We start from the raw sequence: 111,647 nt of genomic DNA, 5'->3' as shown, positions 1-111,647 counted from the left end.
GGCATTGGGCGGGATCGGCGCGCCGGCCGGGGGCTGGGCGCCATAGGCCTTGTCGGCGGGGATGAACAGGCGATACTTGCCGCCCTTCTGCATCTGCTGAAGCCCCTCGAAGAAGCCCGGAATGGTCGCCCCCTCCTCCACCGGGAAGGGGGTGCCTTCGGGGAAGATGCCCTCAACCGGCAGCGGGATCGGGCGCGATTCGTCGAACACCTTGCCATCCGCGGCAAGCTTGCCCTTGTATTTCATGAACACGACGTCGCCGAGTTTGGCGGTGGGGCCGGTGCCGGCCACTTCGGTCTCGACGCTGACGCCGCGGGGCACCGCGGCCCAGGCAAGCCCCGCCCCCACCAGCACCGCGAGGATCACCCCGATCCACAGCTTGGCAAGCGAGCCCTTGGCGACGGGCTGGATCGGCACGCGGGTAATTTCGGTCATGGTCGTTACGGTCCTGGCTGGCGGCACGCCGGGCGGCGCGCGCTGAGGGCAGCAAAAGGGCGCGGAGTGAACGCCGCGCCCTGATGGCTGATCGTGCCTGGGGATTCAAGCGGCGGATTGCAGCACCGCGCGCGCCGTTGAACCGGGCGCGCGGCGCGCCGATCACTTGATCCCGTCGCGCTCCATGCGCTTGCGCTCCATCTTGCGCGCGCGGCGGATGGCGGCAGCCTTTTCCCGGGCGCGCTTCTCGGAGGGCTTCTCGTAGTGGCGGCGCAGCTTCATCTCGCGATAGACGCCCTCGCGCTGCAGCTTCTTCTTGAGCGCGCGCAGGGCCTGATCGACATTGTTATCGCGAACGATGATCTGCATAAACGACGACTACCTCATCTCCAGAGCGCGAAGCCTTGCGCGCCATGACGGGCACACGGGCCAAGCAGTGAATTGCCAATGAAAGACGGGCGATTCCCGCAAGGGAGCCGCCCTTCAAACCGCGCCCCCCCTAATCCAACTTGCGCCCAAAGGCAAGCCGCGCGCACGCCTGCTAGGCAGAAGGCCAAGCCGGCGCTAAGAGCCGGCGGCATGACCGCGGTTCCCCTCTCCCCCCTCGCCGCCTCGGCGCTCGTGGCTGCCGGCGGCGCCGTGGGCGCCATGGCGCGCTATCACGCGGTGCGGATCGTCACCGCTGCCTTCGGGCCGGACAACAGCTTTCCCTGGGGCACGCTCAGCGTCAACATCATCGGCAGCCTGCTGATGGGGGCGCTGCTCGGCTGGCTGGCGCGCGGCAGTGTTTCTGGCGCCGGGGCGGAGAGCGCGCGGCTGCTCATCGGCGTCGGGCTGCTCGGCGGCTTTACCACCTTCAGCGCCTTCAGCGCCGAGCTGGTGACGCTGGTGCACCGCGGCGAGGGCGTGCTTGCCGCCGGCTATGGCGCGGCCTCGCTGATCGCGGGGATGGCGGCGCTGCTCGTCGGCCTTCTCATCGCCCAGAGCGCGCCATGAGCACCGGCGCAGGAGGGGGCGGCCCCGGCGCGGTGCGCCAGTTCACCATCAGCGCCGATGATGACGGCATCCGGCTTGACCGCTGGTTCAAGCGCAACCTGCCCGAGGTGGGCTTTGCCACGGTCTCGCGCTGGGCGCGCACCGGGCAGATCCGCGTGGATGGCAAGCGCGTGCGCGCCGAGGATCGGCTCGCCGCCGGGCAGGTGCTGCGCGTGCCCCCGGGGGGCGATGAGGCCACTCGCCGCCCGGCTGCTGCCGCGCGCGCCCGCGCGCTCGGCGCCGAGGAGATCGCCGCGGCGCGCGCCATGGTGATCTGCGAGACCCCGAGCGCGATCGTGCTCAACAAGCCCCCCGGGCTTGCCACCCAGGGCGGCAGCAAGACCACCCGCCATGTCGATGGCCTGCTCGATGCCTTCATCACCCAACCGGGCCAGCCGCGCCCGCGGCTCGTCCACCGGCTCGACAAGGACACCTCGGGCGTGCTGCTCATCGCCCGCACCCCGGGCAGCGCGGCAAGCTATGCCAAGCGCTTTGCCAGCCGCAGCGCGCGCAAGGTCTATTGGGCGCTCGTCGTCGGCGTGCCCGAGCCGGCCGAAGGCGTGATCGATGCCCCGATCGCCAAGCAGCCCGGCACCGGGGGCGAGAAGATGCATGTCGATTTCGAAACCGGGCAGAGCGCCCGCACACGCTATCGCGTGGTTGACCGGGCCGGGACGCGCGCGGCCTGGGTGGAGCTTGAACCGCTCACCGGGCGCACCCACCAGCTGCGCGTGCACCTCGCGGCGATCGGCCACCCGATCGTGGGCGATGGCAAATATGGCGGGCCGGGCGCCTTTCTCACCGGAGCGGTGAGCCGCAAGATGCACCTTCATGCCCGGCGCCTCATCATCCCCCAGCCCAAGGCGGGCGAGGGGGGCGGCGGCAAGCTCGATGTCACCGCCGATCTGCCCGCCCATTTCGCCCAGTCGATGGCGGTGCTGGGCTTCGATCCGGCGCTCTCGGACGCTGCGCCGCTGCGCGACGAGGTGCCCGAGAAGTCCGCCGCGGAGAAGAAGCAGGCCGCCCGCCGCCATTTCAAAGCGGCGCGCAAGGACGCCCGCCCGCCGCGCCGCGCGCGCGGCAGCGCGAGCGCCGGGGCGCGCAAGGCGCGGCCAGCCAGGGGCCCGCGCCGCTGATGCATCCCAACCCGCTTTATCGCAGCGATGATCGCGCGCTGTGCGAAAGCCTGATCGACGAGATCGGCTTCGGCATGGTCTTTGCCGCAACCCCCGATGGCCCGCGCGTGGCCCACACCCCGCTGATTTCGACCGGCGACGGGGCGGTGCAGTTCCACCTCGCCCGCGGCAATGCGCTCGCCCGCCACCTTGATGGCGCGACTGCGCTGATCCTCGTCAATGGCCCGGATGCCTATGTCTCCCCGCGCTGGTATGCCAATCGTGACACCGTGCCCACCTGGGACTATGTCGCGCTCGAGCTTGAGGGCCGGGTGCGGCGGATGGAGGCAGAGGGGCTCGAAGGCTTCCTTCACGCCGCGATTGCCCGGCACGAAGGCCGGCTCGAAGGCGCGCCGTGGCGGGCCGAGGAGACCTCGCGGCATGTGTGGGACAGGCTGATGCGCGCGATCATCGGCTTCGAGCTGGAAGTGCTGGCCTGGCGGCCGACGCTCAAGCTCTCGCAGAACAAGCCCGCGGGTGATCGTGCCCGCATCGCTGCGGGGCTGGAGGCGGCCGGGCACGCCGCGCTTGCCCACCTGATCCGGAACCTTGCGGCATGAGACGGCTGGCGGTGTTCGATTGCGATGGCACGCTGGTTGATGGCCAGGCCGATGTGTGCTGGGCGATGGCGCGCGCCTTTGCCCGCGCTTCGCTCCCCGCGCCCGCGCCCCAGGCGGTGCGCCGCATCGTCGGGCTGAGCCTGCCGGCCGCGGTGCGCGCGCTCGCGCCCGAGCTTGCGCCCGACGAGGCCGCGGCGGTGGCCGAGTTCTACCGCGCAAGCTACCGCGCCCGGCGCGCCGAGGGCCTGATCGACGAGCCGCTCTATGACGGCATTGCCGAGCTGCTCACCGCGCTTCGCCGCGCCGGATGGAGCCTGGCGATCGCCACCGGCAAATCCGATCGCGGGCTGGCCGCCTGCCTTGCCGCGCATGGCATTGCCGATCTGTTCGTCTCGCTCCAGACCGCCGATCGCCACCCGTCAAAGCCGCACCCGGCGATGCTCGAGGCGGCGCTGCTTGAGGCCGGGGCGCTGCCGGGCGAGGCGGTGATGATCGGGGACACCAGCTTCGACATGCTGATGGCCAGGAGCGCCGGGGTGCGCGCGCTGGGGGTGGGCTGGGGATATCACGCCCCGCAGGAACTGCTGGCGAACGGGGCCGTGGCCGTGGCCGAGGATGCCGCCGCGCTCGGCGCCCTGCTCGCGGAGATCCTGCCATGAGCCGCGAGAAGGAAAGGGAGGCCCGCGTGCGCCAGCGCTTCATCGTGCTCAATGCCTTGCGGTTTTCGGGCATTGCCCTGGTGCTGATCGGCATTGCCCTTGCGCGCGGACACATCATCCCCGGCCTGCCCTGGCAGGTGGGCGGGGTGATCGCGCTTGCCGGCCTCATCGACTTCTTCTTCGCCCCGCCGCTCATCGCCCGCGCCTGGCGGCGGCAGGACGAGGAGCGCCGATGATCCGCCGCTTCTACCGCGAAGTCAGCCTCGCCGCGCGGGAGGGCGGGTGGCAGGTGCAGCTCGACGCGCGCGGGGTCAAGACCGTGGGCGGCGCGCCGCAGGTGGTGCCTGCGCGCGCGCTCGGCGAGGCGCTGGCGGGCGAATGGCGCGCGCAGGGCGACAAGATCGATCCCAAAAGCCTGCCGCTGCGCGACATGGCCGATTATGCCATCGATCAGGTGGCCCCTGACCCGACCAGCCTTGCCGAGGCGCTGCTTGCCTATGCCGAAACCGATACGCTGTGCTACCGCGCCGACCCCGATGAGCCGCTTTATGCCCGCCAGCAGCAGGTGTGGGAGCCGCTCGTCAGCCGCTTCGAGGCGGCCCATGGGCTTGCCCTTGCCCGAGTGAGCGGCGTGCTGCCGCGCCCCCAGCCCGCCGCCACCCTCGCCGCGCTGCGCGCGCGGCTGATGCGCTGCGATCCCTTCACCCTGGCGGGACTTGAGGCGATGACCCGGCTTGCCGCCTCGCTCGTCATCGCGCTGCTGGCAAGCGAGGCGGCAGAGGAGCCTGAGGCGCTGGCGCTGTGGCAGGCGGCCTGCCTCGAGGAGGAATGGCAGGCCGAGCTGTGGGGCCGCGATGCCGAGGCCGAGGCGCGGCGCCAGCGGCGCAAGGCCGATTTCCTTGCCGCCTGGCGCTTCGTGCGCCTGGCGCAGGGCTGATCAGCGCGCCTCTTTCATCCAGACGGCGATATCTTCCGCCACGCGGTTGGCCGCGCGGTTGAGCGCCGCGCCCACGGCGCGCGCCTCTGCCGGCACCCCGGTCTCGCGCGCCTCGAAGCGGCGGGTGGCGATCGCCCCTTGTCCATCGCTGCGCACCGCATCAAAGCGCACCACCGCTGTCTGGCCTTGCGCCTCGTAGCCCATGTCGATCAGGGTGCCGCGCAAGGTGACGCTGGCAAGCGGGGCGGTCTCGTCGCCATCGAGAACCAGCGCCCCGCTCTCAGCGCGCAGGGTCTCGCCCACGAGGCGGCGGAACAGCCGCGCCGGCTTTTCCACCCAGAAGGCATCCTTGAGATAGGCAAGCTCGGTCGCGCTCACCGCCACCGGCACGCGCAGCACATCGAGCTTGGCCGGGGCATCGATCGCCGCAACCGCAATCACCTTGCGCTGTGCCTCTGCCGCCGCGCCGCTGCCCGCCGGGGCGCGGGTCTCGGGGCTCAAGGTCAGGAGGCTCTCGGGCGGGTTGCCGCCCAGGCTGATGCAGCCCGATAGCGCCAGCGCCAGCGGCAGGGCAAGCAGCACCGGGCGGCAGGAGATGGTCATGCGATCCGTCCTCTCATCTCGGCTTGTAATCGGGCAGCGACTTGCCGCCGATCAGCGCGCCGGCCCCTTCGCTTTCGAGCTTCTCGGTGATCGCGCGCAGGGCCCGGCTGGTGGCGCGCAGATCCTGCAGCGTCGCCTCGGCATTGGGCAGCGTGGTCTCGCGCAGTTGGCGCGCGGCGGGGCGGGTGTCCTCGAGCGTGGCGGCGAGCGAGGCGAGCGCGGCATTGGCCGATTTGAGCGTCGCGCGCAGCTCGCGCGCCAGCGGCTCGCCCTCGCGGGTGACGAGGCCATCGGTGCTGAGCGCCAGCTTCTCCACCGCATCGAGCGTCTGGTTGAACTCGGCAATGGCGCCGCGGAAATCCTTGAGGTTCTGCTCAAGCTCGGGGGTGGCATTGGCAAGCCCCCCGGTGAGGCGATTGGTGTTGCGCAGGATCGCGGCGATCTCCTCTTGGTTTTCCGGCCCGAGGATGGTGTTCAACTGCTCGGTCAGCGTCGCCAGCCGCTCGAGCAGCAGCGGGGCATTGGCGACGATCTCGCCAAAGCCGCCGCGCCCGGGCGGGATCACTGGGCGACCTTCGGGGCAGGCGGTGGTCTCGCAGGTGATCGGCGGATTGTCCTTGCGCGCCCCGTCGAGGAGGATCGTCGAAACCCCGGTGAAGCTCGCCTGGATGGTGGCCTGGGTGCCGACGAGGATCGGCACGTCCTGTTTCACCTTGATGCGCACCCGCACGAATTCGGGGTTGCCCTTGGCCAGCGCGATCTCGGTCACCTGACCCACCGGCACCCCGGCAAAGGTCACCTGGCTGCCATTGGCCAGGCCCGAGACCGACTGGTTGTAGAAGATGTCATATTCATCCTGCGCGCCCTGGCCGAGCCGCGCGATCCAGACGATGAAGGCTGCCAGAGCCGCCAGCAACACCAGCGTCACCGCCCCGACCCACAGATGATTGGCTCTGGTTTCCATGGCGTTCCTATGCGGCGCGGGTGTGGGGCTTGTCCATGCCTAACCGTCTGTGCGGCCATGGGCGGTTACGGCGGCGTGGGCGGCTTGGGCGGCCCCGGCGGCGCGCCCGCGCGGGCCGCCGAAATATTCCTCGATCCAGGGGTGGCCGGTGGCGATGAGTTCGGGGATCGTGCCCACCGCGATGATGCGCTTGTCCGCGATCACCGCCACCCTGTCACAGATTTCATAAAGCGTATCGAGATCGTGGGTGATGAGGAACACGGTAAGGCCCAGGGTCTCCTTGAGCTCGCGGGTCAGCCGGTCGAAATTGGCCGCGCCAATGGGATCGAGCCCGGCGGTGGGCTCGTCGAGGAACAGCAGTTCGGGATCGAGCGCGAGCGCCCGCGCGAGGCCGGCGCGCTTCTTCATCCCGCCCGAAAGCTCGGCCGGATACTTGGCCACCGCGCTTTCGGGCAGGCCGGCCAGGATGACCTTGTAGCGCGCGATCTGCTGGCGCAATTCGGTGCTGAGGTCAGGGTAATATTTGCGCAGCGGCACCTCGACATTCTCGCCCACCGTCAGGGTGGAGAACAGCGCCCCGCCCTGGAACAGCACCCCCCAGCGGCGCCGCACGCCGACGCCCTGTTCGAGATCGATCTCGGTGATGGTGTGGCCGAGCACGTCGATCCGCCCCGCCGCCGGGCGCTGCAAGCCGATGATCGAGCGCATCAGCACCGATTTGCCCGAACCCGAACCGCCCACCACGCCCAAGATCTCGCCGCGCCTGACGGTAAGGTCGAGGCCCTCGTGCACGGTGAAATCGCCAAAACGGTTGACCAGCCCCTCGATCACGATCGGCGGGGCCTCATCCTCGGGGCGGGCGGCAACGCGCATGGCTCAGCCCCATCCCACTTCGGTGAAGAACACCGCAAAGAAGGCATCGAGCACGATCACCGCGAAGATCGCCGAGACCACCGCCATGGTGGTGCGGCGCCCGACTTCTTCCGAATTGCCGCGCACCTGCATCCCGTTGTAGCACCCGGCGAGCGCCACGATCAGGCCGAACACCGGCGCCTTGATGAGGCCCACCCACAGATCGTGTTCGGGCACCACTTCCTGGATCCGGGCGATGAAGGTCCAGAACGGGATGCCGAGCGCGAACTGGCCCACCACCGCCCCGCCGATGATCGCCACCAGCGCGGAATAGAACCCCAGCAGCACCATCATGAAGGTGGCGGCAAGGATGCGCGGGATCACCAGCGCCTCGATCGGCGAGATGCCGATGGTGCGCATCGCGTCGATCTCCTCGGTCAGCTTCATCGTGCCAAGCTGTGCGGCAAAGGCGCTGCCCGAACGGCCGGCAACCATGATCGCGGTCATCAGCACGCCCAGTTCGCGCAGGGTGATGCGCCCGACGAGGTTGACGGTGAGCGCCTCGGCCCCGAACTGTTCGAGTTGCACCGAGCCTTGCTGGGCGATGACGATGCCGATGAGAAAGCTCATCAGGCCGATGATCGGCAGGGCGGTAACCCCCACCAGCTCCATCTGGTGCACCAGCGCGGTGAGCGGAAAGCGCGAGGGCCGGCGCAAAAGGTTGCCCGCCCCGATGAGGATCTGGCCAATAAAGCCGACCACCCCGATCACGCCGCTGCGCGCGGCAAAGACCTGCTCCCCCAGCGCCAGCGGCACGCGCTCCCACACCGGCGGGCGCGGCGGCCCCATCGCCCCTTCGGGCGAAATCCCGCGCACCGCGGCAAGCAGCCGCTCGGCCGCCTCGCTGGCGCCGGCGATCTCGGCGCCGTGATCGCGCGCCAGGCGGCACACCACCCAGGCGCCGACCGTGTCGATCTCTTCCACCGCGGCAAGGTCGATCGCGGCGATGGGGCCGGCAAGACCGGCAAGCGCGGGTTCGATCGCGGCCATGTGGCGCAAGGTCAGCTGGCCGGTGAGCACCAGCCGCGCGCCGCTGCCTTCCCCCTCCCCCTCAAGCGAATATTGCGCGGCTGCCTCCATTGCCCCAAGCCTATGCGGGGATTTTGCCCGCCCGGCAAGGCTCTCGCGCCCCTTGCGCCCGGCGCGGGGGCAATCGCAGCGATTGCATCGCGCCGAGGCTGCTGGCATGGCGCTCGGCCATCATGACCGTAAGCAATCCCCAACCCCTGCCCACCACCTTCGATCCGGCTGCCATCGAGGCGCGCTGGTATCAGCATTGGGAGACGAAGGGCCTGTTCCGCCCCCATCGGCCCGAGGCCGAGCCCTTCACCATCGTCAACCCCCCGCCCAATGTCACCGGCTCGCTCCATATCGGCCACGCGCTCGACAACACGCTGCAGGACGTGGTGATCCGCTATGAACGCCTGCGCGGCAAGGATGCGCTGTGGGTGGTGGGCACCGATCACGCCGGGATCGCCACGCAGATGGTGGTCGAGCGCCAGCTCGAAGCGCAGCAGGACAAGCGCACCAACTATACGCGCGAAGATTTCATCGCCAAGGTCTGGGCGTGGAAGGAGGAAAGCGGCGGCACCATCACCCGCCAGCTGCGGCGGCTGGGCTGTTCGATGGACTGGAGCCGCGAGCAGTTCACCATGGACCCGCATTTCACCCGGGCGGTCATCAAGACCTTCGTTGATCTTTACAGGGATGGCCTGATCTACCGCGACAAGCGGCTGGTGAACTGGGACCCCAAGCTCAAGACCGCGATCAGCGATCTCGAGGTCGAAACCCAGACCATCCCTGGCCATTTCTGGCGCTTCAAATATCCGCTCGCCGATGGCGCGCGCACCGAGGCCGGGGCCGATCACCTGATTGTCGCCACCACGCGGCCCGAAACCATGCTCGCCGACATGGCGGTGGCGGTGCACCCGGCGGACGAACGCTACCAGAGCGTCATCGGCAAGCACATCATCCTGCCGATCACCGGGCGGCGCGTGCCCGTCATCGCCGATGAACATGCCGATCCCGAATTGGGCTCGGGCTGCGTCAAGATCACGCCGGGGCATGATTTCAACGATTTCGAGGTGGGCAAGCGCGCCGGCATCGCCCCTGCCGCGATGCTCAACATGTTCGACCCGCAAGCCAACGTGTGCCAGACCGCCGATGGCCTGGTGCCGCAGGAGTTCATCGGTCTCCACCGCTTCCGCAAGGACGGGGTGGACGGCGCGCGCGAGCTGGTGGTCAAGCGGATGAAGGAGCTGGGCCTGCTCGTCCCCTTCATCACAAAGGACAAGGACGGAAACGAGATCGCGCTTGATGCCGAACCGCGGCAGATCCCCACCCCCTTTGGCGATCGCGGCGGGGTGGTGATCGAACCGTGGCTGACCGATCAATGGTATGTGAACGCCGCCGAGCTTGCCAAGAAGCCGACCGAAGCGGTGCGCCGCGGCGATATCGAGATCGTGCCCAGGAGCTGGGAGAAGACCTTCTTCAACTGGATGGAGAACATCCAGCCCTGGTGCATCAGCCGGCAATTGTGGTGGGGCCACCGCATCCCGGCGTGGTTCGATAAGGACGGCAAGATCTATGTGGCCGAGAGCGCCGAGGAAGCACAGCAACAGGCCGGCGAGGGCGTTGCCCTGCGGCAGGACGAGGACGTGCTCGACACCTGGTTCTCCTCGGCGCTGTGGCCCTTTGCCACGCTCGGCTGGCCCGAGGCCGATGCCCCGCTTCTCCAGCGCCACTATCCCAATTCGCTGCTCATCTCCGGCTTTGACATCCTGTTCTTCTGGGATGCGCGGATGATGATGATGGGCTTCTATCACCTCGACAAACGCCCGTGGGACAGGCTCTATCTCCACGGCCTGGTGCGCGCCGCCGATGGCGCCAAGATGTCGAAATCCAAGGGCAATGTCGTCGATCCCCTGGGCCTGATCGACAAATATGGCGCCGATGCCTTGCGCTTCTTCATGGCGGCGATGGAAAGCCAGGGCCGCGACATCAAGATGGATGAGAAGCGGGTTGAAGGCTATCGCAACTTTGCCACCAAGCTGTGGAACGCGGCGCGCTTCTGCCAGGCCAATGGCATCGGCGCCTCTGCCAGCATCGCCGCGCCCCCGGCCCGGCTTGCCGCCAACCAGTGGATCATCGGCGAGGTGGCGGCCTGCGCCGCGGCGATCGAGGCGGCCATGGCCGAGCTGCGCTTCGACAATGCCGCCAATGCCATCTACCAGTTCACCTGGTCGAAGTTCTGCGACTGGTATCTTGAACTCATCAAGCCGGTCTTCGCAGGAGACCCCGACAGCCCCGCAGCGCTGGAGACCCGCAGCGTGGCCGGCTGGGCCTTGGACCAGATCCTGGTGATGCTCCACCCCTTCATGCCCTTCATCACCGAGGAGCTTTGGCACAGGTTGGGCGCGCGCGAATATGAGCTGATCGTGGCCAAATGGCCCGCGCCGCAAGCCGAGGTGAGCAGGGAGGCGACCGAGGCGATCGACTGGGTGATCGAGCTTACCACCAACACCCGTTCGGCCCGGGCCGAACTCGGCATCGCCCCCGGGGCCAAGCTTGCCGCCTATATTGCCGAGCCGTCGCCGGTGGCATCGCGCACCATCGCGCGCTCGGCAGCGGCGATCGAGCGGCTGGCGCGGCTGGCGCCGGTGACGATCGGCGCTGCCCCGCCCGGTGCGGCGATGCAGGTGATCGCGGGCGAAGATGTGTTCATCATCCCGCTCGAAGGGGTGATCGACATCGCCGCGGAAAAGGCCCGGCTCGAAAAGGCGCTTGCCGCCTCGCAGAAGGAAGCGAGGTCCCTCGAAGGCCGGCTTGCCAACCCCGCCTTTGTCGAGCGGGCAGCGCCGCAGGCGGTGGACAAGGCGCGCGCCGATCTGGCCCATCACCAGGGCGAGATCGCGCGGCTCACCGCGGCGCTCGCCCGGCTCGGCTAGGGCTCAGGCCGGCGTGGCAAGCCCCGCAAGGCCAAGCGGGGCATAGTCGCCGATCGCCAGCTGCTCGAACACGCCGAGGCCCGCCTCGCCCCCCGGCCCCGTCACCCGGCAGAGCATCTGCACGTGGAGATTGTCGGGCCGGGAGGGGTCGATCGCGGCGAGATCAATATCCTCGCGCTCCACCGCCAGCGGCCCATGGTCAAGCCCGTGGCCCCAGGTGGGCGAGGTGTAGCCCAGCCCGCGCATCTGGAAGCGCGCCAGCGGCGCGAGCACAAAGCGCTCTGGCCCGATCACCAGCTCGCCCCCCGCCGGCCAGCGCGTGCCCGGGGCAAGCCGGGTTTCCATGCGCGCGGCATGGGTTTCGACAAAGCCTTCCGGCCCCGCGCCATCGGGGGCGATCACCGCGCGGGTGTTCCACGCCGTGCCATCGGCATGGGCGTTCACGTGGAAGAACAGGCTGCGCTGCGGCAGGTTGATCGGGGTCCATTGCCAGAAGAACTGCGGCAAGGCGCGCCCCGCAAATTGGGGATCGGGCGCGCCCACCGGGCGCACCCCCCAGCTGCGATCGCGCGTGCCCATGGTGCCGGGGGCGAGCACCGTGCGCGCGCCATCGACCGCGATCCAGCCTTCATAATGGCCGTTCTGGGTGAGGCGGGTGTAATCCATCACCGTGCGCGCCCCCACCCGAAAGGTGAAGCGCGGCTCCTCGATCGGGAAGGCGCGCCCCGTGAAGGTGAGATCGGCGGCGATCCCCTCGCCATCGACGATCACCCGCAAGCGCCGCAGCGGCGCGATGACCTCGATGCGGATCGGCCCGCAGGCAAGCTCCATCCGCTCCATGCCGAGCCGGCGGCTGGCATGGAGGCAATGCTGCACGGCCCCGCCATCGCCTTGCCCGCGCACCGCGCAGAAATGGGCATCGGCGACATCGAGATGGGGATAGACCCCGAAGGCCACGGCAAAAAAGCCGCTGCCATCGGGCGCATAGCCGTTGAAGAAATAGCGATCGTAGAAATTGCGATCGCTGCCGGCATAGGCAATCGGATCGGCGGTCTGGTGGATCGGGTAATCATCGCCGCGGGTCAGCACCATCGCATCATCCTTTCTTCAAGCGGGCGAGGCTGCCATGTTCGAGGCACAGGCCGCAGGCCCCGCGCGCCATCGAGAGGAAATTGGCATCGCCCCTTTGGGTGCGCTCCACGAAGGCGGCGCTGAACACCGCGGTCGAAACCCCGTGGAGCGCGCCGAGCACATAATCCTCCCAGATATCGTCAAGGCTGATCGCCACCCCGCGCGCGCGCATTTCGGCGCAGTAGAGTTCAAGCAATTCGCGCTCATGCGCGCGGCGCAAGGCATTGCCGATCCCGCAGCCGAGGAAATAGCCGATATCGGTAAGGCCATTGCCGATGGTGAGCGTCTGCCAGTCGAGCACCGCCAGCGGCTCGGCCCCGCCCTTGATGTCAAACAGGACATTGTCGAGGCGGAAATCGCCGTGGACGAGGCTGATGGTCTCGCCGTGCCGCTCGGTGCTGGCGGTGATCTCGGCCAGTTCCTCGCACAGGGCCATGTATTCAGGCTCGAGAACATCGCGGTAGCGTTCGCGGAACACCGCCTGGGCCTGAGGGTAGAGCGCCCTCACCCGGGCCGCGGCCTCGGGATCGGGCTGGAGCCAATCAAGCCCGAGGATCGCCGGATTGTGCCAGCTTGGCGCGTGGAGCGCGGCGGCCGCCTTTACCACCTCGCGCGCCTCGGCAGGGGTGCAGCCGGCGATCTGGTTGCCCCCGCGCGCAGGCCCCAGATCCTCGAAGATCAGGCAGAAGCTTGCCCCATCATCGGCGATTTCAGCCAGGAGCACGCGCGGGGTGCGGATCGGCAGCTGCGGGGCGAGCGTGCGGTAGAAGCGCACTTCCTTGGCATAGAGCCCGAGCATCGCCGCGGTCGAACGGCTGGTGGGATCGGCCGCGGCAAACTTGCCCGCCAGCGTCATGGGCGCCTCGCCCTCGCCCATGTCGAGGGTGAAGCGCACCGAATCGCCCACCTGGCCGGTGCCGATCGGCTCCCAGCGCACCGCGCGCGGCACCCGCCCGAGCAGAGCGCCCCACCACGCGAGCGTGATCTCCTCCGGATGCGCCGGAAATGCGTCCATCTTTCCCTCTCCCGGCGCCAAGCGATAGAAAGCACCGCAGGGAAGGGCAATGGCCTTGCCGGGGGGAAGGGCCACGGCGCACGGGCCGGGCGCCCTTCCCGCAGGCGCGCTTTCGTGCAAGGGGATGCGCGTGAAACTCGTTCTTGCCACGGATGATACCGGCGCGCCGGAAATCTTTGCCTCGCTCCAGGGCGAAGGCCAAAGCATGGGCATGCCGGTCGCCTTCGTGCGGCTGTCGCGCTGCAACCTTGCCTGCACCTGGTGCGACACCGCCTACACCTGGCGCTTTACCGGCGACAACCGCCCGCACCGCAGCGCGATCGCCTATGATCGCAAGGCCAATCAGGTCAGCCTCACCCCCGAGGAGGCCGCCGCGCGCATCGCCGCGCTGGGGCAAAGGCGCCTGGTCATCACCGGGGGCGAGCCGCTGCTCCAGGCCCCGGCGCTGGCCGCGATGCTCAAGCATCTGCCGGCAATCGCGGTGGAGATCGAGACCAATGGCACGATTGCCCCGCCGCCGCGGCTCGATGTCTGGATCGATCAATACAATGTCAGCCCCAAGCTGGCCCACAGCGGCAACCCGGCAGCGCTTGCCCTCATCCCCGAGCGGCTCGATGCCTGGGCCGCTGAGCCGCGCGCCTTCTTCAAGTTCGTGATTGCCGCGCCCGAGGATGTCGCCGAGGTGCTGGCGCTCAAGGCGCGCCATGGCCTTGCCGCAGAGCGCATCTTCCTGATGGCCGAGGGCACCGACAGCGCCGCCCTGCGCGCGCGCCAGGCGTGGCTATCCGAGCTGTGCTGCAAGCATGGCCTGAGGATGAGCGACCGGCTGCACATCCACCTCTACGGGGATAGGCGCGGGACATAGCCAGAACGGAGCTGGACATCGGTTGCAAAGCAACCGCAAGGGCGACCGCCCGCCCGCAGGCGCCCGTAGCGCAGCTGAGGAATAGCGCCGAGAATGCAGGCGCGGATGCGTCTGCTAACCTTGAGAACGCCAGCGCATCACCACCCGCTCGACCAGTTCCTCCTCGCCGCCGCTCTGGCTCCACAATTCGACGAAGCTCGGGTCTTCCGAGGCCGGGCGCTTGTGTTCCTCGAGATTGTCGAAGGCCACCCGGATCGGGATCGCCACGCCCTCGCCGCAGATGATGCATTCGCGGTTCCTGAGCGCGGGGATCGAATCGAGAAAGCCGCGCGCGCCTTCGGGCATGGCGGCGCGCACGAAGGCCTGGTCGCGGTCATTGTTGAGCCGCATCGAGATGATCGTGCCGCATTGCGAGAGCACGCCTTCGGCAAGGTCAGACGGGCGCTGGGTGATGAGGCCCAGGCTGATGCCGTATTTGCGCCCTTCCTTGGCGATGCGGCTGAGGATCTTGCCCACCGACGAGCCATCGGCGTTCTTCTCGTTGGGGACATAACGGTGCGCTTCCTCGCACACCAGCAGCACCGGGCGGGTCTTGTCCTCGCGCCCCCAGATGGCAAAATCGAACACCAGGCGGCTGAGCACCGCCACCACCGTGGCGGTGATGTCGGACGGCACGCCCGAGACATCGATGATCGAGATCGGCTTGCCGTTGCCGGGCATGCGGAACACCTTGCTGATGAAATCGACCATGGTGTCGCCCACCAGCATGCCTGAGAACATGAACTGGTAGCGCGGATCGGCCTTGATCTCGTCAAGCTTGGTCTTGATCCGCATGTAGGGCGCGCTCGAGGTGGCCTTGTCGAGCTTGCCCATTTCGTCCTGGAGGATGTTGCCGAAATCCGAGAGCAGATAGGGAATGGGCGAATCCACCGTGATCTTGCCCATGGTCTGCGCGAGGCGGTTCTTCTGCCGCGCGGCGAGCAGGCACTTGGCGAGGATGTCGGCATCGACCTGGCGCTCGTTGCCGCTGCTGCTGAGCAGCACCTCGCAATGTTCCTCGAAGTTCATCAGCCAATAGGGCATCTGCAGGTTGGAAACGTCGAGGATCTGCCCCGTGGTGCGGAAGGCGGCGGAATATTCGCCGTGGGGGTCGATCATCACGATATGGCCCTTGGGGGCAGCCTCGCAGATGCGGTGGAGGATCAGCGCGGCGCTGGTCGATTTGCCGGTGCCGGTGGAACCCAGCAGGGCAAAGTGCTTGCCCAGCATCGCATCGATATAAAGGCCGGCGCGGATATCCTTGGTGGGAAAGACCTTGCCGATGGTGATCGAGGCGCGCCCGTCGCTGGCATAGATCTGTTCAAGGTCGCGGGTGGTGCAGGGATAGATCATCGCCCCCGGGATCGGATAGCGCGTGACCCCGCGCTTGAACCCGTGGATGCGCCCGGTGAGCCGTTCCTCGCCCCCTTCGCCGAGAAAGTCGATATGGGCGATGATCCCGCCCTCGGTGCGGCGATCCTTGCGCTGGTCGCGCACGCTGGCAAGCAGCCAGGCATCGCCGACGCGGATCTTGATCTGGCTGCCGACCTGGCCGGCCATCTGCACCGCCGGATCGCTATCGGCCATGCATTCGTTGATGCGTTGCAGATCGAGCGCGATCTGCGAGCCGGAGCCGGAAATCTCGAGCACCACGCCGATTGGCAGGCGGGCATTGTCGGGCGCGGTGCGGCTGGCGCTGGCCGGCGCCGGGGATGGCGCCTCACCCAGCGGCTCGGGGCCGGTGAACCGCTCGAAATCCTGCCTGGGGTGATCGGTCATCTATGCGCCCTGTCCCGTGATCCCGTTCCTAATGGGGCGGGATTAGGCGGGGTTGGGTTAAGATCGGGTCAATGCCGCGGACTCGCGGGCGGTGCTTCACACCCGGGCGAACAGGCGCCCGGCAAGCCACCCCATGCCGAGCGAGAGCGCAATCGCGCCAAGCCCATAGAAGAACGACCAGCGCTGCGCGGCGGCCACCACCTGGCCTTCAAACCCGGTCTTGACCACCTCGATCCGGGCGGTGGCGCTGGCGAGCACCCGGCCGCGGGCGATAGCGAAGGTCTCGGCGGTGTAGCGCCCGGTGGTGACGTTGGAGGGCAGATCGATGCGGGCCTGGTAGAGCACCTTCTCGCGGATCGTCACCCCGCGCGGGTTTTCCTGATACAGCCCCTGGCGCCGCCGCAGCTCGACCAGCCCGTGGGCAAAGCGCGCCTGTTCTTCCGGATCGATCAGCCCCGAGGGCGAAAGCTGGATGAAATCGGTGCCCAGCTCATAAATCGCCGCGGTGCGTTCATCGACGATTTCGCGCACCGGGCGCGAGGAGGCGACCGCGAAGAAGGCAGGTGCGGAGCGAAAATCGCTCGACCCGGCGTTCATCCAGATGCCGGCAATGCGCGCCTTCTCGCGGATGCGCACCGGCTCGGTCGGGCCCTTGAGCACCACCACGATGTCATAATCGCCCGCGCGCGCGGCGCCGCCCGGCCCGATCACCGCGCCGTAGAGCAGCAGCCGCGCCCCGGTGAAGCCCTGGCGCACCTCGATGCGCGACTGGCTGACCGCGGGCACCAGCACCGGCTCGCGCTGGGCGGCGGCCGGCAGGGCGCCGAGCAGCAGCGCGGCGAGCGCGATCAGCACCGCCAGCACCACCAGCCCCAGCCGTACGGCGCCCCTCACTCCGCGCGCCTCACAGCGGGGCCACGGTATAGATCTCGTCGGGCTGGACCCCGAGCCCGTAGAGCATCCTGAGCGCGATCAGCAGCACCAGCGCAGCAAGCGCGAGGCGCAGATATTCGGGCCGCGCCTTCAAGGCGATCTGGGTGCCGAACTGCGCGCCGAGCACCGATCCCAACAGCAGCAGCGCGGCCAGCACCAGATCGACCGCCTTGGTGGTGAGCGCATGGGTCATGGTTGTCACCATGGTCACGAACAGGATCTGATAGAGCGAGGTGCCCACCACCACATTGCCGGCCATGCCGAGGATGTAGAGCATCGCGGGCACCAGCAGGAACCCGCCGCCCACCCCCATCAGCATGGTGAGGATGCCCACCAGCATCCCCAGGATCGCCGGGGCCAGCGGCGAGATGTAGAGGCCCGAGGCATAGAAGCGCCAGCGATAGGGCAGGCTGGCGACCAGCGGATGGTGGCGGCGCTTGCGCACCGGGGCGGCGCTCCCGGCCATGCCCGGGCGGATCGCGCTCAGCGCCTCGCGCATCATCAGGCTGCCGATCGCGCCGAGCATCAGCACGTAGAGGATGTTGATCACCACGTCGATCTGGCCGATCGCCTGGAGCGCGCGGAACAGCGCCGCCCCGATCAGCGCGCCCACCACCCCGCCGGCGACCATCACCGTGCCCATGCGGTAATCCACCCCCTTACGGCGCGAATGGGCGATCACACCCGAAACGCTCGCGCCGGTCACCTGGGTGGCGGCCGAGGCGGCGGCGACCGTGGGGGGGATGCCGTAGAAGATCAGCAAGGGCGTGGTCAGAAACCCGCCGCCGACGCCGAACAGCCCCGAGAGGATCCCCGTCAGCCCGCCCAGCAGCACGATGTAAAGCCCGTTCACCGAGAGATTCGCGATGGGCAGATAGACATCCATGCCCGCCCGATTAGACCAGTGCGCCGGGGGATGAAAGCCGCGGCAGGCAGCTTGTCCGCGAGCGGCGCGGGGGGCGGCTTCAAAAGCTGGTTGAAAGCGTGGCGGCCAGCCCCGATCCGGGGCTGGCCTCGCCCGCCACGCGCGCGCGCCAATCAAACGCCAGCCGCGCCGGGGTCTGGCCGAGCGTGACATCAAGGCGCATGGTCGGACCAAGATCGAGCCGCTGGGCATCCTTTTGCGCCCCGCCCCAGGCGCCAAGGCCAAGGCTGAGCCGCGCCGCATCGTTGGTGAACCCCGCCAGCGCGCGGGCCTCGCGGGTGATCGTCACCTGCCCATCGGCAAAGGGGGTGCTCCCCCGCCCGCCGACCCAGCCGCCCTGGGCATAGGCCTCGAGCCGCGTGCCGAGCGGCAGGGTCTCCGGCGCCAGCTCGGTGACGCCATAGGCCGCCGGGCGCAGGCTGCGGCGCTCAGCACCATCGGTGTAGCGCAGCTCGCCTGCGAGCCGCAGCGGCACGCGCGCCAAGGGCCGGGCCGAGGCGCCGAGGGCCAGCTCGCTCTCGCCGCCGCGCACCAGCGCGCGATAGGCGCGGGCATAGAGCCGCGGATCGCGGGCCGAAGCGCGGGCGAGGCGATAGTCGATGATCGCGCCCATCTGGCTCGCACCATAGATCGGCACCCGCCCTTGCGAGACCGCGCCGGCAGAAGAACCCTGGCGCCACAAGGCCCAGGCCTGTGCCGACCAGCGCCCGCCCGGCGGTGCGGCGCCGCTGCGCCCGCTTGCGGACCCAGCCCCCGGCGGCGCAGGCGGAAGGAAGGGCGGCTGGGCGCCACTTTCCCCCGGGGCCAGCACATAGGAGCCAAGCCCCCGCCCCCGTGCTGCGCCCCCCAGCGCCGCGGCACGCAGCCACATGTGCCCGGCGGCAAGCTCGGCGCTGTCCCATCCTGCCGCGGCGCGCCCTTGCCCCAGCAAGGCGGCGCGGCCTCGCGCAGGCGCTTGCAGCGCGGCCCCGCCCCCCGGCAACCCGGCCAGCCCCGCCACGGCATCCGCGTGCAGCGGCTGGGGCACCCCGAGGGGCATGGGGATGGACGGGGGCAGGATCGGCGGTTCGGGCGAGAAGGGCGCGGGCGCAAACCCGGCCAGCCTTTCGGGGCCTTCCGGCACGGGGGCGGAGGCGAAGGGATCGTGCCACAGCACCGCGCGAGCCGCGCTCCACCCGCCTAGCAGCAGCACGAGCATCGCCAGCGGCCCGCCGCGGCGCCCGGCACTGCCCGCGCGCGCGCTCATGCGCCAGCACCTTTCATGGCGTCGCCTCGGCCAGCGCCGGGCTGGCCGGGTGGCGGGGATGATCGGTCTTGTCCCACACCGCCGCGCGCCCGGCGAGCGTGGCCACATAGGCAAACAGCGCGCGCCGCCCGGCGATGATGGCGATGACATTGGCAAGCGGCAGGCGCAGCACCGCCAGGAGTCCCTCGGCGGCGCCATATTCGCGCGCGGTGAAGGCAAAGCGCAGCGCGATCCGCCAGGCGAGCGACGCGGCATTGACCAGCAGCACCGCGCCCAGCAGCGGGGTGAGCGGCACCGGCCGGGCAAGGCCGAGCGCCAGCGCCAGCCCCTGCACCCCGATGAGCAGCACCAGCACATAGCCAATCAGCAGCACCAGCGCGGTGAGCGGCCCGCGCCGGTCGCGCGCGCGCATCCAGGTCTCCGCCGCCCCGCCCGACCAGCCGAGCCGGTCCCAGCCGTGGAGCGCGATCCCCAGCACCCAGCGGCTCTTTTGCCGCACCGCCGCGCCGAGATTGTCCGGAAAATAGGCGCGGGTGGCAATCAGCCGCCCATCCTCGCCGCGCGCGCGGACGAAGCGGCAGCGCCCGCCTGCCGCGGCGATGGCAAGGCCAAACTCATAATCCTCGGTGAGCGAATCAGCGGCGAAGGGCAGGCCATCACCCTGCCGCGCGGCGAGCCGATCGAGCGCCTCGCGCCTGACCCCGCAGCCCACGCCCGCCCCCGGCACCCCCACCCCCAGGGCATCGCGCAAGACCAGCGCCTTGCCATGAGCCTCGGCAAATTCCTCGCAATAATGCGCGCCCACTTGGCGCGCCATCCAGCCGCTCTCGCGCCCCGGCACCAGCGGCACCACCGGGAGCTGGACGAAATCGGCCCCGGCTTCGATGGTCTCGGCAATCAGGCCGAGCGCCCCGGGATCGACCATGTCCTCGGCATCGTGGAACACGACGAAGCCAAAGCGCACGCCGCTGCGCGCCTCGTCGATCACCAGCGCCTGGTAGAGCCGGTTGAGGCAATCGGCCTTGGTGGTCGGCCCCTCGGCGCCGTGGATCACCAGCCGCAGCCTTTCATCCCCGCGCGCCGCCGCCACCGCCGCCGCCAGCGTTGCCGGATCGTTGCGATAGCAGCCGACATAGAGCCGCAGCCGCTCCTGCGGCCAGCTTGTCAGCAGGTGGCGAATGGTGGCCCCGATCACCGCGGTCTCGCGCCAGGCCGGGATCAGTACCGCCACGGGGCGCTCTGGCTCCAATGCCTGCAGGCCGGCGCGGCTGCGGCGCTCAGTGGGCGCCCGCCCGCGGGCCTTGAACCACAGCCACAGGCCATCGACGAGCAGATCGTCAAAGGCACCGATGAGGAAGAACACCCCGGCAAAGAGCAGCAACTCATGCTGCACCAGCGCTAGCCAATGCCACAGATCCAGCGTTCCGACGGACAAGGCGACCCCCTTCCCCTCAGGCAAGCCGAGAGGTTAGCTTGAGCGGGCCGATCGCGCAATGGCTGCGGCCCAAGGTGCTGCTCGCGGTGATCGGGCCAGCGGCCCCGCCGGCGCGGCGGGCCTACCAGGTGCCGATATTGGGCATGCTCACCCAGGGTTCGGCGGGCGCGAGCCGCCCTTCCTGGAGCAGTTCGACCGAAATGCCATCGGGCGATTTGACAAAGGCCATGTGCCCATCGCGCGGCGGGCGGTGGATGGTGTGCCCCGCATCCATCAGCCGCTGGCAGGTCTCGTAGATATTCTCCACGCGGTAGGCGAGGTGGCCGAAATTGCGCCCGCCGGTATATTCCTCTGGCGCAGAGCCGTCTTCGGGCGGCCAGTTATAGGTCAGCTCCAGTTCGGCCAGCCCCTCCTGCCCCGGCGCGGCAAGGAAGATCAGGGTAAAACGCCCCTCGGCGCTGTCAAAGCGGCGCACCTCCTCAAGCCCGATCAGCTTGAAGAAGGCGATCGTTGCCTCCGGATCGGCAACGCGGATCATGGTGTGGAGATATTTGACCATCAAAACTTCCTTTCAAGGCACGGGATGATCGGTCGCGCCAGCGACCGCAAGCCCGAACGGGCGCCCGCAGCGGGCGCAGGTTGCTGCGCGTCTAGCGAGGGCCGCACGCCACAGGGCATGCGGAAAACAAAAAACGCGCGCAAGGCAAGCAGCAGGCTTGGGATGACAAACCCCTCGATCCCCATTCAAACTCCATTCATCGACGTTGATGCACAACTCGTCGCACCAACACCTTTTTGGGGGAACATGCGATGAGCGGTGATGATGTGCAACCGGCGAATGGGGCGGGCGGTTTCTGGCGCGCGCCTGCCACCCGGCTGTGGTTCGGCACGGCGGGGATCCTCGCCGCCGGGCTGATCGTGGGCGGCTATCTGCTCGGCGATGGGCTGCTGCGCGCCAAGAATGCCGAGCGCGCGGTCACCGTGCGCGGCCTGGCCGAGCGCGATGTCACCGCCGATCTTGCCACCTGGACGATCTCCTATGCCGCTTCCTCGACCGATCTGGCCGAGGCGCAGGCCAAGGTGCGCCGCGACACCGAGGCGATCGCCGGCTTCTTCAGGGAGCTGGGCTTTCCCGCCGAGGCGCTCCAGCCCACCGGCGCCAATGTCTCGAGCTTCACCAGCGACGGCGTGACCACCTACACCGTGCGCCAGCGCCTGTCGCTGCGCACCACCGACATCAAGCGCGCCCAGCAGGCGGTGGCGCGCCAGTTCGACCTCGTCGGGCGCGGCGTGCTGCTCGAGGAAGGTTCGGGCATGGCCTATACCTTCACCAAGCTGAACGACATCAAGCCCGCGATGGTCGCCGCGGCGACCAGGGATGCGCGCGCCGCGGCCGAGCAGTTTGCCGAGGATTTTGGCTCGCGCGTGGGCAGGATCCGCGAGGCCACCCAGGGCTACTTCGAGATCGAGGCGCGCGATGGCGAAAGCGCCGGCTGGGGCTCGGCCGATAGCCCCTACAAGAAGGTGCGGGTGGTCACCACGGTGCGCTTCGCGCTCGATTGAGAGGCGCTTGGACGAAGCCCGATGCGCCGCGGAGAGGGCAAGGCATACATAGGGTTAACGCGCGGCCTCGGGGACGCGGCGGCGATCCTCGGGGCCGCCGGCGCGCGCCGCCCGGCGAGAATTTCGCACCGCTGGTCGCGCGCGGCAAAGGTTTGGTTGCACCGCTGCGTTGCAAGCCATCCGCGCTCGCCCCATCTCTCGTCACGGCGCAGCAGAGCGCAGGCTGCCGCAGCGCCGCTGCGCGACTGGCAGATCGATTGATGGCCATGATTGAGACACTCCGCGCCCTGTTCCGCCCCGCACGCCCAGCCCGCCTGCCCCGGGTGCCCGCGGGCCAGCGCTACTATGTGATCGGTGACATTCACGGGCGGCTCGATCTCTATGACGCGCTGATCGCGGCGATCGAGGAGGAGATCGCCGCCGACCGCGCCGGGCTTGCAATGCGGGTGGTGCTGCTCGGCGATCTCATCGACCGCGGGCCCGACAGCGCCGGGGTGATCGCGCGCACGCAGGAATGGCAGCGCCGACGCCTGGTTCGGGTGCTGGCCGGCAACCACGAGGAGATGTTCCTCGAGGCCTTCGCGCGGCCCGAGATGCTGCGCCACTTCCTCAAGCACGGCGGGTTTGAAACCTTGCTGAGCTTCGGCTTCACCCGCCAGCAGCTCGCCAGCCTCGCGCTCGAGGAGATCTTCGCGCTGCTGCCCAAGGTGGTGCCGCAGGCCGTGCGCGATTACATCGCTTCCTTCGAGACCATGATCCGCGCGGGCGATTATGTCTTCGTCCATGCCGGGATCGATCCCGCCCGCCCGCTCGCCGAACAGAGGGGCAGCGATCTTCTGTGGATCCGCGAGCCCTTTCTCACCCATGAAGGCCCGCTCGAGAAGGTGGTGGTGCACGGCCACACGATCTTTGATCACGTGATGGACTGCGGCAACCGCATCGGGATTGACACTGGCGCTTTCCGCTCGGGTGTGCTTACAGCCCTCGTGCTCGAGGGCGATCAGCGGCGAATCCTCCAGGCCCGCGCCGAAGATGGCGGGTCGGTGGCGGTCTTCCACGGCGACCGCGCGCACTGATCACCCCGCTTGCCGCACGGGCAGGGGGCGTCCGGTTGGTCTTGAGGGCAGGTTTCCATGAAGATTGCGATGGTGGGTTCGGGCTATGTCGGGCTCGTGTCGGGGGCATGCTTTGCCGATTTCGGCCACGAGGTGGTGTGCATCGACAAGGACGAGGACAAGATCGCCCGTCTGCGGCAAGGCATCATGCCGATCTACGAGCCGGGGCTTGATGCGCTGGTCGAGGCCAATGCCAGGGCCGGTCGGCTGAGCTTCACCACCTCGCTCGCCGAGGGCATCAAGGGCGCCGATGCGATCTTCATCGCGGTTGGCACCCCCAGCCGAAGGGGCGATGGCCATGCCGATCTCACCTTCGTTTACGCGGTCGCCCGCGAGGTCGGCCAGAGCCTTGCGCATGATGCGGTGGTCGTCACCAAATCGACCGTGCCGGTGGGCACGGGTGACGAGGTTGAACGGATCATCCGCGAGACCGGCACGCCCCACCGGGTCTCGGTGGTCTCCAACCCCGAGTTCCTGCGCGAGGGCGCGGCGATCGGCGATTTCAAGCGTCCCGATCGCATCGTCATCGGCGCCGAGGATGATTATGGCCGCGCGGTGATGCGCGAGGTCTATCGCCCGCTGTTTCTCAATGAAAGCCCGATCCTGTTCACCAGCCGCCGCACCAGCGAACTGATCAAATATGCCGCCAACGCCTTCCTGGCGACCAAGATCACCTTCATCAACGAGATCGCCGATCTGTGCGAGAAGGTCGGCGCCAATGTCCAGGATGTCGCCCGCGGGATCGGCATGGATGGCCGCATCGGGCCGAAGTTCCTGCACGCCGGGCCAGGCTATGGCGGCTCGTGCTTTCCCAAGGACACGCTCGCCCTGCTCAAGACCGCCGAGGATTATGGCAGCCCGATGCGGATCGTCGAGGCGGTGGTCAAGGTCAATGACAGCCGCAAGCGGGCGATGGGCCGCAAGGTGATCGATGCGCTCGGCGGGGCCGAGGCGGCACGGGGCAAGCGCGCGGCGCTGCTCGGCCTCACCTTCAAGCCCAACACCGATGACATGCGCGATTCGCCCGCGCTGGCGATCGCCCAGGCGCTGCTCGATGCCGGAGTGTCGGTGGCCGCCTATGATCCCGAAGGCATGGAGCAGGCCCGCCCGCTGCTCCCTGAGGTGACGATGTGCGAGAGCGCCTATGATGCCATCACCGGCGCCGATGTGGTGGTGATCGTGACCGAGTGGGACGCCTTCCGCGCGCTCGATCTCAATCGGGTCAAGCAGCTCGCCAAGGCCCCGGTGATGGTGGATTTGAGGAACATCTACAAGCCCGAGGACATGCGCGCCGCGGGCTTTGCCTATGTCAGCGTGGGCCGGGGGTAATTTTTTGTGGTCCGCAGCCCCTCCGGGCTGCGAAATCCTCGCTCACACGCCCTGCGGGCGCGTCGCTGCGGGCGGCCAGCCGGCCTTGCGACCCGCCTGTCGGCGGGCCGGTTTCATCGCCCTCCTCATCGGCCTCAACCCGCCGCCTTGTCGGCATATTGATCATAGGCTTCCAGCGCCTGCGCGGCATACATCGCGCTGGGCCCTGCCCCCATGTAGATCGCAAGACCGATGGTCTCGGCCACCTCCTCGCGGCTCGCGCCGTGCCTGCGCGCGCCTTCGACATGGAAGGTGATGCAAGGATCGCAGCGCACAGCAACCGAGATCGCCACCGCCAACAGCTCCTTGGTCTTTGCATCAAGAGCACCCGCGCCATGCGCTGCCGCGCCCATTTCGCGGAACGCCTTCATCACGCCTGGCGCGGCCTTGTGGAGCTCGCGGATCGCGGGGGTGAGGTTGGCGGCAAGACTGGGCCAGTCCTTGAACGTCGTGTGAGTCATGCAGGGCTCCCGGTGTGTGGTGCGCTTCATGCCAAGCACGCCCCCGCGCGCCCCGGCATTGACCGGGATCAAGTTTGCACAGGCAAACAGCATCAGGGGGCCGTCATAAGCCGGGTTCTGTCTCCCCGGGCGGTATCCTTGCGGACCGGCCCCGGGGCGGCAGCCATTCCTCTGGGCCGGCGATTGCTCGACGGCTCTAGCAGCCAACCCGGGTCTCTCGGCGCGAAACCCGCCTGCCCCTCTTGCGAGAGGCGCGAGACCCCTATTCGGCCTTGCTCCGGGTGGGGTTTGCCATGCGGTGGCTGTTGCCAGCCCCCCGGTGCGCTCTTGCCGCACCCTTTCACCCTTGCCTGTGCCCCCGTTGCCGGGGAGCCATCGGCGGTCTGCTCTCTGTGGCACTTTCCCTTGCCCCGCCCGAGGGCGGAGCCGGCGGGCGTTACCCGCCACCCTTGTTTCGTGGAGCCCGGACTTTCCTCGCACCCATTCAGGCGCGCGGCTGCCTCAGGCCCCCTGACGCGGGTGATATAGGCCCGCCCGCCCGATTTGGCAAAGATGGCTCAGTCGCTGCCGTCCGAAAGCAGCAGCTTCCACACCAGCGCGCCCAGCGCCGCCCCGGCGAGCGGCGCGGCCCAGAACAGCCACAGCTGGCTGACCGCCGCGGTCTCGGCATAGAAGGCCACGCTGGTCGAGCGCGCCGGATTGACCGAGGTGTTGGTCACCGGAATCGAGATGAGGTGGATGAGCGTGAGCGCAAGGCCGATCGCGATCGGGGCAAAGCCCGCCGGCGCCCTGGCCGAAGTTGCGCCCAGGATCACGATCAGGAAGCCCGCGGTCAGCACCACCTCGGCAACCAGCGCGGCGAGCAGCGAATAGCCGCCCGGCGAAAGCTCACCATAGCCATTCGAGGCAAAGCCGCCCGCGGCAAAATCGGGCGCGCCGCTGGCGATCACGAACAGCATTCCGGCTGCGGTGAAGGAGCCGAGCACCTGCGCCGCCCAATAGGGCGCCAGTTCAGCCCAGCCGAACCGCCCGGCGATGGCAAGCCCAAGGCTCACCGCCGGGTTGAAGTGCCCGCCCGAAATCCCGCCCAGGGCATAGGCCATGGTCAGCACGGTAAGCCCGAAGGCAAGGCTCACCCCGACAAAGCCGATCCCCAGTTCCGGAAAGCCCGCCGCCAGCACCGCTGAACCACAGCCCCCGAACACCAGCCAGAAGGTGCCCACGAATTCGGCTGCCAATTTCCTCATCATCGCATTTCCCCCCGTTTGGCCCGCCGGATCCCATTTCCGGCCAGACGCTCCAAAAACCCGTCCCTCCCTTAGCGCGTGCGCCCCTGATCGCGGTCGAGCAGCAATTGCCACAAGATCGCCGCCACCTCGCCATCGGGCACCCCGGTGATGCGCTCGGGCCGCCAACGCCGCTCGAAGGCCTCGACCGCCTTATTCTGATCGGTGATGTCATAGCCGAAGCGCTCGAGCGCGAGGTAGAAGCTGCCCTCGTTGGGGAAGGGGTTGCCCGCAGCCAGGCACTGCGGGCGCGGCAGGCACAGGCGGTATTCGGCCAGCCGCTCCCACGGGAACAGCTCGCCCGGATCGATCTTGCGCATCGGCGCAACATCGCTGTGCCCCACCACATTGGCGCGCGGAATGTCATACGCGCGCACGATCCGCGCAAGGAGCGGGATCAGCGCGGCGATCTGCGCCTCGGCAAAGGGGCGATAGCCGCCGTTTTCGCGCGCGTGGCCGGGGTGATCGAGCTCGATCCCGATGCTCGCCGAATTGACATCGGGAATGCCGCGCCAATAGCTCGCCCCGGCGTGCCAGGCGCGCTTGTCCTCGGGCACGAGACGGATCACCCGGCCCTCCTCGGTGATGAGGTAATGCGCGCTGACCTTGGCTTTGGGATCGGTGAGCCGCGCCAGCGCCGCCTCCACCGGCTTCATCTCGGTGTAGTGCAGCACCACCATGCTGATCGGCAGGCTGCGCGCATCGAAATTGGGCGAGGGGCGCTCCTCGTGCACCAGCTCGTCCGTGCCCCCTGCCATGGCTCCCCCCACGCTCCAGCCGTGCTAGCCGATCAGCCCTTCCGGCTCGGGCAGCACCGCGCCCAGCACCAGCACGCCTTCGCCGAGCTTGTATTGCAGCCCGCCGGCCAGCTCCTCGGCGAGCAGGGCGATCATGTGCGCGGGCGCAGTGCGGCTGGTCAGCTCGCTCTCGTCAAGCTCGCCCTGGAGCGCGCGGCCGATGCTCTCGTCAAAGGCGATGCGCTCACCCCGGGCGCGGGCGACGATCTCCACCGCGCCCTCGCGCCGCTCGGCCCCGATGTCGAGCGCGCCGCCGCGCACCAGGCTTTCGAGCGCGATCTGGGCGAGGTTTAGCAGCACCTTGATCGCCGGCTTGGGCAGGCTCGGCTCGGCAATCGCCCAATGGACCTCGACCCGGCGGGCATCGGCGGCGAGCGCCTCGATCACCTGGCGCGCCTCCTCGATCGGGATCGCCTCGCCAAAGCCCCCGGCCGCGCCAAAGGCGAGGCGGAAGAACCTGAGCTTGTCGGTGCTGATCCGCGCCGATTGCTCGAGCAGCTCGATGCAGCGCGCGCGCATCGCCGGGTCCTGCTCGTCGGCCAGGAGTTCGATCCCGTTGGCAAGCGCCCCCACGGGCGAGAGCATGTCATGGCACAGCCGCGAGCACAGCATCGCGGCAAGATCGGTCGCGGACGTCATCGCCCCACCCTAAACATCGCGGATGCCAAAGGAAAGAGCGACAAAGCCGTGGGGCAAATCGTGCCAAAAGCGCACCTCATCGGCAGCGATGATCGCCCACACCCGCCCATCGCGCGCGGCGAGCGCCCGATCGGTGGCCGAGGGCACCGCCGCGCCCGCAGGATGGGCGTGGTAATAGCCGATCAGCGTCGGCGCGCCGGGAACGCGGGCGGCGCGGTGGGCGGCAATCAGCGCCGCCGGGTCGATCTCGAAATGGGTGCGCGGCGAGGGGTGGACATTGGCCGTGGGCCGCGCCTCGCTGATCGATGCGCGCGCTGCGCCTTCGCCCATCGCGCCCAGCAGCAGCCCGCAGGCCTCTTGCGGATGGGCCGCGCGAGCATGGGCGCGCATCGCCGCAAGCGCCCGGCTTGTCACCACGAGTTCCATCGCCCATGGCCATAGCATGGCCGCGCCCGAAATCATCACCGGCTCTTTCACCGCCCCCGCCCGGCTCGACAAGGCGCTGGCCGAGGCGACCGGCCTGTCGCGCGCGCGGGTGCAGGCGCTGATCGCCGCCGGGGCGGTGGAGGTCGAGGGGCGCGCAGCCACCTCGGGGGCGCTCAAGGTCACCCCCGGCATGGGCTTTGCCCTTGCCCTCCCCCCCGCAGAGCCTGCCGCAGCGCAGCCCGAAGCGATTGATCTTGCTATTGTTTACGAGGACAGCGCGGTCATCGTCATCGACAAGCCCGCCGGCATGGTGGTGCACCCTGCGGCGGGCAATCCGGCGGGCACGCTGGTCAATGCATTGCTCCACCATTGCCGCGGGCAGCTTTCGGGGATTGGCGGGGTGGCGCGCCCGGGGATCGTCCACCGCATCGACAAGGACACCTCGGGCCTCATCGTGGTGGCCAAGACCGACGCCGCGCACGAGGGCCTGGCCCGCCAGTTCGCCGCGCACAGCGTCCACCGCCGCTATCTGGCGGTCTGCGCCGGGCACCCCGCGCCACCCGAGGGCACGATCGACGCGCGCATCGGCCGCTCGGATGCCGATCGCAAGAAAATGACGGTGCTGCCCAAGAATTCCTCGCGCGGCAAAAGCGCGATCACGCATTACAAGCTGCGCGAGCGGCTGGCCCATGCCGCGCTGGTGGAATGCCGGCTGGAAACCGGGCGCACCCACCAGGTGCGCGTTCACCTTGCATCAATCGGCCATCCGCTATTGGGAGACCCTGCCTATGGCCGCACCCCCAAACCCTTGCGCCCCGTGCTCGAAGCGCTGGGCTTTGCCCGCCAGGCGCTCCATGCGGCGGAGTTGGGCTTTGTCCATCCCGCAAGCGGCACGGCGCTGCGCTTTGCCAGCGCGCTGCCGCAGGACATGCGGGAACTGATCGACCAATTGCGTCATTTTGATCGATGAAAAACGCATACTTCTGACCGGTTTTCGCGTATAGATGGAACCCGTGGCCCAGTTCGCGGGATGCCCAGCAGGGGTCCCGCGCAAGCGGTCGACACAGAAAGGTTAGGCACGCAGTGACCCAGTCCAACACTTCCTCTCTCCCGGTGCTGACGGGCGAGCAGTCGCTCAATCGCTATCTTGCGGAAATCAAGAAGTTTCCGGTGCTCACCGCCGAGCAGGAATACATGCTCGCCAAGCGCTATCAGGAACATGGCGACCCTGAGGCGGCGGCCCAGCTGGTCTCCAGCCACCTGCGGCTCGTGGCCAAGATCGCCATGGGCTATCGCGGCTATGGCCTGCCGCTGGCCGATCTCATCTCCGAAGGCAATGTCGGGCTGATGCAGGGGGTCAAGAAGTTCGATCCCGATCGCGGCTTTCGCCTCGCCACCTATGCGATGTGGTGGATCAAGGCCTCGATCCAGGAGTTCATCCTGCGCTCGTGGAGCCTGGTCAAGATGGGCACCACCGCGGCGCAGAAGAAGCTGTTCTTCAACCTCAGGCGGATGAAGAAGCAGCTCGAGGCCTATGAGGACGCCGATCTCAGCCCCGAGGACGTGGCCCGCATCGCCACCGACCTTGGCGTGCCCGAGGCCGAGGTCGTCAACATGAACCGGCGGATGATGCTGGGCGGGGATGCCTCGCTCAATGTTGCCCTGCGCGGGGATGAGGACGGCTCGGGCCAGTGGCAGGACTGGCTGGTCGATGATCGTCCGCTCCAGGATGAAACCGTGGCCGAGGCTGAGGAATGGCAGCTGCGCCAGGAGATGCTGGCCGAAGCGATGCAGAGCCTCAACGAGCGCGAGCGCCACATCCTCACCGAGCGGCGCCTCACCGACAATCCGCAGACGCTCGAGGAACTGAGCCAGGAATATGATGTCAGCCGCGAGCGCATCCGCCAGATCGAGGTGCGCGCCTTTGAAAAGCTCCAGAAGGCGATGCAGCGCATCGCCGGCGAGCGGCTGCTGCCGGGGGTGGCGTAAGAAAATCGCTCCGGCCGCTCAGGAACCGGAAATGGAGGGGTCGGGTGCTTCGGCATCCGGCCCCGTTTCTTCCTCGCGCCGCAATTCGCCGAGAAACGGCTCGCGCAGCATCCGCCGGGCAAAGGCGAGCAAGTCATCCCGGTTTTCGACCGCGCAATAGCGGGTCAGCCAGACATCCATATCCTCCGCCCGACGCCGCCAGCGTGACGGGCAACGGACCTGCAACACGTCGAAGCGCGCGACGATACCGTCGTCTTCGCCCTTCGCGCGCGCCAGCAACATGTAACTGCTGCCCGGAACGAAGCCTTCCTGCAACGCCCACAGCTCATAGGTCTTGCCGTTGGCGCGGCCCTCGCCGATCCGCGCGAACAGGCCGCGGCTGAAATCGCCCGCGTCGACTTCCTCGCGCGCGTCGGCCTTGTAGAGGTTGGCCGCGCAGTGGAAGACGCCGTAATTGGCGATGCGCAGCCAGAAATCGCTGCCCGAGCTGTCGGCCGGATTGGGGGTGAAATGCCAATCACCAAAGGCGACCCGGCTTTCACACCCGACAATCACATCCGGTCCCGGGTTCTCGATGCTGCGCGGCCACAGATCGCGCCAGGCAAAGGTATAGAGCGGCACCGGCGCGTGCAGCCTTTCGGACTGCCACTCATAGTCCGCCTCCCGCTCCGGCTCCGCCGCGCAGAGAGGAGCGGCCAGAGCAAGGGCGGCAAGGCAAAAGAATTGGCGCATTTCCGCAAGCATAGGGCAAGAGCGCACATCGGGAAAGCGCCCAAAGGCGATGCCGCGCATCGCGGGCGAACGGCTGCTGGCGGGGGTGGCGTAACCGCGCCGGCCTGGTGCGGGCTTTGCACGCCCTTTGCGCCAGCTTTGCCCCACTTCCGGGGGCGCGCGGCGCCTTGCAGCGCCCCCGATGGCGCCATTGCCAATGTTTCACGTGAAACATTGCGCGAACAAAGCCGCGCTTTCCTGCCGCGCCGCGTGGCGCTAAGCCGCGTTCCATGATGCGCGCCCTTGCCCGCTATGCCGCCAAGGCCATTTTGTGGTTCGTCGGCCTCACGCTGATCCTGGTGATCGCCTTCAAGTGGCTGCCTGTGCCCGTCACCGCCACCATGCTGATGGACGAAAACGGCTTCACCAAGGACTGGGAGAGCCTCGGGCATATCGACCGCAACCTCGTCGCTGCGGTGATCGCTGCGGAAGATTCGCGCTTCTGCCAGCATTTCGGCTTTGATGCCGAGGCGATCGAGCAGGCGATGCGCGAGAACATGGAGGCGGCCGCAAACGGCGGGCGCATCCGCGGCGGCTCGACCATCAGCCAGCAGACCGCCAAGAACGTGTTCCTGTGGCAGGGCGGCGGCTTCCTGCGCAAGGGGCTGGAGGCCTGGTTCACCTTCTGGATCGAGGCGGTGTGGGGCAAGCGGCGGATCATGGAGGTCTATTTGAACGTCGCCGAAACCGGGATCGGCACCTATGGCGCCGAGGCCGGGGCGCAGCGCTATTTCGGCCATTCGGCCGCGCGCCTTTCCGCCGACGAGGCATCGCGCATGGCCGCGGCCCTGCCCAGCCCCAAGAAGCGCTCGGTCAAGGCGCCGCGCGGCTGGCTTGCCGCCCATGGCAACCGCATCCAGCGGCGCATCGGCATTGTCAGGCGTGACGGGCTCGATGCCTGCGTTTACAACTAGCAGCACCATGGCCCGCGCCCACACCCACAGCCACGCCCACACCCACGCGCACGCGCACGCGCACACCGCTGCGCACGGCGATGCGGGCGCGGCTGCGTCCGATTGTCATGGCCTCCACGATTCGCGCGGGCACCACCATGGCCCTGCCGATTTCGGCCGAGCCTTCCTCATCGGGATCGGCCTCAACATCACCTTCGTGGTGATCGAGGCGGCGGCGGGTCTTGTTTATGGCTCGATGGCGCTCATTGCCGATGCCGGGCACAATCTTTCCGACGTGCTTGCACTCGCGCTTGCCTGGCTTGCCAGCCTGGCCGCGCGCCGCGCGCCGCGGGGGCGCTTCACCTATGGCTACAAGAGCTCGACCATCCTTGCCGCGCTGGCCAATGCCCTGCTGCTGGCGGTGGCGGTGGGGGCGATCCTGATCGAGACGCTGCACCGGCTGATGCAGCCGCAGGAGCCGCAGGGGCTGGTGATGATGATCGTCGCCGGGATCGGGATTGCGATCAATGCGTTCACCGCCATGCTGTTCATGCGCGGTCAGGAGGATCTCAACATCCGCGGTGCCTATCTCCACATGGCCGCCGATGCGCTGGTCTCGCTCGGCGTGGTGCTGGCCGGGGCGGCGATCCTTCTTACCGGCCTTGCCTGGATCGATCCGCTGGTGAGCCTTGTCATCGTGGCGGTGATCGCGCGCGGCACCTGGGGCCTTGCGCGCGACAGCCTCACCATGGGCCTGCTCGCCGCCCCGGAAGGAATCGACCTTGCCGAGGTGCGCGCCCATCTTGCCAGCGTCGAAGGGGTGAGCGCGGTGCATGACCTGCACGTCTGGCCGATCTCGACCACCGAAACCGCGCTCACCGCGCATCTGGTGATGCCGGGCGGGCGCGCCTCGGACGGCACCTTGCGGGCGATCGCCGCCTCGCTCGAGACGCGCTTCGGGGTGGGCCATGCGACCTTGCAGATCGAAAGCGGCGAAGAACCCTGCCCGCACCCCTGCGAGGCCCGCGCCGGAATGCCAGGCTGATGGCCACCCGCGCGCGCCCCGGCCCCGAAGATACCCGCGCCGCGCTGCGCCAGGCGATGGCCCGGCTTGCCGCCGGGGACGAGGCGGCGCTCGAGGAGGTCTATCGCCTCACCCGGGTGAAGCTGTTCGGCATCACCTTGCGTATCTTGGGCGATCGAAAGGAAGCCGAGGACGCCTTGCAGGACGTCTATGTCCAACTCTGGCAGCGGGCTGACCGCTATGACCCCGCGCGCGCCAGCCCGATCGCGTGGCTGGCGGCCTTTGCCCGCAATCGCGCGATCGATCGGCTGCGCACCGGCAAGGTGCGCGGCGGGGCGGTGGAGATCGAGGAGGCGCTGCCGCTGCCCGATGAGGCCCCGCTGGCCGACGCGCTGCTGATCGATGCCGAGCAGACCGCGCAGATCCACCAGTGCCTCGAGCGGCTCGACGCGCGCACCCGCCAGCACATCCGCGACGCCTTCTTCGGTGGCCTGACCTATGCCCAGCTGGCCGAGCGCGCGGGCGTGCCGCTGGGAACGATGAAGAGCTGGATCCGCCGCGGCCTGCAACGCCTGCGCGCCTGTCTCGAAGCGAGCGAGGCGGCATGAGCACGCCCGAGGACAATGCCCAGGGCGCGCCCGAGCGCGACGATCCGATGATCGCCGCGGAATGGTCGCTCGGCCTGCTCGAGGGCGAGGAACTGCTCGCCGCGCGCGGCAAATATGCCACCGACCCCGCCTTTGCCTGGCGCAAGGAATGGTGGGATGGCTGGTTTGCCCCGCTCGCCGATGCGATCCCCGGGGCCGAGCCGGGCGAACACGTGTGGCAGGCGATCGCCGCGCGGGTGGCAGCCCAGCGCGCCGCGGCGGCAGAGCCGGAACAGCTCGGCGCGCGCATCGCCGATCTTCAAGCCCGGCTGCGGCGCTGGCGCTGGATCGCCGGGCTGGCGAGCGCAGCGGCGGTGGTGGCGCTGGCATGGCTCGCGCTGGGGCCGCTGCGCGCTCCGGCGGAGCCGCCCGCACCGATGGTGGCGGCGATCCCGCTGGGCGATGGCGGCCTCAGGCTCGATGTCACCTATGTGCCCGAAAGCCGCCGAATGATCGTCACCGCGCTGGGTCTGGCGGCGGACGGGGTGCACGATCACCAGCTCTGGCTGGTGGGGGCCGATGGCCGCGCGCTGCATTCGCTCGGGGTGATCGCGCCGGGGACGGTGCGCAGCATGGCCGTGCCGGACGAGCTCGCTGCCCAGATCGGCGAGGGCGCGCGGCTGGTGCTGACCCGCGAGCCGATCGGCGGCAAGCCTGCCGGGGCGGCGGCCGGGCCGGTGGTGGCCCGGGGCGCGCTCGGCCGGGTTTGAGGCCGCCAACCACTCGCCGCACAGGAGCGGCAATTCATCCGCATTTGCAACAAGCGCGCATCCCCCGCGCGCCGCGCCGCGTAGCTCCTTCGGCAAGCGGGAGGGGCTTGCCCGCCTGACCCCCTCAGGCGCCCCCCTGGCCAACCAATGCCCATGGAGACCTTATCGTGAAGCTCACCCCGATCCGCACCGCCCTTGCCGCCACGCTCGCGCTCGGCGCGCCCCTCGCCGCCGCCCCGGCCCTGGCGCAGGGCCACCCCGGGCACGGCGCTGCCGCCGAAGCCTCGGCCAATATTGTCGAGACCGCCATGGGCACCGGCGCGCACAACACCCTGGTCGCCGCGGTCAAGGCGGCTGGCCTTGTCGAGGTGCTCGCCGGCCCCGGCCCCTTCACCATCTTCGCCCCCACCGATGCCGCCTTTGCCAAGCTCCCGGCGGGCACGGTCGAGACGCTGGTCAAGCCCGAGAACAAGGCGAGGCTGACCGCGATCCTCACCTATCACGCGGTGGCCGGCAAGGTGAGCGCGGGCGACCTTGTCAAGCTCATCAACGCCAATGGCGGCAAGGCCACCCTCACCACGGTGCAGGGCGGCACGCTCACCGCCATGCTCGAGGGCGGCAAGGTGGTGATCATTGATGCCAAGGGCGGCAAGACCGCCGTGGTGCAGGCCGACGTGATGACCTCGAACGGGGTGATCCACGTCACCGACGGGGTGTTCCTGCCCGCCTGATCGCCGCGCCATCGCCTTTGCGCCGCTCCCGTTCCCCCACCCCTACGCTCCGGGGGCGGCGCCTCTCCCGACCCCGTCCGGCCCTTCCCTTAGCGCCGGACGGGGTTTTTTCGCGTGGCAAGGACAGCTTGGCGCAATGCGCGCGGCAAAGCCGCCGCCCCATGACGGGGCGCGGCCGAGGCGCCGAGATCATGGCAAGGCCGACCGCGCAGGCCAGCCCACTGTGCAGATGAATGGCGTGGGCGCGCAGGCGCGCCGCCGGCCTAGCGGCGCCTCAGGCCGCGGCTTCCTTCTTGGCTTCGCCGCCGTGGACGCGGATCGGGTCCTTCTTGCCCTCCACCACTTCGCGGTCGATGACGATTTCGGTGACGCCTTTCATGTCGGGCAGGTCGAACATCGTGTCGAGCAGCAGGCCCTCGACGATCGAGCGCAGCCCGCGCGCCCCGGTCTTGCGCTTGATCGCACGCTCGGCGATCGCCTGCAGGGCATCATCGGTGAAGGTCAGTTCCACATCCTCAAGCTCGAAGAGCTTGCGATATTGCTTCACCAGCGCGTTCTTGGGCTCCTTGAGGATCGTCACCAGCGCCGGGATGTCGAGATCGTGCAGCGTCGCGATCACCGGCAGGCGCCCGACGAATTCGGGGATGAGGCCGAACTTCAACAGGTCTTCCGGCTCGCACTTCTCGAGCAGCTCGCCCACCCGGCGCTTGTCCGGATCGGCGACATGGGCACCAAAGCCGATCGAGCGCTTCTGCAGGCGATCGGCAATGATCTTGTCGAGCCCGGCAAAGGCGCCGCCGCAGATGAACAGGATGTTGGTGGTGTCCACCTGCAAGAATTCCTGCTGCGGATGCTTGCGCCCACCCTGCGGCGGAACGGAAGCGGTGGTGCCTTCCATGAGCTTCAAGAGCGCCTGCTGCACCCCTTCGCCCGAAACGTCGCGGGTGATCGAGGGGTTTTCAGCCTTGCGGGTGATCTTGTCGATCTCGTCGATATAGACGATCCCCTGCTGGGCCTTCTCGACATTGTAGTCGGAAGCCTGGAGCAGCTTCAAAATGATGTTCTCCACATCCTCACCGACATAGCCCGCCTCGGTCAGCGTGGTGGCATCGGCCATGGTGAAGGGCACATCGAAGGTGCGCGCCAGCGTCTGGGCGAGCAGGGTCTTGCCGCTGCCGGTGGGGCCGACGAGCAGGATGTTGGACTTGGCCAGTTCCACATCGCCCGCCTTGCCGGAGTGCTTCAAGCGCTTGTAGTGATTGTGCACCGCGACCGAGAGCACGCGCTTGGCCCGATCCTGCCCGATCACGTAATCGTTGAGCGTGGTGAAGATATCCATCGGCGTCGGGATCTCGCCGTCCTTCTTCCCGGCGATCCCGGCCTTGGTCTCCTCGCGGATGATGTCGTTGCACAGCTCGACGCATTCATCGCAGATGAACACCGTCGGCCCGGCGATCAGCTTGCGCACCTCGTGCTGCGACTTGCCGCAGAAGCTGCAATAGAGGGTGCTCTTGCTGTCCGATCCGCTCAATTTGGTCATTCCTGTGTCCTCGAATCCGCATGGGCAGGCGCCGGAACACCGCGGGCGGATTGTGCAAATGTATCGTGCGCGCCGGATGAATCAACACGCGCTGCATGAAATGGTGGGGTTAGCATGGCTGGCCGGGGCGGCAAGTGGCGCAAGTGGCAGGGGTGACATGCCCCTGTCCCGCCCCGGGCCAGGCAGCGCGCCGCAGCTTAATCGGGCGCACCGCCAGAGCCGCTGTCATCGCCGCTCTCCTCGGTCTCGGGCCGGGTCTCGAACACCTTGTCAACCAGGCCAAAGGCCTTGGCTTCCTCGGCCTCAAGGAAGGTGTCACGGTCCATCGCCTTCTCGATCTCCTCGAGGCTGCGGCCGGTGAACCTGACGTAAAGGTCGTTCATGCGGCTGCGGATGCGCAGGATCTCGCGCGCCTGGATCTCGATGTCCGAGGCCATGCCGCGCGCCCCGCCCGAGGGCTGGTGGATCATGATCCGCGAATTGGGAAGGGCGATGCGCATCCCCGGCTCGCCCGCGGCGAGGAGGAAGCTGCCCATGCTCGCCGCCTGGCCGATGCACACGGTCGACACCCGCGGGCGGATATATTGCATGGTGTCATAGATGGCGAGGCCCGCGGTCACCACCCCGCCGGGCGAGTTGATATACATGCTGATCGGCTTCGACGGGTTCTCGCTTTCGAGGAACAGGAGCTGGGCGACGATCAGGCTCGCCATGGTGTCCTCGATCTGCCCGGTGACGAACACGATCCGCTCGCGCAGCAGGCGGGAGAAGATGTCGAAGCTGCGTTCCCCCCGGCTGGTCTGTTCGACCACCACCGGCACCAGCGCCCCGGTGAGCGGATCGCGCGTGAACTTGCCCTGCGCGCCATAGGTTTCGCCAACATTGCCGAACAGATCGATCATCGGGGATGGTGTCCTTCCTGAAACTTTCCTTGGCTATGTCGTCAGGCGCGGGGCAATTTCAAGGCCGTTTACCATGCCCCTGTGAATTGCCGGGGGCCGGCGCAGGCGCGCGGGGGGATGAATTGCCCCTTGCCGCAGCCGGGATGCGTGGCCAAGCCGTGCGGCATGATGACCATCCGTCTTGCCGGCCCCGCGCTTGCCCTGTTGCTCGCTTCGTTCACGCTCGCCGCTCTGGCCCAGGAGAGCGCCGAGGATGCCGCCGCCATGGCGCAGGCCCATGCGCAGCGCATCGCCGCGCTCGATGATGCCGGGCCGCGCCTCAATGCCGTGATCGTCCACGATCCCGCCCCCGCGGCCAAGGCCCGCGCCCAAGCCGACAAGGGAATCCTCAAGGGCCGCACCGTGCTGGTGAAGGACAATATCGAGACCGCCGAATGGCCGACCACCGCGGGCAGCCTTGCCCTTGCCGGCAACCTCACCGGGCGCGATGCGCCGCTTGTCGCCAACCTCAGGGCCGCGGGCGGGGTGGTGCTGGGCAAGACCAATCTTTCCGAATGGGCCAATATCCGCTCGGACAATTCCACCAGCGGGTGGAGCGCGATTGGCGGGCTGACGAAGAACCCCCATGCCACCGACCGCAACCCCTGCGGCTCCTCGAGCGGCAGCGGCGCTGCGGTGGCGGCGGGGCTTGCCTGGGGTGCGATCGGCACCGAGACCAATGGCTCGATCACCTGCCCGGCGAGCGTCAACGGCATCGTCGGGTTCAAGCCCAGCGTCGGGATCGTCAGCCGCACCCACGTGGTACCGATCTCGCGCACGCAGGACACCGCCGGGCCGATGACCCGCACGGTGCACGATGCCGCGCTGCTGCTCACCGCCATTGCGGGAGAGGACAAGGCCGATCCGGTGACGCTCGAAGCTCGCCGCGTCAAGGATTACACCCAAGGGCTGGACACCGCCTCGCTCGATGGCGTGCGCATCGGGGTGCTGCGCGGCGCGGTGGGGAGCCGCCCGGCGATCGCGGCGCTGTTCGCGCAGGCTCTGGCCGATCTGGCCCGCGCAGGCGCGGTGCTTATCGATGTCGAATACACCCCGCCGCGCGCATTGTGGGAGGCCGAACTTCCCGTGCTGCTTTATGAACTGCGCGAGGAGCTGGACAAATATCTCGCCACACGCCCCGTCGCGGACGGGCCGCGCAGCCTCGCCGAGGTGATCGGCTTCAACCTCGCGCATGAGGACGCGGAACTGCGCTGGTTCGGGCAGGAACTGTTGGTGCAGGCGCTCGATACCACCGATGCCGCGGCTTACGAACAGAACCTTGCCACCCTGAGGCGCCTCTCCCGCGCGGACGGGATCGACAAGCTGCTGAACGATCACGAGGTCGCCTTTCTCATCGCTCCCACCACCGGCCCGGCCTGGGCGAGCGACCTTGTCAACGGCGACAATTACGCCGGGGGGATCGGCGCGGGCTATCTGGCCGCGATTGCGGGCTATCCGCATCTCACCGTGCCGATGGGCGCGATCGAGGGCCTGCCGGTGGGCCTCAGCATCATCGGCGGGCAGTGGCAGGATCACGCGGTGCTGAAAGCGGGCGCGGCATACGAAAGGGCGCGGACAGCCCCCCTGCCCGCGCCCTCGTTCAAGCCGTGGCAAGCGGCGGGGGAATAGCCCCGGCCGCGCCGGATCACTTCTTGGCAGCCGCCTTCTTGGCCGGGGCCTTCTTGGCAGGCTTGGCCTCGCCCTCATCAGCCGGGGCGGCTTCCTGCTTGGCAGCGGGCTTCTTGGTGGGAGCCTTCTTGGCCGGCTTTTCCTCACCCGCGGGGGCTTCCTCGGCCGCTGCTTCCTTCTTCGCCGCAGCCTTCTTCTTGGGCGCATCCTTCTTCGGAGCAGGGGCAGCCTCGGCGGTGTCTTCCGCCTCGATCGCGGCCTGGAGTTCCTCGAGGGTCACCTCGCGGGTGGTGATCTCGGCCTTGTCAAAGAGGAAATCGACCACCTTGTCCTCGTAGAGCGGGGCGCGCAGCTGGGCGGCGGCCATCGGCTCGGACTGGATGTATTGCACGAAGCGCTCGCGGTCCTCGGGCCGGTATTGCATCGCCGCCTGCTGGATCAGCATCGACATTTCTTGCCCCGTCACCTCGACCCCGTTGGCCTGGCCGATCTCGGAAAGCAGCAGGCCAAGCCGCACCCGCCGCTCGGCGATGGCGCGGTATTCGTCCTTCTCCGCCTCGATCTGCTTGCGCGCGGCCTCGGGATCGGCGTCATTGGCCGCTTCCTGTTCCAGCTGGGCCCAGATCTGCTGGAACTCGGCCTCGACCATGCTCGCTGGCACCTCGAAGCTGTGGCCCGCGGCGAGCTGATCGAGCAGGGCGCGCTTCATCTGGGTGCGGGTGAGCCCGGCGGTCTGCTGTTCGAGCTGGCCGCGCATGATCTCCTTGAGCTTGTCGAGGCTGTCGAGCCCGAGGCTCTTGGCAAAATCATCGTCCAGCTTGGTCTCGGTCTCGACCTTGACCGCCTTGACCGTCACATCGAAGGTGGCTTCCTTGCCGGCAAGGTGCGCGGCCTGGTAATCGGCCGGGAAAGTGACGGTGATGGTCTTTTCCTCGCCGGTCTTGACCCCGATGAGCGCATCCTCGAAGCCGGGGATGAAGGTGCCCGAACCCAGCACCAGCGCGGCATCGGTGGCGCTGCCGCCCTCGAAAGGCTCGCCATCGAGCTTGCCGACGAAATCGATGATCAGCTGATCGCCCGCGGCGGCCTTCTTCGTCTTGGCTGCATCCTTGTAGCTCTTGTTCTGCGCGGCGATCCTGGCGAGCGCCTCGTCCACCTGTTCATCGGTGACGGGCACCACCAGCTTTTCGAGCTTCAGCCCCTCGATTTTCGGCGCCTCGATCTGCGGCAGCACCTCGAGGTTGACGGTGATCTCGGCGTCCTTGCCCTCGGCATAATCGGGATTGAGCCGCACCTCGGGCTGCATCGCCGGGCGCAGGCCCTCGTCACGCAGCAGACTGTCCACCGCCTCGCGGATGGCATCGTTGACCACCTGCCCGTGCAGCGCCGCCCCGTGCATCTTGCGGATCAGGTTGGCGGGCACCTTGCCGGGGCGGAAACCGGGCATCCGCACCTGCGGCGCCACCTTCTTGATCTCGGCATCGACTTTCTCCGCCAGCTCGGCAGCGGTGAAGGTGATCACGTAGGCGCGCTTGAGCCCCTCGTTGACGGTCTGCTGGGTCTGCATGGGAACTGGTCTTGAACCTTCTTGCAAAGAATGGCGTAAGCACGGGCCGGACCGGAGCGAACTTGGTGCGGGCGAAGGGACTCGAACCCCCACATCTTGCGATACCAGAACCTAAATCTGGCGCGTCTACCAATTTCGCCACGCCCGCCTGCCCGAACGAAGCCGCGCGGGAAGCCGTGGCCCCCCGCGCGTATTGGCCAGCGCCTCTATCCCGCTCCGCTCGAAAGAGCAAGCGCAACACGCTTGAAGGCGAGCAAGGGGGCGATTATGGGCGCGGGCGATGAGCGACCAGAACCCCTCTTTCCCGCCCGACAGCGCGCCCGAGGCCGCGCCCAACGCTTCAGGTGCCGATGTCCCGCCCGATCGCCTCGCCGTCAACCCGGCCAGCCCCTTCTTCAACGCGGAGCTGCTGCGCCGCGGGGTGGGCGTGCGCTTCAAGGGCGCGGTACGCCGCGATGTCGAGGAATACTCGATCTCGGAAGGCTGGATCAGGGTGCAGGTGGGCAAGACGGTTGACCGCAAGGGCCAGCCGCTGACGATCAAGCTCAATGGCCCGGTCGAGGCCTGGTTTGAAGATCTGGGCGAGGATCCCCCGGTGGCGCGCAAGGGCTGAAGGCCGCCCCGGCTTGCCAAAGCCCGCCATTGCGCCCACTTGGGCCGGGCCATGCCCATCCCCGCTACGCCCCCCCCCGATCCGTCCGGCCCCTTCGCGCCCGTGGCCGCCAAGCCCGAGGTCGTGATCATCGGGCGGCCCAATGTCGGCAAGTCCACCCTGTTCAACCGCCTCGTAGGCAAGAAGCTCGCGCTGGTGGATGACCAGCCCGGGGTGACGCGCGACCGGCGCATGGGCGATGCTGTTGTGGCGGGACTGCGCTTCACCGTCGTCGATACCGCCGGGTGGGAGGACGAGGACGAACTCTCGCTCCCCGGACGGATGAGGAAGCAGACCGAGGCGAGCCTCGCGGGCGCCGATGCCGCGCTGTTCGTGGTCGATGCCCGCGCCGGGATCACCCCGCTCGATGCCGAGATCGCCCGCTACCTGCGCGAACAGGCGGTGCCGGTGGTGCTGGTGGCCAACAAGGCCGAAGGCGCAGCCGCCGAGGCCGGTGTGATCGAGGCCTATGCCCTGGGCCTTGGCGAGCCGCTGGCGATCTCGGCCGAGCATGGCGAGGGCGTGGCAGATCTGTTCGGCGCGCTCTGGCCGCTGATCGGCGCCAAGGCCGAGGCCTACGAGGCAGCCGAGCAAGCCCGGCGCGCCGCCGAGGCCGAGGCCGAGGCCGAGGAACGCCCCACCGGGCCGCTCAAGCTTGCCATCGTCGGACGGCCCAATGCCGGCAAGTCCACCCTCGTCAACCGCCTGCTCGGCGAGGATCGCCTGCTCACCGGCCCCGAGGCCGGGATCACCCGCGATTCGATCGCGGTGGACTGGCAGTGGCGCGATCCCCGATCGGGCGAGGTGCGCGCGGTGCGGCTGATCGACACCGCCGGGATGCGCAAGCGCCGCAACGTGACCGAGAAGCTTGAAAAGCTCGCGGTCGCCGATGCCCGCCGGGCGGTGGACTTTGCCGAGGTGGTGGTGCTGCTGCTCGATGCCACCAAGGGGCTTGAGCACCAGGATCTGAAGATCGCCGCGCAGGTGCTCGAGGAAGGCCGGGCGCTGATGGTGGCGATCAACAAGTGGGATGTGGCCGAGGATGCGAGCAAGCTCTTCAACGGCATCCGCGCCGCGCTTGACGAGGGCCTCGCGCAGGTGCGCGGGCTGCCGCTGCTGGCGGTGAGCGCGCGCACCGGCAAGGGGCTTGACCAGCTGCTCGCCGCCGCCTTCGATCTGCGCGAGGCCTGGTCGAAACGGGTGCCGACCGCTGCGCTCAACCGCTGGTTCGACGATGCGCTCGCCGCCAACCCGCCGCCGGCGCCGGGGGGCAAGCGGATCAAGCTGCGCTACATCACCCAGGCCGGCACGCGCCCGCCGCGCTTCGTGATCTTCGGCAACCGGCTCGATCTGCTGCCCAAGAGCTACGAGCGCTATCTCGTCAATTCGATCCGCGCCAATCTCGGCTTTGATGCGGTGCCGGTGCGCGTGACGCTCAAGACCAGCAAGAACCCCTACGCGAGGGACTAGGCGAGATGCTGGAAGACCCCCTTGTGCTTGGCACCGCAGGCATAGTTTGCGGCGTTATCGTGGCCATACTCGCAGCGCGATATCGCGCCGGCGCATCACGGCGCGCTGCGGCACCTGCGCCCGCACGCGTCAGGGGCCGGATCATCGTCAGCGGGTTGAGCGCGGCGCAGACCAAGACCATCCTTGGAGATTTCGCCAGGCTCTATGATCTCGACGCACAGACCTTTGCCGCCTTGCCGACACGCGATGCCATGGAGGTGCGCTGGACGCGCGCCATCACCAGCGACATCGCGCTGTTTCTGGTCAATTACCTGACCTATCCGGGCGATCGGCAAGTTTCCGGCGTGCCACCGCAGGCGGTGGGCGTGATCGCGGTGCCCGCCGATATCGCCCACGATGGCGTGACCCCCGGCACGCTGGCCAAGATTTTCGTGCCGGAGGGCGATACCGAACATGATCTCGTCCACGCCCTCACCGCTGATGGCCGCGCCTTCCGCATCAACTTTACCCGCATGAAGTGGGAGCCTGTGGCCACGCCCAAGGCCCCCGCGCTGGCGGACAAGGTCGCCTTTGCCCTGGAGGGATGATGCTCACCGATTTGCTTTCCGCCGCCGCGCACCAGCCCTTTGCCTTCGAGATTCTCGAGCGCACCGCCTCCACCCCGCGGGTGCAACAGGTGGTGCAGCTCTCGCTCGCGCCCGCCTTCCTGCTTTCCGGCATCGGGGCGATCATGAACGTGATCATGAGCCGGATGATCTGGATCGCCCAGCGGATCGACAAGATCGAGGACCGGATGGACGATCAGCGAAGCGCCCGGCAGGTGCGCGAACACGCCTGGCTGATGCGACGGCGCAAGCTCGCGCAGGGGGCGATTTTGTTCTCGACCGCCGCGGCGGTGATCATCAGCGCGGTGATCATGCTGCTGTTCGTCTCGGCCTATATCAAGGCGCAGATCGGCACGATCATCGCGATGCTCTGGGTGCTCACCATGGTGCTGCTGGTCACTGGCCTTGGCTTCTTCCTGCTCGAGACCCGGCTGGCGGCGGTGGGCGCGCAGGCAAGCGAGGATTAGCGCGCAAGAACGGGCAGGCGCCGCGCCCGGCCCTGCCCACCCGTAGTGCAAACCTTCGTGTAAGCCCCTAGCTGTCGCCCGCGGGCGCGCTTTGCAGCTGGCAGTAATTGGCAAGGCCCATGCGCTCGATCAGCTCGAACTGGGTTTCGAGAAAATCGACATGCTCCTCCTCGTTCTTGAGGATATGGGCGAACAGATCGCGGCTCACATAATCCCGCACGCTTTCGCAATATTCGATCGCATCGCGCAGCAGCGGGATCGCCTCGTGCTCGAGCGCGAGATCGGCCTTGAGCACCTCTTCGACCGTCTCGCCCACCTTGAGCTTGTGGATCGCCTGGAAATTGGGCAGCGCCTCGAGGAACAGGATGCGCTCGGCCAGCTTGTCGGCGTGCTCCATCTCCTCGATCGATTCGTGGCGTTCATAAGCGGCGAGCTTCTTGAGGCCCCAATTGTCGAGCACGCGGTAATGCAGCCAATACTGGTTGATCGCGGTGAGCTCGTTGGTGAGCGCCTGGTTGAGATAGTCGATGACCTTGGGGTCGCCCTTCATCGCCTGTGTGTCCCTTGCGAAATGTCAAAGCCGGCCAGCGGCAACAGCGCCATTGTAACCGCATGCCACGGCCCACCGCAAGGGGGCGGCGATCAAATCTCTTTATGAATCATATATTTGCGAGCGGTTCGCAATCGCGGCTCAGGCCGCTTCTACTGCGAGGAACTCGCAGGCCGCCGCCGCCCGGACCGCCTCGATGAATTGCTGCGCCTCGCCAAGGCATTGGCCGCAATTGGGGCGCTTGCCGAGGCAGGCATAGGTCGCCTCGGCATCGCCATCGCAGGCAAGCGCGGCCTTGCGCAAATCATTCTCACGAATGGCGTTGCAGATGCAGATATACATGGGCGCGCGAATCTTTCCTGCGAGGCGTTTGCAGGCGCGAATATATGCGAATTATTCTCAATAACAAGTGAGAAAATCACCGGCGCAGCGCGAACATCCGGCGATAGGTGAGGCAGCGCCACAGCCATTCGAGCGGGCCATAGCGATAGCGATCGAGCCAGGGCTTGGACCAGGCCAACATCACCACCCAGGCGAGCAGCATCACCAGATAGAGCTGCGGGCGGTTCAATTGGCCGAAAAGTCCCAGCGCCCAGCCGTGGAACACGAACATCATCACCACCGAGGTGCCGAGATAATTGGTGAAGGCCGCCCGGCCCGCGGCGCGCACCCGCTCGCCCAGCCAGCCGGTCGCACCGGGGGCATAGGCCACCAGCAAGGCGGCCAGGCCCAGCACCATCCACAGCCGGGGCAGCGGGCTCCAGGCGATCAGGGCGGCCAGCGTGACGTAATAGGTAAAGCCCCCGGCCTTTACGACAAGGCCAAGCGCAAGATGGGCGAGCCCCCCCGCAATCACCCCGGCCCAGCCCCAGCGCAGCAGCTTGGCCCGGGCAATTCCCCCGGTGAAGAAGCCCAACCGATAAAGCGCCATGCCGATCAGCATCAGCGGCAGGGTTTCAAAGCCGAACAGCGCCGCGTTCTGCAGCGGCTCGCTCCATTGCTCGGTGATCCGGTGCGCCACCAGCCCGGCATAATCGCCCTCGCGGATCAGCGCGCTTGGCACCGCATCGCGCGCGAGTGCGGTGTCGATCTCGGCGATGAGGGCGGCGCGCTGGGCGCGCATCTCGTCCGTGCTCTCGCCGAGCGGAGTATCGACGATTGCCCAAGGGAAGCTGAGGCCGAGATAGACCACCACCCCCAGCAGGTAACCGCCAAGCCCCGTCACCAGCTGGGCCTTGATGCTCCAGCGCATGCAAAGGAGCGCGATGAGGCCGTAAAGCGCGTAAAAGGCAAGGATATCGCCCGGCCAGATGAAGAAGAAATGCACCATCCCGAAACCGAGCAGGATGACGAGCCGCCAGGCCTGGAGCCAGCGGGTGGCGCCCTTCTCCCAGGCCTTGTCCATGAACAGCACCATGCCCGCGCCGAACAGCAGGGTGAACAGCCCGCGCATCTTGCCATCGATAAGCACGAACTGGGCAATCCACAGCCACCCGCCCGGATCGCCGGGATCGGTAAGGAAAGCGGCGGGATAGAGATAGGCGGCAAAGGGCTGGCCGAAGGCGATGATATTGGCCCCGAGAATGCCCATCACCGCGATCCCGCGGATGAAATCGAGCGTGTCGATTCGCTCGCCTGCCGCGGTCGGCGCGAGCGCGGCTGCGGCGGCCGGCTGGTTCGCATGCAGCTCGGCCGCCCGCGCTGGCATTGTCTCGTGCATGGCTGATCCCTGGCCTGGTTGTCCGGGGCAGCATAGCAGGCGCGCTGGCTTGGGAAAGACCCGCCGGCGGCGCGGCCGACGCCTTAGCCCTGGCCGGCCACCACGCAGGCCTGGCCGTCGCGCTTGAGCGCCGCGCAGGCGCGCGCGGCCTCGGCCTCGCTGGCAAAGCCGCTGGCGACAAGACGGGTGAGATTGCCGCTGGGAACGAGCACCTTGCGCGTGCCCGCAAGCGCGACGTGGCCGGAAATCTGGCGCCACAGCTTGTCGGCATTGGCGGCGATGCCGAAGGCGCCAAGCTGCACCCGCCAATTGCCCCCACGCGGCGCGGCGCTGGCAAGCGTCGCGGCGGCGGGGACAGGCAGGGGCCGGGCCGCGGCACCCTGCTGCGCCGCCGCGGCGGCAGGGGTGATCACGGGGGGCCGGGCTTGCGCCGCTGGGGCCGGCACGGGCCGCGGCGCCGGTGCGGGTGCGGCCGCCATCGCGGTGGCAGGCGGGCTCGCCACGGCGCTGGCCTGCTGGGGGGCTGCCGGGAGGGTCGCCAGTTCGGCGGCGGCCAGCTCGGCCGAACGCTGCGCCTTGGCCCCGGCCTCGAGCTCGCGCGCCAGCACCTGCGCCTGCGCGCGCTGCGCCTGGGGCACGAACTTGTCCATCTGCGCCAGCGCATCGCGCGCCTGCGGCAGGCCCGCCCCGCTTGCCAGCGTCAACAGCGCATAGGCGCGCACCCAGTCGCGCGGGGCATAATCGGCGTTGAAGTGCGACAGGCCCAGCACATATTGCGCGCGCGGATCGCCGCGCTCGGCAGCGGCGCGGATGAGGGGCATGGCGCGCTCCTGCTCGCCTTCCTGGAACAGCATCAGCCCGAGATTGTCGGCCGCCTTGACATGGCCCTGGCGCGCGGCCTCCTCGTAGAGCTTGCGTGCGCGGGCATTGTCACGTTCCACCCCGCGGCCAAGGCGATAGGCCTGGGCGAGGTTGAACAGCGCGTCGGGATCGCCCTTGGCCGCCGGGCCCTGCCATTCCACCACCGCGCGGGCATAGTCCCCGGCGCTCCAGGCATCGACCCCGGCCTTGACATCGGCGCGCGCCGGCGGGCTGACGAGCAGCAGCCCCGCCCCTGCGAGCGAGAGGATGGTAAGTGACCTGAGCATGATCGTCCTGCTGTGTGCCATGGACAGCCTCGCTTGCGCCCCGGGGCGCGTGATTAGCGCCTCCCTGTTAGCCGAACAGGGTTAGCAAATGGTTGCCCTGCCCCCCCGCGGGAGTGGCGCGGATCGCCGCGATGGCGGCGCGCAGGCGGGCAAGGCAAGGCAACATCCGGGAAATGCACGCGCACGGCCCGTCGTTAACTCTAAATTAGGGGTATCCTGCGATCCCGATGGCCATCCAGTCGCTGGCGGCGGCCGCAATCGGGCGGCGCTGCAGCCAAGCTATCCATGGGGGACCCTGGCGTTGCGTGTACTTGCTTTGGCATCGCAGAAAGGTGGATCGGGCAAGACCACCCTGTCCGGTCATCTCGCCGTCCAGGCCCAGCGCACGGGCGCCGGGCCGGTCGTGCTCATCGACATCGACCCGCAAGGCTCGCTTGCCGACTGGTGGAACGAGCGCGAGGCCGAGTTTCCCGCCTTCGCCCAGACCACCGTGGCGCGGCTGGCCAATGACCTGCAGGTGCTGCGCCAGCAGGGCTTCAAGCTGGCGGTGATCGATACCCCGCCGGCGATCACCATGGCGATCCAGTCGGTGATCTCGGTGGCCGAACTGATCGTAGTGCCGACCCGCCCCTCGCCCCACGATCTGCGCGCCGTGGGCGCCACGGTCGATCTGTGCGAGCGCGCGGGCAAGCCGCTGGTGTTCGTCGTCAACGCCGCCACCCCCAAGGCCAAGATCACCTCGGAAGCCGCGGTTGCGCTGTCACAGCACGGCACCGTGGCGCCGATCACCCTGCACCACCGCACCGATTACGCCGCGGCGATGATCGACGGGCGCACGGTGATGGAGGTCGATCCCGAAAGCCGCTCGGCTGCCGAGATCGCCGCCTTGTGGCGCTATGTCGCCGACCGGCTCGAGAAGAACTTCCGCCGCACCGTCTTTGCCGCCGCGCCCAATGGCGTGGGACAGCCGCTTGGCGGCGTGCCGCGCCCGGCAGGCGGATTCGGGCGCCGGGTGGCGCAGCAGTAATTGGCAAGGAGGGCAAGGGCGATGTCCGAATCCGGGTTTGCCTCGCTCGGCCCGTCCCTGCTGGCGCGCAAGGGCGGCGCCAGGCCCGCGATGCGACCGCAGCTTGCCCCGCTGGTCGAAAGCCCCGCAAGCCCCGCCGCGATCCCCGAGGACAAGCTCGAGGATCTCGGCTGGAACGATATGGGCCATGATGGCGGCCACGAGGGGGCCGGGGCCGAAAGCGGCGCGGTGGTGCCGCTCAGCGGCACGCTCACGCCCGAGCAGCTGGCCGCCAGCCCCAGCCCGATCGTGGTGCGCCAGCAGCGCCGGCTCGAGCAGCGCGTGCTTGCCGATGCGGTGATGACCGGGCCTGAAGACCGCGATCCCGACGCCGAGGAATGGGACGAGGAGGAAGGCAGCGAAGGCTTCGAAGGCGATGAGGGCGATGGGCCCTTCGCCGCCGAGGCCGCGCCCCACCGACCCGCCCCGCCGGTGGCGCCGGCCCCGCGCCGGCCGCGCGGCGCGGCGCTCGCAGCCGGGCGCCGGGCAGCCTTCACCCTGCGGCTCGATGCCGAGCGCCATCTCAAGCTGCGCCTTGCCGCCACCGTCCAGGGCGTGAGCGCCCAGGCGCTGGTGACCGAGGCGCTCGATCGCCTGCTCGCCGAATATGGCGCGCTCGATGCCATCGCCAGCCAATTGAAGCGCAACTGACCAACCACGCCGCACCACCGCCCACCAGCAAGGATCACACGGGGGATATGACCATGGAGAGCAGCATCACGACGAAAGGCCGCCACCCCGCCGCGCGCCGTGCGCTGGCGCTTTCGGGCGCGCTGGCCGCGCTGGCGCTGGGCGGCTGCATGACCGCCGCGGCTGCACCGCGCGCCGATCTGTCCTTTGCTCAGGCCCAGAGCGCGCTGAGCAAGGGCAAGATCGAGGCCGCTATCGCCCACGCCGAAGCGGCGGTGCTGGCAGAGCCGCGCAATCCGGGCTTCCGCGCGCTCCTCGGGGCGGCCTATCTCGAGGCCGGGCGCTTCCAGGCGGCGGCGACCAGCTTTGGCGATGCGCTCGACCTTGGTGACCAAAGCCCGCGCACGGTGCTGAGCTTTGCCCTTGCCAAGATCGCGCTGGGCGAGAAGCGCGCGGCGCTCGCCGTGCTCGATGATTATGCCGCGGCGATCGACCCGGCCGATCTCGGCCTCGCGCTGGCGCTCGCTGGCCAGCCGGAACGCGGGGTGCACGTGCTGGTGAACGCGGTGCGCAGCAGCGAGCAGGCCACCCCCAAGCTGCGCCAGAACCTTGCCTATGCCTATGCGCTGGCGGGCAATTGGCGCGCGGCACGGGTGATGGCGGCCGAGGACGTGCCCGCCGACCAGCTCGACGCGCGTCTTGCCCAATGGGCGGCAAGCGCCGCGCCCGAACAGTTCCAGCAGCGCGTTGCGAGCCTGCTCAAGGTCACCCCGCGGCCCGACAGCGGCCAGCCGCAGCGCCTTGCGCTTGCCAATTTCCCGGCCGCCGAGACCTTGGTTGCCGAGGCCGCGGCCCAGGCGCCCGCGGCGACGCTGGCCGAGGCGGCGGGCGTTGAGCCTGAACCTGTCCCGGCGCCGGCTGCGCCTGCCACCCCGCGCTTTGCCGAAGCCTTTGCCGAGCCGCTGCCCGCCCCCGCGCCGGCCCCGGCTCCGGCTCGGGCAGGCGAGGCGGGATCGGGCCTGCGCTTCGTTTCCAACCCGGTGGTGCAGCCGCTGCCCGCGCGCGCTGCCCCGCGCGCCCAGGCGGCGCCGCGCCTTGCCGCCGCGCCGGCCAGCCGCGCGCCGCGCGCCGCCGGCGCTGCTGCCAGCGACAGCGACAAGGCCGCGGCCACCCACCTCGTCCAGCTTGGCGCCTATGACAGCCGGATCGAGGCCGAGCGCGGCTGGAACCTCCTCCAGGCCAAGTTCCCGCAGCTCAAGGCGCACAAGCCGGTGATCACCGAGGCGGTGGTCGGCGGGCGCACCTTCTGGCGCGTTGCGGCCGAGGGCTTTGGCCCGATGAGCGCGCGGGCGATGTGCAGCACGGTGAAATCAGCCGGGCGCGGCTGCTTTGCCTATGCCGCCACCAACCCGCCCGCCGGCGCGGTGACCCGCGACGTGCGCATGGCCGCGCGGATGAAGTAGGCCCCTTTTCCTTTCCTCTTGAGCAAGACCCTGTGCCCCCGCAGCGCCCAGGCGCCTGCGGGGGTTCCTTTGCGCGAGGGAGGTGTGCGAGCGGCGCGGGCGGCGGCGCCGCGCTCAGCCCGGCAGGCCGAGCCGCACCCCGCCCTTCCACAACGCCCGCACGCGCCCCTGCGTGCCCAGCCGATCGAAGGGCGTGTTGTCGGCGCTGGCTTCCATCTTGCGCCGGTCGATGATCCACGGGGCTTCAGCGTCGATCAGGGCAAGATCGGCCTCCCGCCCCACCGCCATTTCGCCCGCCGGCACGCCCATCAGCCGCGCCGGGTTGCGCGCGAGCAGATCGAAGGCGCGCGACAGATCGATGAGGCCATCGCGCACCAGCCCCAGGGTCAGGGCGAGCAGGGTTTCGGCCCCGGCCATGCCCGGTGCGGCATCGGCGAAGGGTAGGCGCTTGTCCTCGGGCCCGCGCGGATCGTGGCCGCTGGCGATCACGTCCACCGTGCCATCGGCGATCGCGGCCAGCGCGGCCTTGCGGTCGGCCTCGCTGCGCAAGGGGGGCGAGAGCCGGGTGAAGGTGCGGAAATCGGCGGTGGCAAGATCGGAAAGGAGGAAATGGGCAGGCGTGATCCCGCAGGTCACCGGCAGCCCCCTGGCCTTGGCGGCGCGCACCAGATCAAACCCGCGCGCGGTGGTCACCTGGCGGATATGGAGCCGCGCGCCGGCCAATTCGGCCAGCGCCAGATCGCGCATGATCGCCAGCGCCTCGGCCTCGGCCGGGGCGGCCGGCAGCCCGAGCCGGGTGGCGATCTCGCCTGCGGTTGCCACCGCCGCGCCGACAAGGCCGCCATCCTCGGCATGGGTGACGACCACCATGTCCAGCATCGCGGCATATTCCAGCAACCGCAGCATCACCCCCGAATCGGCGATCCAGCCGCGCCCGGTGGCGACCCCGCGCGCCCCGGCCTCCTGCATCAATGCCAGTTCGGCCAATTCCCGACCGGCTAGCTCGCGCGTGGCAGCGGCAAGCGGGTGCACCCACAGGTCTGGCTTGCCGCTCTTGGCGATGAACCCCACCCGGCTCGGCAGATCGAGCGGCGGGGCCTGATCGGGCATCAGCGCCGCCCGGGTGATCCCGCCGAAATGAAAGGCGGGCTTGTCCACCGCAAAGACCCCGAAATCGATGAGGCCCGGGGCGACGAGCTGGCCCCTCGCATCGGTCACCTCATCGCCCTCTTGCGCGGCAACATCGCTTCCCAGCGCGGTGATCACGCCATTCTCGGCGCGCAGCGCGCCGGTGATCACGCCGGTGGGGGTGACGATCCGGGCGCCGGTGATGGTGAGCGCGCGGGCCTGCCTCATGCCCAGCCCTCCACCCCGCGCGCCGCGCGGGTGAGGATGTCGAGACAGGCCATGCGGATCGCCACCCCCATCTCCACCTGGCGGGTGATGAGCGAGCGGCCGGCAAGGTCAGCGACCTCGCTGTCGATCTCGACCCCGCGGTTCATCGGCCCGGGATGCATCACCAGCGCCCCGGGGCGGGCGAGCGCCAGGCGCCTGGTGGTAAGCCCATAAAGGTGGCGGTATTCGCGCGCGCTCGGCACGAACTGGCCGCTCATCCGCTCGGATTGCAGGCGCAGCATCATCACCACCTCGGCCCCTGCGAGCGCGGCATCGAAATGGTGGAACACCTCCACCCCCATCGCCTCGATCCCCCGGGGCATCAGTGCCGGGGGCGCGCACAGGCGCACTGTGGCGCCGAGCGCGGTGAGGCACAGGATGTTCGACCGCGCCACCCGGCTGTGGAGGATATCGCCGCAGATGGTGACGGTAAGGCCGGTGAAATCCTCCGCCGCCTCGCCCCGCGCGGCCAGGGCATGGCGCAGCGTGAGCGCATCGAGCAGGGCCTGGGTGGGATGTTCGTGGCTGCCATCCCCGGCGTTGAGCACCGGGCAATCGACCTTGTCGGCAATCAGCCGCGTGGCGCCGGACGAACCATGGCGGATCACGATCGCATCGGCGCGCATGGCGTTCAGGGTGATCGCGGTGTCGATCAGCGTCTCGCCCTTCTTGAGGCTCGAGGTCGCCGCCTGCATGTTGACCACATCGGCCCCGAGCCGCTTGCCGGCGATCTCGAAGGACAGGAGCGTGCGGGTCGAGTTTTCAAAGAAGGCGTTGATGATCGTGAGGCCGGAAAGCAGGCCGCAATGCTTGCTCGGCTGGCGGTTGAGCGCCACCCATTGCTCGGCCTCGCCCAGCAGATAGAGGATCTCGTGGCGTTGAAGCTGGGCGATGCCGGTCAGATCACGGTGGGGAAAAGCCAGCCGACCGGGAGGAAAGCGGCCCGCGGGGGCGGAAGAAGCGGTGGTGCCCATCAGCGCCCAGCCCTTAGTCGAGCCGCATCCGCCGCTCAAGCCGCAGCGTAGGCTTTGCCATGGAACTTGCCCGCCAATGCCCCTAGATGGGCAGGCGCTGCACAAGGAAGCTTCTGCATGAATTTCGTCGACAAGGTCTGGAAAATCCTGGTCGGGATCAAGGACGGCCTCGTCCTCTTGTTCATGCTGCTGTTCTTCATCGGCCTGTTCGCCCTGCTTTCGGCTCGGCCCCACCCCGGCACGGTGCGCGAAGGGGCGCTGCTGCTCGCGCTCGAGGGCGTGGTGGTGGAGGAAAAGTCGCTGCTCGATCCGCTCGAGACCCTGCTTTCGGGCACCGCGCCGGTGAGCGAATACCGCGCCCGCGACATCATCCGCGCGCTCGATGCGGCTGCCACCGACTCGCGGATCAAGGTGGTGGTGCTTGATCTCAGCACCTTTCTTGGCGGCGGGCAGGTGCACCTTACCGAAATCGGCGAGGCGATGGACCGGGTGCGCAAGGCGAAGAAGCCGGTGCTCGCCTTTGCTCGCGGCTATGCCGATGATCACATGCTGCTGGCCGCCCATGCCAGCGAGGTCTGGCTCGATCCCCAGGGCCTGGCGATCATCGCCGGGCCGGGCGGCACCAACCTCTATTATGCCGAACTGCTCGACAAGCTCAGCGTCAAGGCCCACGTCTATCGGGTCGGCACCTTCAAGTCGGCGGTGGAGCCGTGGTCGCGCAATGGCATGTCGGAGGAGGCGCGCGCCAATATCGGCGGCGTGCTCGGCGCGCTGTGGGAGGAATACCAGGCCAATCTCGCCAAGGCCCGCCCGCGTCTTGCGCTGGGCAAGGTCACCGGCGATGTGATCGGCTGGATCGGCGCGGCGGGGGGCGATCTGGCCGATGCCGCGCTTGCCGCCGGGCTGGTCGACAAGCTGGGCGATCGCATCCAGTTTGGCGAGCGGGTGGCCGAAATCGCCGGCAAGCCCCCTGGTGACGAAACGCCGGGCGCCTTTGCCGCGAGCGAACTTGATTCCTACCTTGCCGATCTCGGCCCGCCGCGCGGCGGCAAGGCGATTGGCGTTGTCACCATCGCCGGCGAGATCGTCGATGGCGAGGCCGGACCGGGGATCGCCGGGGGCAAGCGCATCGCCGATCTCCTCGATGCCGCGCTCGCGCAAGACCTCGCCGCGCTGGTGGTGCGGGTCGATTCGCCCGGCGGCTCGGCCACCGCGGCCGAGGAGATCCGCCGCGCCATCGACCGCCACCGTCAGCGCAAGATCCCGGTTGCGGTCTCCTTTGCCAATCTCGCCGCCAGCGGGGGCTATTGGGTGGCGATGGCGAGCGACCGGATCTTTGCCCAGCCCGCCACCATCACCGGCTCGATCGGGGTCTTCGCGGTGGTGCCCACCTTCGAGGGCAGCGCGGCGCGCCTCGGCATCAGGGCCGATGGCTATCGCACCACCCCGCTTTCGGGCCAGCCGGACATCATCGGTGGCTTTTCGCCCGAGATGGACGCGGTGCTGCAAGGCTCGATCAGCGCAAGCTACCGCGATTTCATCACGCTGGTCGCGCAAGGGCGCAAGCTCGCGCCCGAAAAGGTCGAGGCGATTGCCGAAGGGCGGGTGTGGGATGGCGGCGCGGCGCGCCAGATCGGGCTGGTCGATGCCTTCGGCGGGCTTGACGATGCGCTCGCCTGGGCCGCGGCCAAGGCCGGGCTCAAGGAGGGCGAATGGCACCCGGTGTTCCTTGGCGCGGCGAACGAGGGCTATGATTCGCTGATCCGCAAGCTCCTCACCCGCCGCGGCACCGGCACCCCGGCGGCGCAGGCGGGCGCGGGCGGCGATATCTTCGCCCTGGTTGCGGCGCGCAACGCGGCGCTAGGCGCCCGGCTGGTCGATGATCTGGAACGGCTGACGGGCACCCGCGGGGCGCAGGCGCTGTGCCTCGAATGCCCGGCGCTTCCCGCCGCCCGGCAGCGCAAGCAGGACGAGCCGGCCGGCCTCCTCGCACTGCTCGCGGCGCTTGCTGGGCGCTGAACGCCAGGGAATCGCCCCACGCATCGCGCCAGCGCTTGCCAAGCGCGCAAGGCCGCATTAAAGGCGCGCCCCTGTCCGGGGCCGATGGCCCCACGGCGGGCGCGTAGCTCAGCGGTAGAGCACACCCTTCACACGGGTGGGGTCACAGGTTCAATCCCTGTCGCGCCCACCATTTCCTTGCCTTCTTGCTTCACGGAAATGGCCCGGCCCCCGCGCTGCGGCGGGCAGTTGGTGGTGCGCCTCTGCTCACCATAGCCTTCGTCATTTGCCCCATCCGGCTTGACCTTGGCCGCACCGGCGCGGCAAGGCTCGCCCCTCACGCGCGGCAAGTGGCGGCGCATCACAAGGGACAGGCATGGTGAAGAAGGCTTCGGCGGGAGCGTTGGCGTGGCTGGTGCTGGCCCTGGGCGCAGCGGCGCCGGGGGCGGCGCAATCCTTCCGCGAGGGGCAGTTCGATCCGGCGATCCCCACGCTCACCGCAATCGCGGGCCATGCCCCGGGCACCCGCATCACCTCGCCCGATCAGACCTATGCCTATCTCGAGGCGCTGGCCAAGGCCGCGCCCGATCGGGTGCGGCTGGTGCGCTATGCGACGAGCTGGGAGGACCGCCCGCTTTATTACCTCGTGATCTCCGCGCCACAGAACATCGCCCGGCTCGAGGCGATCCGCGCCGATCTTGCCACCATCGCCGCCGGGCGCCCGGGCAATGGCAGCGCCCTGCCGGTGACCTGGCTTGCCTATGGCGTCCACGGCAACGAGATTTCTTCCACCGATGCCGCGCTGATGACAGCCTATCACCTGCTCGCCGCCACGGGCGATGGCGAGGTCGAGGCGATCCTGCGCGAGACCATCGTGGTGATCGATCCGATGCAGAACCCCGATGGGCGCGCGCGCTTTCTCGCCAGCTTCCTTGGCGCGAGCGGGATCGTGCCTGCTGCCGACCGCCAGGCCGCCGAGCACGATGAGCCCTGGCCGAGCGGGCGGGTCAACCACTACATGTTCGATCTCAACCGCGACTGGTTCACGCTCTCCCAGCCCGAGACCCGCGGCAAGGTGGCCGCGATCCGCCAGTGGAACCCGGTCGTGGTGGTCGATCTGCACGAGATGGGGGGCGATCAGACCTATTTCTTCAGCCCTGCCGCCGACCCGCTCAACCCCAACCTCTCGCCCGCGCAGCTGCGCGCCTATGAGCTGATCGGGCGCGCCAATGCCGCCGCCTTCGATGCCATGGGCGAGCCCTATTTCACCCGCGAGGTCTATGACCTGTTCTATCCCGGCTATGGCGACACCTGGAACGCGCATCACGGCGCGATCGGCAGCACCTATGAGCAAGGCTCGGCGCGCGGGCTCGTCTTCGCCCGGCGCGACGGCACCACGCTCACCTATGCCGACGGGGTGAGGAACCACTTCACCGCCAGCCTCGCCACCGCCGCCGCCGTGGCCGCGAACGCCCGGCGCTTCCTTGCCGATTTTGCCGCCTATCGCGCCGCCAATGCATCCGGGGCAGCCGGGCGCGGCGCCTATGTGATCGACCTTGCCAGGCGCCGCTGGAATGCCGAGCGGCTCGGGCGGCGCCTGGCCGAACAGGGCATCACCGTGCTGCGCCGCGACGGGCCGGCAAGCCTGTGCGGGCGCAGCTATCCGGCGGGATATCTGGCGGTGCCGCAGGCCCAGCCCGCCGCGCGGCTGGTCGCCAGCCTGCTCGCGCGCGACACGCCGCTGCCGCGCGCCTTCATCACCGAACAGGAGCGCCGCCGCGCCGAGGACCTGCCGCACGAGCTTTACGACGTGACCGCCTGGTCGCTCGGACCGATGGCGGGGGTGGAGGTGGCGCTATGCAATGCCGCGGCCAGCGGCGCCCCGGTGAGCGCCGAGGCCCCGATCGCGCCGCGCGCCGAAGGCCAAGGCAGCTTTGCCATCGCCGTGCCGTGGAGCGACAGCGGCCAGGCCCGGCTTGTCACCCTGGCGCTGCGCGAGGGGATCGAGGCGCGCGTCACCGACAAGGCCTTCACCGCCGAAGGGCGCCGCTTCCCGCGCGGCACGGTGGTGTTCCTCGCCGGGGCCAACAGTGCCGAAAAGATGGCCCGGCTGGCCGCGCTCGCCCGCGAGGTCGGCGCCCACACCGTCGCGCTCGCGAGCGGCTGGGTCGAGGATGGCCCCAATTTCGGCAGCGAGAGCTTTGTCCGCCTCACCCTGCCGCGGGTGGCCGTGGCCTGGGACGAGGGGATCTCGCAGCTCAGCGCCGGGGCGCTGCGCTATGTGCTCGAGCAGCGGCTCGGCCTGCCGATCACGCCGATCCGCACCCGCCGCCTCGCCCGGGCCGACCTTGCGGAGTATGACGTGCTGCTGGTGCCCGAGGGCGCGCCCGCAGGCGTACTGGGCGAAGCCGGGCAGCGCACCATCCGCGATTTCGTGCGCCGCGGCGGGGTGCTGGTGGCGATCGGCGAGAGCCTCGATGCCTTCAGCGAAGGCGACAATCCCCTGCTGGCGGTGCGGCGCGAGGCGGCGCTGGGGCGCAAGCCCGACGAGGCCGAGAAGAAAGACAAGGGCGCGCTGGCCGAGGGCCGCGCGATCGCGAGCGAGGCCGAATATCGCGAGGCGATCAAGGACCAGGCGGCCCCGCCCGACGAATTGCCCGGCGCGCTGCTCAAGGTGGTGGCCGAGCGCGATCATTTCCTTTCTGCGGGTTATGACGAGGGCGCGGTGGTGCTCGCCACCGGCACGCGCATCTACACCCCGCTCGGGCGCGGCGATGGCACCAATGTGCTGCGCTTTGCCGCGGCCGACAGCCTGATCGCCAGCGGCTATGTGTGGCAGGAAAACCAGCGCCAGCTCGCATTCAAGCCCTATCTCATGGCCCAGCCGCAGGGCCGCGGGCTGGTGATCGGCTTTGCCCATGATCCTTCCACCCGCGCCTATCTCGAAGGGCTCGACCTGCTGCTTGCCAATGCGTTGCTGGTGGCCCCGGCGCGGGTGCGCTGAGACCGCCGCGGGGGCGCAGCGCCGCCCGCCATGACGCGCGCCTGGCCTTGCGCCGTGCCTTCATCCTTCTATACCTCATGCGACAGCGGCGCGCCGGGCACCAGGCGATCACGGGGGGCGGACCTTGAACCAGCAAGCGCAGGACGGGTTGTTGCGGGGCATCCAGTATCTGCGCTTCGTGGCCGCGCTGATGGTGGTGCTGGCCCATGCCTGGCAGATGGTGCCGATCGTGGGGGAGGGGGGTAGCCTCGTCGGCCCCAGCTTCCCCGGCGGCGCGGCGGGCGTGGACCTGTTCTTCGTCATCAGCGGCTTCATCATGGTCTATATCACCAGCCAGCGCCCGGTTGGCCCGGGGCAGTTCATGCTGGATCGCGCCGCGCGGATCGCACCGCCCTATTGGTTGATCACGCTGCTGATGGCGGCGGTGCTGATGGTTGCACCCGGCGTGTTCCGCTCGGCCTCGTTCGACATCGCCACGCTCATCACCTCGCTGCTGTTCATTCCCTGGCCCAGCACGGCGGTGCCCGGCACGGCGCCGCTGCTGCAGATCGGCTGGACGCTCAATTACGAGATGCTGTTCTATGCGATCTTCGCGCTGGCGATGCTGATTGCGCGCGAACACCGGATCGTGATCGCAGCCGGCGCGATCCTTGCCCTGGTCTCGATGCAGCTGTTCATCCCCAATGACAGCAACGATTTCTTCCAGTTCTATTCCTCGACGATCATGATCGAGTTCGTGTTCGGCATGGCAATCGCGCTCGTCCTCCAGCGCTATCCGGTCAGCCCCCGGCTGGTGGCCGCGGCCCTGCCGGTGGCGCTGGCGATCTGGCTCTATTCGCTGTCCTTCGATGTCGGCCGGCTGAGCCAGACGCGGTTCCTGATCTGGGGCCTGCCCGCGGCGCTGGTGGTGGCCTCTATCGCCGCACTCGATCTGCGCAGCACGGTGCCGCTCAACCGCACCCTACTGCTGCTCGGCAACGCGTCCTACGCGATCTACCTCACGCACCTCTTTGCGCTGGGAGCGGTGCGCAAGGTCTGGCCGATGATGCCCGCCATGGTGCAGCAAAGCGACGTGCTGCTGCTGCTTTCAGCAGCGCTGCTGGCGCTGGCGGTGGGCGTGGGCTTTTATCTCTATGTCGAAAGGCCGCTGGTAAAGCTCGCCAAGTCCGCCGCCCACCGGCTTGCGCGCGCGCGCATCGCTGCGATCGCGAGCTAGGCCGGCGGCGGCGCCCGCTCTAGGAAGCGCGCGGGGATTGTGCCATGCTTTGCGCCATGGCGCTGTTCGAGGCCCTTGTCATTGCCCATGTCGCCACCGGCGCGGTAGGGCTGACCGCCTTCTGGGGGCCGATCCTCACCAGAAAGGGCTCCGCCCGCCACCGCCGCTGGGGCCGCGCGGCCTGCTATGGCTTTGTGGGCGCGGGCACGCTGGCGATCGCGATGGCGCTGCTCTCGCTCTACGGGCCGGAACACCGCCACCCCGAGGTGAACGACCGGGCGCTGTTCGATGGACTGTTCGGCTGGATGATGCTCTATCTCGGGCTGCTCACCATCGGCTTTGTCGATTATGGCCTTGCGGTGGTGCGCCACGCCCGCGCCCGCGCCGCGCTGCGTGCGCCGCGCCATCAGGCGCTGATCGCCGCGGTGGCGCTCTCGGGCGCCTGGTGCGGCATCTATGGCTGGCAGGTCGGCCATCCGCTGATGGTGCTGGTGGCGCTGATCGGCCTCATCGCCATGGCGATCGAGCAGCGCTACATCTGGCGCCGCGCCGCCTTCCCCCCCGGCACCTATGTGGCCGAACATTTCCGCGCGCTCATCGGCATGGGGATTTCGGCCTATACCGCCTTTCTTTCGGTGGGGCTGATCCGGCTGGTGCCCGAACATGTCTTCAACCCGGCGATCTGGGCCGGGCCGAGCGTGATCGGGGTCGGCCTCATCATCCATTTCTCGCGCCAGCAGCACCGGCGCTTGGGCCCTGAGGCCCGCTCAGGGGCGCGCCCACATCCGCAATAGGTTGGCAAGGCTCTTGTCGAGGGTCAGCAGCTCGGCCGATTGCAGCGGCAGGCGCTGGCGCAGCGCGGCGCGCAGGTTCTCCAGATCAAACAGCAGCTCGCGCTGCGCCGGATCGGGCACCAGGCTCTCGATCCAGCCCACGCACACGATCCGCGCGCCGCGGGTAACGGGGCGCACCTCGTGGATGCTGGTCGCAGGATAGAGCACCAGCTGCCCGGCCTCGCCCTTGACTTCCTGGGTCATCCCGGCGGCGTGGATCACCAGCTCGCCGCCGTCATAGTCCTCAGGCAGGGTGAGAAACAGGGTGAAGGAGACATCGCTGCGCAGCCGCCCATCGCCCTTGCCCATCAGCGGATTGTCGATATGCGCGCCGTAGCCCCCACCTGCCTCGGTGCGGCTGATGAGGAGCGGGGAGAAGCGCCGCGGCTGGGCGGCGGCCTGCACCACCGGGTGATCGGCAATCAGCCGCAGCAATTCATCCTGCAGCCGCCGCCCGGCCGGGCTGGCCATCGCCGCCTGAAGATTGCGCTTGACCGCTGCGGCCACCTTGCCCGCGCTCTCGCGCCCATCGCGCCATTCGAGGAGCGCGATGCGCTCGGCAAGCGCGGCAAGGTGTGCACGATCGGCGAGGGCGTCGATAACAAGGATCATGGCGCAATGGGCTTAGCGCCGGGCACGCGCGGAGGAAAGCGCGCCCGGCGCCGGGCGGCCACGGGGCGCGATCAGCCGCCCTTGCCCGTGGTCGCCGCCGCGATCAGCGCGAGGGCCTCGGCGCTGGCCGCATTGCTCGAGGTCTTGCCGTCCTTGATCGCATCGGCAAGGCGCAAAAGGTCATCGGCAATGGTGGTGCCGGCGCCCGGCTCCTGGGCGATGCGGATGCCGTCCTCGCTCTCGGCCACCTCGTCCCACTTGCGCCGCACCGCGTCCCAGAAACTGCGGGTCTTCTCCCAATAGGCATCGGCCGCAGCGACATTGTAGCCGTTGAAGCGCGTGTAGGTGTTGAGCACATATTCCTGCACCACCGGCTGCGCCTCGCCGCCATCCCTGGCGCTGATCATCTTGGTGTTGTCCTGCCAGTGGATCCAGCCATCCGGGGTGATCTGGTGGCGGTTGATCCCGACATAGTGATCATAGACGGGATTGCGGATCGCATCGCGCCGGGCGAGCGGGCGCATCGTCCAGTTGGAGCGCCAGCGGCGGATGCCCTGCACCGTTTCCCACTGGCCCCAGCCGGCATAGCGCGGGCTGTCATCCACCTGCCAGACGGTCTGCGACCAGCGCCCGGCGCGCATCTTCTCGGGCACGTCTTCCCATTCCCAGCGATCGGCGCCCTTGTAAACGAGGATGCGCGCGGGCTCGTATTGCCAATCCTGCCGCCAGTGCTTGACGACATGGGGATTGGCTTCATCGCCCACGACGAGCAGGTGCTGGAGCACGATGCGCGTGCCGCTGTCCTCGATCACCCGCACGCTCTCATACCCGCCCGAAATCTTGCGCTCGAGCGGCTGGTAGCCGGCCATCCAGGGGGTGGATTCCTGCATGTCGAAGGTGACCTTGAAATCTCCCGCCATGGCAAGGATCGCCTGGCGATCCTGTTCGAAGGCGGCCCGCGCCGCCTCGGGGGATTGGACGATCGGCCCGTCGGCAAGAGCCGGGGCGGGAAGCGCGGCAAGCGGCAGGGTGAGCGCGGCAAATCCCGCGGCAAGGCAATGGCGCAATCTGGGCATGGTGGTTTTCCTCCTTGGCATGGATCAGAAGCGGTAGCTCGCCGCGAGGCTGAGATTGCGCCCGGGCCGGGTGAAGGCCTCGGCGATCGCGGCATCGGCAAGGCGCAGCCCGCGGACATCGGACCACAGGGCGTAGCGCGCGTTGGTGAGGTTGAAGATCCCGGCGCGCAGCTTGAGCCGCTCGGTAAGCGCCACAAAGGCGGTGAGATCGAGGATGGTCGAGGCCGCGGGGCGGAAGAACAGCGCGCTGCCATCGGCGGCGCGTTCGACCTCGTCGGCGCGCTTGCGGGCATTGTGGGTGAGGATCAGCTCACCACCGAAGCGCCCGCCGGGATCGCGATAGCCCGCCGCGGCCACCAGGGTGAAGGGATCGATGGTGTCGAGCGGGGTGCGGCTGCCATCCGGACCGATCACCGTGCCATCGGCATGGGCAAGGGCCAGCCGCGAGCTCCAGCCCTCGGCCAGGCGCAGCTCGGCGCGCGCTTCGAGCCCGTCGATCCGCACCCGATCGAAGTTGACGAACTGGAACACCGCCGGATCCTGCGGGGTGAAGCTGCCGCCCACCACCTGCTGGCTGATGAAATTGTCATAATCGCCGCGGAAGGCGGCAAGCTGGAGTGAGAGGCCCCCGGTCAGATAGCGCGCCCCGGCTTCCCAGCTCTCGCTGGTCTCGGGCCTCAAATCGGGATTGGGGATCGAGGTATAGCCGCTCGCGAGGTTCTCGAAGAAATTGTTCACCTGGCTTGGGGTGGGCGCAAGGAAGCCCTGGGCATAGTGGCCGAACAGCACCAGCCCGCCCCCGGCCTTGAGCGTCAGGCCAAGCTTTGGCGAAAGCCGGCTGCCGCTCTGCCCCGCCGCGGCAAAGCCGGGCAGCAGCGGATCGGCCTTGGGATTGAGATCATAGAAGTCGAAGCGCAGCGCCGGAAACAGCGTCAGCGCGCCCTCGCCCAGCGCGATCTCGTCGGCAAGGAAGAGGCCGCCCAGGGTGAAATCGGTGACCGGGAAGGCGCGCGCCGGGAAGGTCTCGCCGCGCGGCGGCACGGTGCCATCGCGCAGGCCCTGCTGCCGGGTCCAGCTGATATCGCCGCCAAGCGCGAGGCGGTGGCGCATGGGCCCGAGCGCGAAGCTGCTGCCAAGCTCGCCCGAAAGCCCATAGACCCGGTTGTCGAAGCTGTTGCGCCGTTCGCGGTCGGGCGCGGGTGTGGCGCCAAGCGCGGTGCGCTCCTCGAGCGTGAACTGCCGGTCCCTCGCGTCCTGCCAGTAGGCGGCAAGAAAGGCCCGCTCGATCACCTCCCCGGCCCCGCCCTCGTAGGTCCAGTCGAGCGAGACGCGCTGGCGCCTGGTAGTATCGCGGGCAGTGAGCGCATCGACCGTCCACACCGGCGCCGGGCCGAACAGGAACGCCGGGCCAAGGCCTGAGAGGATGTTCGAGCGGACCGTGGTTTCAAACAGCTCCCCGGTCAGCCGCAGGCGGTGCGCGCCCCGGTTCCACACCAGCTTGGCGAGCAGCGCATCGCTGCTGCCGTCCTGCGGATTGGGGCGGGTGCGCGCCGGGCCGGTGCCGCCGGTGCGGCCGCGGTTGTCAAGCTCGGCAAAGTCGCGCCGCGAATAGGCGACATAGCCCGAGACCTCGCCGCTCTGGCCGGCGAGCGTGGCAAGCTGGGCGAATTCCTCGTCGGCGCTTGCATATTGGCTCGATACAAAGCCGCCAAGGCTAGCGCTGCCAAGAAGATCGCCCGGGTCGGCGGTGGTGACGCTGAGTGCGCCGGCAAGCCCATCCGAGCCATAGAGCGCCGAGGCCGGGCCGCGCAGCAGCTCGACCTGCTTGACCAGGCTGACATCGGCAAAGCCGCCGCGCCCGACCTCTTGCGCGCCGAAGCTGAAGCCCTGCGGCGCGCGGATGCCATCGACCTGGATCAGCACCCGGTTGCCGCCGATCCCGCGGATGGTGATGTCCTCGTTGCGCGCCCGCCCGGTGGTGCCGAGCGCGGCGCCGAAGCGCGCCGGGGCGCGCCGCACCGAAACCCCGGGTTCAAAGCGCAGCACGTCCTTGATGTCGGTGGCAAGCTGGTCGGCGATCTCCTCGCTGGTGATCACCGTGACCGTGGCCGGGGCCTCCTCCTGAAGCACCGGGGTGCGGGTGGCGGTGACGGTGATGCGCCCGCTGTGGAGCTGGCCTTCGGCCTCGGCCTCGAGCGCAGCCTCGCCGCCCGCCTCACCCGGCGCGGCAACAGCCGGCGCGGCGGCGATAAGGGCAAGTGGGGCGGCACAAAGGGCAAATTGGGTGATGCGAGACACGCGGCGATCCTTTTGCGGAAAGAGGGTTGCGGCGCACTTCTGACATTATTGCGAATGAGAGTCAATAGGAGTGCGACTAAGAATCGTTCGCATTTTTACAGCGAGGGCGCAGGCCAACGCGCCCGCAGCCACGGCGGGGGTGGAGAAGTCTTGCGGGATGAGGGGCCTCTCGGGGCGGCGGCGCCCTGCGCGGGCGCCTCGTGCCGGGCTTCAGCGCCGGGCAATGCCTTCGGCGAGCAGGCGGTTGACCGCGGCGGCGATCTCCTCGTGCCCAGCCGAGCCATCGCCCCACACCACATAGCGCAGGCCGACAAAGACGTTCATTCCCATCAGCGCCCAGGCCTCAAGCTCGCCCAGGCCATCGCGCAGCTCGCCCCGCGCCGCCCCAGCGCGCAGCCGCTCGGCAATGCGCGCGGCAATGGTCTCGTAATGCTGGCGGTAGCTGGCCGGATCGACGAATTCCGCCTCGTCGATGATCCGGTAGATCTCCTTGTGCTCGGCAGCAAAGGCCAGGAAGGCCGCAAGCGCGGCGCGCTCGATCTCGAGCGCGTCCATGCCCTCGCGCAGCGCCGCGCGGGCGCTGGTGCGCACCTTCTCGCTCATGTCAGCCACCAGCGCGCGGAACAGCGCATCCTTGCTGTCGAAATAGGTGTAGAAACTGCCCAGGGCCACGCCCGCCCGGCGGGTGATCGAGCTGACCGAGGCCTCGTGAAAGCCCTTTTCGCCAAACTCCTCGGCGGCCGCATCGAGCAGCTTGCGCAAGGTGCGCCGCCCGCGCTCGGTCCGCGGGGCCTTGGCCTCGGACTGGCCCGCCACAACCGGCCCGGCCGCGCGCGCATGACTGTTGCCCATCGGCTACTCCCTTGCCCCTTTCGCTACGCCGAGCGGGGCGCCGGCACAAGTCCAAACTTGAAAGGTGGTTCACCTTTCAATATCAAGGGCGCCACAAGAGGGCCAGGAGAGGACTTTTTCGATGAAGACGATGCTTTGCACCCGCGCGCTGCTGCTTGCCGGCGCTGCCGGGCTTGCCACGCTTGCCGCACCCGCCGCCGCGCAGGACAGCGCCGCTGAAGCCGCCGACGAGGCCGCGGCGAGCGACCTTGCCGAGGACGGGGTGATCTATGTCACCGCCCGCCGCCGCGAGGAGCGCCTGCTCGACGTGCCGCTCTCGGTCACGGCGATTTCGGGCGAGGAGCTCGCCCAGCAGGGCGTGCTCGAGCTGACCCAGATCGCCCAGCAGGTGCCCAACACCACGCTCGAGGTGAGCCGCGGCACCAACACCACGCTCACCGCCTTCATCCGCGGCGTCGGCCAGCAGGATCCGGTCGCCGGGTTCGAGGCGGGCGTGGGCCTTTATATCGACGATGTCTATCTCAACCGCCCGCAGGCCGCGGTGCTCGATATCTATGATGTCGAGCGGATCGAGGTGCTGCGCGGGCCGCAGGGCACGCTCTACGGGCGCAACACCATCGGCGGGGCGATCAAATATGTCACCGCGCGCCTGCCCGATGATCTCAGCCTCAAGGTGCGCGCCACCTATGGCTCCTATGATCAGGCCGACATCATCGTCAGCGCCTCGACCCCAATCGGCAGCAACCTCAAGATCGGCGCCAGCGGCGCGCGCCTGTCGCGCGGGGGCTTTGGCGACAACCTCACACTCGGCACCGAGAACTACAACAAGGACGTGTGGGCCGCGCGCGGCACCATCGAGTTCGACAACGGCCCGGTGTTCGTTCGCCTTTCGGGCGATTACATCAAGGACAATTCCGAGGCGCGCCAGGGGCACCGGCTGATCCCGGGCCTGCTTTCCGGCGCGCCGGTGCTCGATGACGTGTTCGACACCCGCGCCGGGCTCAACATCGTCGATCAGGAGGTCGAGGCCTGGGGCGGCGCGCTCAATGTCGCGATCGAACTGTCCGACACGCTCACCCTCAAGTCGATCACCGGCTACCGCGAGGACAAGTCCACCACACCGATCGATTTCGATTCGCTGCCCGCGGTCGATGTCGATGTGCCGGCGGTCTATGAGAACGAGCAGTTCAGCCAGGAAGTGCAGCTCGTCTATGAGGGTGATCGGCTCTCGGGCGTGCTCGGCTTCTACTATCTCGATGCCAAGGCCTTCACCGCCTTCGATGTCGGGCTTTTCACCACCGGCGCGCTGCTGGGCCTGCCCGGCCTCACCGCGCAGACGCTGGGCGATGTGGACACCGAGACCTGGTCGATCTTCGGCGATTTCACCTATGATCTCACCGACACCATCAGCGTCTCGCTGGGCGGGCGTTACACCAACGACAAGCGCACCAGCCGGGTGCTGCGCACCAGCTTCTTCGGCGGCTTTTCCAACCTCTTCGGCGGCACCGGCACGGCCTTTGCCGTCACCAGCAATTTCAACGGCAGCCGCACCTTCGAGGATTTCAACCCGCGCGCCTCGATCAGCTGGCAGCCCGATGCCAACCACAATGTCTATTTCACCTATTCGCAAGGGTTCAAGGGCGGCGGGTTTGACCCGCGCGGCCAGACCACGGCCTGCCGCAACGCCACCGGCGGCGCCTGCAACGCTGAGGAAGTGTTCGACTTCATGAGTTTCGAGCCGGAGACGGTGGACAGCTACGAATTGGGCTGGAAGGCCTCGCTGCTCGACAACCGCCTCAACATCCGCCTCGCCGGGTTCCTCGGGCAATACAAGAACGTGCAGATCCCCGGCTCGGTCGGCTTCGACAGCAATGGTGACGGGGTGAACGACACTTTCATCGGCATCACCTCGAACGCCGCCGATGCCGATATCAACGGCATCGAGTTCGAGGGCAATGCCCTGGTTGGCAAGGATTTTGCCGGGGAAGGCAGCCGCTTCAGCGTCAACTGGTCGCTGGGGGTGATCGATGCCAAGTTCAACACCTTCATCGATGCCTTCGGCCGGGACGTGGCCGACCAGAGGGTGTTCCAGAACACTCCCGACATCACCGCGCACATGGGCTTCAACCTCGGCCTGCCGGTGGCAAGCGGGATGCTGAACCTCATCGGCCTTGCCTCGCTGCGCTCGGACGCCAGCCAGTTCGAGGTGCCCAACCGCTTCCTCGATCAGGATGGCTTCGTGCTCGTCGATGCGAGCCTCGTCTATACCACCGATGATGGCCGCTACTCGCTGGGCCTGCATGGCAAGAACCTGTTCGACAAGGAATATATCGTCGCCGGCTACAATTTCGTCGCCGGCGGCGTCGGGGGCGCGCCCTTCATCCCCACGCTCGGGCGCGAAGGCACGCTGACCGCCTTCTACGGCGATCCGCGACGCATCTATGTGACCGCGCAGGTCAATTTCTGATCTGCCGGTGAAAGGCGAAGCGCGACCGCTGCGCCAAGACCGCGCTTCGCCCCTTCCCCCTTTCCTTGCCTCGGCCAAGCGGGCATAGGCCCTGCCCATGCACGATATCCGCTTGATCCGAGAGAACCCCGAGGCCTTCGATGCCGGGCTGGCCCGCCGGGGACTTGGCCCCGAGGCTGCCCGGCTGATCGCGCTCGACGAGGCCCGCCGCGAGGCGGTGACGACGGCGCAGCAGGCCCAGAGCCGCCGCAACGAGGCGAGCAAGGCGATCGGCGCGGCCATGGCGGCGGGCGACACAGTGCGGGCCGAGGCGCTCAAGGCCGAGGTCGCCGCGCTCAAGGACGAATTGCCCGCGCTCGAGGCGCGCGCCGCGGAGCTCGCGGGGCAATTGCAGGCCGCGCTCGAAATCATCCCCAATCTGCCCGCCGCCGATGTGCCCGAGGGGCCGGACGAGAGCGGCAATGTGGTGGTGCACGAATGGGGCGAGAAGCGCGTCTTTGCCTTCACCCCGCGCGAACACGCCGACATTGCCCCCGCGCTCGGCATGGATTTTGAAACCGGGGCGCGGCTTTCGGGCGCGCGCTTCACCTTCCTGCGCGCCCCCCTTGCCCGGCTCCACCGCGCGCTTGGCCAATTCATGCTCGACGTGCAGACCGGCGAACACGGCTATGCCGAATGCAACCCGCCGGTGCTGGTGAGCGATGAGGCCATGTATGGCACCGACAAGCTGCCCAAGTTTGCAGGCGACAGCTTCTGCACCACCAACGGGCGCTGGCTGATCCCCACCAGCGAGGTGCCGCTCACCGCCAGCGTCATGGGCGAGTTGCTCGACGAGGCCGCGCTTCCCATCCGCCTCACCGCGCTCACCTTGTGCTTCCGCTCGGAGGCGGGCGCGGCCGGGCGCGACACCCGCGGCTTCATCCGCCAGCACCAGTTTGAAAAGTGCGAGCTGGTCTCGATCACCCGGCCCGAGGACAGCGAGGCCGAGCACGAGCGCATGACCCGCGCCGCCGAGACCATTCTCGAGCGGCTGGGCCTGCCCTATCGCCGGGTGCTGCTGTGCACCGGCGACATGGGCTTTGGCGCGCGCAAGACCTATGACCTCGAAGTCTGGCTTCCCGGCCAGGGGGCCTATCGCGAGATCAGCTCGTGCTCGAACACCGGCGATTTCCAGGCCCGGCGGATGAACACCCGCTGCCGCGCCGCGGGCGAGAAGGCCACCCGTTTCGTCCACACCTTGAATGGCTCGGGCCTTGCCGTCGGGCGCACGCTGGTGGCGGTGATCGAGAACTTCCAGAACGCCGATGGCAGCGTCACAATTCCGAGCGCCCTCGTGCCCTACATGGGCGGCCTTGATCGCATCGAGCCACAAGGAGACAAGTGATGAGCACCAATCCCTGGCACCACGCCCGCCAAGCCGGCGTTGCCGATGACATTGATTTCGACATCCGCGGGCAGGACCTGCAGATGGTCGAGATCGAGCTTGATCCCGGTGAAAGCGCGGTGGCCGAGGCCCGGGCAATGGTGTGGAAGGATGCCAGCGTGGTGATGACCACGGTGTTCGGCGATGGCAGCGACAGCGGCGCCGAGGGCGGCTTCATGGGCAAGCTCCTGGGTGCGGGCAAGCGGCTGATCACCGGCGAATCGCTGTTCACCACGGTCTTTACCCACCAGGGGCAGGGCAAGGCGCGGGTGGCCTTTGCCGCACCCACCCCGGGCACCATCCTGCCGATCAAGCTCAGCGAAGTGGGCGGCACGCTGATCTGCCAGAAGGACAGCTTCCTCGCCGCGGCGCGCGGGGTGCAGCTTGGCATCGCCTTCCAGCGCAAGGTGATGACCGGGCTGTTCGGCGGCGAAGGCTTCATCATGCAGCGGCTTTCCGGCGATGGCTGGGTGTTCGTGCAGATGGGCGGCACCCTGATCGAGCGCGAGCTTGGCCCGGGCGAGGAACTGCACGTCGATACCGGCTGCATCGCCGCCTTCACCGCCGGGGTGGACATGGACCTGCAAACCGTGGGCGGGGTCAAATCGATGCTCTTTGCCGGGGAAGGCGTGTTCTTTGCCCGGCTGCGCGGCCCGGGCAAGGTGTGGATCCAGTCGCTGCCCTTCAGCCGTCTGGCAGCACGGATGCTGGCCGCGGCGGGCAACGCCGGCGGCAACCGCGGCGAGGGCAGCGTGCTCGGCGGGCTTGGCGATATCATCATGGGCAATGAATGAGCGGGCCGATGCGCATCCTCCTCACCAATGACGATGGCGTCCACGCCCCCGGCCTCAAGGTGCTGGAGGAGATCGCGCGGCAATTTTCCGATGATATCTGGATTTGCGCCCCGTCCGAGGAGCAATCGGGCGCGGGCCATTCGCTCACCCTCACCCGCCCGGTGCGGCTGCACAAGCTCGGCGAGCGGCGCTTTGCCGTCACCGGCACGCCCACCGATGCGGTGATGATGGCGCTGCGCACGGTGATGCCCGCCCCGCCCGACATCATCCTTTCGGGCGTCAACCGCGGCGCCAATCTCGGCGATGACATCACCTATTCGGGCACGGTCTCGGCGGCGATCGAGGGGGCGCTCGCCGGCATCCGCGCGATCGCGCTGAGCCAGGTCTATGCGCGCGAGGGCATGGGCGATGACGTGCCCTTCGGCGCCGCGCGGGCCTGGGGCGCGCGGGTGCTCCAGCCCCTGATCGATGCGCCGCTGGCCGAACGCACGCTCATCAACATCAACTTTCCCGCCCTCGCGCCAGAGGAGGTCAAGGGCATCCGGGTGGTGCGCCAGGGCTTTCACGACTACTCGCGCGGCACCGTGGTCGAAGGGCGCGATCCGCGCGGCTATCGCTATTTCTGGTTCGGGCTCGATCCGATCGAGCACACCCTCGATCATGGCACCGATCTCGAAGCGATCGAGGAGGGCTATGTCGCGGTCACCCCGCTCCAGCTCGATCTCACCCACTATTCGACCATCGGCATCCTGGCCGAGCGTTTCGGCGGCTGAGCGGCGGGGCAAGCATGGCCGGGCCGCATGCAAGCCGCAATCCCTTCCGCCGCAAGGCGATGCTCGCCGATCGGTTCCGCCCCCTGCGGCGGCAGGTGAAGATCCCGGTTTGGGGCGATCTTGGCATCCGCCTCGGGCTCGCGCTCGGGCTCGTCGGCCTGGTCATCGCCATCCACTGGTGGGACCGGGCCGGGCTCAACGACAATCTCGATGGCCAGGTCAGCTTTCTCGACGTGGTCTATTTCACCATGATCAGCATCACCACCACCGGCTTTGGCGACATCGCCCCGGTTAGCGATCGGGCACGGCTGATCGAAGCGGTGATCGTCACTCCCGTGCGGGTGGCGGTGCTGTTCATCTTTGTCGGCGCGGCCTACGATTTCGTCATCAAGCGCAGTTGGGAGAAGTGGCGCATGGCCCGCATCCAGGAACAGCTCACCGGCCATGTGGTGGTGCTGGGGTATGGCACCTCGAACAGCGAGAGCGTGGGCGAGCTGATCGCCCGCGGGGTCGATCCGCGCACCATCGTGGTGATCGATCCATCCGAGGAGCGGCTGGCCGAGGCCGAAAAGCTCGGCGTCAACGTGATGGCGGCCGATGCCACCCGCGACGAGACGCTGAAGGCGGTGCGGATCGACCAGGCGGCAAGCGTGCTGGTCAGCGCCGGGCGCGATGACACCTCGATCCTGATCGTGCTCACCGTGCGCCACCTTGCCCCCAAGGTGCCGATCAGCGTGGTGGTGCGCGCCGATGACAACGAGCTGCTCGCCCGCCAGGCCGGGGCCGATATCGTCATCAATCCGGTGCGCTTCACCGGCCTGCTGCTCGCGGGAAGCGTCAGGGGCGCGCATATTGCCGATTACCTCGCTGACCTTGCCAGCGTCGGCGGGCGGGTGCAGCTGGTGGAAAGGGTGGTGGGGCCAGAGGAATGCGGCCGCTCGCTCGACAGCCTGACGAGCGGCGGACGGGGGGTGCGGGTCTATCGCAATGGCCGGGCGATCGGCTTCTGGGAAGCCGAGTGCCAGAGCCTCCAGCCGGGCGATGTGGTGGTCGAGATCGTCCCCACCGTGCCGAGCGAAAGCGCGCGCGACTAGCCGCGAAAGGCGACGAACACCGCCCCCATCGCCGCCATGCCGGCAAGCACATGCCCGGCATCGATCAGGAATAGCGCCAGGGGCTTGCGCTGGTAGAGGTAGTTGATCCCCATCGCCGGGATCATCACGCCCCCGGCAAAGCCGAGCGCCATCATCATCACCACGTGGGGGGCAGGATCGGTGCGGGCGATGAGGTGCCACAGCACCATCGCCACCAGCATTTCAAAGGCGAGCGTCAGGCCGAAGATCAGCGCCATGTTGCCGCGCCTCAGATCGGCCTCTGCAAGCCCCGCGGCGCGCTGCCACGCCTTGCCGAAGATTACCCCATACCACAGCGCGCCCACGAGAAAGAACGCCGCGGTGCCGGCGAGCACGGGGATGAGGGCAAAGTCGCTCATGGCGCGCTGCTTCCCGCCGCTGCCCGGTCGCTAGATGACATAGGCAAAGGACTCCATCTCGCCCGCCGGGGCGGGCCGCGGCTTGCGGCCGCGCATCTCGTCCGCGAGCCTCCCGACGGTGCGGCTGGCGGTATCGGCAAACAGGCCGGGGATGAGCGCATGGATGATGCAGGCAAGCCCCGCCGCCACCATCCGCCAGCCAAAGCCGAGCGCGGTGCGGGCATGCGCGCCATAGGTCTCGCCCACGGCGCGGGGGTGGTCAAACAGCAGGCGGTCGATCATGGCGCCATGCGATGCCCCGGCAGGCGCCCCGCGGTCAAGCCTAGCGCTGGGGGCGCGCACGGTGTAGGGGGCGCGCGGCCATGAACACCCCCACCACCCTGCCCCAGCAGAAGCGCATCGGCATGGTCAGCCTCGGCTGCCCCAAGGCGCTGGTCGATTCCGAGCGCATCCTCACCCGGCTGCGCGCCGATGGCTATGCCTTTGCCGAAGACTATGCCGGGGCCGATGTGGTGCTGGTCAACACCTGCGGCTTTCTCGATTCGGCCAAGGCCGAAAGCCTGGCCGCGATCGGCGAGGCGATCGCCGCCAATGGCCGGGTGATCGTGACCGGGTGCATGGGCGAGGAGGCCGAGGCGATCCGCGCGGTGCATCCGCAGGTGCTGGCGATCACCGGGGCGCACCAGTATGAGGAGGTGGTGGCGGCGGTGCACACCCACGCCCCGCCGAGCCAGGGGCCGTTTGTCGATCTGATCCCGCAGCCCGAGATCAAACTCACCCCGCGCCATTACAGCTATCTCAAGATTTCCGAGGGCTGCAACCACGCCTGCAGTTTCTGCATCATCCCGCAATTGCGTGGGAAACTCGCCAGCCGCCGGATCGATGCCTGCCTGCGCGAGGCCGAAAGGCTGGTGGCGGCAGGGACCAAGGAACTGCTCATCATCTCGCAGGATACCAGCGCCTATGGGGTCGATATCCGCCACGAGGCGCGCGCGTGGAAGGGACGGGAGGTGCGCGCGCACCTTACCGATCTGGCCCGCGAGCTTGGCCAGTTGCGCACGCCCGAGGGAGAGCGGCCCTGGGTGCGGCTCCACTATGTCTATCCCTATCCCCATGTCGATCAGCTCATCCCGCTGATGGCCGAGGGGCTGATCACCCCCTATCTCGACATTCCCTTCCAGCACGCCAGCCCGCGCGTGCTCAAGGCCATGCGCCGCCCGGCGAACGAGGCCAAGGTGCTCGAGCGGCTCAGGGCCTGGCGCGAAATCTGCCCCGACATCGCCATTCGTTCGAGCTTCGTGGTCGGCTTTCCGGGCGAGAGCGAGGAGGATTTCCGCTATCTGCTCGATTGGCTCGAGGAAGCTGAGCTCGACCGCGTCGGCGCGTTCCGCTTCGAGCCTGTGGAGGGAGCGGCGGCCAATGCCCTGCCCGATCCGGTGCCCGAGGCGGTCAAGGAAGAGCGCTATGCGCGGCTGATGGAGGCCTGCGCGCGGATCAGCGCGGCCAAGCTCGCCGCCAAGGTCGGGCGCACGCTTCCCGTGATCATCGACGAGGTCGGCGCGCCGGACGAGGATGGCGATATCGGCGCCACCGGGCGCAGCAAGGCCGACGCCCCCGAGATCGACGGGGCGGTGCACCTGCGCAACGTGCCCGAAAGCCTCAGGCCCGGTGATATCGTCAGCGTCCTGATCGAGGATGCCGACGCGCACGACCTGTTTGGCGTGATCGCCTGAGCGCCTGCGCTTTGCAGGCCCGCAATCAGGCCCGTGCGCGTTAACCCCCTTGGCGCGGCGCGTCCCCCGGGGGGACGGCGAAGGCCAAGGCGCTGGCCTTGGCACGGGCGTTGCGGCATAAGGGGGGCATGATCCGCTCGCTCGTCACCCCGATCGCGCTCCTGGCGCTCGCCGCGCTCGCCTGGCCGGCCTTTGGCCAGAGCGTGCCTGAGGCTGCCGGCGAAGCGGCGCGCGCCGCCGAGGCCGCCGAGGCCGTGGCCGCACAGGCGCGCGGCACCTTCGAGCGCATCGATCCCGACAGCGAGATGCCCGCCAATGATGCGGCGATGGCTTCCTATGCCGGGCTCCCGCCGCTCGTCGAGGCCGCGCCAGCCCCGGCCCCCGCCGCCGAACCCGCGCCCCCGCGCGGCCCGGCGGTGCGGATGATCGCCGAGCCGGTGGTCCAGCCGCTTCCCGCCGCCGCGCCCCGGCCCGCGCCCAATCCCACCCCCAAACCAGCCGCGCGGCCCGCGGCCAAGGCCCCGCGCCCTGAGCCTCAGCCCTTCATCGTCAAGTCGATCCTGCCGATCGAGGGCACGATCCGCTATGGCGACTGGTTCTGGGACGAAAGCGCCGCGCCCGCCACCGGCCAGCTCGTGATCACCGTCGATCTCGAAGCCCGGGTGCTCAGCGCCTTTCGTGACGGGCACGAGATCGGCACCGCCGTGGTGCTCGTGGGCACGCCCTCGCACCCCACTCCGCTCGGGGTCTTTCCGGTGCTCGACAAGTCGCGCCAGCATTTCTCGCGCAAGTATGACAATGCCCCAATGCCCTGGAGCCTGTGGCTCACCCGCACCGGCATTGCCATCCATGGCTCTCCGGTGATGAACGGCTATGCCTCGCACGGCTGCATCGGGGTGCCGGATGAATTTGCCGCCAAGCTGTTCGAAGCCACCAAGCGCGGTGACAAGGTGATCATCACCCGCGGGCGGATGATCGGGGTGGGCGACAAGGTGCTCTAGCTCGGCGCCCGGCGCGGCGGCTCGGGGCGAAAGCGCCACACTCGCATCACCGCCCCCACCTTCTCCACCTTCTCGGCGCTCGGCACCGCCAGCACCCCGCCGAGCGAGGCGTTCTGCCCTGCCCACAGCCGGTCCCACGCACGCGCGGCCTCGGCCCGGCTGGCATGGCCGCCGAGCGCGCGCAGGATCCTGAGGATCGTCTCGATCCCGATGATGCGCGGGGCGTTGGCGCAATAGGCATAGCAGGGCGCGCCTTCTGTGCTCTCCTCGCGCAGCACCATCTCGTGCCAGTCAAGCTCTGCATACCATTCGAGCGCCGCCCAGGCCTCGGCCAAATGCTGGGCGCTCGCGGCCAGCGCGAGCGGATCCAGCCAGGGCACCTCGGCCAGCGCGGCGCGCATCCGGGCGCGGTCGAAGGAGGGATCGTGGTTGGAAGGATCATCGACCGGCACCAGCCCGGCTGCCGCAACGATCGCCGCCAGCTCGGAGCGTCGCCAGCCGAGCAGCGGGCGCAGCAGCGGCACCTCGCTGTCGGGGATGAGGCCGCGCGCACGCACTCCGGCAAGGCCCGATAGCCCGCTGCCGCGCGCAAGGCGCATCAGCAGGGTTTCGGCCTGGTCATCGGCGTGGTGCGCGGTCGCGACCGCGCCCAGACCGGCGCCTCTCGCCCAGCGTGCCAGCGCCGCATAGCGCGCCTCGCGGGCGCGGGCCTGGGTGTTGCCCGGGGCAAGCCTCACGCCAAGCGCGGCAAAGGGGATGCCACGCTGCGCCGCAACGCGCTCGACCAGCGCCACTTCCGCCGCCGCCTCGGGTCTCAGTCCGTGATCGATGCTCGCCACCGCGATCCTGCCCGGCAGCGCGGCATGGGAGATGAGCAGCAGGGCAAGGCTGTCAGCCCCGCCCGAGACCGCAAGGCCGAGCGGGCCATGGCGCTCGGCCTCGGGCCACAGCGCCGCCAGATCGGCGGCAAAACGGCGCGCCGCCGCCTCGATCAGCTGCACTTCACCTTGGCACGGGTCGCCTCATACTCGCTGGCAAGGCGCCCCGAGGCGATCAGCGGATAGGTCTCGGCAAATTCGGCAAGCGCGATGCAGGCACGCTTGGTGTCCTTGAGCGCGATCATCGCCTGGCCGAGATAGAGCAGGCTGTCAGGCGCGCGGGCGCCGGCCTTGTCGGCGTTGTAGTTCTTGAGGAACCAGCTTGCCGCCTCCTTGGGCATGTTGTCGTCAAGGAAGGCGCGGCCGAGCAGATTGCGGCCATAGCTGATGCGCGGGTGGTTGGGATATTGCTCGACGAACTTGTTGAGCTGCTGGCGCGCCTCGGGATAGAAGCCCGCGTTCCACAGGCGAAAGCCATAGCTGTATTCATCATCGCCCGGATCGGCGGTCTGCGGCTTGGTGATCGCCTGCACCGCGGCAAGGCGGGCGGCGCTGGGCGCGGACGCGCTGGCAGTGGTGGCCCCGGCTGAGGCGGCGGTCGGCGCCGGGCTTGCGGCGCGCGGCGCGCTTGCCGCCGGCGCGGCCGGGCGCGGCGTCGCAGCAGCGCTGGCGGGGGCAGGCGCGGATGAGGAGGCCGGCTTGGGGGTGGATGCAGAAGGCGTCGCTACGCCTGCTGGCGCCGCAGCCACCAGCGGCGCATTGCCTCGGGTTTCGAGCGCGGTCAGCCGGGTATCCAGCTGAACCATACGGTTGGTTTGTTCTTCGGCGCGCGCGGTGAGCGCCTGGAGCTGCGCCTCGAGGGCATCGAGGCGCAGCAGGATGTCGGTCACCGCGGTGGTGGCGGGTGGGTTGACGCTCGGCGCTGGGCCGGTGGCGGCGGCGCCAGGGGCGATCTGCGGCTCGAACAAGCGCCCGTCCCCACCGGGAAAGACCTTGCGCTGGAGCGCGCGGATTTCGGCTTCCATCTTGCGCAGGCGGGCATCGGCGGTGGCGTTGTCCTGCGCCGCGGCGGGTGCTGGCACCGCGGCGATGGCAGCTGCCGCCAGCATGGCGCCGGACAGGCGGACGAAGACGGGGCGATGGGCTCTGGTCATGGCGCGTCAGGCTCCCGGGTCTGTGGCCCTGCCGCTGGGGCCGGGCCGGGTGATATTGCCGCCCTTCCCTGCCTTGGCGCGGCGCCCAAGTCGAGAGGAAGCGGGCCGATCATCAACGGCTAATTCGGCAGGATGCCGCAAGGCCAAGGCCTCAGGCGCCGGGCGCTTCGCTGCGCGCGCCGTCGGCAGGCTCGGAAGCGGGGGGCGCCGCGGCCTCGGGCGCGCTTGCAGAAGGCGCGGCCTCGCCTGCGCTTGGCGCACGGCGCGCCGGCGCGCGCGCCTCGCTGCGCGGGGGCGCTGCGGCTGGCGCCGTGGTCGGGGCAGCGGCGGCAGGGGTGGTGGGGGGGGCTGTGGGCGCGGCACGGGCGCGCAGCGCCGCGGCCGAAACCGGCACGCCCGCAAGCGTCACCGGCCGATCAGACAGGGGCGCCGCCGGCTGCCCGCCGATGGTAATCGCCAGCGCGTCAGGCCGCCCGGTGTTGAGCCGCGGATCGCGCGCCTCGGCCGGCACGGTCAGCGTCTCGCCCTTGGCCAGCGTGCGCTCGGCCAGGCGCGCGCCGCCTTCCTCATAAAGCCGCACCCAGATGCCATCCTCGAGCGCGGTCAGCACCACCGGCCCACTGGACGCCGCCGCGACCGGGCTGGGCGCGGCGCGGGCCGGCGCGGCCGGGCTGGGCTTGGGGGCGGAGGGCAGGAGCGAGCCGGGCACGCTGCCGGCGGCGAAATGGGAATTGTAGAAGGCATAGGCCCCCACCGCCAGCAGCAGCGCCGCCAGCGCGCCGGCCCACGCAAGGCCCGGCGAGGGCACCCGCGCCGGATCGCCCGGCTCCAGCCCCGCGCTCGGCACGCTGCGCGGCGCGGCGCCATCGCTCAGTTCGGCGCGCACCGCAGCGATGATCGCCGCCTCCTCGAGCCCCACGGTCTTGGCGTAGCTGCGGGCAAAGCCGATCGCATAGGTGCGGCTCGGCAGGGTGTCGAAGGCGCCGCGCTCGATCGCCTCGAGATGGCGCAGCGGAATGCGGGTTTCTGCGGCAATATGCGCCAGCGCAAGCCCCTGCGCCTCGCGCGCGGCGCGCAGCTGCGCCCCGGGGCCGCCCGCGCCGGGGGCGATGTCCTCAACCGCGCTGTCCGGCACGTCCGGCGCGCCCTTCTCGTGCTTGCTGTCCATGACCCGAATTTGCGCCTTCTGCCGAGGCTGTCCCTGAAAATGCGTGGCTGAATTTACCTTGAACCGGATTCGCGCGCCGCGCGCCGCCGGACAGACCCTGCCTTAGCACGCTGCCACGCCCCGTGCACCTGCCAGCGGCCCGCGATGGGTCAATCATACTCGATCTCGCGCGCCTCGGCCCAGGCGGCCAGTTCCCGGCGCAGGTTGGTGGCCGGATCGGCGAGCCAGCCGGCCATCGCCGCGGACAATTCGGCAAGGTCGATCTTGCGCACCATCTCCTTGATCGGGCCGACCGCGGTGGGGGTGATCGAGAGGCGGCGATAACCGATGCCGAGCAGCGCCAGCGCCTCGAGCCGCCGCCCGCCCATCTCGCCGCACACCCCGATCTCAACGCCCGAACCGCGGCTGGCCTCCACCACCCGCCGCAGGAAGCGCAGGATCGCCACGCTCAGCCAATCATAGCGCTCGGCGAGCTTGGGATTGGCGCGGTCAGCAGCAAACAGGAACTGCGTAAGGTCATTGGTGCCGATCGAAAGGAAAGACAGTTTGGGCAGCAGGAGATCGAGCACTTCGGCAAGCGCAGGGACTTCGAGCATGGCGCCGAAATGGATGCGCTCGGGCAGGAGCTTCTTTTGCCTGCGCAGGAAGGCGAGCTGTTCATCAAACACGGCCTTGGCCGCGTCAAACTCCCAGGGTTCGCTCACCATCGGGAACATCACGTGAAGCGCGCGGCCCGCGGCGGCCTCGAGAAGCGCGCGGGCCTGCACCTTCATCAGCCCCTCGCGCTCGAGCGCGAGGCGCAGCGCGCGCCAGCCCATCGCCGGGTTTTCATCCTGCGCGGCGATCTCCGAGGCGAGATAGGGCACCGACTTGTCGCCGCCGATATCGACGGTGCGGAAGATCACCGGCTTGTCACCGGCGGCATCGAGCACGTCGCGGTAGAGCCTTGTCTGGCGCTCGCGCTGGGGCAGGGTGGCCGAAACCAGGAACTGGAACTCGGTGCGGAACAGCCCGACGCCGTCGGCTCCGGTCATCGCCAGCATCGCCATGTCATCGCGCAGGCCCGCGTTCATCATCACCTGGATGCGCGTGCCGCAGCGGGTGAAGGGCTCGACATCGCGCAAGGAAGCATAGGCCGCCTGCTTCTCGCGGCTCTTGGCAAAGCGCGCGTGGAAGGCCTCGGCCACCTGCGGCAGCGGGCGGATGATGGCCTGGCCGGCGCTGGCATCGAGCAGGATCTCATCGCCCTCGCGGATGGTGGTGCGCACGTTCTTGACCCGGCCCAGCACCGGCACGTTCATCGCCCGGGCAACGATCACCACATGGGCGGTGAGCGAGCCTTCCTCGAGGATCACGCCCTTGAGGCGCCGCTTGTCATATTCGAGCAGCTCGGCCGGGCCGAGATTGCGGGCGATGAGGATGGTGTCGCGCCGCAGCCCTTGCGAGGCGGCGGTGCCGACCTGCCCGGCCACGATGCGCAGCAGGCGGTTGGAGAGATCCTCAAGATCGTGCATGCGGTCCGCGAGCAGCGGATCGTCGATCTCGCGCATCCGCATCCGGGTGTGCTGCTGCACCCGCTCGATCGCCGCCTCGGCGGTGAGGCCGGAATCGATCGCCTCGTTGATCCGGCGCGACCAGCCTTCATCATAGGCGAACATCTTGTAGGTCTCGAGCACCTCCTCGTGCTCGCCCCCCACGCCGAACTCGGCCTGGCTGGCGAGCGCGTCGATCTGCTCGCGCATCTTGTCGAAGGCGCGATAGACCCGCTGGCGCTCGGCCTCGGTGTCCTCGGCCATCACCTGGGTGATCTCCACCCGCGGCTGGTGATAAACCGCATGGCCCGCGCCCAACCCCTTGACGAGGGTGAGGCCGGAAAGGGTCTGCGGCCCGGTCTGCTCGGGGGTGAGCGCGCGGGCGTCCTCCTCGTCGATCAGCTCGGCATTGGCGATCAGTTCGGACAGCACCATCGCGGTGGTCTGCAGCGCCTCGATCTCCACGTCCTCGTAGCGGCGCGGCTCGACATGCTGGACGCACAGCACGCCCACCGCACGCTCGCGGTGGATGATCGGGACCCCGGCGAAGGAATGGAACTTCTCCTCGCCGGTTTCGGGGCGATACTGGAAATCGGGATGGGCCTTGGCCTCGGCGAGGTTGAGCGTCTCGATCTTCTTGGCGATCGCCCCCACCAGGCCCTCGCCCACGCCCATGCGGGTGACATGCACCGCGCTCTGGTTGAGCCCGCGGGTGGCGAACAGCTCGAGCATCCCGTCGCGCAGGAGATAGATCGAGCACACTTCGCTCGAGAGGCATTCGCCGATGATCTCGACCACCTGGTCGAGCTTGGCCTGGGCGTGCAGGCGCGAGGCCATGACGCCGGTGAGGCGGGTGAGGATGCGGCGGGCGGCGGCGGCGGCGGCGGCACTCATGGCCGCCAAGGTCTATTCATTCCCCGCGGCAAATGCAAAAGCCCAGATGCGCCGCGCGCACCTGCCGTGCAGATGGGCGCGCCAATGCCGGGCGCAGCCGCCGCCACGGCCCCGCGCGGCGGCTAGAAGCCGGCCATTTCCTCCTTGAGGCGCAGCTTCTGGCGCTTGAGCTGCTGGATCGTCGCGGTGTCGGGCTGGGGCCGGGCCATCTCCTCGCGCAGTCGGGCCTCGAGGCCGGCGTGCTTGGCTTGAAGGGCGTGGAGGTGGGAAGACACTGCGCTCGATGCCATAATCGCGTTCTCCTGTCCTGCGGGGGGATGCCCCCAGAAAGGCGACTCGGCAGCGCTTGCGGCCGAGCCGCAGGTTTCAGTGAAACCACAAGCAGCCTGGCTTTGAAAGCCCTAATGGATCGTGAACGGACGGGCCCCACCAGCGCTGCGGCGGGCCGCGGCGCCGCTTGCGCAAAAGCGCGCGGCTGCCCCTTATCGAATCGCTGCGGAACGCTTAGCTGCGCGGGGCATTCCCGCACGCACCAGCGCGCGGGCGGCAATCTGCGGGCACAGGCGCGCGAAGGAGGAGCACAGGCGGCATGACCGAGGAGGAACTGCGCAAGCGGCTCGAGCTGCTCAAGCTCGAACACCGCGACCTCGACGCCGCGATCGCCGCGCTGACCGAGGCGGCGCGCGGCAGCGCGGGCGCGGACATGCTCCAGATCGCCCGGCTCAAGAAGCGAAAGCTGCGCCTCAAGGACCAGATCGCGATCATCGAGGACACGCTGCTGCCCGACATCATCGCCTGAGCCGCTCCAGCCTGCCGCCCCACCCGGGCGATGCGCCAATCTGTTTCCCTGCGGGACGGGTGCAAAAATTGCCGGGAAAGTAACCATGCGCGCGTGGCGGCGCGGGGCGTTGTGGCTTATTGCGACAGCCATGATGGCGCGCACCACGAACCTGTCCCGGCCGATCATCGAGGCGCTCTACAGCGAGGCGCTGGTGCTGGCCGACGAGGTGCGCGCGGTGTTCACCGCGGGCACGCGCGAGCCGCCCAACGGCGAGGAGGCACTGGTGCGCCTCGCGCTCTCGACCGAGGGGCTCAAGACCACCACGCGGATGATGCACGTGCTCGCCTGGCTGCTCAACCAGCGGGCGCTGTTCTCGGGCGAACTCAGCGAAAACCAGGTGCGCCTGCACGGGGCGCTGCCGCCTGATCGGCCTGCCGATCCGACCCAGCTTGCCCTGCTCGAACCGGCCACCCGCGAACTCATCGCCGATACCGAGCGGCTGCACCAGCGCATCGCCCGGCTGGACGAGGCATGGCGCCAGCATTTCGAGATGGATTCGCCCGCGCGCGCCTTTCAGGAACGCATCGGGCGCGAATTCGGGCGGCGGGGTTAGCCGCACCGCCCTGAGCGGCTAGGCGGCAGCCAGGGCCTTGCGCCACATGGTGAGCCGCGCCGCGCGCACATCATCGGTCATCGCCGGTTCAAAGCGTGTGAGCGCGCCGCGCATCGCCTCGGCGGCGGCGGGAAGATCGGGATAAAGCCCGGCCCCGCTCGCCGCCAGCATCGCCGCGCCGAGCGCGGTGGTCTCGACAAAGGCCGGGCGCTCGACCGGCAGGCCGAGAATGTCTGCCAGATCCTGCGCCATCCAGTCATTGGCCGCCATGCCGCCATCGATCCGCAGGGCCTGCCAGGGTGCCCCGTCGGCGGCAAAGGCAGCGGCCAGATCGTGGGTCTGGTGCGCCATCGCCTCGAGCGCGGCGCGCGCCAGTTCGGCCTTGCCGCTGGCAAAGCTGAGCCCGGCAATCACCCCGCGCGCCTGCGGCTGCCAATGCGGCGCGCCGAGGCCAGCCAGCGCCGGCACGATCACCACCCCGCCGCTGTCCGGGATCGAGCGGGCGAGCGCCTCGGTCTCCTCGGCCACCGCGACGATCCCGAGCGAATCCCTCAGCCACTGGATCAGGCTGCCGGCGACGAACACCGAGCCTTCGATGGCATAGCTGCGCTGCCCGTCGATCTGGGTCAGCACCGTGCCGAGCAGGCGGTTGGTCGAGCGCGGGATGCGGCTGCCCTGACAGGTGAGCACGAAGGCGCCGGTGCCATAGGTCGCCTTGGTCTGGCCGGGCGCGAGGCAGGCTTGGCCGATGGTTGCCGCCTGCTGATCGCCGGCAAGCCCGGTGATCGGGATGGCGCGACCGAACAGCGCCTTGTCGGTGAGGCCAAGCGGGCCGGCCATGTCGGTAACCCCGGGAAGGGCCGCGCGCGGCACGCCGAAGAGCTCGCACAGGCCCTCGTCGAACTGCGCATCCTCAAGCCCCATCAGCAGCGTGCGGCTGGCATTGCTCGCATCCGAGACATGCGCCGCGCCGCCGGTGAGCTTGAAGACCAGCCAGCTTTCCACCGTGCCAAGCGCGAGCGTGCCCCGTTCTGCCGCGGCGTGCACTTCGGGAACGTTCTCGAGCATCCAGCGCATCTTGGTGGCGGAGAAATAGGGATCGAGCCTCAGGCCCGTGCGCGCGGCGATCGCCTCCTCCTCGCCCGCCTCGCGCAGCGCGGCGCAGAGCGGCTCGGTGCGGCGATCCTGCCAGACGATGGCATGGGTGAGCGGCGCGCCGCTTGCCTTGTCCCAGGCCACCACGGTCTCGCGCTGGTTGGTGATGCCGATGCAGGCGATCATCGCCGCCCCGCCCACCCGCGGGATCACCTCGCGCGCGCAGGCGAGGGTCTTGTCCCAGATCTCTTGCGGATCGTGCTCGACCCAGCCGGCGCGCGGATAATGCTGGGTGAGCGGCGCCTGGCTGCTCGCCACCAGCACTCCGTCCGCGGCAAAGAGCATCGCCCGGGTGGAGGTGGTGCCTTCATCGAGCACGAGGATGTAATCGGACATCTCTAATGCGCTACCACTTCGTTGCTTGAGCGCGAGGTTGTTGCGCTCCCACTTCATTGCTTGAGCGCGCGGTTGCCGCGCACAACCTTCCGCCCGGGCGCCGGGGGGCTCGCCCCACCCCCGCGCTCTTTGGCGTGACTTCTGCCACGCGCGGCCGCATATGCAAGGCCATGGTCACGATCCCTCCCCAGCCCTGGCCCACCGGCCTCGCCGAAGATGTCGAACCGCTGGTGCGCCGCGTGCTCGCCCCCAATCCTTCGCCCTACACCTTCACCGGCACCCAGACCTATGTCGTGGGCGAGCGGCAAGGGCCGGATTGCGCGGTGATCGATCCGGGGCCCGACGATCCGGCGCACCTCGAGGCGGTGATCGCAGCGATCGCCGGGCGGCAGGTGCTGGCGATCATGTGCACCCACACCCACCGCGATCATTCCCCGGCCGCCGCGCCGCTCAGCCAGCGCACCGGGGCGCCGGTGGTGGGCTGCGCGCCGCTGGTGCTGGCGAGCGACCTGCCCCGCGCCGACGAGGCCTTCGATCCCACCTATGCGCCGGATCGGGTGCTTGCCGATGGCGAGGGGATGCGCGGCACCGGCTGGACGCTGATCGCGGTTTCCACCCCGGGCCACACCTCCAACCACCTGTGCTTTGCGCTCGAAGAATCGCGGGCGCTGTTCACCGGCGATCATGTGATGGGCTGGTCAACCAGCGTGGTTATCCCGCCCGATGGCGACATGGGCGATTACATGGCGAGCCTTGAAAAGCTGATGGCGCGCGATGACCGGGTCTATCACTCGGCCCACGGACCCGCGATCGACAAGCCCCGCCAGCTGGTGCGCGGCATGATCGCCCACCGCCGCCAGCGCGAGGCGCAGATCCTGCGCCTGCTTGCCGAAGCGCCGCGCGCGGTGGCGGGCTTCATTCCCGAAATGTACAAGGGGCTCGACCCGCGCCTCGTGCCTGCCGCCGAGATGAGCGTGACCGCGCATCTGATCGACCTTGAAAAGCGCGGCATGGCGCGGCGCGCCATGGCGGACGGGGACGAGGTGTGGCACGCGGCCTGACCGCACCCTGAGCACTTTCGACCAAGCGGGGATTCCACTCCGACAAACACGCTTGCCCAGACCGCGCGGACGTGGTGAACCTGCCGCCCAGGGACGCGCATTGGGAGGGCGGGATGGCCACATGGGCTCCACGCAGCGCGCCGTCGCGCGATACGCGGTTCTTCATGATCATGGCGCTGCTGATGGCGCTGTTGATCGTCGCGGGCTTCAGCTTCAATCTGGCGATGGGGCGATCGAGCTTTGCCGCGCCGTGGCCGTTCCATGTCCACGGCATGATCTTCATGGGTTGGCTCGCGCTCTATGTCATGCAGGCGCTGACCATTGCCGCGGGCAACCGGGCGCTGCACCGCCGGCTGGGGCGGCTGGCCTATGTCTGGGTCCCGGCGATGGTGGCGGCCGGCACGATGATCATCACAGTCTCGGCGCGCACCACCGGCGGACCGTTCTTCTTCGCCCAGAACGAGTTCTTCATCAGCAATCTCGCGGGCCTGTTCACCTTCGGCGGGCTGGCGCTGTGGTCGCTCCGGGTGCAGCGGCACAGCGGCTGGCACCGGCGGCTGATGCTGGTGGCGACGAGCATCCTCACCGGCCCCGGCCTCGGCCGGCTGCTGCCGATGCCGCTGTTCATTCCCTATGCCTGGCCGCTTGCCAACCTGCTCACCCTCGCCTTCCCGCTGATCGGCATGATCGCCGACTGGCGCCGCGACGGGCGCGTGCATCCGGCATACTGGTGGGGCGTGGGGATCGATGCCGCGGTGTTTGCCGCCTCGATGGCGCTGGCCTACTCGCCGCTGGGCTATGCCGTCACCGAAAGCGTGATCGCCGGAACCCCGGGGGCAGAGCGGCCGATGGCGGCCTTCATCCCGCCGGGCTTTGCTATGTAGGCAGGCCTGCCGCTTTTCGCTCGAAAATCGCGCGCGCGCGCCTATATCCCGCAGGCCAAGACCATTAGCGGGATCGCACCCATGAGCCTTCTCACCAAAGTCCCCACCGGCGCCGACCTGCTGGCCGAAATCGATGCCTTGCGCAAGGAGCGCAACGCGGTGATCCTCGCGCATTACTACCAGACGCCCGACATTCAGGACATTGCCGACTTCGTGGGGGATTCGCTGGAGCTCAGCCGCAAGGCGGCGGCCACGGACGCCGACGTCATCGCCTTTTGCGGGGTCAAATTCATGGCCGACACGGCGAAGATCCTGTCGCCGCACAAGAAAGTGATCCTGCCCGACATGGACGCCGGGTGCAGCCTGGAGGATTCCTGCCCGCCGGAAAAGTTCAAGGCCTTCCGCGAAGCCCACCCCGATCACATCGCGCTCACCTACATCAATTGTTCGACCGAGGTGAAGGCGCTCTCCGACATCATCGTCACCTCGTCTTCTGCCGAGACCATCCTCGCCCAGATTCCGCCCGAGCAGAAGATCATCTTCGGGCCGGATCGGCACCTTGGCGGCTATCTTTCGCGTAAGTTCGGCCGCGAGATGCTGCTCTGGCCGGGCGTGTGCATCGTCCACGAGGCCTTCAGCGAAACCGAGCTCCTCAAGCTCAAGGAGCAATACCCGGACGCGCCGATCGCCGCGCACCCCGAATGCCCGCCGAGCATCATCGACCACGCGGACTATGTCGGCTCGACCAGCGGCATCCTCAAGTTTGCCAGGGAGTTTGCCGGCGACACGCTGATCGTCGCGACCGAGCCGCACATCATCCACCAGATGGAAAAGGCGCTGCCGAACAAGACCTTCATCGGCGCGCCGGGGGCGGACGGCAACTGCTCGTGTAACATCTGCCCCTACATGGCGCTGAACACGATGGAGAAGCTCTACGTCGCGCTGCGCGACCTGACGCCGCAGATCACCATCGACGAGGAGGTGCGCATCAAGGCCAAGCGCAGCCTCGATAGGATGCTGGAAATGGCCAGCGGCACCGTGGGGATGGGCGATTTGGGCAAGGTGCGGCTGAGCGGGGATTGAGGGGTGGCCGAACCGGACAACCTCGCGCTGCGCTCATTCGAAGACGTTGCTCGTGACTTTTTGACACGCTGGCACCCCCGCGTGGAAAAGGAGGAGGAGTGGTTCGGCCGACGGCCCAAATCGCTCAAGGAGGCGATTGAACGTGCGGCGATGAGCCAAATTCCATCAGGAAAGGGCGGGGCGCTCAAAAAGCACTCTCATCAGTCACGCCTTCCCCGTTCGGTTCTCATTGAAGCAAAGCACCACCTGCTTGCCAGAACAGACCAGATCGGAAGCTGTCGGAATTTTGAAGAACTGTTCGATCTCGTGGAGCGCACAGTTCTGCCCATTCCCGGCGCGGGCGAAATGCTGGTTTACGATATCGCCCAGAGGCTGGGCCTTTACCTCAGATTTGAGCCGACGCAGGTGTTCATGCATCGTGGCACTCGGCTTGGTGCAGCAGCCCTTGGGCTTGAGCCGAATTTGAGGGCGATCCCGCTTGACGCGTTCCCTCCGGCATTGGCGGCCTTGGGGGCTTACCTGCTCGAAGACCCGCTCTGCATCTATCGCGTTGCCTTGGCCCGGATAGCCGCCGGTTCTGCCGCCAGTCCGCCAAAGTCTCGCTGCTAACCCCGCGCCCTGCTCACCGCCAGCGCCGCGCCCACCAGCACCATGCCGATGATATCGAGCCCGCTCAGCACCTCGCCAAAGGCCAGCCAGCCATAGGCCGAGGCCACCACCGGCTGCGTCAACAAGGCGAGGCCCACCACCAGCGGCGGGAAATATCTGAGCGCGAAGACCATCAGCCCCTGGCCGACCAGCTGGCTCGTCACGACGAGGCCGATCACCGGCCCCCAATCCTGCGGCCACACCGGCTCGCCCAGCGCAAGAGCGATCCCCAGCAGCACCGGGGCGCCGAACAGGCTCACCCAGGCGAGCAGGCTCCACGCACCGAAGGCGCCGCGCGCGTTCTGCAGGGTGAGCAGATAGACCGCATAGAGCAGCCCCGCCGCCACCGAGAACAGATCGCCCACCAGCGTCGCCTGCGAAATCTCGAGGCTGCGCCCCATCAGGATCGCCGCGCCGGCAAGCGCGAAGGAGATCGCCAGCCATTCGAGCCTGCCCGGCAGCACCCGGTGGACAATGAAGCCCCAGAACAACAGCACCAGCGAGCCCGAATTGCCGAACAGCGTGGCATTGCCCAGCCGGGTCATGCCGATGCCGATGTGCCAGCTGGCCAGATCAAACGCGAATGTCACCGCCCCCAGCGCCACCAGCGCCAGCGTGCGCGCCGGCATTCCGAACAGCGGCTGGCGGCTCGACCGGGCGAGCAGCACCATGAAGGGCAGCGCAAGGGCGAGCCGCCAGAACCCGGCGGCGACCGGCCCGGTATCGGCCGCGCGCACGAACCACGGCCCGAGCGCGAGCGCGACATTGCCGCCGATCAGCGCGGCGAGCAGCAGCCAGCCGGCCGGGCGCACCTCGCCTGCCGAAAGCCCGGCTTTGCTGGCCCCGTCATTTTCCATGCTTGCGCCCTAGCCGCGGCAGGGCCAAGTGGATAGCCAATCGCAACCCAATCTCGAGGATTACCCACATGCACGAAGCCCTGTTCCAGCCGCTCACCATGGGGGCGCTGCACGCGAAGAACCGCATCTTCATGGCCCCGCTCACCCGCGGGCGCGCGGCCGATCCGATGTTCGTACCGAACGAATTGATGGCGACCTATTACCGCCAGCGCGCCGGCGCGGGCATGATCATTTCCGAGGCGACCGGGATCAGCCGCGAAGGGCTTGGCTGGCCGAGCGCGCCGGGCATCTGGAGCGAGGAGCAGACCGAAGCGTGGAAGGCCACCACCAAGGCCGTGCACGAGGAAGGCGGGCTTATCGTCATGCAGCTGTGGCACATGGGCCGGCTTGTCCACCCCTATTTCCTCGATGGCGAGCCGCCCTCCTCGGCCAGCGCCACTCAGGCCCCGGGCGAGGCGCACACCCCGATCGGCAAACAGCCCTATGCCCTTGCGCGCGAGATGACCCACGCGGACATCAAGCGCACTATCGCCGATTACGCCCGCGCCGCCGAAAACGCCAAGAAGGCCGGGTTCGATGGCGTCCAGCTCCACGGCGCCAATGGCTACCTCGTTGACCAGTTCCTGCGCGACAAGACCAACCTTCGCACCGACGAATATGGCGGCAGCCCGGAACGGCGTACCCGCTTCATGCGCGAGGTTCTCGAAGCGCTGATCGATGTCTGGGGCGCCGATCGGGTGGGCATCCGCCTTTCCCCCAATGGCGAGACCCAGGGCTGCGATGACAGCGATCCGCCTGCCACCTTCGGCGCGGCCGCCAGGGTGTGCGAGGAGCTGGGGCTTGCCTTTGTCGAACTGCGCGAACCTGGCCCCAATGGCACCTTCGGCCAGACCGACGTGCCCAAGCAGAGCCCGCTCATCCGCCAGATCTATACTGGCGCGCTGATCCTCAATTCGGATTACACCGCCGCCGAGGCCGAGGCCGATATCACCAGCGGCAAGTGCGACGCGGTGAGCTTTGGCCGGCCCTATATCTCCAACCCCGATCTGGACAAGCGGATCGCCGTGGGCGCGCACTGGAACCCCAACAAGGACGTGCCCAAGAGCTGGTATTTCCCCATTCCCCAAGGCTACATCGACTATCCGACGCTGGAGGAAGAACAGGCCGCGGCGGCCGAGTGATCAGGGCACCGGGGCCGGCGCGGTGCCTGCCGCTGCGCCGCCCTCGCCCGCCGCGCTCTCGGCCCCGCCCTCGATCCCCGGCGCGGGGCTGACCTCGGGCTGCTCGGCATCGAGGCTCGGCGCCGCCGGACCCTGGCGTGGGGCAAGCGGAGCTTCGGATTGCAATTGATCGAGCGGGATCATCGCATCGCTGATGGTGCCGCCGAGCACCTCGCCCGCCGCCTTGTCGCCCTGCGCCGCAGGGGCGGCCTCCTCGTTGCAGGCGGCCAGCAGCAAAAGGGCAAGCGGGGCGAGGGCGCGCATCATCGGCACGCCCTGTTGGCCGAAGCGGCCAGCGCGTCAAGAAAATCCGCCGAGGTAGCGGCCAGTGCCGCATCCCATTGCTCAGCGCTTACGTGAAGGCCAAGGCGGGCAAGGCTGGTCACGCCATATTCGGCAATGCCGCAAGGCACGATCCCGCCGAAATGCGACAGATCAGGATCGAGATTGACCGAAAAGCCGTGCATCGTCACCCAGCGGCGCACGCGTACGCCGATCGCGCCGATCTTGGCCTCGGTCCCGTCGATATCGCGGGTCCAGATGCCCACGCGCCCCTCGGCCCGCCAGCTTTCCACCCCGAAGCGCGCAAGCGCAGCGATCACCCAGCCCTCGATCGCATGGACGAAGCAGCGCACGTCCTTGCCCCTCGCGGCAAGGTTCAGCACCAGATAGCCCACCCGCTGGCCCGGGCCGTGATAGGTGTAGCGCCCGCCGCGGCCGGCCTCAACCACCTCGAAGCGCGGATCGATGAGTTCCGCCGGATCGGCGCTGGTGCCCGCGGTATAGACCGGGGGATGCTCGAGCAACCAGATCAGCTCGCGCGCGGTGCCGGCCTGCACCGCGGCGTTGCGCGCCTCCATCGCGGCGAGCGCCTGCGCGTAGGGCACCGGCGCAGGGGCGACGCGCCATTCGGGCGGCGCGGGCATCACGGTTTCAGGAGCAATGCTTGCCATCGCGCCTCGGTGGGGGCATTGAGCGCGCATATCAAGAGGCGATTGTCGCTTCACCGCCGCAAAGGCTGAGGGATCGGACAGGAACAGGACATGGCAAGCCGCAAACTCGACATGGGACAGGCCTGGAGCGAGGCGAGCGCGCTGCTCGGCGCCAACCGCGACACCATCGGCGCGATTGCCGGGCTGTTCTTCTTCCTGCCCTCCTTCGCCGCGGCGCTTCTCGTGCCCGAGCTTGTCAATCCCGAGCCGGCGCGCGCACCGAGCAACGATCCGCAAGCGGTGCTCGATGCCGCGCTTGGCCAGATGCGGGCGATCTATGCCGACAACTGGCCGCTGTTCCTCGCGATCAGCCTTGCCGGGCTGGTCGGCTCCCTGGCGATCCTCGCGCTGCTCAGCGACCGCGGCCGTCCCACGGTGCGCGAGGCGCTGGTGACCGCGGCCCGGCGCCTGCCGAGCTATCTTGCCGCCCAGATCATCAGCGCGCTGCTGGCGGGGCTCGCAGTGGGCCTGCCGCTCGGCCTGGTCGCCGCCTTCGCCCCGGCCTGGGCGACCGTGGTGGTGCTGCTCGCAGCGGTGGTGCTGGTGATCTACCTCGTCATCAAGTTCGCGCTGATCGCCCCGGTGATCGCGATCGAGGGGATCACCAATCCTGTGGCCGCGATCGCGCGCTCGTGGCGGCTGACCAAGGGCAATTCGCTGCGCATCTTTGTCTTCCTCGCGCTGCTGTTCCTGGTGATCGGTATTGTCAGCGCGCTGGTGCAGGGGATCCTCACGCTGATCTTCGCGGCGATCGGGGGCGAGGTGGCGACCATCGGCAACGGGTTGGTGAACGCGATCATCAACACGCTCATCACCGTGATCTTCCTGGTGGTGATCGGCGCGGTTCACCGCCAGCTCGCCAGCGAGGCGCCGGGGCGGGTGGCCGAAGTCTTCGAATAGCAGTCCGACGCAAGCCCCATGGCCACGCGCGATCCCGAGACGGCCCGGCCACCGGCCGCGGCCTCGACTGGCAGCACCGGCAGCACGATCCCGCCGGCGCGCATGGCCCTGCTGTTCACCGTGATGCTGGTCACCGCGGCGGGCAACACCGCGATGCAATCGGTGATGCCCTCGATCGGCACCGCGCTTGGCGTTGCCGATGTGTGGATCAGCCTTGCCTATTCGTGGTCGGCGCTCCTGTGGGTGGTGTGCGCGCCCTATTGGGCGCGGCGATCCGACCGGCGCGGGCGCAAGGCGATGATGGCGCTGGGCCTGCTCGGCTTCATCGTCTCCTTCCTGCTGTGCGGGGCGGCGCTGTGGGCGGGGCTTGCCGGCTGGATGTCGGCGCTGTGGACGCTCATCGCCTTTGCCGCGGCGCGCAGCCTCTATGGCGGTTTCGGCAGCGCCGCGCCCCCGGCGGTGCAGGCCTATGTCGCCTCACGCACCCCGCGCAGCCAGCGCACCCAGGCGCTCTCGCTCATCGCTTCGAGCTTCGGGCTTGGCACGGTGATCGGCCCGGCGCTCGCGCCGCTGATGGTGCTGCCCTTTCTCGGGATCGGGCTGACGGGCCCGTTCCTGTGCTTTGGCCTCATCGGCCTTGCCGCGCTGGTGGTGCTGCGGCTGCGCCTGCCCAATGACGAGCCGCAATTTGCCGCGCGCGGCCTTGCGGCGCCCTATTCGGCGCCCTCGGGCGCGCCGAGCGATCCGGCAAGCGCGCTCGAGCCGGAAGAAGGGGCGCCGCCGCACCTTTCCTGGCGCGATCCGCGCCTTGCGCCCTGGGTCTTTGCCGGGTTCTTCGGCGGCCATGCCCAGGCGATGGTGCTGGGGATCACCGGCTTTCTGGTGCTCGACCGGCTGGGCCTGCGCGCCACCCCGGCTGAGGGCGCCGGGCCGGTGGGGCTGGTGCTGATGAGCGGGGCGATCGCCACCCTGCTTGCCCAATGGGGGCTGATCCCGCGCTTTGATCTTGGCCCGCGCGCGGCAACGCTGTGGGGCATTGCCACCGCGGCGCTGGGCACGCTGGTGCTGGGGATTGCAGGGGATCTGCACCTCATCGCGCTTGGCTATGCCATCGCCTCGCTCGGCTTTGGCCTGTTCCGTCCCGGCACCACCGCGGGCACCAGCCTCGCCGTAACCCGCGCCGAACAGGGCCAGGCGAGCGGCATCGTCGCCAGCCTTGCCGGGGCGAGCTACATCTATGCCCCGGCGCTCGGCGTGTGGCTCTATGGCCATTCCGACTGGCTCGGCTTCGGACTCATTATCGCCCTGTGCGCGGTGGTGCTGGGCCATGGCTGGTTTGCGCTTCAGGCCGACCGCGAGCTGACCCGCGAACGCCGTTGAACCGCCACGCGCTGCGCGCCGAGGCGAAAGGCGGCGCGGCACGGGCGCCACAGGTGGGTGATTATCACTTTCATCTGCACGCAAGGCTTGCAGATGCGAATAATTTGCAATAGCTGCAGCAACGAATCACAGGGAGTTTCCATGATCCGTCGCCAGCTCACCCGCGCGCTCGCCGCGGGCACCACCCTCCTTGCCGCCCCGGCCATGGCCGAAACCGGAGCCGACAGCCTCGATGCCCCCGATGCGGCCGAGGCCGGCCCTCGCGAGATCACGGTGATCGGCGAATATGCCAGCGAAACCCTCTCCACCCCGCAGCACCAGCTGCCGCTGCTCGACACTCCGCAGACCGCGGTGGTGATTTCCGACGACCTGCTCGAGGAACAGGGCCGGCGCACCCTGCGCGATGCGCTGCGCAACATCACCGGGGTGAGCTTCCAGGCGGGCGAGGGCAACCCGCCGGGTGGTGGCGATGCCTTCAACGTGCGCGGCTTTTCCGCCCGCGACGACATCTTCGTCGATGGCATCCGCGATCCGGGCAATTATTTCCGCGATCCTTTCTATGCCGAGCGGATCGAGGTGACCAAGGGCCCGGCCTCGGCCTTTGCCGGGCGCGGCAATGTCGGCGGCACGGTCAACATCGTCACCCGCCAGGCCAACCTCAAGGACAGCCTGTTCGGCGAGGCGGTGGTGGGCACCGATCAGTTCTTCCGCGGCACCTTTGATGGCAATGCCGTGCTCGATACGGAGCGCGGCATTGCCCTGCGCCTCACCGCCATGGCCCATCACAATGACGAGCCGGGGCGCGATTTCGTCGAGAACGAGCGCTGGGCGATCGCCCCCTCGATCGGCTTCGGGCTCGGCGGGGATACCACGGTGATGGTCAATTACCTGCACCTTGAGCAGGACGACCTGCCCGATCTCGGCCTGCCCAATGCGCGCAATTTCAGCCTTGCCGGTTCGGGCTTCGAGGGCCGGGTCGCGCCCGTCGATCGCGACAATTTCTATGGCTATGCGACCGATTATCGCCATGTCGAAACCGACACGATCACCGGGCGCATCGATCACAAGGTGAGCGACACGATCCAGCTTGCCAACATCACCCGCTATGCCCGGGTGGCGCTCGATCAGATCGTTTCGGCCCCGCGCTTTGTCGGCAATGTCACCACGCTCGATGCCAACACCCAAGTGGTGGGCAATTTCAAGCCGCGCGATCAGGTGGACGAGCTGTTCATCAACCAGACCACGCTCACCGCCAGCTTCGGCAGCCCGGCCTTCCGCCACACCCTGGTGATTGGCGCCGAATATGTCGAGGAGACCAACCGCAACCGCCGCCGGCTCGATGCCAATGGCCCGGCGCGCAACCTGTTTAACCCCGCCTTCGTCCCGGCCCAGCCGCTGGCCTATAACGGCACCCGGGCGCGGATCGATCTCGACACGATCTCACTTTTCCTGTTCGACACCATCGAGCTGGGCGAGCGCTGGCGGATCGTTGCGGGCCTGAGGCACGACTGGGTCGAAACCCGAGTGCGGGGCTTTGATGACAATGGCATTGCCCCCGGCTTCGTCACCGATCTTGCCCGCAAGGACAGCGAATTGAGCGGCAATGCCGCGCTGGTGTTCAAGCCCACCGCCAATTCCAGCCTCTATCTTGCCTGGGCCACCGCATTCGAGCCGGGCAGCGCGTCCGAAGTGATCCAGCTTGCCGGGGGCAACAACAACCCGCCGGTGACACCGGCCAATTTCTTCGTCGCCCCGGAAACCAGCGAGGCCTTTGAACTGGGCGGCAAGCTCGATCTCATGGACGGCAGGCTCCAGCTTTCTGCAGCGCTGTTCGAGATCACCCGCAACAATGCCCGCACCCCGGGGATCAACCCGGGCGATCCGGCGGTGGTGCTCGATGGCGCGCAGCGGGTGCGCGGGTTCGAAGTGCAGGCGGTGGGCGCGATCACCCCGCGCTGGAACATCTTTGCCGGCTATTCCTATCTCGATGGCGAGGTGACGCGCTCGAACAGGCCCTTCGAGATCGGCCAGCGGCTCGAACAGACCCCGGAACATTCGCTGAGCGCCTGGACCAGCTATGCGCTCACCGATGCGCTGCTGGTGGGCGGCGGGGTGCAATATGCCTCGAGCCGCACCAGCAATGTGCGCCCCGGCCCCACCGCCGATTTCGTCATCACCGCGCCTTCCTACACGGTGTTTGATGCCTTTGCCGAATATCAGCTGACCGATCGGCTGAGCGCGCGCGTCAATGTCTACAACCTTGCCGATGAGACCTATTTTCTCTCCTTTGGGCAGGCCCAGTCGATCCCGGCCCCGGCGCGTTCGGCGACCTTCACCTTGACCTATAGCTACTAGGGCTGTCACAGCCCGCTTGGCCATGATGATCGAGATCGAAGCCCTGCTCGATGCCGCCACGGTGCGCGCGATGCGCGCCGTGCTCGATCAGGCGCCCTGGGCCGATGGCAAGGTTACCGCAGGCTATCAGTCCGCGCTGGCAAAGCACAACCAGCAGTTGCCGCAGGATTGTGCCGAGGCGCGCCAGCTTGGCGATGAGATCCGCGCCGCGCTGGCGCGCTCGCTGCTGTTCCAGTCGGCCGCGCTTCCCCGGGCGATCTATCCCCCGCTGTTCAACCGGTATGGCGTGGGCGAGCATTTCGGCACCCATATCGACAATGCCTGGCGCCCGCTGCCCGGCGGCGGGCACCTGCGCACCGATCTTTCCGCGACGCTGTTTCTTGCCGATCCGGAAGAATATGACGGGGGCGAACTGCTGATCGAGGACGGGCACGAGGGCAAGCGGGTCAAGCTCAAGGCGGGCAACATGTTCCTTTATCCCGCCACCACGCTCCACCAGGTGACGCCGGTGACGCGCGGGGCGCGGATCGCCGCCTTCTTCTGGGTGGAAAGCTTCGTGCCCGATGCGGGCCGGCGCGATATCCTGTTCGACATGGACATTGCCATCCAGTCGCTGCGCGGCAAGGTGGGGGATGATGACCCGGCGCTGATCGCGCTCACCGGCTGCTATCACAACCTCCTGCGCAGCTGGTCGGCGGGCTAGGCGCGCGCTCACTCCTGCGCCGGCACCACCCGCAGCGCCGGCACCGCCCGGGCCGCATCCTCGGGGCTGATCGCCGGGGCGGGCACGGCGCTGATGCGTTCCTGGCGCTGAGCGACGCGCCCGGCCTGCGCGATCGCGCGCAGGAGCCGGGGATAGACCCCGCAGCGGCAGATATTGGGGATCGCCGCGGCGATCTCCTCGCGGCTGGGGGCGGGATTGCGCTGGATCAGCGCGGCGGCGGCGATGACGATGCCGGGGGTGCAATAGCCGCACTGGATCGCCCCCTGCGCCACCAAGGCCTGCTGCACCGGGTGCGTGCGATCGGGCGAGAGGCCCTCGATCGTCACGATCTCGCGCCCCTCGGCCTCGGCGAGGGTGATCGCGCAGGAGCGCAGCGCCACCCCATCGACCAGCACCATGCAGGTGCCTGGGCAATCCTCGCCCACCCCGCTGCCCCCGCAGGCCTTGGTGCCGGTGAGGTTCATCGCCTCGCGCAGAGCATAGAGCAGCGGCATGCGCGGATCTAGATCGAAGGCGACCGGCCGCCCGTTGACGGTCATGCGGGACATGGGATGGTTTCCTGCGCCCTAGCGGCGCCAGCTGTCGTCGATGCGGTCGATCTTGCGCTTCCACGCCTCGAAATCGAACAGCCCCGCGCCGCCCTGCCCGCTCATCACCGCAAGATCGCGCTGGTGCACCGCGATCACCTCGGGCGAAACCAGCGTGGGCTCGCCCATGGCCAGCGTCGCCACCTGGATCTCGCAGGCGCGCTGCAAGGCCCACATCTTGACGAACATGCCCGGGATGGTGCGATCCATCACCACCGGCCCGTGGTTGCGCAGCATCAGGATCGAGTGGGGCCCGAGGTTCTTGACCAGCCGCTCCCCCTCCTCGGGTCGCACGGTCACGCCCTCGAAATCGTGATAGCCGATCTGGCCGATGAAGTTGCAGGCGTAGAAATTGCACGGCAACAGCCCGTCCTTGTGGCTCGCCACCGCCATGGTGGCGGTGGTGTGGACGTGGCAGATCGCCGCGGCGCGCTCGCCCAGATGCTTGTGGAAATAGGCGTGCTGGGTGAAGCCCGCCTTGTTCACCATATAGGGCGAGCCGCCGACATTGTTGCCCTCGACATCGATCTTGACAAGGTTCGAGGCGGTGACTTCCGAATAGAGCAGGCCGAAGGGGTTGATGAGAAAGGTGTCATCCTCGCCCGGAACCTTGACCGAGATGTGATTGTAGATCGATTCCGACCAGCCGAGGTGATCGAAGATGCGGTAGCAGGCGGCAAGATCGAGCCGGGCCTGCCATTCCTCCTTGCTGCACTTGCCCTCGAGGCTGTCAGGCGCGGGTTTGAGCTGGGTGGCCATGATCGGGATCCTCTCGCTATCGGTAATTGCTGCTGTGGCTATCGCATGGGCGGGGAAGGCTTTGCAAGCAGCGCGCCGCACGGCTAGGCCGGACAGGCGATGAGCGCGCCCGGCCCTTCTGCTGCCAAACTCGTGAGCGGTTCGATCCCCGCGCACCTCGTCGCGCAGACCTTGCCGGCGATCATCGGGGTGGCGGCGATCATGTCGATCGGGATCGTCGATGCCTATTTCATCGGCCAGCTGGGCAGCGAGGCGCTGGCTGCGATCAGCTTCATCTTTCCCGTCGGCGTAGCCACCACCTCGCTCGGCGTGGGGGTGATGGTGGGGATCAATTCGGTGGTCGCCCGGGCCCTCGGCGCGGGCGATAAGGCGCGCGCGGCACGGCTGGCCAATTTCGGCATCGTCTTTGCCGGGCTTTGCGGGGTGGGGATGGGCCTTGGCCTGTGGCTCTGCACCGATGCGATCTTTGCCGCGATGAACGCGCCGCCGGCGCTGATGCCGCTGATCCGCGCCTATATGGGGCCCTATGCCGCGGGATTCCCGCTGATCCTGCTCATCATGGGCTTCAACGGGGTGCTGCGCGGCCAGGGCGAGGCGCGCCGCACCAGCACCGTCTCGATCACCTATGCCGCGGCCAACTGGGTGCTCGATCCGCTGCTGATCACCGGCGCCATGGGGTTTGAAGGGCTGGGCATGGCGGGCGCGGCCTATGCCACGGTGATCGGCTGGGCGCTGGGCGTGAGCGCCGCCGCGCTGCTGCTGCGCGGCACCGCGCTGCCGCTCGATCCTGGCCTCATCGCCCGCTGCCGCATCGGCGAATCGGCGCTGGCGATCCTGCGTGTCGGCCTGCCCGCGGCCTTTTCCAACGCCATCAACCCGCTGGGCCTGTCGATCCTCACCGCGCGCGTCGCGCTCGAGGGCGAGGCGGCGGTGGCGGGCTTCGGCGCCGCCGGCAGGCTGCAAAGCTTTGTGATCGTGCCGCTGCTGGCGCTTTCGGGCGCGATCGGGGCGATCGTCGGGCAGAACTGGGGCGCAGGCCAATATGACCGCGCGCGCGCCGCGGCGCTCTATGCCGCGGCCTTCTGCCTCGTCTGGGGGCTGGGCGTGGCCGTGTGGATGATGCTGGCTGGCGAAGGCTTTGCCCGCCTGTTCACCGACGATCCGGCGGTGATCGCCGAGTTTGCGCTCTATCTCAGGATCGCCGCCTGGGGCTATGCCGGCTTCGGGCTGCTGATCGTGGGCAATGGCATCATGAACGCGGTGGACAAGGCCGCCTATGCCCTCGCCCAATCGCTGGCGCGGGTGTTCCTGGTGATGCTGCCGGTGGCACTGCTGCTGCAACCGGGCATGGGTTCGGGCGCGATCTACACCGCGGAACTTGCCGCCAACCTCTTTGGCGCAGCCTCGGCGGTGGTGCTGGTGCGGCATATCTTCCGGCGCCGCGATCCGGCATGGCGCGCGCGCTAGGCGCTTGTTAACCAACTGTGCCGCATAGCCCTGTTGCACAAAGGCAAACAGGGGCGCGCGCTTTTGCCATGGACGATCTTCTGGCCGAATTCATCGCCGAAACCCGCGAGATGCTCGCGGCATCGAGCGGCGAGATCGTCGCCTGGGAAGCCGATCCTTCCGATCGCGCGCGGCTCGATGCGATCTTCCGCTTCGTCCACACGGTAAAGGGCAATTGCGGCTTCTTCGATTTTCCCCGCCTTGCCGCGCTCTCGCACGCGGCCGAGGATGCGCTCGCCGATTGCCGCGCCGGGCGGCGCGAGCCCGATCGCGCGCTGGTCTCGGCGGTGCTCGCGATCATCGACCGCATCGCTGCGCTGGTCGATGCGATCGAGGCGGGCAGCGTGCTTCCCGAGGAGGGCGAGGCCGAGCTGATCGCCGCGCTCGGCCTCGATGATGAGGAGGAGGAGGGCGAGGAGGTCGCCGCGCCGCGCATCCGAGACGAGACGCCCGCCCCGCAGGCCGATGCGGGCACGGGCCAGCCCCCCGCCACTTCCAAGACCCACGCCCATCCCCCGCCCGGGCCGCCGGCGCAGCGCACCATCCGCCTGCCGGTGGAGCTGCTCGACCGGGTGATGAGCGGCATTTCCGACATGGTGCTGGCGCGCAACGATCTGGCCCACCGCCTGCGCCAGGCGGGCACCCAGCCGACCATCGACGGGCCGTTCGAACGGCTCACCGCGATCCTTTCCGACGTGCGCGACGCTGTCACGCGGATGCGGATGCAGCGCATCGAAACCCTGCTCGGCGCGCTCCCCCGGCTGGTGCGCGATCTTTCGAACGAACTTGGCAAGCAGGTGATGATCGATGTCGATGGCGGCGATGTCGAACTCGACCGCGAGATGATCGAAACCATCCGCGATCCTCTCACCCACATCATCCGCAATGCCATCGATCACGGCATCGAAGCGCCCGCCGCGCGCCGCGCCGCGGGCAAGCGCGAGATCGGCCTCATCACCATCACCGCGCGCCAATCGGGCAACACCATTGCCATCACCATCGGCGATGACGGGCGCGGGCTCGATGAGGCGCGCATCGCCGCCAAGGCCGAGGCAATGGGACTGATCAGCGCCGCCGAACGGGCGCAGATGCGCCGCGAGAAGCTGCTCGATCTCATCTTCGAGCCGGGATTTTCGACCGCGGCGAGCGTCAGCAATATTTCGGGCCGCGGGGTGGGGCTTGATGTGGTGCGGCAGAACCTTGAGAAGGTCGGCGGCTCGATCAAGGTGGCAAGCGAGCCGGGCGCGGGCACCCGCTTCACCCTGCAGATCCCGCTCACGCTCAGCATCATCGCCGGGCTGACGGTCGAGACCGCCGGCCAGCGCTTTGCCATTCCGCAAAGCCATGTCGAGGAAATCGTCGAGGCCAGCCACAGCGCGCTCGCCTTCACCCGCATGGGCGAAACCGCGCTCGTCACCTTCCGCGGCAAGCGGGTGGTGTGCCTGATGCTCGATGCCCTGCTCGGCCTCGCCCGCCCAGCTCCTGAGGCCGAGGCGGCGCGGGGGGCAACCCTGGTGATGCTGCGGCTCGCCGGCGGGATGCTGTTCGCGCTCGCGGTCGATCGCATCCACGGCCACGGCGATCTCGTGGTCAAGCCGCTCGCCCCGGCGGTGATGCGCTGCGGGCTCTATGCCGGATCGACCCTGCTCGATGATGGCCAGCCGGTGCTGCTGCTCGACATCGCCAATATCGCCGCCATGCACCAGCTGGCGATCGACAAGCATTCGCGCCTCGAGATCGCGGCAGAGGAGCGCGAGGCGAGCATCGCCCGCAGCGGGGTGCAGGCGATGCTGTTCAGCGATTTTGCCGGGCGGCGCATGGCGGTGCGGCTCGAACTGGTGCGCCGCATCGAAACCGCCCCGGCCAGCGCGATCGACCTGTCCGGCCCGCACCCGCGCGCAGTGATCGACGGGCTGATCCTGCCCCTCGTCGGCCTGCCTGATGAGGCTCTTACTACCCCACGGCTGCGCCTCCTGCGGCTGACCGACGGCAGTGCCGAACTGCTGCTGGCGGTGCGCGAGATCGAGGACGCGCGCACGCTCGATGGCGCGCTCAACCCGGTGCCGGACGATCCGCTTGCCGAAGCGGTCACCCTGGTGGACGGGCGACCGGTGACGCTGATCGATGGCCATACGCTGTTCGCCAGCCACGGCGCGGCACCCGAAATTGCCGCAAGGGCGCGCTGCGTATTGCCCGATGATGATTGGGCGCGCACCATCCTTGCCCCGCTGGTCGAGGCCGCCGGCTATGCGATCGTCCCGCCGGCGAGCGCCGACGATAAGACCGTGACGATCATCTTCGATGAGGTCTATGAGGTTGCCGAGGCGCTCGGGCGCCCGATCACCGGCCCGGTGATCCGCCTGCGCAACCAGCCCGAGGCGCCGGCTGGCGCGCCCACCATCTATCGCTATGACCGCGCCGGGCTGCTCGCCGCGCTTGCCGCCGCCCGCACCCCGCGGCCTGCCGGAGACCGCGCATGAGCGAGGAGTTGCTGGTCATCATCCAGATCGCCGGACGGCGCTGCGCCCTGCCCGCGCTTGCCGTGCGTTCGGTGATCGAGCTTGCCGCGATCGCCCCGATCCCGCGCGCGCCGGCGCACATCACCGGCATTGCCGCGCTGCGCAGCCAGGCCTTGACCGTGATCGACTGCCGCCGCGCGCTCGGCCTTGCGGCGGAGGAATGGCCGACCGATCACCGCGCCGTGGTGGTGGCGCAGGATGGCCATGCCTATGCCCTGCGGGTCGACGGGATCGAGGACATCACCAGCGCGATTGGCGCACCGGGCCAGGTGCCGGGGGGCTTCGGCGCGGAATGGTCGCGCGCCGCGCGCGGCTTGATCGAAACCCAGATCGGCCCGGCGCTGCTGCTCGATCCGGCGGTGCTGATCGCCGGGAGCGAGCTGGCCCGCAGCGAAAGCGAGGCCGCCGCTTAATCCAATGCTTACCCGATTCTTCTAGGCTTTCTTGGCCACAAGCAGGACTCGCCATGAAAACATGCCTGATCGTCGATGATTCGCGCGTCATCCGCAAGGTTTCGCGGCATATCCTCGAAACCCTTGGCTTTGCCGTGGCCGAGGCCGAGAACGGCAAGGAGGCGCTCGAGGCCTGCGAGGCGGCGATGCCCGACGTCGTGCTGCTCGACTGGAACATGCCGGTGATGAGCGGGATCGAGTTCCTCGCCCATCTGCGCCAGCGCCCCGGGGGTGAACGGCCCAAGGTGGTGTTCTGCACCACCGAGAATGACGTCGCCCATATCCGCGAGGCGATCCAGGCGGGCGCCGATGAATATGTGATGAAGCCCTTCGATCACGAGACCTTGCAGATCAAGCTCCAGCTTGTCGGATTTGCATGAGCCGGCCCCTGCCCCGCCCCGGTGCGCCGGCTGGTGCCAGCGTCCCGCCGCGCCCGCGGCGGCCGCTTGGCCATGGCGCCGGGGCGCCGATCCGGGTGATGATCGTCGATGATTCGCTCACCGTGCGCACGATCTTGAAGCGCATGGTCGAAAGCGATCCGGCGCTGGTGATCGCCGGCACCGCCAGCAGCGCCGAAGGGGCGCTCGCGCAATTGGCGAGCACGCCTGCCGATGTGGTGCTGCTCGATCTCGAAATGCCGGGCCGCGGCGGGCTCGATGCCCTGCCCGCGATCCTGGCCACGCCCGGCCGCCCGCAGGTGCTGGTGGTCTCCTCGCTCACCATGGACGGGGCCGAGCACACGCTGGCCGCGCTCGAGATGGGGGCGGCCGACACCCTTTTGAAGCCGCGCCCCGGGGGCTTTACCGAAGATTACCGCGGGCAGCTGTTGCGCAAGATCCGCGCGCTCGGCGCCCCGCGCGGGGATGAGGCCGCGCTCGCGGGCGGCGATCCGGCAGCGCCCGCCCCCGGCCCCGACGCAGGCGCGATCCCGGCGCACTTTCCCCGCCCGGCCCGCGCCCGGCCCGGCTGGCGCCCGCAGGTGCTCGGCATCGGCGCCTCAACCGGCGGCATCCACGCGCTGGCGCAGTTGCTGCGGCGCATGGGGGCCGCCTGCGACGTGCCAATCCTCATCACCCAGCACCTGCCCGCCTCGTTCATGCCGGTGTTCGCGCGGCAGGTGGAGACGGCCTGCGGCCGTCCGGCTGAGATCGCCCGCGATGGCCTTGCCATCACCGCGGGCCGGATCGTCATCGCCCCCGGGCACGGCCACCTCATGGTGCGCCGCCAGGGCGAGCGGCTGATCGCCCGGATCGGCACCGAACCGGCGCCGAGCGGCTGTGTGCCCTCGGTCGATCCGATGCTCGAAAGCCTTGCCCAGGCCTGCGCCGGCGCGGCGCTGGCAGTGATCCTTTCGGGCATGGGCCGCGACGGGGCGATCGGCGCCGAGGCGCTGGTGGCCGCGGGCGGCGCGGTGTTTGCCCAGGATGCCGACAGCAGCGCGGTGTGGGGAATGCCCGGTGCGGTGGCGCGCGCCGGCCTTGCCACGCTGGTCGCCTCGCCCGAGCGCCTCGGCGAGGCGGTGCTCGCCCAGCTGGCCGCGCCGCTGCCGGCAGCCTCGCCCGATGCGCCGCGACGGGGACAGGGCTGATGCACACCAGCGAAGCCTCGTTCCAGATCATCGCCGAACTGCTCGCCGCGCGCACCGGCCAGCACCTCACCGAAAGCCGGCGCTGGCGGGTCAATTCGGCGCTCGCCGGGCTGTTCCGCGAGCACGGGATCAGCAATGTCGATCAACTCGTCTGCCTGCTCGCCGCCCCGCCGCGCGGGCCGGAAAGCCCCGATCTGGCGCAGGACGTGGTCGAGGCGCTGCTCAACAACGAGACCTATTTCTTCCGCGACCGCCCGACCTTTGACCAATTGCCCGAGGAGATCCTGCCCGAGCTGGCCCGGCGGCGGCGCGAGGTCAGGCGCCTGTCGATCTGGTCGGCGGGCTGTTCCACCGGGCAGGAGGCCTATTCGCTGGCGATGCTCTTTCTCGACCAGCCCGAACGCTGGCACGGCTGGACCATCGACATCCTCGGCACCGATGTCTCGCACCGCGCCATCAATGCCGCGCGCAGCGGGCTTTACAGCCAGTTCGAGGTGCAGCGCGGGCTGGGCGTGGCGCAGATGCTGCGCCATTTCGAAGAAACCGAGCGCGGCTGGCAGGTGCGCGACGAGCTGCGCGCGATGGTGCGCTTCCGCCAGCACAACCTGCTCGGTCCCCATCCCGGGCGGATGCCCTTTGACCTCGTGCTGTGCCGCAACGTGCTGCTCTATTTTGATCGCACCACCCGGGCGCTGGCCTTCGAGCGGCTGGCGAGCGCGGTGCTGCCCGACGGGCTGTTGATGCTCGGCGCGGGCGAGACCACGGTGGGCCACACCGAGCGCTTCGTGCCCAGCGCCCCGCGTGCCAGCTTCTTCGAGCCAGCCCCGGCGAGCGCCGAGGCGCTGCGCCGGCGCCAGGCGTGATGGCCGCAGCCCGCAGCGCACAACCGGGCACGGCGCTTTACCCTTCCTTAGCCGCCACGCCTTACAAGCCGATAGCGGAACAACGCGGCGCGTGGCTGCGCCCTTTTTGCGGGATCGTGCTCTGGTGATCACGGCAAAGCCACCGCTGGCACTTTCGGCCTGGGGCCTGATGTTCCTGCCGATGGCAGGGGCGAGCCTGCTCACCGGCCTGTTCGTGCTGGGGGTGAGCTTCAGCAACCACCTTGCGATTCTCTCGCCCGCCCCGCTGCTGATCGCCGCGCTGCTCACCTATGCCGCGCTGCTGTTCCTGCTCGGCCGCAGCGGCCTTGCCAACATTCGCGCGCTCGAGGTGCGCGCCGTCACCGATCCGCTCACCCTGATGCCCAACCGCCACGCGCTGCACGCGCAAATCGCGCAACTCTCGCGCGGCGATGCGGAGGTGGCGCTGGCGGTGATCGATCTCGACAGCTTCAAGCAGGTCAACGACCACTATGGCCATGCCGTGGGTGATGTGCTGATCGCCCGCTGCGCCGAGGTGATCCGCGAGGTCTGCGGCAAGGAAGCGCGCTGCTACCGGCTGGGCGGCGACGAGTTTGCCGCGCTGATGAGCGGCAAGGTCGCCGGCACCATTCTCGAGGGCCTCTGCCGCACCCTGCTCGATCGGCTTTCCAGCCCGATCGAGCTCGATGGGCGCCACATAGTCGTAGGCGCAAGCATTGGCCTTGCCCGTTCGACCGCCACGGCCCGGGTGCCCTCCTCGGAGATGCTGCGCCGGGCCGACGTGGCGATGACCATGTCGAAGCGCGGCGGGCGGATGCGCTGCACCTGGTTCAACGAGAGCTTCGACCGCCGCCGCGAGCGGATGCGCGAGATCGCGGAGGAAATTCGCGCCGGGATTGCCGCGGGCGAGTTTCGCCTCGCCTATCAGCCGCTGGTAAGCGCCGAGAGCGGACGGATCGTCGCAGTCGAGGCGCTGCTGCGCTGGGATCGCGGGGCGCGCGCGCCGCTGGGCCCCAATATCTTCATCCCGGTGGCCGAGGATTCGGGCCTCATCAACCCGCTCGGGGCCTGGGTGCTGCGCCAGGCGGTGTGCGACGCGCGCCGCTGGGAGGGGATCACGCTCGCGGTCAACATCTCCGCCGCGCAGCTGCGCAATGCCGAGTTCCCGATCAAGCTCGGCGAGGTGCTCGAGGAAACCGGCTTTCCCCCGCACCGGCTCGAACTCGAGGTGACCGAGACCTGCCTGGTGCTCGATCCCGAGGTGGCCGAGCGCACGCTCGATGTGATCCGCAGCTTCGGGGTCAGGATCGCGCTCGATGATTTCGGCACCGGCTATGCCTCGATCGGCTTTTTGCGGCGCTTCCGCTTTGAAAAACTGAAGCTCGATCGCAGCCTTGTCGAACTTGCCGGGGTGGACGAGGCCAGCCGGGCGATGATGCTTTCCTCGGTGGCGCTCGCCCGCGCGCTCGACATGGGGGTGACCGCCGAAGGGGTGGAAACCAAGGACCAGGCCGAACTGGCGCGCCTGGCCGGGTGCGACCAGCTCCAGGGCTGGCTTTATCATCGTGCGCTGAGCGCCGCCGAGATCGACCGGCTGATCGAAGCGCAAGAGAACGCCGCCACCGGGTCTGGCGAGGCCGGCGGCACGGCATCGGCATGAGCGCGCTCGGCGACATCGCCATCGATCTTGCCGCCGAGCGCGTCGCGGCCGCGCCCGCAGCCCGGCGCCGCGGCCCGCTCGGCTGGCTGGGCGCCTGGTTTGCACGGCTATCGGTCGGTGGCAAGGTGGCGCTGTTCCTCAATCTCAATCTCGTCTTTGCCCTTGCGGCCGGCCTTTTGGTGGTGCGCGGCCATGGCGAACTCGGCGCGAGCGCCGCGCGCATCGGCGCGGCGCAGGAACAGGCGCTGGTGGCCGAACGGCTGATGGTGCAGCTGAGCGAGAGCCAGCGCCATGCCGAATTGCTGGCGGCGGGCGCGCCGGAGGCAGAGCACGAGCGCGCCGCGCGCGCCGCGCTCGATCGCGCCGCGGCGCTGGCAAATACGCTCGCCGAAACCCTGCCGCAGCGAAGCCCTGCGGCCTATGATCGCCTCGCGCTGATCCGCGAAGGGATCGCCGATGTCAGCCGCCAGATCGCCGCCTTCGATGCGGTCGAGGCCGATCCTGCCGCGCGGCGCCGCCTGGCGCGCGAACTGGCGGCAACCAGCAGCGCCGTAGCCAAGGCGGGCAGCGCCCTTGCGCTGCTGCTCGGGCAGGAGGTCGCATCCGCCAGCGCTGCGGGCGAAGCTCTGCTGGCGCGCCTCTTTGCCCTCTGGATCGCGCTTGGCGCGGTTCTCGTCGTGCTCACCCTCGCCGCGCAGCGCTATGTCCACCGTCAGCTTGGCGGCACGATCAAGGCGATCGCGGCGCAGATGAGCCGGATCGCCGCGGGCGAGCGCGGGGTGGCGATCAGCGGCACCGCGCGCGAGGACGAGATCGGCGAGATCGCCCGCGCCACCGAGGTGTTCCACCAGGCGGGCGTGAGGCTCGAGCAATTGAGCCAGGAACGCGCCGCACGCGCCCGCGCCGAGCTTGACGAACAGGCCCGCCTGCAACTGGTGCGCGAAGAAGCGCGGATCGCCCGCGAACGGGTGCTCACCCAGATCGCCGATCAGTTCGAGCGCAGCCTCGGCGAGGTCGTAACCGGCGTGGTCGCCGCGGCGGGCCAGCTGCAAGCCACCGCCAGCGCCATGGCCGCCACCGCCGAGCAGACCAGCCAATCGACCGCCGCGGCCGAAGGCGCGATGGAGGAGGCCCACCTCGGCGCCACCGCAGCGGCGGCGGCGAGCGACGAATTTGCCCTGTCGATCAGCGAGATCAGCCGCCAGGCTGCCGCTTCGGCCGCGCTCGCACGCGAGGCGAGCCTCGCCGCGCGCGAGGCCGACAGCACCATCGGCGCGCTGGCCAGTTCGGCCGAGGAAGTGGGGCAGATTGTCGAGCTGATCCAGTCGATCGCGCGGCGCACCAATCTGCTCGCGCTCAACGCCTCGATCGAGGCGGCGCGCGGCGGCGAGGCCGGCCGCGGCTTTGCCGTGGTGGCGAGCGAGGTCAAGGAACTGGCCAACCAGGCGAGCCGCGCCACCGATGCGGTGGCCCAGCAGATCCGCGCGATGCAATCCACCACCGGCGCCAGCGTTGCCGCCCTGCGCGCGATCGCCGGGCAGATCGCCAGCCTCGAGACCAGCGCCATCGCCATTGCCAGCGCGGTCGATCAGCAATCGGTGGCGGGCCACGATCTGGCGCGCAGCATCGACATTGCCGCGCGCGGCAGCGAGAAGGTGGCTGGCCATATCGCCGAAGTGCGGGGCATGGCGCTTGGCACCGGCAGTGCCGCCGCCGAGGTGCTCGCCAGCGCCTCCAGCCTCGAGGTGCAGGCCGCCAGCCTGCGCCAGCAGGCCGAGGGCTTCCTCGCCCGGGTGCGCGGCGCCTGAATCCCGCCCATGCGGGGCTCAAAAAGCGCCCCCGAATCAAGTTTTCGGAAAGGATTTTCGTTCACATTTGCGCGCAGCAAACCTCGGGGGAACGCGTAATGAACATGATGAGCTGGCAGGAGCGGCGCGAGGAACAGGCGGTGCCCGATTTTGTCCGGCAATTGCGCAGCGAATCCGCTCAGGATGAAGACAACGAGGCGGCGCCTGCCGCCGGGGCAGAGCGCACCACCCTGCTCGAGCGCTTTGCCTGGTTCCGCAACCTGCCGCTGGCGCGCAAGATCAACGCCATCTTCGGTACCTTCCTTGGCGTGGGCCTGTTGATGGCGCTGGTGCTGGGGCTTGGCCTTGGCGAATTGTGGCAGCGCTACACCACCTCGGCCAGGCTCCAGGAAGCGCTGGTGATGGCCGGGCAGATCGAAGCGGGCGCGGGCGAGCTGCGCCACGATTCGCTGCGGGCGCTCTACCAGCGCAGCGCGGCGCTCGATGCCGCCCAGCGCCGCAGCGAAAGCGCGCTCGCGGCAAGGCTCGCGGCGCTCGAGACGAAGCTCGGCAGTGATGCCCCGGAATTTGCGCCCCGCGTGGCGGCGCTGCGCGAGGGGCTGGCCACCTTCCAGGCGCGCTATGACGAAGCCCGTGAGGCCGCGCGCAGCGGCGACGCGCCCGGCCGCGCCGCCGACAGCATGGCCGAGGCAGGCCGCGCGCTCATCACCGCGAGCGCTGGCCTGTCGGCCGCGCTTTCAGCCGATGCCGAGGCGCTCGAGGCGCGCGGCATTGCCTATTTCTTCAACATGATCCTGATCCTCGCGGTGATGGCGGTGTTTGGCGGGGGTGTGCTGCTGCTTGGCCTTGCCTATCTCTCGCGCGATTTCTCGCGCCGCATCGCCGAGATCACCACCGCCATGACCCGGCTTGCCGATGGGGACCGCAATTTCGAGCTGGCCGGCGAGGAGCGCCGCGACGAGATCGGCGCGATGGTGCGCGCGATCGCGCTGTTCAAGCGCGCGAGCAAGCGGCTCGAGGCCTGGGCGCGCGAACGCTCGGAAAAGGCCGAGCAAGAATTGCAATTGCAGCAGGAGCGCGAGCGCGAGCGGCTCGAGGCCGAGGCCAAGCGCGCCGCTCTGCTCGACGAGGTGGCGCGCCAGTTCGAGCGCACCGTCGGCGAGGTGGTGAGCGGCGTCGCGGCAGCCTCGAGCCAACTCCACACCACCGCCACGCGCATGGCCGAAAGCGCCGAACAGGCCAGCCGCCGCACCGGCGAAGCGGCAAGCGCGATGGAGGAGGCCAATGCAGGGGCCACCGCTGCAGCTGCGGCGAGCGATGAATTTGCCCTATCGATCAGCGAGATCAGCCGCCAGGCCGCTTCCTCGAGCGAGCTTGCCCGCCTTGCCACCCTGGCCACGGGCGAGGCCGACGAGACGATCTCCGCGCTCGCCGCCTCGGCCGAGGAAGTGGGCCAGATCGTCGAGCTGATCCAGACCATCGCCCAGCGCACCAATCTGCTGGCGCTCAACGCCTCGATCGAGGCCGCGCGCGGCGGCGAGGCGGGCCGCGGCTTTGCCGTGGTGGCCAGCGAGGTCAAGGAACTCGCCATGCAGACGAGCCGCGCGACCGAAAAGGTGGCCGAGCAGATCCGCGCGATGCAATCGAGCACCGGCGCCAGCGTGAAGGCGCTGCGCGCCATCGCCGGGCAGGTGCGCGAGCTTGAAGCCACCGCGGTCTCGATCGCCACCGCGGTCGATCAGCAATCGGTGGCCGGCCGCGATCTGGCGCAGAGCATCGATCTGGCCGCGCGCGGCACCGAGAAGGTCGCCAGCCATATCGAGGACGTGCGGCAATTGTCGCTCTCGACCGGGGCGGCGGCAAGCCAGGTGCTCGCCAGCGCCAACGAGCTCGAGGCCCAGGCCGGCCATCTCAGCGAACAGGTGCGCGGCTTCCTCAAGACCGTGCGGGCGGGCTAAGGCGGGGCGGCGCGCGGAATCAGAACCGCGCCGCCAGCTCCTCCATCTCGGCGACCTCACGTGCGAGCCGGGCCGAGGCCGCGCCGGGTGCGAGGCGGGTGAAAGCATCGGCAAGGCTGCGGTAATACCACAAGGTGCCTTCACGCCTGCCGGTAAAGCGCGCCCACACCGCCGCCCCGTGCAGCCGCAGATCGGCGTTGATTGCGGCGGCATTGTGGGTCTTGTCGGCGATGCTGACCGCCAGCGAGCGCGGCGCCTTTTCGGCAAGGCCGGCGATGTAGGCCGCCTTGCGGGCGTGCCATTCGGCTGCCTTGTCCTGAGGGCCGGCGGCCAAGGCCTTGGTGCCGGCAAGATCATCGGTGCAGTCGGCCACTATGGCGGCGACCTCCTCGCCAAAGCGGGCACGGATCTCCGCGAGCCGCGCCAGCCCGCCCTGGTCCTCGACCGCATCGTGGAGCAGCGCGGCGATCGCCTGGTCTTCGTCTGCCCCGTGCTCGAGCGCGATCGCGGCCACGGCGAGGAGGTGCGAGACATAGGGGATCGCGGTTCCCTTGCGCAGCTGGTGGCGATGGAGCCGGCTGGCATAGGCAAGCGCGGCATCGAAGCGCTCGGTGAGCTGCGCTGCGGGAGTGCAGTGAGTCATTCCCGGTTCTCCTTGTCGAGGGCCGTCATGCAGGCGCGCACCCGGCAGCCGGGCTGCGGGCGTCATATCTGTCGATGGTGATGGGAGCGGGGTTGCAGAAAGGTTGATGCGGTGGTTGCGGGAGTTGGATTTGAACCAACGACCTTCAGGTTATGAGCCTGACGAGCTACCGGGCTGCTCCATCCCGCTTCACCGGATGCGCCGATCGGACATGGATCGGGGCGAAGATGCAGGCGATCCGCGCGCTCAAGGCGCGAACACCGCGAGGGCTGCCCTTGCGGGTCAGCCCTGGCATCGTGAATGGGTTTGTCCCGCGCTCCACCGGCTGCAATGCCTGGCGACGACCTACTCTTCCGTGCCTTGAGACACAGTACCATCGGCGCTGTCTGGTTTCACGGCCGAGTTCGAGATGGGATCGGGTGGGTCACAGACGCTATGGTCACCAAGCAATGGAGCCAGTGGATGCGGGTCAAATCGATGCCTGCCCTGCTGGGCAATCTGGCCGAAAATCTCGACATCAGCGCCAGCCTTCAGCAGGACTGACGTTGACAGTGCGGACTCTCAAGCGCGAACTGAACTATTAGGACCGGTTAGCTCCACGCATTGCTGCGCTTCCACACCCGGCCTATCAACGTGATGGTCTATCACGGTTCGATGATACCTAATCTTAAGGGAGGCTTCCCGCTTAGATGCTTTCAGCGGTTATCCCGTCCGTGCATAGCTACCCTGCGGCACCCTTGGCAGGATGACAGGTACACCAGAGGCACGTTCACCCCGGTCCTCTCGTACTAGGGGCAACTCCTTTCAAGTATCGACGCCCACGGCAGATAGGGACCAAACTGTCTCGCGACGTTCTGAACCCAGCTCACGTACCACTTTAATTGGCGAACAGCCAAACCCTTGGGACCTGCTCCAGCCCCAGGATGTGATGAGCCGACATCGAGGTGCCAAACGATTCCGTCGATATGAGCTCTTGGGAATCATCAGCCTGTTATCCCCGGCGTACCTTTTATCCGTTGAGCGATGGCCCTTCCACGAGGGACCACCGGATCACTATGACCGACTTTCGTCTCTGCTCGACTCGTCAGTCTCGCAGTCAGGCAGGCTTATGCCATTGCACTCTAACAGACGGTTTCCAACCGTCCTGAGCCTACCATCGCGCGCCTCCGTTACTCTTTAGGAGGCGACCGCCCCAGTCAAACTACCCGCCACAGAGGGTCCCAACACCGGCTAACGGTGCGTGGTTAGACATCAGAAAACAGCAGGGTGGTATTTCACCTGTGGCTCCACACCAGCTGGCGCCGGTGCTTCAAAGCCTCCCACCTATGCTACACAACTCTTTCCTAATGCCACTCTGAAGCTGCAGTAAAGGTGCACGGGGTCTTTCCGTCTAACCGCGGGTACTCCGCATCTTCACGGAGAATTCAATTTCGCTGAGCATATCCTGGAGACAGTGGGGAAGTCGTTACGCCATTCGTGCAGGTCGGAACTTACCCGACAAGGAATTTCGCTACCTTAGGACCGTTATAGTTACGGCCGCCGTTTACTGGGGCTTCAATTCGGAGCTTGCACTCCTCCTCTTAACCTTCCAGCACCGGGCAGGCGTCAGACCCTATACGTCGTCTTGAAGCCGACTTAGCAGAGTCCTGTGTTTTTGATAAACAGTCGCTACCCCCTGGCCTGTGCCCCCCGCCTCTGGTTGCCCAAAGACGGGGCCTCCTTCTTCCGAAGGTACGGAGGCAATTTGCCGAGTTCCTTCAGGATACTTCTCTCAAGCGCCTTGGTATACTCTACCAGACCACCTGTGTCGGTTTCGGGTACGGTCTATACGGTGGGGCTATTTCCTGGAACCTCTTCACTGCCCAACCAATCCGATAAGGAAGGACAATTTACGAGATCCGTCACACACCACCAGGCCCACGAATATTAACGTGGTTCCCATCGACTACCCCCTTCGGGCTCGTCTTAGGGGCCGGCTCACCCTACGCTGATTAGCATTGCGTAGGAACCCTTGGTCTTTCGGCGACAGGGTATCTCACCCTGTTTGTCGCTACTCATGTCAGCATTCGCACTTCCGATACGTCCACGGTCGGTTACCCTTCCGCTTCACTCGCTTACGGAACGCTCCGCTACCGCTGCAGCAAGCTGCAACCCTAAGCTTCGGTGCGTATCTTGAGCCCCGTTACATTTTCGCCGCAGGAACCCTTATTTAGACCAGTGAGCTGTTACGCTTTCTTTAAAGGATGGCTGCTTCTAAGCCAACCTCCTGGTTGTTTTGGGATTCC

Annotated in this window: 104 protein-coding genes, 3 tRNA genes, 2 rRNA genes and 1 other RNA gene (2 of these 110 cut by a window edge); 58 read left to right on the top strand and 52 right to left on the bottom strand. The window is 68.5% G+C overall.

Annotation, left to right across the window (positions count from 1 at the left end; genetic code table 11):
- Window positions 1-435: the 5' portion of an FKBP-type peptidyl-prolyl cis-trans isomerase gene (locus G524_RS0112920; RefSeq protein WP_027444060.1), read on the bottom strand. The gene continues 156 nt to the left of window position 1, outside the view; the window shows 435 of its 591 coding nt (coding positions 1-435); it begins with the start codon at window positions 433-435; its stop codon lies beyond the left edge, outside the window.
- 162 nt (window positions 436-597) lie between these two features.
- Window positions 598-804: a 30S ribosomal protein S21 gene (gene rpsU, locus G524_RS0112915; protein ID WP_027444059.1), complete on the bottom strand. Its 207-nt coding sequence runs from the start codon at window positions 802-804 to the stop codon at window positions 598-600.
- A gap of 210 nt (window positions 805-1,014) precedes the next feature.
- Here rpsU and crcB point away from each other — a divergent pair, with 210 nt between their 5' ends.
- The 6 genes from crcB to G524_RS0112885 are packed head-to-tail and all read left to right on the top strand — an operon-like array spanning window position 1,015 to window position 4,801.
- Window positions 1,015-1,431 carry a fluoride efflux transporter CrcB gene (gene crcB, locus G524_RS0112910; RefSeq protein ID WP_027444058.1) on the top strand — a complete coding sequence of 139 codons (417 nt, stop codon included), beginning with the start codon at window positions 1,015-1,017 and terminating at the stop codon, window positions 1,429-1,431.
- Window positions 1,428-2,606 (top strand): RluA family pseudouridine synthase, encoded by a 1,179-nt coding sequence (locus G524_RS0112905; protein WP_051221240.1) that lies wholly within the window; start codon window positions 1,428-1,430, stop codon window positions 2,604-2,606. Before crcB ends, G524_RS0112905 begins: the two co-directional genes overlap by 4 nt.
- Complete coding sequence (locus tag G524_RS0112900; RefSeq protein WP_027444056.1) at window positions 2,606-3,205, top strand: FMN-binding negative transcriptional regulator; 600 nt, start codon at window positions 2,606-2,608, stop codon at window positions 3,203-3,205. Before G524_RS0112905 ends, G524_RS0112900 begins: the two co-directional genes overlap by 1 nt.
- Complete coding sequence (locus G524_RS0112895; RefSeq protein ID WP_027444055.1) at window positions 3,202-3,864, top strand: HAD-IA family hydrolase; 663 nt, start codon at window positions 3,202-3,204, stop codon at window positions 3,862-3,864. Before G524_RS0112900 ends, G524_RS0112895 begins: the two co-directional genes overlap by 4 nt.
- A complete protein-coding gene (locus G524_RS0112890; protein ID WP_027444054.1) occupies window positions 3,861-4,100 on the top strand; it encodes a hypothetical protein in 240 nt (79 codons plus the stop codon). Before G524_RS0112895 ends, G524_RS0112890 begins: the two co-directional genes overlap by 4 nt.
- Window positions 4,100-4,801 (top strand): ATP12 family chaperone protein, encoded by a 702-nt coding sequence (locus G524_RS0112885; RefSeq protein WP_027444053.1) that lies wholly within the window; start codon window positions 4,100-4,102, stop codon window positions 4,799-4,801. Before G524_RS0112890 ends, G524_RS0112885 begins: the two co-directional genes overlap by 1 nt.
- On the opposite strand, the gene G524_RS0112880 is transcribed toward G524_RS0112885, so the two are convergent.
- The 4 genes from G524_RS0112880 to G524_RS0112865 are packed head-to-tail and all read right to left on the bottom strand — an operon-like array spanning window position 4,802 to window position 8,360.
- Window positions 4,802-5,404 (bottom strand): ABC-type transport auxiliary lipoprotein family protein, encoded by a 603-nt coding sequence (locus G524_RS0112880; RefSeq protein ID WP_027444052.1) that lies wholly within the window; start codon window positions 5,402-5,404, stop codon window positions 4,802-4,804.
- A gap of 13 nt (window positions 5,405-5,417) precedes the next feature.
- Complete coding sequence (locus G524_RS0112875) at window positions 5,418-6,368, bottom strand: MlaD family protein (protein WP_027444051.1); 951 nt, start codon at window positions 6,366-6,368, stop codon at window positions 5,418-5,420.
- 39 nt (window positions 6,369-6,407) lie between these two features.
- The gene (locus tag G524_RS0112870) at window positions 6,408-7,241 is read right to left on the bottom strand and encodes an ABC transporter ATP-binding protein (RefSeq protein ID WP_027444050.1); all 834 of its coding nucleotides are present in this window, start codon (window positions 7,239-7,241) and stop codon (window positions 6,408-6,410) included.
- 3 nt (window positions 7,242-7,244) lie between these two features.
- Window positions 7,245-8,360, bottom strand: a complete 1,116-nt coding sequence (locus G524_RS0112865; RefSeq protein WP_027444049.1) for an ABC transporter permease — start codon at window positions 8,358-8,360, stop codon at window positions 7,245-7,247.
- A gap of 122 nt (window positions 8,361-8,482) precedes the next feature.
- Here G524_RS0112865 and G524_RS0112860 point away from each other — a divergent pair, with 122 nt between their 5' ends.
- Complete coding sequence (locus G524_RS0112860; RefSeq protein ID WP_027444048.1) at window positions 8,483-11,227, top strand: valine--tRNA ligase; 2,745 nt, start codon at window positions 8,483-8,485, stop codon at window positions 11,225-11,227.
- Between the two features lie 3 nt (window positions 11,228-11,230).
- Here G524_RS0112860 and G524_RS0112855 read toward each other — a convergent pair whose 3' ends face one another.
- A complete protein-coding gene (locus tag G524_RS0112855; protein ID WP_027444047.1) occupies window positions 11,231-12,319 on the bottom strand; it encodes an Rv3169 family protein in 1,089 nt (362 codons plus the stop codon).
- Window positions 12,320-12,323: 4 nt separating this feature from the next.
- Window positions 12,324-13,373, bottom strand: coding sequence for a phosphotransferase family protein (locus G524_RS0112850; protein WP_027444046.1), 1,050 nt, complete (start codon window positions 13,371-13,373; stop codon window positions 12,324-12,326).
- 130 nt (window positions 13,374-13,503) lie between these two features.
- On the opposite strand from G524_RS0112850, the gene G524_RS0112845 reads away from it, so the two are divergent.
- On the top strand, window positions 13,504-14,238 hold the full coding sequence (locus tag G524_RS0112845; RefSeq protein WP_027444045.1) for a 7-carboxy-7-deazaguanine synthase QueE: 735 nt from the start codon (window positions 13,504-13,506) through the stop codon (window positions 14,236-14,238).
- A 114-nt stretch (window positions 14,239-14,352) separates the two neighbouring features.
- Here the strand turns inward: G524_RS0112845 and G524_RS0112840 are convergent, their stop codons facing one another.
- The 6 genes from G524_RS0112840 to G524_RS0112815 form a co-directional block, all read right to left on the bottom strand.
- Window positions 14,353-16,056, bottom strand: a complete 1,704-nt coding sequence (locus G524_RS0112840) for an ATP-binding protein (protein WP_027444044.1) — start codon at window positions 16,054-16,056, stop codon at window positions 14,353-14,355.
- A gap of 96 nt (window positions 16,057-16,152) precedes the next feature.
- Complete coding sequence (locus G524_RS0112835) at window positions 16,153-16,911, bottom strand: TIGR02186 family protein (protein WP_156894105.1); 759 nt, start codon at window positions 16,909-16,911, stop codon at window positions 16,153-16,155.
- Window positions 16,912-16,960: 49 nt separating this feature from the next.
- Window positions 16,961-17,875, bottom strand: a complete 915-nt coding sequence (locus G524_RS0112830) for a sulfite exporter TauE/SafE family protein (protein WP_027444042.1) — start codon at window positions 17,873-17,875, stop codon at window positions 16,961-16,963.
- A 79-nt stretch (window positions 17,876-17,954) separates the two neighbouring features.
- A complete protein-coding gene (locus tag G524_RS0112825) occupies window positions 17,955-19,160 on the bottom strand; it encodes a hypothetical protein (protein WP_027444041.1) in 1,206 nt (401 codons plus the stop codon).
- A 13-nt stretch (window positions 19,161-19,173) separates the two neighbouring features.
- A complete protein-coding gene (locus G524_RS0112820; RefSeq protein WP_027444040.1) occupies window positions 19,174-20,595 on the bottom strand; it encodes a glycosyl transferase family protein in 1,422 nt (473 codons plus the stop codon).
- Window positions 20,596-20,716: 121 nt separating this feature from the next.
- Window positions 20,717-21,154: a VOC family protein gene (locus G524_RS0112815; protein ID WP_027444039.1), complete on the bottom strand. Its 438-nt coding sequence runs from the start codon at window positions 21,152-21,154 to the stop codon at window positions 20,717-20,719.
- Between the two features lie 251 nt (window positions 21,155-21,405).
- Between G524_RS0112815 and G524_RS0112810 the strand changes: the two genes are divergently transcribed.
- From G524_RS0112810 to G524_RS0112800, 3 genes are all read left to right on the top strand, one after another.
- The gene (locus tag G524_RS0112810; protein ID WP_027444038.1) at window positions 21,406-22,158 is read left to right on the top strand and encodes an SIMPL domain-containing protein; all 753 of its coding nucleotides are present in this window, start codon (window positions 21,406-21,408) and stop codon (window positions 22,156-22,158) included.
- Window positions 22,159-22,424: 266 nt separating this feature from the next.
- A complete protein-coding gene (locus tag G524_RS0112805; RefSeq protein ID WP_027444037.1) occupies window positions 22,425-23,234 on the top strand; it encodes a metallophosphoesterase in 810 nt (269 codons plus the stop codon).
- 57 nt (window positions 23,235-23,291) lie between these two features.
- Entirely contained in the window at window positions 23,292-24,602 is a 1,311-nt protein-coding gene (locus G524_RS0112800) for a UDP-glucose dehydrogenase family protein (protein ID WP_027444036.1), read from the top strand.
- A 134-nt stretch (window positions 24,603-24,736) separates the two neighbouring features.
- Here the strand turns inward: G524_RS0112800 and G524_RS0112795 are convergent, their stop codons facing one another.
- The 6 genes from G524_RS0112795 to G524_RS0112775 all read right to left on the bottom strand — a co-directional run bounded on the left by G524_RS0112795 (window position 24,737) and on the right by G524_RS0112775 (window position 28,286).
- Window positions 24,737-25,102 (bottom strand): carboxymuconolactone decarboxylase family protein, encoded by a 366-nt coding sequence (locus tag G524_RS0112795; RefSeq protein WP_027444035.1) that lies wholly within the window; start codon window positions 25,100-25,102, stop codon window positions 24,737-24,739.
- Between the two features lie 88 nt (window positions 25,103-25,190).
- Window positions 25,191-25,616, bottom strand: an RNA gene (rnpB, locus tag G524_RS16425) — RNase P RNA component class A.
- Between the two features lie 43 nt (window positions 25,617-25,659).
- Window positions 25,660-26,352, bottom strand: a complete 693-nt coding sequence (aqpZ, locus tag G524_RS0112790; protein WP_027444034.1) for an aquaporin Z — start codon at window positions 26,350-26,352, stop codon at window positions 25,660-25,662.
- 68 nt (window positions 26,353-26,420) lie between these two features.
- Window positions 26,421-27,146, bottom strand: a complete 726-nt coding sequence (locus G524_RS0112785; RefSeq protein WP_036857975.1) for an N-acetylmuramoyl-L-alanine amidase — start codon at window positions 27,144-27,146, stop codon at window positions 26,421-26,423.
- Window positions 27,147-27,170: 24 nt separating this feature from the next.
- Window positions 27,171-27,824, bottom strand: coding sequence for a histidine phosphotransferase family protein (locus G524_RS0112780; protein ID WP_027444032.1), 654 nt, complete (start codon window positions 27,822-27,824; stop codon window positions 27,171-27,173).
- A 9-nt stretch (window positions 27,825-27,833) separates the two neighbouring features.
- Window positions 27,834-28,286 carry a M67 family metallopeptidase gene (locus tag G524_RS0112775; RefSeq protein ID WP_245561372.1) on the bottom strand — a complete coding sequence of 151 codons (453 nt, stop codon included), beginning with the start codon at window positions 28,284-28,286 and terminating at the stop codon, window positions 27,834-27,836.
- Between G524_RS0112775 and G524_RS0112770 the strand changes: the two genes are divergently transcribed.
- Both G524_RS0112770 and rpoH read left to right on the top strand, forming a co-directional pair.
- Complete coding sequence (locus G524_RS0112770; protein ID WP_027444030.1) at window positions 28,267-29,220, top strand: RluA family pseudouridine synthase; 954 nt, start codon at window positions 28,267-28,269, stop codon at window positions 29,218-29,220. The genes G524_RS0112775 and G524_RS0112770 overlap by 20 nt on opposite strands.
- A gap of 113 nt (window positions 29,221-29,333) precedes the next feature.
- Window positions 29,334-30,239 carry an RNA polymerase sigma factor RpoH gene (gene rpoH, locus G524_RS0112765; RefSeq protein WP_027444029.1) on the top strand — a complete coding sequence of 302 codons (906 nt, stop codon included), beginning with the start codon at window positions 29,334-29,336 and terminating at the stop codon, window positions 30,237-30,239.
- An 18-nt stretch (window positions 30,240-30,257) separates the two neighbouring features.
- Here the strand turns inward: rpoH and G524_RS16005 are convergent, their stop codons facing one another.
- Window positions 30,258-31,031, bottom strand: coding sequence for a hypothetical protein (locus tag G524_RS16005; RefSeq protein WP_156894096.1), 774 nt, complete (start codon window positions 31,029-31,031; stop codon window positions 30,258-30,260).
- Window positions 31,032-31,243: 212 nt separating this feature from the next.
- On the opposite strand from G524_RS16005, the gene mtgA reads away from it, so the two are divergent.
- From mtgA to G524_RS0112735, 5 genes are all read left to right on the top strand, one after another.
- Window positions 31,244-31,924: a monofunctional biosynthetic peptidoglycan transglycosylase gene (gene mtgA / locus G524_RS0112755; RefSeq protein WP_156894104.1), complete on the top strand. Its 681-nt coding sequence runs from the start codon at window positions 31,244-31,246 to the stop codon at window positions 31,922-31,924.
- Between the two features lie 7 nt (window positions 31,925-31,931).
- Window positions 31,932-32,948 (top strand): cation diffusion facilitator family transporter, encoded by a 1,017-nt coding sequence (locus G524_RS0112750; RefSeq protein ID WP_051221236.1) that lies wholly within the window; start codon window positions 31,932-31,934, stop codon window positions 32,946-32,948.
- The gene (locus G524_RS0112745; protein WP_027444026.1) at window positions 32,948-33,535 is read left to right on the top strand and encodes a sigma-70 family RNA polymerase sigma factor; all 588 of its coding nucleotides are present in this window, start codon (window positions 32,948-32,950) and stop codon (window positions 33,533-33,535) included. Before G524_RS0112750 ends, G524_RS0112745 begins: the two co-directional genes overlap by 1 nt.
- Window positions 33,532-34,284 carry an anti-sigma factor domain-containing protein gene (locus G524_RS0112740; protein WP_027444025.1) on the top strand — a complete coding sequence of 251 codons (753 nt, stop codon included), beginning with the start codon at window positions 33,532-33,534 and terminating at the stop codon, window positions 34,282-34,284. Before G524_RS0112745 ends, G524_RS0112740 begins: the two co-directional genes overlap by 4 nt.
- A gap of 167 nt (window positions 34,285-34,451) precedes the next feature.
- A complete protein-coding gene (locus G524_RS0112735) occupies window positions 34,452-35,015 on the top strand; it encodes a fasciclin domain-containing protein (RefSeq protein WP_027444024.1) in 564 nt (187 codons plus the stop codon).
- Between the two features lie 274 nt (window positions 35,016-35,289).
- On the opposite strand, the gene clpX is transcribed toward G524_RS0112735, so the two are convergent.
- Both clpX and clpP read right to left on the bottom strand, forming a co-directional pair.
- Window positions 35,290-36,555, bottom strand: a complete 1,266-nt coding sequence (clpX, locus tag G524_RS0112730) for an ATP-dependent Clp protease ATP-binding subunit ClpX (RefSeq protein ID WP_027444023.1) — start codon at window positions 36,553-36,555, stop codon at window positions 35,290-35,292.
- A 197-nt stretch (window positions 36,556-36,752) separates the two neighbouring features.
- Window positions 36,753-37,457, bottom strand: a complete 705-nt coding sequence (clpP, locus tag G524_RS0112725) for an ATP-dependent Clp endopeptidase proteolytic subunit ClpP (protein WP_027444022.1) — start codon at window positions 37,455-37,457, stop codon at window positions 36,753-36,755.
- A 165-nt stretch (window positions 37,458-37,622) separates the two neighbouring features.
- Here clpP and G524_RS16000 point away from each other — a divergent pair, with 165 nt between their 5' ends.
- On the top strand, window positions 37,623-39,125 hold the full coding sequence (locus G524_RS16000) for an amidase (RefSeq protein ID WP_036857971.1): 1,503 nt from the start codon (window positions 37,623-37,625) through the stop codon (window positions 39,123-39,125).
- Between the two features lie 16 nt (window positions 39,126-39,141).
- On the opposite strand, the gene tig is transcribed toward G524_RS16000, so the two are convergent.
- Both tig and G524_RS0112710 read right to left on the bottom strand, forming a co-directional pair.
- On the bottom strand, window positions 39,142-40,692 hold the full coding sequence (gene tig / locus G524_RS0112715; RefSeq protein ID WP_027444021.1) for a trigger factor: 1,551 nt from the start codon (window positions 40,690-40,692) through the stop codon (window positions 39,142-39,144).
- 63 nt (window positions 40,693-40,755) lie between these two features.
- Window positions 40,756-40,840, bottom strand: a tRNA-Leu gene (locus G524_RS0112710).
- Window positions 40,841-40,972: 132 nt separating this feature from the next.
- Between G524_RS0112710 and G524_RS0112705 the strand changes: the two genes are divergently transcribed.
- The 4 genes from G524_RS0112705 to G524_RS0112690 all read left to right on the top strand — a co-directional run bounded on the left by G524_RS0112705 (window position 40,973) and on the right by G524_RS0112690 (window position 43,886).
- Window positions 40,973-41,305, top strand: coding sequence for a DUF3297 family protein (locus G524_RS0112705; RefSeq protein ID WP_027444020.1), 333 nt, complete (start codon window positions 40,973-40,975; stop codon window positions 41,303-41,305).
- A gap of 51 nt (window positions 41,306-41,356) precedes the next feature.
- A complete protein-coding gene (gene der / locus G524_RS0112700; RefSeq protein WP_051221234.1) occupies window positions 41,357-42,814 on the top strand; it encodes a ribosome biogenesis GTPase Der in 1,458 nt (485 codons plus the stop codon).
- Window positions 42,815-42,969: 155 nt separating this feature from the next.
- Window positions 42,970-43,401: a hypothetical protein gene (locus G524_RS0112695; protein WP_027444018.1), complete on the top strand. Its 432-nt coding sequence runs from the start codon at window positions 42,970-42,972 to the stop codon at window positions 43,399-43,401.
- Window positions 43,398-43,886 carry a DUF2721 domain-containing protein gene (locus G524_RS0112690; RefSeq protein ID WP_245561371.1) on the top strand — a complete coding sequence of 163 codons (489 nt, stop codon included), beginning with the start codon at window positions 43,398-43,400 and terminating at the stop codon, window positions 43,884-43,886. Before G524_RS0112695 ends, G524_RS0112690 begins: the two co-directional genes overlap by 4 nt.
- A gap of 67 nt (window positions 43,887-43,953) precedes the next feature.
- Here G524_RS0112690 and bfr read toward each other — a convergent pair whose 3' ends face one another.
- The 4 genes from bfr to G524_RS0112670 form a co-directional block, all read right to left on the bottom strand.
- Window positions 43,954-44,436, bottom strand: a complete 483-nt coding sequence (bfr, locus tag G524_RS0112685) for a bacterioferritin (protein ID WP_027444016.1) — start codon at window positions 44,434-44,436, stop codon at window positions 43,954-43,956.
- 141 nt (window positions 44,437-44,577) lie between these two features.
- On the bottom strand, window positions 44,578-44,778 hold the full coding sequence (locus tag G524_RS0112680; protein WP_027444015.1) for a (2Fe-2S)-binding protein: 201 nt from the start codon (window positions 44,776-44,778) through the stop codon (window positions 44,578-44,580).
- Window positions 44,779-44,854: 76 nt separating this feature from the next.
- On the bottom strand, window positions 44,855-46,156 hold the full coding sequence (locus G524_RS0112675; protein ID WP_036857968.1) for a DUF418 domain-containing protein: 1,302 nt from the start codon (window positions 46,154-46,156) through the stop codon (window positions 44,855-44,857).
- Window positions 46,157-46,239: 83 nt separating this feature from the next.
- On the bottom strand, window positions 46,240-47,325 hold the full coding sequence (locus tag G524_RS0112670; protein ID WP_245561370.1) for an SPOR domain-containing protein: 1,086 nt from the start codon (window positions 47,323-47,325) through the stop codon (window positions 46,240-46,242).
- Between the two features lie 280 nt (window positions 47,326-47,605).
- Between G524_RS0112670 and G524_RS0112660 the strand changes: the two genes are divergently transcribed.
- Genes G524_RS0112660 through G524_RS0112650 form a run of 3 tightly spaced genes read left to right on the top strand, consistent with a single transcriptional unit; the run spans window position 47,606 to window position 50,463 of the window.
- Window positions 47,606-48,331: a ParA family protein gene (locus tag G524_RS0112660; protein WP_027444012.1), complete on the top strand. Its 726-nt coding sequence runs from the start codon at window positions 47,606-47,608 to the stop codon at window positions 48,329-48,331.
- A gap of 21 nt (window positions 48,332-48,352) precedes the next feature.
- Window positions 48,353-49,021, top strand: coding sequence for a type II toxin-antitoxin system HicB family antitoxin (locus tag G524_RS0112655; RefSeq protein WP_027444011.1), 669 nt, complete (start codon window positions 48,353-48,355; stop codon window positions 49,019-49,021).
- 47 nt (window positions 49,022-49,068) lie between these two features.
- The gene (locus G524_RS0112650) at window positions 49,069-50,463 is read left to right on the top strand and encodes a tetratricopeptide repeat protein (protein ID WP_051221233.1); all 1,395 of its coding nucleotides are present in this window, start codon (window positions 49,069-49,071) and stop codon (window positions 50,461-50,463) included.
- 114 nt (window positions 50,464-50,577) lie between these two features.
- Here the strand turns inward: G524_RS0112650 and G524_RS0112645 are convergent, their stop codons facing one another.
- Window positions 50,578-51,819: a dihydroorotase gene (locus G524_RS0112645; protein ID WP_027444009.1), complete on the bottom strand. Its 1,242-nt coding sequence runs from the start codon at window positions 51,817-51,819 to the stop codon at window positions 50,578-50,580.
- Window positions 51,816-52,832 (bottom strand): aspartate carbamoyltransferase catalytic subunit, encoded by a 1,017-nt coding sequence (locus tag G524_RS0112640; RefSeq protein WP_027444008.1) that lies wholly within the window; start codon window positions 52,830-52,832, stop codon window positions 51,816-51,818. Before G524_RS0112640 ends, G524_RS0112645 begins: the two co-directional genes overlap by 4 nt.
- A gap of 117 nt (window positions 52,833-52,949) precedes the next feature.
- Between G524_RS0112640 and sppA the strand changes: the two genes are divergently transcribed.
- The 5 genes from sppA (at window position 52,950) to G524_RS0112615 (ending at window position 59,844) form a co-directional block, all read left to right on the top strand.
- Window positions 52,950-54,851 carry a signal peptide peptidase SppA gene (gene sppA / locus G524_RS0112635; protein WP_027444007.1) on the top strand — a complete coding sequence of 634 codons (1,902 nt, stop codon included), beginning with the start codon at window positions 52,950-52,952 and terminating at the stop codon, window positions 54,849-54,851.
- Window positions 54,852-54,948: 97 nt separating this feature from the next.
- A tRNA-Val gene (locus G524_RS0112630) sits at window positions 54,949-55,023 on the top strand.
- Between the two features lie 183 nt (window positions 55,024-55,206).
- Window positions 55,207-57,834, top strand: a complete 2,628-nt coding sequence (locus G524_RS0112625; RefSeq protein ID WP_027444006.1) for a M14 metallopeptidase family protein — start codon at window positions 55,207-55,209, stop codon at window positions 57,832-57,834.
- Between the two features lie 124 nt (window positions 57,835-57,958).
- Window positions 57,959-59,050, top strand: coding sequence for an acyltransferase family protein (locus tag G524_RS0112620; RefSeq protein ID WP_156894095.1), 1,092 nt, complete (start codon window positions 57,959-57,961; stop codon window positions 59,048-59,050).
- 44 nt (window positions 59,051-59,094) lie between these two features.
- Complete coding sequence (locus tag G524_RS0112615) at window positions 59,095-59,844, top strand: hypothetical protein (protein ID WP_027444004.1); 750 nt, start codon at window positions 59,095-59,097, stop codon at window positions 59,842-59,844.
- On the opposite strand, the gene G524_RS0112610 is transcribed toward G524_RS0112615, so the two are convergent.
- From G524_RS0112610 to G524_RS0112595, 4 genes are all read right to left on the bottom strand, one after another.
- The gene (locus G524_RS0112610) at window positions 59,818-60,495 is read right to left on the bottom strand and encodes a Fe2+-dependent dioxygenase (protein WP_027444003.1); all 678 of its coding nucleotides are present in this window, start codon (window positions 60,493-60,495) and stop codon (window positions 59,818-59,820) included. The two genes, G524_RS0112615 and G524_RS0112610, sit on opposite strands and share 27 nt — an antisense overlap.
- 71 nt (window positions 60,496-60,566) lie before the next feature.
- A complete protein-coding gene (locus tag G524_RS0112605) occupies window positions 60,567-61,571 on the bottom strand; it encodes a DUF6607 family protein (protein ID WP_027444002.1) in 1,005 nt (334 codons plus the stop codon).
- A 24-nt stretch (window positions 61,572-61,595) separates the two neighbouring features.
- Window positions 61,596-63,869 (bottom strand): TonB-dependent hemoglobin/transferrin/lactoferrin family receptor, encoded by a 2,274-nt coding sequence (locus tag G524_RS0112600; RefSeq protein WP_051221231.1) that lies wholly within the window; start codon window positions 63,867-63,869, stop codon window positions 61,596-61,598.
- Window positions 63,870-64,079: 210 nt separating this feature from the next.
- Window positions 64,080-64,721, bottom strand: coding sequence for a TetR/AcrR family transcriptional regulator (locus tag G524_RS0112595; RefSeq protein WP_027444000.1), 642 nt, complete (start codon window positions 64,719-64,721; stop codon window positions 64,080-64,082).
- Window positions 64,722-64,842: 121 nt separating this feature from the next.
- Here G524_RS0112595 and G524_RS0112590 point away from each other — a divergent pair, with 121 nt between their 5' ends.
- The 5 genes from G524_RS0112590 to G524_RS0112570 all read left to right on the top strand — a co-directional run bounded on the left by G524_RS0112590 (window position 64,843) and on the right by G524_RS0112570 (window position 71,272).
- The gene (locus G524_RS0112590) at window positions 64,843-67,188 is read left to right on the top strand and encodes a TonB-dependent receptor (protein ID WP_084625183.1); all 2,346 of its coding nucleotides are present in this window, start codon (window positions 64,843-64,845) and stop codon (window positions 67,186-67,188) included.
- A gap of 97 nt (window positions 67,189-67,285) precedes the next feature.
- On the top strand, window positions 67,286-68,572 hold the full coding sequence (gene serS, locus G524_RS0112585) for a serine--tRNA ligase (RefSeq protein WP_027443998.1): 1,287 nt from the start codon (window positions 67,286-67,288) through the stop codon (window positions 68,570-68,572).
- Window positions 68,572-69,405, top strand: a complete 834-nt coding sequence (locus G524_RS0112580) for a TIGR00266 family protein (protein WP_027443997.1) — start codon at window positions 68,572-68,574, stop codon at window positions 69,403-69,405. The genes serS and G524_RS0112580 overlap by 1 nt, the downstream gene beginning before the upstream one ends.
- A gap of 8 nt (window positions 69,406-69,413) precedes the next feature.
- Window positions 69,414-70,178, top strand: coding sequence for a 5'/3'-nucleotidase SurE (surE, locus tag G524_RS0112575; RefSeq protein WP_027443996.1), 765 nt, complete (start codon window positions 69,414-69,416; stop codon window positions 70,176-70,178).
- A 14-nt stretch (window positions 70,179-70,192) separates the two neighbouring features.
- Complete coding sequence (locus G524_RS0112570) at window positions 70,193-71,272, top strand: potassium channel family protein (RefSeq protein WP_245561369.1); 1,080 nt, start codon at window positions 70,193-70,195, stop codon at window positions 71,270-71,272.
- Here the strand turns inward: G524_RS0112570 and G524_RS0112565 are convergent.
- Complete coding sequence (locus tag G524_RS0112565) at window positions 71,269-71,670, bottom strand: DUF1761 domain-containing protein (protein ID WP_027443994.1); 402 nt, start codon at window positions 71,668-71,670, stop codon at window positions 71,269-71,271. The two genes, G524_RS0112570 and G524_RS0112565, sit on opposite strands and share 4 nt — an antisense overlap.
- 30 nt (window positions 71,671-71,700) lie before the next feature.
- Window positions 71,701-71,952, bottom strand: coding sequence for a DUF6356 family protein (locus G524_RS0112560; RefSeq protein WP_027443993.1), 252 nt, complete (start codon window positions 71,950-71,952; stop codon window positions 71,701-71,703).
- Between the two features lie 80 nt (window positions 71,953-72,032).
- On the opposite strand from G524_RS0112560, the gene rimO reads away from it, so the two are divergent.
- Together rimO and G524_RS0112550 are read left to right on the top strand one after the other, a co-directional pair.
- Window positions 72,033-73,403, top strand: coding sequence for a 30S ribosomal protein S12 methylthiotransferase RimO (gene rimO / locus G524_RS0112555; RefSeq protein ID WP_027443992.1), 1,371 nt, complete (start codon window positions 72,033-72,035; stop codon window positions 73,401-73,403).
- Between the two features lie 128 nt (window positions 73,404-73,531).
- Window positions 73,532-74,404, top strand: a complete 873-nt coding sequence (locus G524_RS0112550; protein ID WP_036857961.1) for a L,D-transpeptidase family protein — start codon at window positions 73,532-73,534, stop codon at window positions 74,402-74,404.
- Here G524_RS0112550 and tilS read toward each other — a convergent pair.
- The 5 genes from tilS to G524_RS16735 form a co-directional block, all read right to left on the bottom strand.
- Window positions 74,401-75,405, bottom strand: a complete 1,005-nt coding sequence (gene tilS, locus G524_RS0112545) for a tRNA lysidine(34) synthetase TilS (protein ID WP_027443990.1) — start codon at window positions 75,403-75,405, stop codon at window positions 74,401-74,403. The two genes, G524_RS0112550 and tilS, sit on opposite strands and share 4 nt — an antisense overlap.
- Window positions 75,396-76,436, bottom strand: a complete 1,041-nt coding sequence (locus G524_RS0112540; RefSeq protein WP_036857958.1) for a tetratricopeptide repeat protein — start codon at window positions 76,434-76,436, stop codon at window positions 75,396-75,398. Before G524_RS0112540 ends, tilS begins: the two co-directional genes overlap by 10 nt.
- A 151-nt stretch (window positions 76,437-76,587) precedes the next feature.
- On the bottom strand, window positions 76,588-77,604 hold the full coding sequence (locus G524_RS15995; RefSeq protein WP_051221229.1) for a helix-turn-helix domain-containing protein: 1,017 nt from the start codon (window positions 77,602-77,604) through the stop codon (window positions 76,588-76,590).
- Window positions 77,605-77,753: 149 nt separating this feature from the next.
- Entirely contained in the window at window positions 77,754-80,030 is a 2,277-nt protein-coding gene (gene ptsP / locus G524_RS0112530; protein ID WP_027443988.1) for a phosphoenolpyruvate--protein phosphotransferase, read from the bottom strand.
- Window positions 80,031-80,152: 122 nt separating this feature from the next.
- A complete protein-coding gene (locus G524_RS16735) occupies window positions 80,153-80,320 on the bottom strand; it encodes a YdcH family protein (protein ID WP_084625182.1) in 168 nt (55 codons plus the stop codon).
- A gap of 299 nt (window positions 80,321-80,619) precedes the next feature.
- On the opposite strand from G524_RS16735, the gene G524_RS0112520 reads away from it, so the two are divergent.
- Window positions 80,620-80,829 (top strand): DUF465 domain-containing protein, encoded by a 210-nt coding sequence (locus tag G524_RS0112520; RefSeq protein WP_027443987.1) that lies wholly within the window; start codon window positions 80,620-80,622, stop codon window positions 80,827-80,829.
- A 130-nt stretch (window positions 80,830-80,959) separates the two neighbouring features.
- Complete coding sequence (locus tag G524_RS0112515; RefSeq protein WP_245561368.1) at window positions 80,960-81,424, top strand: DUF1465 family protein; 465 nt, start codon at window positions 80,960-80,962, stop codon at window positions 81,422-81,424.
- A gap of 18 nt (window positions 81,425-81,442) precedes the next feature.
- Here G524_RS0112515 and glpK read toward each other — a convergent pair whose 3' ends face one another.
- The gene (gene glpK, locus G524_RS0112510; RefSeq protein ID WP_027443985.1) at window positions 81,443-82,915 is read right to left on the bottom strand and encodes a glycerol kinase GlpK; all 1,473 of its coding nucleotides are present in this window, start codon (window positions 82,913-82,915) and stop codon (window positions 81,443-81,445) included.
- 170 nt (window positions 82,916-83,085) lie between these two features.
- Between glpK and G524_RS0112505 the strand changes: the two genes are divergently transcribed.
- From G524_RS0112505 to G524_RS16930, 4 genes are all read left to right on the top strand, one after another.
- Complete coding sequence (locus G524_RS0112505; protein ID WP_027443984.1) at window positions 83,086-83,976, top strand: MBL fold metallo-hydrolase; 891 nt, start codon at window positions 83,086-83,088, stop codon at window positions 83,974-83,976.
- Window positions 83,977-84,089: 113 nt separating this feature from the next.
- Complete coding sequence (locus G524_RS0112500; RefSeq protein WP_027443983.1) at window positions 84,090-84,860, top strand: hypothetical protein; 771 nt, start codon at window positions 84,090-84,092, stop codon at window positions 84,858-84,860.
- A gap of 81 nt (window positions 84,861-84,941) precedes the next feature.
- Window positions 84,942-85,943, top strand: coding sequence for a quinolinate synthase NadA (gene nadA, locus G524_RS0112495; RefSeq protein ID WP_027443982.1), 1,002 nt, complete (start codon window positions 84,942-84,944; stop codon window positions 85,941-85,943).
- 3 nt (window positions 85,944-85,946) lie between these two features.
- Window positions 85,947-86,552, top strand: coding sequence for a hypothetical protein (locus G524_RS16930; RefSeq protein ID WP_156894094.1), 606 nt, complete (start codon window positions 85,947-85,949; stop codon window positions 86,550-86,552).
- Here G524_RS16930 and G524_RS0112485 read toward each other — a convergent pair.
- Window positions 86,549-87,448 (bottom strand): DMT family transporter, encoded by a 900-nt coding sequence (locus G524_RS0112485; protein WP_027443980.1) that lies wholly within the window; start codon window positions 87,446-87,448, stop codon window positions 86,549-86,551. The two genes, G524_RS16930 and G524_RS0112485, sit on opposite strands and share 4 nt — an antisense overlap.
- Before the next feature lie 68 nt (window positions 87,449-87,516).
- On the opposite strand from G524_RS0112485, the gene G524_RS0112480 reads away from it, so the two are divergent.
- Window positions 87,517-88,629 (top strand): alkene reductase, encoded by a 1,113-nt coding sequence (locus tag G524_RS0112480; RefSeq protein ID WP_027443979.1) that lies wholly within the window; start codon window positions 87,517-87,519, stop codon window positions 88,627-88,629.
- Here the strand turns inward: G524_RS0112480 and G524_RS0112475 are convergent, their stop codons facing one another.
- Window positions 88,630-88,935 carry a hypothetical protein gene (locus G524_RS0112475; RefSeq protein WP_027443978.1) on the bottom strand — a complete coding sequence of 102 codons (306 nt, stop codon included), beginning with the start codon at window positions 88,933-88,935 and terminating at the stop codon, window positions 88,630-88,632. It abuts the gene before it with no gap.
- Window positions 88,932-89,621: a lipoyl(octanoyl) transferase LipB gene (lipB, locus tag G524_RS0112470; protein WP_036857956.1), complete on the bottom strand. Its 690-nt coding sequence runs from the start codon at window positions 89,619-89,621 to the stop codon at window positions 88,932-88,934. The genes G524_RS0112475 and lipB overlap by 4 nt, the downstream gene beginning before the upstream one ends.
- A gap of 90 nt (window positions 89,622-89,711) precedes the next feature.
- On the opposite strand from lipB, the gene G524_RS0112465 reads away from it, so the two are divergent.
- From G524_RS0112465 to G524_RS0112450, 4 genes are all read left to right on the top strand, one after another.
- On the top strand, window positions 89,712-90,560 hold the full coding sequence (locus G524_RS0112465; RefSeq protein ID WP_036857954.1) for a glycerophosphoryl diester phosphodiesterase membrane domain-containing protein: 849 nt from the start codon (window positions 89,712-89,714) through the stop codon (window positions 90,558-90,560).
- An 18-nt stretch (window positions 90,561-90,578) separates the two neighbouring features.
- The gene (locus G524_RS0112460) at window positions 90,579-91,940 is read left to right on the top strand and encodes an MFS transporter (protein ID WP_027443975.1); all 1,362 of its coding nucleotides are present in this window, start codon (window positions 90,579-90,581) and stop codon (window positions 91,938-91,940) included.
- Between the two features lie 141 nt (window positions 91,941-92,081).
- The gene (locus tag G524_RS15990) at window positions 92,082-94,295 is read left to right on the top strand and encodes a TonB-dependent receptor (RefSeq protein ID WP_051221228.1); all 2,214 of its coding nucleotides are present in this window, start codon (window positions 92,082-92,084) and stop codon (window positions 94,293-94,295) included.
- Window positions 94,296-94,317: 22 nt separating this feature from the next.
- Window positions 94,318-94,998 carry a Fe2+-dependent dioxygenase gene (locus G524_RS0112450; RefSeq protein ID WP_027443974.1) on the top strand — a complete coding sequence of 227 codons (681 nt, stop codon included), beginning with the start codon at window positions 94,318-94,320 and terminating at the stop codon, window positions 94,996-94,998.
- A gap of 8 nt (window positions 94,999-95,006) precedes the next feature.
- Here G524_RS0112450 and G524_RS0112445 read toward each other — a convergent pair whose 3' ends face one another.
- Together G524_RS0112445 and G524_RS0112440 are read right to left on the bottom strand one after the other, a co-directional pair.
- Entirely contained in the window at window positions 95,007-95,567 is a 561-nt protein-coding gene (locus G524_RS0112445; RefSeq protein WP_027443973.1) for a (2Fe-2S)-binding protein, read from the bottom strand.
- An 18-nt stretch (window positions 95,568-95,585) separates the two neighbouring features.
- A complete protein-coding gene (locus G524_RS0112440) occupies window positions 95,586-96,365 on the bottom strand; it encodes a class II aldolase/adducin family protein (protein ID WP_027443972.1) in 780 nt (259 codons plus the stop codon).
- Window positions 96,366-96,464: 99 nt separating this feature from the next.
- Between G524_RS0112440 and G524_RS0112435 the strand changes: the two genes are divergently transcribed.
- The 9 genes from G524_RS0112435 to G524_RS16410 all read left to right on the top strand — a co-directional run bounded on the left by G524_RS0112435 (window position 96,465) and on the right by G524_RS16410 (window position 108,719).
- Complete coding sequence (locus G524_RS0112435; RefSeq protein WP_027443971.1) at window positions 96,465-97,832, top strand: MATE family efflux transporter; 1,368 nt, start codon at window positions 96,465-96,467, stop codon at window positions 97,830-97,832.
- Window positions 97,833-97,900: 68 nt separating this feature from the next.
- A complete protein-coding gene (locus tag G524_RS0112430) occupies window positions 97,901-100,351 on the top strand; it encodes a chemotaxis protein CheA (RefSeq protein ID WP_027443970.1) in 2,451 nt (816 codons plus the stop codon).
- Window positions 100,348-100,803, top strand: a complete 456-nt coding sequence (locus G524_RS0112425; protein ID WP_027443969.1) for a chemotaxis protein CheW — start codon at window positions 100,348-100,350, stop codon at window positions 100,801-100,803. The genes G524_RS0112430 and G524_RS0112425 overlap by 4 nt, the downstream gene beginning before the upstream one ends.
- Before the next feature lie 53 nt (window positions 100,804-100,856).
- Window positions 100,857-101,222, top strand: a complete 366-nt coding sequence (locus G524_RS0112420) for a response regulator (protein ID WP_027443968.1) — start codon at window positions 100,857-100,859, stop codon at window positions 101,220-101,222.
- Window positions 101,219-102,430, top strand: a complete 1,212-nt coding sequence (gene cheB / locus G524_RS15985; protein ID WP_245561367.1) for a chemotaxis-specific protein-glutamate methyltransferase CheB — start codon at window positions 101,219-101,221, stop codon at window positions 102,428-102,430. Before G524_RS0112420 ends, cheB begins: the two co-directional genes overlap by 4 nt.
- Complete coding sequence (locus G524_RS0112410; protein WP_027443967.1) at window positions 102,430-103,293, top strand: CheR family methyltransferase; 864 nt, start codon at window positions 102,430-102,432, stop codon at window positions 103,291-103,293. The genes cheB and G524_RS0112410 overlap by 1 nt, the downstream gene beginning before the upstream one ends.
- Window positions 103,294-103,417: 124 nt before the next feature.
- Window positions 103,418-104,953, top strand: coding sequence for a putative bifunctional diguanylate cyclase/phosphodiesterase (locus tag G524_RS15980; RefSeq protein ID WP_245561366.1), 1,536 nt, complete (start codon window positions 103,418-103,420; stop codon window positions 104,951-104,953).
- On the top strand, window positions 104,950-106,761 hold the full coding sequence (locus tag G524_RS17265; RefSeq protein WP_051221226.1) for a methyl-accepting chemotaxis protein: 1,812 nt from the start codon (window positions 104,950-104,952) through the stop codon (window positions 106,759-106,761). The genes G524_RS15980 and G524_RS17265 overlap by 4 nt, the downstream gene beginning before the upstream one ends.
- 98 nt (window positions 106,762-106,859) lie before the next feature.
- Entirely contained in the window at window positions 106,860-108,719 is a 1,860-nt protein-coding gene (locus G524_RS16410) for a methyl-accepting chemotaxis protein (protein ID WP_051221224.1), read from the top strand.
- Between the two features lie 19 nt (window positions 108,720-108,738).
- Here the strand turns inward: G524_RS16410 and G524_RS0112390 are convergent, their stop codons facing one another.
- The 4 genes from G524_RS0112390 to G524_RS0112370 all read right to left on the bottom strand — a co-directional run.
- Window positions 108,739-109,362 carry an HD domain-containing protein gene (locus tag G524_RS0112390; protein ID WP_027443966.1) on the bottom strand — a complete coding sequence of 208 codons (624 nt, stop codon included), beginning with the start codon at window positions 109,360-109,362 and terminating at the stop codon, window positions 108,739-108,741.
- Window positions 109,363-109,474: 112 nt separating this feature from the next.
- Window positions 109,475-109,551, bottom strand: a tRNA-Met gene (locus tag G524_RS0112385).
- A gap of 143 nt (window positions 109,552-109,694) precedes the next feature.
- A 5S ribosomal RNA gene (gene rrf / locus G524_RS0112380) occupies window positions 109,695-109,809 on the bottom strand.
- A 113-nt stretch (window positions 109,810-109,922) separates the two neighbouring features.
- Window positions 109,923-111,647: ribosomal RNA gene (locus G524_RS0112370) — 23S ribosomal RNA — on the bottom strand (it continues 1,063 nt past the right edge of the window).

Source organism: Erythrobacter cryptus DSM 12079 (assembly GCF_000422985.1).
Taxonomy (GTDB): Bacteria; Pseudomonadota; Alphaproteobacteria; order Sphingomonadales; family Sphingomonadaceae; genus Erythrobacter; species Erythrobacter cryptus.
Note: the sequence above shows the minus strand (reverse complement) of the source record. Positions and strands in the feature narration are given on the sequence as shown.

Excerpts from the sequence above, each read along its gene's own strand:
- G524_RS0112860 (WP_027444048.1), top strand. The coding sequence starts at position 8,483 with ATGACCGTAAGCAATCCCCAACCCCTGCCCACCACCTTCGATCCGGCT.
- G524_RS0112560 (WP_027443993.1), bottom strand. The coding sequence starts at position 71,952 with ATGATCGACCGCCTGCTGTTTGACCACCCCCGCGCCGTGGGCGAGACC.
- G524_RS0112485 (WP_027443980.1), bottom strand. The coding sequence starts at position 87,448 with ATGGAAAATGACGGGGCCAGCAAAGCCGGGCTTTCGGCAGGCGAGGTG.
- G524_RS0112445 (WP_027443973.1), bottom strand. The coding sequence starts at position 95,567 with ATGTCCCGCATGACCGTCAACGGGCGGCCGGTCGCCTTCGATCTAGAT.
- G524_RS0112420 (WP_027443968.1), top strand. The coding sequence starts at position 100,857 with ATGAAAACATGCCTGATCGTCGATGATTCGCGCGTCATCCGCAAGGTT.
- G524_RS0112595 (WP_027444000.1), bottom strand. The coding sequence starts at position 64,721 with ATGGGCAACAGTCATGCGCGCGCGGCCGGGCCGGTTGTGGCGGGCCAG.
- G524_RS0112615 (WP_027444004.1), top strand. The coding sequence starts at position 59,095 with ATGCTTTGCGCCATGGCGCTGTTCGAGGCCCTTGTCATTGCCCATGTC.
- G524_RS0112810 (WP_027444038.1), top strand. The coding sequence starts at position 21,406 with ATGAGCGGTGATGATGTGCAACCGGCGAATGGGGCGGGCGGTTTCTGG.
- G524_RS0112390 (WP_027443966.1), bottom strand. The coding sequence starts at position 109,362 with ATGACTCACTGCACTCCCGCAGCGCAGCTCACCGAGCGCTTCGATGCC.
- G524_RS0112740 (WP_027444025.1), top strand. The coding sequence starts at position 33,532 with ATGAGCACGCCCGAGGACAATGCCCAGGGCGCGCCCGAGCGCGACGAT.
- G524_RS0112570 (WP_245561369.1), top strand. The coding sequence starts at position 70,193 with ATGGCCGGGCCGCATGCAAGCCGCAATCCCTTCCGCCGCAAGGCGATG.
- G524_RS0112865 (WP_027444049.1), bottom strand. The coding sequence starts at position 8,360 with ATGGAGGCAGCCGCGCAATATTCGCTTGAGGGGGAGGGGGAAGGCAGC.
- G524_RS0112705 (WP_027444020.1), top strand. The coding sequence starts at position 40,973 with ATGAGCGACCAGAACCCCTCTTTCCCGCCCGACAGCGCGCCCGAGGCC.
- G524_RS0112825 (WP_027444041.1), bottom strand. The coding sequence starts at position 19,160 with ATGAGCGCGCGCGCGGGCAGTGCCGGGCGCCGCGGCGGGCCGCTGGCG.
- G524_RS0112550 (WP_036857961.1), top strand. The coding sequence starts at position 73,532 with ATGATCCGCTCGCTCGTCACCCCGATCGCGCTCCTGGCGCTCGCCGCG.
- G524_RS0112640 (WP_027444008.1), bottom strand. The coding sequence starts at position 52,832 with ATGGGCACCACCGCTTCTTCCGCCCCCGCGGGCCGCTTTCCTCCCGGT.
- G524_RS0112805 (WP_027444037.1), top strand. The coding sequence starts at position 22,425 with ATGATTGAGACACTCCGCGCCCTGTTCCGCCCCGCACGCCCAGCCCGC.
- G524_RS0112670 (WP_245561370.1), bottom strand. The coding sequence starts at position 47,325 with ATGGCACACAGCAGGACGATCATGCTCAGGTCACTTACCATCCTCTCG.
- G524_RS0112465 (WP_036857954.1), top strand. The coding sequence starts at position 89,712 with ATGGCAAGCCGCAAACTCGACATGGGACAGGCCTGGAGCGAGGCGAGC.
- G524_RS0112410 (WP_027443967.1), top strand. The coding sequence starts at position 102,430 with ATGCACACCAGCGAAGCCTCGTTCCAGATCATCGCCGAACTGCTCGCC.
- G524_RS0112460 (WP_027443975.1), top strand. The coding sequence starts at position 90,579 with ATGGCCACGCGCGATCCCGAGACGGCCCGGCCACCGGCCGCGGCCTCG.
- G524_RS0112475 (WP_027443978.1), bottom strand. The coding sequence starts at position 88,935 with ATGATGCGCGCCCTCGCCCCGCTTGCCCTTTTGCTGCTGGCCGCCTGC.
- rimO (WP_027443992.1), top strand. The coding sequence starts at position 72,033 with ATGAACACCCCCACCACCCTGCCCCAGCAGAAGCGCATCGGCATGGTC.
- G524_RS0112625 (WP_027444006.1), top strand. The coding sequence starts at position 55,207 with ATGGTGAAGAAGGCTTCGGCGGGAGCGTTGGCGTGGCTGGTGCTGGCC.
- G524_RS0112435 (WP_027443971.1), top strand. The coding sequence starts at position 96,465 with ATGAGCGCGCCCGGCCCTTCTGCTGCCAAACTCGTGAGCGGTTCGATC.
- G524_RS0112900 (WP_027444056.1), top strand. The coding sequence starts at position 2,606 with ATGCATCCCAACCCGCTTTATCGCAGCGATGATCGCGCGCTGTGCGAA.
- G524_RS0112565 (WP_027443994.1), bottom strand. The coding sequence starts at position 71,670 with ATGAGCGACTTTGCCCTCATCCCCGTGCTCGCCGGCACCGCGGCGTTC.
- G524_RS0112850 (WP_027444046.1), bottom strand. The coding sequence starts at position 13,373 with ATGGACGCATTTCCGGCGCATCCGGAGGAGATCACGCTCGCGTGGTGG.
- G524_RS0112655 (WP_027444011.1), top strand. The coding sequence starts at position 48,353 with ATGTCCGAATCCGGGTTTGCCTCGCTCGGCCCGTCCCTGCTGGCGCGC.
- G524_RS16005 (WP_156894096.1), bottom strand. The coding sequence starts at position 31,031 with ATGCGCGGCATCGCCTTTGGGCGCTTTCCCGATGTGCGCTCTTGCCCT.
- mtgA (WP_156894104.1), top strand. The coding sequence starts at position 31,244 with ATGCGCGCCCTTGCCCGCTATGCCGCCAAGGCCATTTTGTGGTTCGTC.
- G524_RS0112870 (WP_027444050.1), bottom strand. The coding sequence starts at position 7,241 with ATGCGCGTTGCCGCCCGCCCCGAGGATGAGGCCCCGCCGATCGTGATC.
- G524_RS0112780 (WP_027444032.1), bottom strand. The coding sequence starts at position 27,824 with ATGACGTCCGCGACCGATCTTGCCGCGATGCTGTGCTCGCGGCTGTGC.
- rpsU (WP_027444059.1), bottom strand. The coding sequence starts at position 804 with ATGCAGATCATCGTTCGCGATAACAATGTCGATCAGGCCCTGCGCGCG.
- aqpZ (WP_027444034.1), bottom strand. The coding sequence starts at position 26,352 with ATGATGAGGAAATTGGCAGCCGAATTCGTGGGCACCTTCTGGCTGGTG.
- ptsP (WP_027443988.1), bottom strand. The coding sequence starts at position 80,030 with ATGAGTGCCGCCGCCGCCGCCGCCGCCCGCCGCATCCTCACCCGCCTC.
- G524_RS0112675 (WP_036857968.1), bottom strand. The coding sequence starts at position 46,156 with ATGCACGAGACAATGCCAGCGCGGGCGGCCGAGCTGCATGCGAACCAG.
- der (WP_051221234.1), top strand. The coding sequence starts at position 41,357 with ATGCCCATCCCCGCTACGCCCCCCCCCGATCCGTCCGGCCCCTTCGCG.
- lipB (WP_036857956.1), bottom strand. The coding sequence starts at position 89,621 with ATGGCAAGCATTGCTCCTGAAACCGTGATGCCCGCGCCGCCCGAATGG.
- tig (WP_027444021.1), bottom strand. The coding sequence starts at position 40,692 with ATGCAGACCCAGCAGACCGTCAACGAGGGGCTCAAGCGCGCCTACGTG.
- G524_RS0112800 (WP_027444036.1), top strand. The coding sequence starts at position 23,292 with ATGAAGATTGCGATGGTGGGTTCGGGCTATGTCGGGCTCGTGTCGGGG.
- bfr (WP_027444016.1), bottom strand. The coding sequence starts at position 44,436 with ATGAAGGGCGACCCCAAGGTCATCGACTATCTCAACCAGGCGCTCACC.
- G524_RS0112875 (WP_027444051.1), bottom strand. The coding sequence starts at position 6,368 with ATGGAAACCAGAGCCAATCATCTGTGGGTCGGGGCGGTGACGCTGGTG.
- G524_RS0112795 (WP_027444035.1), bottom strand. The coding sequence starts at position 25,102 with ATGACTCACACGACGTTCAAGGACTGGCCCAGTCTTGCCGCCAACCTC.
- G524_RS16735 (WP_084625182.1), bottom strand. The coding sequence starts at position 80,320 with ATGGCATCGAGCGCAGTGTCTTCCCACCTCCACGCCCTTCAAGCCAAG.
- G524_RS0112610 (WP_027444003.1), bottom strand. The coding sequence starts at position 60,495 with ATGATCCTTGTTATCGACGCCCTCGCCGATCGTGCACACCTTGCCGCG.
- G524_RS16410 (WP_051221224.1), top strand. The coding sequence starts at position 106,860 with ATGAACATGATGAGCTGGCAGGAGCGGCGCGAGGAACAGGCGGTGCCC.
- G524_RS16000 (WP_036857971.1), top strand. The coding sequence starts at position 37,623 with ATGATGACCATCCGTCTTGCCGGCCCCGCGCTTGCCCTGTTGCTCGCT.
- G524_RS0112770 (WP_027444030.1), top strand. The coding sequence starts at position 28,267 with ATGGCCGCGCCCGAAATCATCACCGGCTCTTTCACCGCCCCCGCCCGG.
- G524_RS0112520 (WP_027443987.1), top strand. The coding sequence starts at position 80,620 with ATGACCGAGGAGGAACTGCGCAAGCGGCTCGAGCTGCTCAAGCTCGAA.
- G524_RS0112815 (WP_027444039.1), bottom strand. The coding sequence starts at position 21,154 with ATGGTCAAATATCTCCACACCATGATCCGCGTTGCCGATCCGGAGGCA.
- sppA (WP_027444007.1), top strand. The coding sequence starts at position 52,950 with ATGAATTTCGTCGACAAGGTCTGGAAAATCCTGGTCGGGATCAAGGAC.
- nadA (WP_027443982.1), top strand. The coding sequence starts at position 84,942 with ATGAGCCTTCTCACCAAAGTCCCCACCGGCGCCGACCTGCTGGCCGAA.
- glpK (WP_027443985.1), bottom strand. The coding sequence starts at position 82,915 with ATGTCCGATTACATCCTCGTGCTCGATGAAGGCACCACCTCCACCCGG.
- crcB (WP_027444058.1), top strand. The coding sequence starts at position 1,015 with ATGACCGCGGTTCCCCTCTCCCCCCTCGCCGCCTCGGCGCTCGTGGCT.
- serS (WP_027443998.1), top strand. The coding sequence starts at position 67,286 with ATGCACGATATCCGCTTGATCCGAGAGAACCCCGAGGCCTTCGATGCC.
- G524_RS0112880 (WP_027444052.1), bottom strand. The coding sequence starts at position 5,404 with ATGACCATCTCCTGCCGCCCGGTGCTGCTTGCCCTGCCGCTGGCGCTG.
- G524_RS0112895 (WP_027444055.1), top strand. The coding sequence starts at position 3,202 with ATGAGACGGCTGGCGGTGTTCGATTGCGATGGCACGCTGGTTGATGGC.
- surE (WP_027443996.1), top strand. The coding sequence starts at position 69,414 with ATGCGCATCCTCCTCACCAATGACGATGGCGTCCACGCCCCCGGCCTC.
- cheB (WP_245561367.1), top strand. The coding sequence starts at position 101,219 with ATGAGCCGGCCCCTGCCCCGCCCCGGTGCGCCGGCTGGTGCCAGCGTC.
- G524_RS0112605 (WP_027444002.1), bottom strand. The coding sequence starts at position 61,571 with ATGCCCAGATTGCGCCATTGCCTTGCCGCGGGATTTGCCGCGCTCACC.
- G524_RS0112905 (WP_051221240.1), top strand. The coding sequence starts at position 1,428 with ATGAGCACCGGCGCAGGAGGGGGCGGCCCCGGCGCGGTGCGCCAGTTC.
- G524_RS0112775 (WP_245561372.1), bottom strand. The coding sequence starts at position 28,286 with ATGATTTCGGGCGCGGCCATGCTATGGCCATGGGCGATGGAACTCGTG.
- G524_RS0112430 (WP_027443970.1), top strand. The coding sequence starts at position 97,901 with ATGGACGATCTTCTGGCCGAATTCATCGCCGAAACCCGCGAGATGCTC.
- G524_RS0112650 (WP_051221233.1), top strand. The coding sequence starts at position 49,069 with ATGACCATGGAGAGCAGCATCACGACGAAAGGCCGCCACCCCGCCGCG.
- G524_RS0112505 (WP_027443984.1), top strand. The coding sequence starts at position 83,086 with ATGGTCACGATCCCTCCCCAGCCCTGGCCCACCGGCCTCGCCGAAGAT.
- G524_RS0112480 (WP_027443979.1), top strand. The coding sequence starts at position 87,517 with ATGCACGAAGCCCTGTTCCAGCCGCTCACCATGGGGGCGCTGCACGCG.
- G524_RS0112515 (WP_245561368.1), top strand. The coding sequence starts at position 80,960 with ATGATGGCGCGCACCACGAACCTGTCCCGGCCGATCATCGAGGCGCTC.
- clpX (WP_027444023.1), bottom strand. The coding sequence starts at position 36,555 with ATGACCAAATTGAGCGGATCGGACAGCAAGAGCACCCTCTATTGCAGC.
- G524_RS0112750 (WP_051221236.1), top strand. The coding sequence starts at position 31,932 with ATGGCCCGCGCCCACACCCACAGCCACGCCCACACCCACGCGCACGCG.
- G524_RS0112500 (WP_027443983.1), top strand. The coding sequence starts at position 84,090 with ATGGCCACATGGGCTCCACGCAGCGCGCCGTCGCGCGATACGCGGTTC.
- G524_RS0112680 (WP_027444015.1), bottom strand. The coding sequence starts at position 44,778 with ATGTATATCTGCATCTGCAACGCCATTCGTGAGAATGATTTGCGCAAG.
- G524_RS0112580 (WP_027443997.1), top strand. The coding sequence starts at position 68,572 with ATGAGCACCAATCCCTGGCACCACGCCCGCCAAGCCGGCGTTGCCGAT.
- G524_RS0112645 (WP_027444009.1), bottom strand. The coding sequence starts at position 51,819 with ATGAGGCAGGCCCGCGCGCTCACCATCACCGGCGCCCGGATCGTCACC.
- G524_RS15995 (WP_051221229.1), bottom strand. The coding sequence starts at position 77,604 with ATGGACAGCAAGCACGAGAAGGGCGCGCCGGACGTGCCGGACAGCGCG.
- G524_RS17265 (WP_051221226.1), top strand. The coding sequence starts at position 104,950 with ATGAGCGCGCTCGGCGACATCGCCATCGATCTTGCCGCCGAGCGCGTC.
- G524_RS0112785 (WP_036857975.1), bottom strand. The coding sequence starts at position 27,146 with ATGGCAGGGGGCACGGACGAGCTGGTGCACGAGGAGCGCCCCTCGCCC.
- G524_RS0112690 (WP_245561371.1), top strand. The coding sequence starts at position 43,398 with ATGATGCTCACCGATTTGCTTTCCGCCGCCGCGCACCAGCCCTTTGCC.
- G524_RS0112840 (WP_027444044.1), bottom strand. The coding sequence starts at position 16,056 with ATGACCGATCACCCCAGGCAGGATTTCGAGCGGTTCACCGGCCCCGAG.
- G524_RS0112440 (WP_027443972.1), bottom strand. The coding sequence starts at position 96,365 with ATGGCCACCCAGCTCAAACCCGCGCCTGACAGCCTCGAGGGCAAGTGC.
- G524_RS0112890 (WP_027444054.1), top strand. The coding sequence starts at position 3,861 with ATGAGCCGCGAGAAGGAAAGGGAGGCCCGCGTGCGCCAGCGCTTCATC.
- clpP (WP_027444022.1), bottom strand. The coding sequence starts at position 37,457 with ATGATCGATCTGTTCGGCAATGTTGGCGAAACCTATGGCGCGCAGGGC.
- G524_RS0112855 (WP_027444047.1), bottom strand. The coding sequence starts at position 12,319 with ATGGTGCTGACCCGCGGCGATGATTACCCGATCCACCAGACCGCCGAT.
- G524_RS15990 (WP_051221228.1), top strand. The coding sequence starts at position 92,082 with ATGATCCGTCGCCAGCTCACCCGCGCGCTCGCCGCGGGCACCACCCTC.
- G524_RS0112590 (WP_084625183.1), top strand. The coding sequence starts at position 64,843 with ATGAAGACGATGCTTTGCACCCGCGCGCTGCTGCTTGCCGGCGCTGCC.
- G524_RS0112830 (WP_027444042.1), bottom strand. The coding sequence starts at position 17,875 with ATGGATGTCTATCTGCCCATCGCGAATCTCTCGGTGAACGGGCTTTAC.
- G524_RS0112745 (WP_027444026.1), top strand. The coding sequence starts at position 32,948 with ATGGCCACCCGCGCGCGCCCCGGCCCCGAAGATACCCGCGCCGCGCTG.
- G524_RS0112540 (WP_036857958.1), bottom strand. The coding sequence starts at position 76,436 with ATGACCAGAGCCCATCGCCCCGTCTTCGTCCGCCTGTCCGGCGCCATG.
- G524_RS0112450 (WP_027443974.1), top strand. The coding sequence starts at position 94,318 with ATGATGATCGAGATCGAAGCCCTGCTCGATGCCGCCACGGTGCGCGCG.
- G524_RS0112425 (WP_027443969.1), top strand. The coding sequence starts at position 100,348 with ATGAGCGAGGAGTTGCTGGTCATCATCCAGATCGCCGGACGGCGCTGC.